The organism is Alteromonas sp. W12 (genome assembly GCF_001924945.1).
In the GTDB taxonomy this organism is placed as follows: domain Bacteria; phylum Pseudomonadota; class Gammaproteobacteria; order Enterobacterales; family Alteromonadaceae; genus Alteromonas; species Alteromonas macleodii.
In genome coordinates this window covers 1-115,343 of sequence record NZ_LQXH01000009.1, presented here as the reverse complement: position 1 = coordinate 115,343, position 115,343 = coordinate 1, and the positions used below count along the sequence as shown (strand labels likewise).

Annotated in this window: 116 protein-coding genes and 1 pseudogene (1 of these 117 running past the window's edge); 43 read left to right on the top strand and 74 right to left on the bottom strand. The window is 43.4% G+C overall.

Annotated features, from left to right (window positions below; genetic code table 11):
* Positions 1-1,310: the 3' portion of a zinc-dependent metalloprotease gene (locus tag AWH61_RS14105; protein WP_075177411.1), read on the top strand. 1,138 nt of this gene lie to the left of the window's left edge; 1,310 of the gene's 2,448 nt are visible here — the last part of the coding sequence; its start codon lies beyond the left edge, outside the window; its stop codon occupies positions 1,308-1,310.
* Between the two features lie 27 nt (positions 1,311-1,337).
* Positions 1,338-1,973, top strand: coding sequence for a hypothetical protein (locus AWH61_RS14100; protein ID WP_083605960.1), 636 nt, complete (start codon positions 1,338-1,340; stop codon positions 1,971-1,973).
* Here the strand turns inward: AWH61_RS14100 and AWH61_RS14095 are convergent.
* Positions 1,970-2,398 carry an Lrp/AsnC family transcriptional regulator gene (locus tag AWH61_RS14095; RefSeq protein ID WP_075177553.1) on the bottom strand — a complete coding sequence of 143 codons (429 nt, stop codon included), beginning with the start codon at positions 2,396-2,398 and terminating at the stop codon, positions 1,970-1,972. The genes AWH61_RS14100 and AWH61_RS14095 overlap by 4 nt on opposite strands.
* 138 nt (positions 2,399-2,536) lie before the next feature.
* Here AWH61_RS14095 and AWH61_RS14090 point away from each other — a divergent pair, with 138 nt between their 5' ends.
* Positions 2,537-3,652, top strand: coding sequence for an aminotransferase class I/II-fold pyridoxal phosphate-dependent enzyme (locus AWH61_RS14090; RefSeq protein ID WP_061095260.1), 1,116 nt, complete (start codon positions 2,537-2,539; stop codon positions 3,650-3,652).
* 35 nt (positions 3,653-3,687) lie between these two features.
* Positions 3,688-4,590, top strand: coding sequence for a Rossmann-fold NAD(P)-binding domain-containing protein (locus AWH61_RS14085; protein WP_170870513.1), 903 nt, complete (start codon positions 3,688-3,690; stop codon positions 4,588-4,590).
* Between the two features lie 202 nt (positions 4,591-4,792).
* Here the strand turns inward: AWH61_RS14085 and AWH61_RS14080 are convergent, their stop codons facing one another.
* Both AWH61_RS14080 and AWH61_RS14075 read right to left on the bottom strand, forming a co-directional pair.
* Positions 4,793-5,911: a M14 family metallopeptidase gene (locus AWH61_RS14080; protein WP_061095258.1), complete on the bottom strand. Its 1,119-nt coding sequence runs from the start codon at positions 5,909-5,911 to the stop codon at positions 4,793-4,795.
* 91 nt (positions 5,912-6,002) lie between these two features.
* Positions 6,003-6,773, bottom strand: coding sequence for a HesA/MoeB/ThiF family protein (locus AWH61_RS14075; protein WP_075177408.1), 771 nt, complete (start codon positions 6,771-6,773; stop codon positions 6,003-6,005).
* A gap of 124 nt (positions 6,774-6,897) precedes the next feature.
* Between AWH61_RS14075 and moaB the strand changes: the two genes are divergently transcribed.
* The 7 genes from moaB to AWH61_RS14040 all read left to right on the top strand — a co-directional run bounded on the left by moaB (position 6,898) and on the right by AWH61_RS14040 (position 11,925).
* Complete coding sequence (gene moaB / locus AWH61_RS14070; RefSeq protein ID WP_014949775.1) at positions 6,898-7,404, top strand: molybdenum cofactor biosynthesis protein B; 507 nt, start codon at positions 6,898-6,900, stop codon at positions 7,402-7,404.
* Positions 7,401-7,880: a cyclic pyranopterin monophosphate synthase MoaC gene (moaC, locus tag AWH61_RS14065; RefSeq protein ID WP_075177407.1), complete on the top strand. Its 480-nt coding sequence runs from the start codon at positions 7,401-7,403 to the stop codon at positions 7,878-7,880. The genes moaB and moaC overlap by 4 nt, the downstream gene beginning before the upstream one ends.
* A 165-nt stretch (positions 7,881-8,045) precedes the next feature.
* The gene (locus tag AWH61_RS14060; protein ID WP_075177406.1) at positions 8,046-8,294 is read left to right on the top strand and encodes a MoaD/ThiS family protein; all 249 of its coding nucleotides are present in this window, start codon (positions 8,046-8,048) and stop codon (positions 8,292-8,294) included.
* A gap of 2 nt (positions 8,295-8,296) precedes the next feature.
* Positions 8,297-8,770, top strand: coding sequence for a molybdenum cofactor biosynthesis protein MoaE (locus AWH61_RS14055; RefSeq protein WP_014949772.1), 474 nt, complete (start codon positions 8,297-8,299; stop codon positions 8,768-8,770).
* Positions 8,752-9,984, top strand: a complete 1,233-nt coding sequence (gene modA / locus AWH61_RS14050; protein ID WP_075177405.1) for a molybdate ABC transporter substrate-binding protein — start codon at positions 8,752-8,754, stop codon at positions 9,982-9,984. Before AWH61_RS14055 ends, modA begins: the two co-directional genes overlap by 19 nt.
* Positions 9,985-9,986: 2 nt before the next feature.
* On the top strand, positions 9,987-10,682 hold the full coding sequence (gene modB, locus AWH61_RS14045; RefSeq protein ID WP_075177404.1) for a molybdate ABC transporter permease subunit: 696 nt from the start codon (positions 9,987-9,989) through the stop codon (positions 10,680-10,682).
* Between the two features lies 1 nt (position 10,683).
* Positions 10,684-11,925 (top strand): ATP-binding cassette domain-containing protein, encoded by a 1,242-nt coding sequence (locus AWH61_RS14040; RefSeq protein ID WP_075177403.1) that lies wholly within the window; start codon positions 10,684-10,686, stop codon positions 11,923-11,925.
* Between the two features lie 2 nt (positions 11,926-11,927).
* On the opposite strand, the gene hemN is transcribed toward AWH61_RS14040, so the two are convergent.
* On the bottom strand, positions 11,928-13,301 hold the full coding sequence (gene hemN / locus AWH61_RS14035) for an oxygen-independent coproporphyrinogen III oxidase (protein ID WP_075177402.1): 1,374 nt from the start codon (positions 13,299-13,301) through the stop codon (positions 11,928-11,930).
* An 83-nt stretch (positions 13,302-13,384) separates the two neighbouring features.
* Here hemN and AWH61_RS14030 point away from each other — a divergent pair, with 83 nt between their 5' ends.
* From AWH61_RS14030 to AWH61_RS14020, 3 genes are all read left to right on the top strand, one after another.
* Positions 13,385-14,200, top strand: a complete 816-nt coding sequence (locus AWH61_RS14030; protein WP_075177401.1) for an SGNH/GDSL hydrolase family protein — start codon at positions 13,385-13,387, stop codon at positions 14,198-14,200.
* Between the two features lie 84 nt (positions 14,201-14,284).
* A complete protein-coding gene (locus AWH61_RS14025) occupies positions 14,285-14,962 on the top strand; it encodes a DsbA family oxidoreductase (protein ID WP_039225459.1) in 678 nt (225 codons plus the stop codon).
* Between the two features lie 27 nt (positions 14,963-14,989).
* Positions 14,990-15,982: an XdhC family protein gene (locus tag AWH61_RS14020; protein WP_039225462.1), complete on the top strand. Its 993-nt coding sequence runs from the start codon at positions 14,990-14,992 to the stop codon at positions 15,980-15,982.
* Here AWH61_RS14020 and AWH61_RS14015 read toward each other — a convergent pair.
* On the bottom strand, positions 15,979-18,609 hold the full coding sequence (locus AWH61_RS14015) for a TonB-dependent receptor (RefSeq protein WP_075177400.1): 2,631 nt from the start codon (positions 18,607-18,609) through the stop codon (positions 15,979-15,981). The genes AWH61_RS14020 and AWH61_RS14015 overlap by 4 nt on opposite strands.
* A gap of 338 nt (positions 18,610-18,947) precedes the next feature.
* On the opposite strand from AWH61_RS14015, the gene AWH61_RS14010 reads away from it, so the two are divergent.
* From AWH61_RS14010 to AWH61_RS13995, 4 genes are all read left to right on the top strand, one after another.
* The gene (locus tag AWH61_RS14010) at positions 18,948-19,634 is read left to right on the top strand and encodes a histidine phosphatase family protein (RefSeq protein ID WP_014949763.1); all 687 of its coding nucleotides are present in this window, start codon (positions 18,948-18,950) and stop codon (positions 19,632-19,634) included.
* Between the two features lie 11 nt (positions 19,635-19,645).
* Positions 19,646-20,881: an acyl-CoA dehydrogenase family protein gene (locus AWH61_RS14005; protein ID WP_075177399.1), complete on the top strand. Its 1,236-nt coding sequence runs from the start codon at positions 19,646-19,648 to the stop codon at positions 20,879-20,881.
* 49 nt (positions 20,882-20,930) lie between these two features.
* Positions 20,931-21,989: a phosphotransferase family protein gene (locus AWH61_RS14000; RefSeq protein WP_075177398.1), complete on the top strand. Its 1,059-nt coding sequence runs from the start codon at positions 20,931-20,933 to the stop codon at positions 21,987-21,989.
* Between the two features lie 74 nt (positions 21,990-22,063).
* Entirely contained in the window at positions 22,064-23,038 is a 975-nt protein-coding gene (locus tag AWH61_RS13995) for an NADPH:quinone oxidoreductase family protein (RefSeq protein ID WP_061486004.1), read from the top strand.
* 78 nt (positions 23,039-23,116) lie between these two features.
* On the opposite strand, the gene AWH61_RS13990 is transcribed toward AWH61_RS13995, so the two are convergent.
* The 3 genes from AWH61_RS13990 to AWH61_RS13980 all read right to left on the bottom strand — a co-directional run bounded on the left by AWH61_RS13990 (position 23,117) and on the right by AWH61_RS13980 (position 26,013).
* Positions 23,117-24,532, bottom strand: a complete 1,416-nt coding sequence (locus tag AWH61_RS13990; RefSeq protein WP_083605958.1) for an alpha-amylase family protein — start codon at positions 24,530-24,532, stop codon at positions 23,117-23,119.
* 175 nt (positions 24,533-24,707) lie between these two features.
* Positions 24,708-25,349, bottom strand: a complete 642-nt coding sequence (locus AWH61_RS13985) for a YchJ family protein (RefSeq protein ID WP_075177397.1) — start codon at positions 25,347-25,349, stop codon at positions 24,708-24,710.
* A 253-nt stretch (positions 25,350-25,602) separates the two neighbouring features.
* Entirely contained in the window at positions 25,603-26,013 is a 411-nt protein-coding gene (locus AWH61_RS13980; protein ID WP_049587264.1) for a hypothetical protein, read from the bottom strand.
* A gap of 328 nt (positions 26,014-26,341) precedes the next feature.
* Here AWH61_RS13980 and AWH61_RS13975 point away from each other — a divergent pair, with 328 nt between their 5' ends.
* Positions 26,342-26,740 (top strand): YqaA family protein, encoded by a 399-nt coding sequence (locus tag AWH61_RS13975; RefSeq protein WP_014998633.1) that lies wholly within the window; start codon positions 26,342-26,344, stop codon positions 26,738-26,740.
* A 22-nt stretch (positions 26,741-26,762) separates the two neighbouring features.
* Here AWH61_RS13975 and msrQ read toward each other — a convergent pair whose 3' ends face one another.
* Together msrQ and msrP are read right to left on the bottom strand one after the other, a co-directional pair.
* Positions 26,763-27,422, bottom strand: coding sequence for a protein-methionine-sulfoxide reductase heme-binding subunit MsrQ (gene msrQ / locus AWH61_RS13970; protein WP_075177396.1), 660 nt, complete (start codon positions 27,420-27,422; stop codon positions 26,763-26,765).
* Between the two features lie 97 nt (positions 27,423-27,519).
* Positions 27,520-28,527 (bottom strand): protein-methionine-sulfoxide reductase catalytic subunit MsrP, encoded by a 1,008-nt coding sequence (gene msrP / locus AWH61_RS13965; RefSeq protein ID WP_075177395.1) that lies wholly within the window; start codon positions 28,525-28,527, stop codon positions 27,520-27,522.
* A gap of 302 nt (positions 28,528-28,829) precedes the next feature.
* On the opposite strand from msrP, the gene AWH61_RS13960 reads away from it, so the two are divergent.
* Positions 28,830-29,657 (top strand): hypothetical protein, encoded by an 828-nt coding sequence (locus AWH61_RS13960; RefSeq protein ID WP_075177394.1) that lies wholly within the window; start codon positions 28,830-28,832, stop codon positions 29,655-29,657.
* A gap of 60 nt (positions 29,658-29,717) precedes the next feature.
* On the opposite strand, the gene AWH61_RS13955 is transcribed toward AWH61_RS13960, so the two are convergent.
* The 3 genes from AWH61_RS13955 to AWH61_RS13945 all read right to left on the bottom strand — a co-directional run bounded on the left by AWH61_RS13955 (position 29,718) and on the right by AWH61_RS13945 (position 32,959).
* Entirely contained in the window at positions 29,718-31,061 is a 1,344-nt protein-coding gene (locus AWH61_RS13955) for an anti-phage deoxyguanosine triphosphatase (RefSeq protein ID WP_075177393.1), read from the bottom strand.
* A 76-nt stretch (positions 31,062-31,137) separates the two neighbouring features.
* A complete protein-coding gene (gene yfbR, locus AWH61_RS13950; RefSeq protein WP_012519109.1) occupies positions 31,138-31,737 on the bottom strand; it encodes a 5'-deoxynucleotidase in 600 nt (199 codons plus the stop codon).
* A 1-nt stretch (position 31,738) separates the two neighbouring features.
* Positions 31,739-32,959, bottom strand: a complete 1,221-nt coding sequence (locus tag AWH61_RS13945) for a pyridoxal phosphate-dependent aminotransferase (protein ID WP_014976750.1) — start codon at positions 32,957-32,959, stop codon at positions 31,739-31,741.
* Between the two features lie 272 nt (positions 32,960-33,231).
* On the opposite strand from AWH61_RS13945, the gene AWH61_RS13940 reads away from it, so the two are divergent.
* The gene (locus AWH61_RS13940) at positions 33,232-34,026 is read left to right on the top strand and encodes a DUF2189 domain-containing protein (RefSeq protein ID WP_014949751.1); all 795 of its coding nucleotides are present in this window, start codon (positions 33,232-33,234) and stop codon (positions 34,024-34,026) included.
* A 417-nt stretch (positions 34,027-34,443) separates the two neighbouring features.
* Positions 34,444-34,788 carry a DUF3718 domain-containing protein gene (locus AWH61_RS13935; protein ID WP_014949750.1) on the top strand — a complete coding sequence of 115 codons (345 nt, stop codon included), beginning with the start codon at positions 34,444-34,446 and terminating at the stop codon, positions 34,786-34,788.
* A gap of 126 nt (positions 34,789-34,914) precedes the next feature.
* Here the strand turns inward: AWH61_RS13935 and AWH61_RS13930 are convergent, their stop codons facing one another.
* The 5 genes from AWH61_RS13930 to AWH61_RS13910 form a co-directional block, all read right to left on the bottom strand.
* The gene (locus tag AWH61_RS13930) at positions 34,915-38,094 is read right to left on the bottom strand and encodes an efflux RND transporter permease subunit (protein ID WP_083605956.1); all 3,180 of its coding nucleotides are present in this window, start codon (positions 38,092-38,094) and stop codon (positions 34,915-34,917) included.
* Positions 38,091-41,474 (bottom strand): efflux RND transporter permease subunit, encoded by a 3,384-nt coding sequence (locus AWH61_RS13925; RefSeq protein ID WP_075177392.1) that lies wholly within the window; start codon positions 41,472-41,474, stop codon positions 38,091-38,093. Before AWH61_RS13925 ends, AWH61_RS13930 begins: the two co-directional genes overlap by 4 nt.
* A 25-nt stretch (positions 41,475-41,499) precedes the next feature.
* Positions 41,500-42,633 (bottom strand): efflux RND transporter periplasmic adaptor subunit, encoded by a 1,134-nt coding sequence (locus tag AWH61_RS13920; RefSeq protein ID WP_075177391.1) that lies wholly within the window; start codon positions 42,631-42,633, stop codon positions 41,500-41,502.
* A 213-nt stretch (positions 42,634-42,846) separates the two neighbouring features.
* Positions 42,847-43,239 (bottom strand): OsmC family protein, encoded by a 393-nt coding sequence (locus AWH61_RS13915; RefSeq protein WP_014949747.1) that lies wholly within the window; start codon positions 43,237-43,239, stop codon positions 42,847-42,849.
* 84 nt (positions 43,240-43,323) lie between these two features.
* Positions 43,324-44,208 carry a CvfB family protein gene (locus AWH61_RS13910; RefSeq protein WP_075177390.1) on the bottom strand — a complete coding sequence of 295 codons (885 nt, stop codon included), beginning with the start codon at positions 44,206-44,208 and terminating at the stop codon, positions 43,324-43,326.
* 65 nt (positions 44,209-44,273) lie between these two features.
* On the opposite strand from AWH61_RS13910, the gene AWH61_RS13905 reads away from it, so the two are divergent.
* From AWH61_RS13905 to AWH61_RS13890, 4 genes are all read left to right on the top strand, one after another.
* Positions 44,274-45,011, top strand: a complete 738-nt coding sequence (locus AWH61_RS13905; RefSeq protein ID WP_075177389.1) for a 5-oxoprolinase subunit PxpA — start codon at positions 44,274-44,276, stop codon at positions 45,009-45,011.
* Positions 45,012-45,144: 133 nt separating this feature from the next.
* Positions 45,145-45,885 (top strand): 5-oxoprolinase subunit PxpB, encoded by a 741-nt coding sequence (gene pxpB, locus AWH61_RS13900; protein ID WP_075177388.1) that lies wholly within the window; start codon positions 45,145-45,147, stop codon positions 45,883-45,885.
* Entirely contained in the window at positions 45,882-46,829 is a 948-nt protein-coding gene (locus AWH61_RS13895) for a 5-oxoprolinase subunit C family protein (protein ID WP_039225493.1), read from the top strand. The genes pxpB and AWH61_RS13895 overlap by 4 nt, the downstream gene beginning before the upstream one ends.
* Entirely contained in the window at positions 46,826-47,692 is an 867-nt protein-coding gene (locus AWH61_RS13890) for a D-amino acid aminotransferase (RefSeq protein WP_014949742.1), read from the top strand. The genes AWH61_RS13895 and AWH61_RS13890 overlap by 4 nt, the downstream gene beginning before the upstream one ends.
* A 50-nt stretch (positions 47,693-47,742) precedes the next feature.
* Here the strand turns inward: AWH61_RS13890 and fur are convergent, their stop codons facing one another.
* A complete protein-coding gene (gene fur / locus AWH61_RS13885; protein WP_014949741.1) occupies positions 47,743-48,171 on the bottom strand; it encodes a ferric iron uptake transcriptional regulator in 429 nt (142 codons plus the stop codon).
* Between the two features lie 315 nt (positions 48,172-48,486).
* Between fur and AWH61_RS13880 the strand changes: the two genes are divergently transcribed.
* Complete coding sequence (locus AWH61_RS13880) at positions 48,487-50,493, top strand: methyl-accepting chemotaxis protein (RefSeq protein ID WP_075177387.1); 2,007 nt, start codon at positions 48,487-48,489, stop codon at positions 50,491-50,493.
* 98 nt (positions 50,494-50,591) lie between these two features.
* On the opposite strand, the gene fldA is transcribed toward AWH61_RS13880, so the two are convergent.
* The 5 genes from fldA to AWH61_RS13855 form a co-directional block, all read right to left on the bottom strand.
* A complete protein-coding gene (fldA, locus tag AWH61_RS13875) occupies positions 50,592-51,116 on the bottom strand; it encodes a flavodoxin FldA (protein WP_014949739.1) in 525 nt (174 codons plus the stop codon).
* A 26-nt stretch (positions 51,117-51,142) separates the two neighbouring features.
* Entirely contained in the window at positions 51,143-51,361 is a 219-nt protein-coding gene (locus tag AWH61_RS13870) for a DUF2788 domain-containing protein (RefSeq protein WP_012519093.1), read from the bottom strand.
* 124 nt (positions 51,362-51,485) lie between these two features.
* Positions 51,486-52,265 (bottom strand): alpha/beta fold hydrolase, encoded by a 780-nt coding sequence (locus AWH61_RS13865; protein ID WP_075177386.1) that lies wholly within the window; start codon positions 52,263-52,265, stop codon positions 51,486-51,488.
* Between the two features lie 82 nt (positions 52,266-52,347).
* The gene (locus AWH61_RS13860; protein ID WP_014949737.1) at positions 52,348-52,746 is read right to left on the bottom strand and encodes an H-NS histone family protein; all 399 of its coding nucleotides are present in this window, start codon (positions 52,744-52,746) and stop codon (positions 52,348-52,350) included.
* Positions 52,747-52,868: 122 nt separating this feature from the next.
* A complete protein-coding gene (locus AWH61_RS13855; protein WP_075177385.1) occupies positions 52,869-54,518 on the bottom strand; it encodes an electron transfer flavoprotein-ubiquinone oxidoreductase in 1,650 nt (549 codons plus the stop codon).
* Positions 54,519-54,889: 371 nt separating this feature from the next.
* On the opposite strand from AWH61_RS13855, the gene AWH61_RS13850 reads away from it, so the two are divergent.
* Both AWH61_RS13850 and AWH61_RS13845 read left to right on the top strand, forming a co-directional pair.
* Entirely contained in the window at positions 54,890-55,642 is a 753-nt protein-coding gene (locus AWH61_RS13850; protein WP_014949735.1) for an electron transfer flavoprotein subunit beta/FixA family protein, read from the top strand.
* Positions 55,639-56,565 carry an electron transfer flavoprotein subunit alpha/FixB family protein gene (locus tag AWH61_RS13845; RefSeq protein ID WP_075177384.1) on the top strand — a complete coding sequence of 309 codons (927 nt, stop codon included), beginning with the start codon at positions 55,639-55,641 and terminating at the stop codon, positions 56,563-56,565. Before AWH61_RS13850 ends, AWH61_RS13845 begins: the two co-directional genes overlap by 4 nt.
* A gap of 122 nt (positions 56,566-56,687) precedes the next feature.
* On the opposite strand, the gene AWH61_RS13840 is transcribed toward AWH61_RS13845, so the two are convergent.
* Positions 56,688-56,996 (bottom strand): isoamylase early set domain-containing protein, encoded by a 309-nt coding sequence (locus tag AWH61_RS13840; protein ID WP_075177383.1) that lies wholly within the window; start codon positions 56,994-56,996, stop codon positions 56,688-56,690.
* 380 nt (positions 56,997-57,376) lie between these two features.
* Here AWH61_RS13840 and AWH61_RS13835 point away from each other — a divergent pair, with 380 nt between their 5' ends.
* The 4 genes from AWH61_RS13835 to AWH61_RS13820 all read left to right on the top strand — a co-directional run bounded on the left by AWH61_RS13835 (position 57,377) and on the right by AWH61_RS13820 (position 64,463).
* Positions 57,377-58,612: an efflux RND transporter periplasmic adaptor subunit gene (locus AWH61_RS13835; RefSeq protein ID WP_039236077.1), complete on the top strand. Its 1,236-nt coding sequence runs from the start codon at positions 57,377-57,379 to the stop codon at positions 58,610-58,612.
* The gene (locus AWH61_RS13830; RefSeq protein ID WP_075177382.1) at positions 58,609-61,743 is read left to right on the top strand and encodes an efflux RND transporter permease subunit; all 3,135 of its coding nucleotides are present in this window, start codon (positions 58,609-58,611) and stop codon (positions 61,741-61,743) included. The genes AWH61_RS13835 and AWH61_RS13830 overlap by 4 nt, the downstream gene beginning before the upstream one ends.
* A gap of 47 nt (positions 61,744-61,790) precedes the next feature.
* Positions 61,791-63,953 (top strand): prolyl oligopeptidase family serine peptidase, encoded by a 2,163-nt coding sequence (locus AWH61_RS13825; protein ID WP_083605955.1) that lies wholly within the window; start codon positions 61,791-61,793, stop codon positions 63,951-63,953.
* 153 nt (positions 63,954-64,106) lie between these two features.
* The gene (locus AWH61_RS13820) at positions 64,107-64,463 is read left to right on the top strand and encodes a hypothetical protein (protein ID WP_069944449.1); all 357 of its coding nucleotides are present in this window, start codon (positions 64,107-64,109) and stop codon (positions 64,461-64,463) included.
* Positions 64,464-64,556: 93 nt separating this feature from the next.
* On the opposite strand, the gene AWH61_RS13815 is transcribed toward AWH61_RS13820, so the two are convergent.
* Both AWH61_RS13815 and AWH61_RS13810 read right to left on the bottom strand, forming a co-directional pair.
* Positions 64,557-66,803: a TonB-dependent receptor gene (locus AWH61_RS13815; RefSeq protein ID WP_075177381.1), complete on the bottom strand. Its 2,247-nt coding sequence runs from the start codon at positions 66,801-66,803 to the stop codon at positions 64,557-64,559.
* A gap of 262 nt (positions 66,804-67,065) precedes the next feature.
* On the bottom strand, positions 67,066-68,055 hold the full coding sequence (locus AWH61_RS13810; RefSeq protein WP_075177380.1) for a GlxA family transcriptional regulator: 990 nt from the start codon (positions 68,053-68,055) through the stop codon (positions 67,066-67,068).
* Between the two features lie 142 nt (positions 68,056-68,197).
* Between AWH61_RS13810 and AWH61_RS13805 the strand changes: the two genes are divergently transcribed.
* The 4 genes from AWH61_RS13805 (at position 68,198) to AWH61_RS13790 (ending at position 72,166) form a co-directional block, all read left to right on the top strand.
* Positions 68,198-70,000 (top strand): acyl-CoA dehydrogenase, encoded by a 1,803-nt coding sequence (locus tag AWH61_RS13805; RefSeq protein WP_075177379.1) that lies wholly within the window; start codon positions 68,198-68,200, stop codon positions 69,998-70,000.
* Positions 70,001-70,076: 76 nt separating this feature from the next.
* On the top strand, positions 70,077-70,844 hold the full coding sequence (locus AWH61_RS13800) for an SDR family NAD(P)-dependent oxidoreductase (RefSeq protein WP_075177378.1): 768 nt from the start codon (positions 70,077-70,079) through the stop codon (positions 70,842-70,844).
* 76 nt (positions 70,845-70,920) lie between these two features.
* Complete coding sequence (locus AWH61_RS13795) at positions 70,921-71,682, top strand: SDR family oxidoreductase (RefSeq protein ID WP_014949725.1); 762 nt, start codon at positions 70,921-70,923, stop codon at positions 71,680-71,682.
* A gap of 25 nt (positions 71,683-71,707) precedes the next feature.
* Positions 71,708-72,166 carry a YaiI/YqxD family protein gene (locus AWH61_RS13790; RefSeq protein ID WP_014949724.1) on the top strand — a complete coding sequence of 153 codons (459 nt, stop codon included), beginning with the start codon at positions 71,708-71,710 and terminating at the stop codon, positions 72,164-72,166.
* A 104-nt stretch (positions 72,167-72,270) separates the two neighbouring features.
* Here AWH61_RS13790 and AWH61_RS13785 read toward each other — a convergent pair whose 3' ends face one another.
* From AWH61_RS13785 to AWH61_RS13770, 4 genes are all read right to left on the bottom strand, one after another.
* Positions 72,271-72,522, bottom strand: a complete 252-nt coding sequence (locus AWH61_RS13785) for a hypothetical protein (protein ID WP_014979487.1) — start codon at positions 72,520-72,522, stop codon at positions 72,271-72,273.
* Positions 72,523-72,626: 104 nt separating this feature from the next.
* Positions 72,627-74,792 (bottom strand): S46 family peptidase, encoded by a 2,166-nt coding sequence (locus tag AWH61_RS13780; RefSeq protein ID WP_075177377.1) that lies wholly within the window; start codon positions 74,790-74,792, stop codon positions 72,627-72,629.
* A 286-nt stretch (positions 74,793-75,078) separates the two neighbouring features.
* Positions 75,079-76,269, bottom strand: coding sequence for an amino acid aminotransferase (locus AWH61_RS13775; RefSeq protein WP_014949721.1), 1,191 nt, complete (start codon positions 76,267-76,269; stop codon positions 75,079-75,081).
* Between the two features lie 147 nt (positions 76,270-76,416).
* A complete protein-coding gene (locus AWH61_RS13770) occupies positions 76,417-77,199 on the bottom strand; it encodes an NRDE family protein (protein ID WP_075177376.1) in 783 nt (260 codons plus the stop codon).
* Positions 77,200-77,440: 241 nt separating this feature from the next.
* On the opposite strand from AWH61_RS13770, the gene AWH61_RS13765 reads away from it, so the two are divergent.
* Together AWH61_RS13765 and AWH61_RS13760 are read left to right on the top strand one after the other, a co-directional pair.
* A complete protein-coding gene (locus tag AWH61_RS13765) occupies positions 77,441-78,076 on the top strand; it encodes a 1-acyl-sn-glycerol-3-phosphate acyltransferase (protein WP_075177375.1) in 636 nt (211 codons plus the stop codon).
* 97 nt (positions 78,077-78,173) lie between these two features.
* A complete protein-coding gene (locus tag AWH61_RS13760; RefSeq protein WP_039225530.1) occupies positions 78,174-79,415 on the top strand; it encodes a cystathionine gamma-synthase family protein in 1,242 nt (413 codons plus the stop codon).
* Positions 79,416-79,525: 110 nt separating this feature from the next.
* Here AWH61_RS13760 and AWH61_RS13755 read toward each other — a convergent pair whose 3' ends face one another.
* Complete coding sequence (locus tag AWH61_RS13755) at positions 79,526-81,991, bottom strand: CHRD domain-containing protein (RefSeq protein WP_075177374.1); 2,466 nt, start codon at positions 81,989-81,991, stop codon at positions 79,526-79,528.
* Positions 81,992-82,230: 239 nt separating this feature from the next.
* Here AWH61_RS13755 and AWH61_RS13750 point away from each other — a divergent pair, with 239 nt between their 5' ends.
* Positions 82,231-82,833, top strand: coding sequence for an FMN-dependent NADH-azoreductase (locus AWH61_RS13750; protein ID WP_075177373.1), 603 nt, complete (start codon positions 82,231-82,233; stop codon positions 82,831-82,833).
* Between the two features lie 170 nt (positions 82,834-83,003).
* Here the strand turns inward: AWH61_RS13750 and AWH61_RS13745 are convergent, their stop codons facing one another.
* Positions 83,004-83,558 (bottom strand): glutathione peroxidase, encoded by a 555-nt coding sequence (locus AWH61_RS13745; RefSeq protein WP_014949715.1) that lies wholly within the window; start codon positions 83,556-83,558, stop codon positions 83,004-83,006.
* A 177-nt stretch (positions 83,559-83,735) separates the two neighbouring features.
* On the opposite strand from AWH61_RS13745, the gene AWH61_RS13740 reads away from it, so the two are divergent.
* Entirely contained in the window at positions 83,736-86,231 is a 2,496-nt protein-coding gene (locus tag AWH61_RS13740; RefSeq protein ID WP_075177372.1) for a S9 family peptidase, read from the top strand.
* A gap of 184 nt (positions 86,232-86,415) precedes the next feature.
* On the opposite strand, the gene rrtA is transcribed toward AWH61_RS13740, so the two are convergent.
* Positions 86,416-87,006, bottom strand: coding sequence for a rhombosortase (rrtA, locus tag AWH61_RS13735; RefSeq protein WP_014976720.1), 591 nt, complete (start codon positions 87,004-87,006; stop codon positions 86,416-86,418).
* A gap of 111 nt (positions 87,007-87,117) precedes the next feature.
* Between rrtA and AWH61_RS13730 the strand changes: the two genes are divergently transcribed.
* Positions 87,118-87,882 carry an enoyl-CoA hydratase gene (locus AWH61_RS13730; RefSeq protein ID WP_230598867.1) on the top strand — a complete coding sequence of 255 codons (765 nt, stop codon included), beginning with the start codon at positions 87,118-87,120 and terminating at the stop codon, positions 87,880-87,882.
* 14 nt (positions 87,883-87,896) lie between these two features.
* Positions 87,897-89,654 carry a gamma-glutamyltransferase gene (ggt, locus tag AWH61_RS13725; protein WP_075177371.1) on the top strand — a complete coding sequence of 586 codons (1,758 nt, stop codon included), beginning with the start codon at positions 87,897-87,899 and terminating at the stop codon, positions 89,652-89,654.
* A 138-nt stretch (positions 89,655-89,792) separates the two neighbouring features.
* Here the strand turns inward: ggt and AWH61_RS13720 are convergent, their stop codons facing one another.
* The 40 genes and pseudogenes from AWH61_RS13720 to AWH61_RS13485 form a co-directional block, all read right to left on the bottom strand.
* Positions 89,793-89,978: a DUF4177 domain-containing protein gene (locus tag AWH61_RS13720; RefSeq protein ID WP_075177370.1), complete on the bottom strand. Its 186-nt coding sequence runs from the start codon at positions 89,976-89,978 to the stop codon at positions 89,793-89,795.
* A 39-nt stretch (positions 89,979-90,017) separates the two neighbouring features.
* Entirely contained in the window at positions 90,018-90,809 is a 792-nt protein-coding gene (locus AWH61_RS13715; protein WP_075177369.1) for a PhzF family phenazine biosynthesis protein, read from the bottom strand.
* Positions 90,799-91,176 (bottom strand): DUF3703 domain-containing protein, encoded by a 378-nt coding sequence (locus AWH61_RS13710; protein ID WP_075177368.1) that lies wholly within the window; start codon positions 91,174-91,176, stop codon positions 90,799-90,801. Before AWH61_RS13710 ends, AWH61_RS13715 begins: the two co-directional genes overlap by 11 nt.
* Before the next feature lie 13 nt (positions 91,177-91,189).
* Positions 91,190-91,558, bottom strand: a complete 369-nt coding sequence (locus AWH61_RS13705) for an MmcQ/YjbR family DNA-binding protein (protein WP_014949708.1) — start codon at positions 91,556-91,558, stop codon at positions 91,190-91,192.
* Positions 91,559-91,584: 26 nt separating this feature from the next.
* Positions 91,585-92,439 carry an acyl-CoA thioester hydrolase/BAAT C-terminal domain-containing protein gene (locus AWH61_RS13700; protein WP_075177367.1) on the bottom strand — a complete coding sequence of 285 codons (855 nt, stop codon included), beginning with the start codon at positions 92,437-92,439 and terminating at the stop codon, positions 91,585-91,587.
* 666 nt (positions 92,440-93,105) lie between these two features.
* Positions 93,106-93,420 carry a hypothetical protein gene (locus AWH61_RS13690; protein WP_039236131.1) on the bottom strand — a complete coding sequence of 105 codons (315 nt, stop codon included), beginning with the start codon at positions 93,418-93,420 and terminating at the stop codon, positions 93,106-93,108.
* A 97-nt stretch (positions 93,421-93,517) separates the two neighbouring features.
* Positions 93,518-93,787: a hypothetical protein gene (locus tag AWH61_RS13685; RefSeq protein WP_075177366.1), complete on the bottom strand. Its 270-nt coding sequence runs from the start codon at positions 93,785-93,787 to the stop codon at positions 93,518-93,520.
* A 185-nt stretch (positions 93,788-93,972) separates the two neighbouring features.
* Positions 93,973-94,332 carry a hypothetical protein gene (locus AWH61_RS13680; protein ID WP_075177365.1) on the bottom strand — a complete coding sequence of 120 codons (360 nt, stop codon included), beginning with the start codon at positions 94,330-94,332 and terminating at the stop codon, positions 93,973-93,975.
* 141 nt (positions 94,333-94,473) lie between these two features.
* Entirely contained in the window at positions 94,474-94,785 is a 312-nt protein-coding gene (locus AWH61_RS13675; protein WP_075177364.1) for a hypothetical protein, read from the bottom strand.
* Positions 94,786-95,168: 383 nt separating this feature from the next.
* On the bottom strand, positions 95,169-95,789 hold the full coding sequence (locus AWH61_RS13665) for a hypothetical protein (RefSeq protein ID WP_083605953.1): 621 nt from the start codon (positions 95,787-95,789) through the stop codon (positions 95,169-95,171).
* Between the two features lie 126 nt (positions 95,790-95,915).
* Positions 95,916-96,275 (bottom strand): energy transducer TonB, encoded by a 360-nt coding sequence (locus AWH61_RS13660; RefSeq protein ID WP_075177362.1) that lies wholly within the window; start codon positions 96,273-96,275, stop codon positions 95,916-95,918.
* Between the two features lie 116 nt (positions 96,276-96,391).
* Positions 96,392-96,628: a hypothetical protein gene (locus tag AWH61_RS13655; protein WP_075177361.1), complete on the bottom strand. Its 237-nt coding sequence runs from the start codon at positions 96,626-96,628 to the stop codon at positions 96,392-96,394.
* A 172-nt stretch (positions 96,629-96,800) separates the two neighbouring features.
* Positions 96,801-97,415 (bottom strand): LysE family translocator, encoded by a 615-nt coding sequence (locus AWH61_RS13650; RefSeq protein WP_075177360.1) that lies wholly within the window; start codon positions 97,413-97,415, stop codon positions 96,801-96,803.
* Between the two features lie 121 nt (positions 97,416-97,536).
* Positions 97,537-97,947 (bottom strand): thiol-disulfide oxidoreductase DCC family protein, encoded by a 411-nt coding sequence (locus tag AWH61_RS13645; RefSeq protein ID WP_075177359.1) that lies wholly within the window; start codon positions 97,945-97,947, stop codon positions 97,537-97,539.
* A gap of 117 nt (positions 97,948-98,064) precedes the next feature.
* Positions 98,065-98,661, bottom strand: a complete 597-nt coding sequence (locus AWH61_RS13640) for a helix-turn-helix domain-containing protein (protein WP_075177358.1) — start codon at positions 98,659-98,661, stop codon at positions 98,065-98,067.
* Positions 98,662-100,004: 1,343 nt separating this feature from the next.
* Complete coding sequence (locus AWH61_RS13620; protein ID WP_039236248.1) at positions 100,005-100,343, bottom strand: hypothetical protein; 339 nt, start codon at positions 100,341-100,343, stop codon at positions 100,005-100,007.
* A 1,218-nt stretch (positions 100,344-101,561) separates the two neighbouring features.
* Positions 101,562-101,990 (bottom strand): hypothetical protein, encoded by a 429-nt coding sequence (locus AWH61_RS13605; RefSeq protein WP_075177353.1) that lies wholly within the window; start codon positions 101,988-101,990, stop codon positions 101,562-101,564.
* 126 nt (positions 101,991-102,116) lie between these two features.
* Positions 102,117-102,479, bottom strand: a complete 363-nt coding sequence (locus AWH61_RS13600) for a hypothetical protein (protein WP_075177352.1) — start codon at positions 102,477-102,479, stop codon at positions 102,117-102,119.
* An 11-nt stretch (positions 102,480-102,490) separates the two neighbouring features.
* The gene (locus AWH61_RS20295; protein WP_283932791.1) at positions 102,491-102,619 is read right to left on the bottom strand and encodes a hypothetical protein; all 129 of its coding nucleotides are present in this window, start codon (positions 102,617-102,619) and stop codon (positions 102,491-102,493) included.
* 130 nt (positions 102,620-102,749) lie between these two features.
* Positions 102,750-103,295, bottom strand: a complete 546-nt coding sequence (locus AWH61_RS13590) for a DUF695 domain-containing protein (protein WP_249922651.1) — start codon at positions 103,293-103,295, stop codon at positions 102,750-102,752.
* A 54-nt stretch (positions 103,296-103,349) separates the two neighbouring features.
* The gene (locus AWH61_RS13585) at positions 103,350-103,931 is read right to left on the bottom strand and encodes a hypothetical protein (protein WP_075177350.1); all 582 of its coding nucleotides are present in this window, start codon (positions 103,929-103,931) and stop codon (positions 103,350-103,352) included.
* A 94-nt stretch (positions 103,932-104,025) separates the two neighbouring features.
* The gene (locus AWH61_RS13580) at positions 104,026-104,382 is read right to left on the bottom strand and encodes a hypothetical protein (RefSeq protein ID WP_139308996.1); all 357 of its coding nucleotides are present in this window, start codon (positions 104,380-104,382) and stop codon (positions 104,026-104,028) included.
* A 58-nt stretch (positions 104,383-104,440) separates the two neighbouring features.
* Positions 104,441-104,941, bottom strand: coding sequence for a YcxB family protein (locus tag AWH61_RS13575; protein WP_039236180.1), 501 nt, complete (start codon positions 104,939-104,941; stop codon positions 104,441-104,443).
* A 120-nt stretch (positions 104,942-105,061) separates the two neighbouring features.
* On the bottom strand, positions 105,062-105,703 hold the full coding sequence (locus AWH61_RS13570) for a YIP1 family protein (protein ID WP_075177347.1): 642 nt from the start codon (positions 105,701-105,703) through the stop codon (positions 105,062-105,064).
* A gap of 122 nt (positions 105,704-105,825) precedes the next feature.
* On the bottom strand, positions 105,826-106,239 hold the full coding sequence (locus AWH61_RS13565; protein ID WP_075177346.1) for a hypothetical protein: 414 nt from the start codon (positions 106,237-106,239) through the stop codon (positions 105,826-105,828).
* A gap of 105 nt (positions 106,240-106,344) precedes the next feature.
* Positions 106,345-106,923: a DUF6624 domain-containing protein gene (locus AWH61_RS13560; protein WP_075177345.1), complete on the bottom strand. Its 579-nt coding sequence runs from the start codon at positions 106,921-106,923 to the stop codon at positions 106,345-106,347.
* 519 nt (positions 106,924-107,442) lie between these two features.
* Positions 107,443-107,733, bottom strand: coding sequence for a hypothetical protein (locus AWH61_RS13550; RefSeq protein WP_075177344.1), 291 nt, complete (start codon positions 107,731-107,733; stop codon positions 107,443-107,445).
* Positions 107,734-108,092: 359 nt separating this feature from the next.
* Positions 108,093-108,230, bottom strand: a pseudogene (locus AWH61_RS20365) (hypothetical protein); the annotation flags it as partial.
* Between the two features lie 271 nt (positions 108,231-108,501).
* Positions 108,502-108,951: a DUF4265 domain-containing protein gene (locus AWH61_RS13540; RefSeq protein WP_075177342.1), complete on the bottom strand. Its 450-nt coding sequence runs from the start codon at positions 108,949-108,951 to the stop codon at positions 108,502-108,504.
* 132 nt (positions 108,952-109,083) lie between these two features.
* A complete protein-coding gene (locus AWH61_RS13535; RefSeq protein WP_075177341.1) occupies positions 109,084-109,680 on the bottom strand; it encodes a DUF998 domain-containing protein in 597 nt (198 codons plus the stop codon).
* Positions 109,681-109,808: 128 nt separating this feature from the next.
* On the bottom strand, positions 109,809-110,105 hold the full coding sequence (locus AWH61_RS13530; protein WP_075177340.1) for a hypothetical protein: 297 nt from the start codon (positions 110,103-110,105) through the stop codon (positions 109,809-109,811).
* Between the two features lie 118 nt (positions 110,106-110,223).
* On the bottom strand, positions 110,224-110,589 hold the full coding sequence (locus AWH61_RS13525) for a hypothetical protein (protein WP_249922665.1): 366 nt from the start codon (positions 110,587-110,589) through the stop codon (positions 110,224-110,226).
* A 139-nt stretch (positions 110,590-110,728) separates the two neighbouring features.
* A complete protein-coding gene (locus tag AWH61_RS13520; protein ID WP_075177338.1) occupies positions 110,729-111,292 on the bottom strand; it encodes a helix-turn-helix transcriptional regulator in 564 nt (187 codons plus the stop codon).
* 201 nt (positions 111,293-111,493) lie between these two features.
* The gene (locus AWH61_RS13515) at positions 111,494-111,880 is read right to left on the bottom strand and encodes a hypothetical protein (RefSeq protein ID WP_075177337.1); all 387 of its coding nucleotides are present in this window, start codon (positions 111,878-111,880) and stop codon (positions 111,494-111,496) included.
* 127 nt (positions 111,881-112,007) lie between these two features.
* Positions 112,008-112,484: a hypothetical protein gene (locus AWH61_RS13510; protein ID WP_075177336.1), complete on the bottom strand. Its 477-nt coding sequence runs from the start codon at positions 112,482-112,484 to the stop codon at positions 112,008-112,010.
* Between the two features lie 184 nt (positions 112,485-112,668).
* Entirely contained in the window at positions 112,669-113,055 is a 387-nt protein-coding gene (locus AWH61_RS13505; protein ID WP_139308994.1) for a hypothetical protein, read from the bottom strand.
* Between the two features lie 63 nt (positions 113,056-113,118).
* Complete coding sequence (locus AWH61_RS13500) at positions 113,119-113,532, bottom strand: helix-turn-helix transcriptional regulator (protein ID WP_075177334.1); 414 nt, start codon at positions 113,530-113,532, stop codon at positions 113,119-113,121.
* A 235-nt stretch (positions 113,533-113,767) separates the two neighbouring features.
* Positions 113,768-113,992, bottom strand: coding sequence for a hypothetical protein (locus AWH61_RS13495; RefSeq protein WP_075177333.1), 225 nt, complete (start codon positions 113,990-113,992; stop codon positions 113,768-113,770).
* Between the two features lie 102 nt (positions 113,993-114,094).
* Entirely contained in the window at positions 114,095-114,538 is a 444-nt protein-coding gene (locus AWH61_RS13490; protein WP_139308993.1) for a hypothetical protein, read from the bottom strand.
* A 122-nt stretch (positions 114,539-114,660) separates the two neighbouring features.
* Entirely contained in the window at positions 114,661-115,194 is a 534-nt protein-coding gene (locus AWH61_RS13485; RefSeq protein ID WP_075177331.1) for a hypothetical protein, read from the bottom strand.
* Between the last annotated feature and the right edge of the window lie 149 nt (positions 115,195-115,343).

Genomic DNA, 115,343 nt, shown 5'->3' with positions numbered 1-115,343 from the left:
GTGAAATTATCAAAGGTCACGTTACGCTCGGCTCATTGCGTGTAAGACAAGATTATTTAATTGCCCTTGGCCTAACCAGTCCTTTTAAGGACGGGAGCACCGACACCACTGCACAGCAAGAAATGGCTTTAGACCGCATTAGGCAACTTTCAGCCCACGAAGTAGGGCACACATTGGGTATAGCCCACAACTTTGCGGCAAGTGAAAATAACCGTGCGTCGGTAATGGATTATCCTCACCCCAAAATTAGTATTAAAAACGGCAAAATTAGCTTGGAAGGCGCGTATGATAAAGGCATAGGCGCATGGGATATTCACGCCGTCGCGTATGGCTATCAAGATTTTGCCAGCGACGTAGAGGCAACGGAAGCCTTGGCAAAAATTATCGTAAAAGGCCGTAATGAGGGTTTAAGTTTTAAGTCAGACCCCGATACCCGTAGTAGTCGCCATGCATCGGCAAACGGCCATATGTGGGAAAACGGTAGCAATCCGCTAGATGCTTTCGATGAAATTTCACAAGTACGCGAACTGGCGTTAGCCAATTTAGGTTTAGACACCTTAAGCCCAAATAGCAGTTTATCCTCTCTTGAAAATGCTTTAGTGCCTATTTACTTACTCCACCGTTATCAGTTAGAAGCCGTTGCAAAGCAAGTCGGCGGCTTAGTGTATGAATACGAACGCAAAGGTGACTATACCAAAGCACAGGGCCAACAGTTTGTAGCGCCTGCAGTGCAGCAACGCGCTATGCAGCAGTTAATTACGGCCACTACCGCTGATTACCTGACGATACCTGAATCGGTACTCGCCCTTATTCCACCGACAGCGTATGGCGACGATATTACTCGCGAGCACTTTAAGGGCAAAATGGGGTTAATGTTAGACCCTGTTTCTGCGGCCGCTTCTGCATCTAACTTTGCGTTTGAATTACTATTGCACCCAGAGCGCTTAAACCGCTTGGAGTGGCAGACAAGAAGCACTAATGACAGACGCAAAAAAGTAGGCGTTTCTATGCTGGTGAAGCAAATACTTAACGTTCACTGGTATAAAAATAAGTCACAAAGCCCATTAGCTAAACGCTTACAGTTAGTGGCGTTAAATGCAGTGATGAAAGCAGTAACTAACGATAAGTTGGCGCCTGAAGTAAGAATGGAAGCCGAACTTGCTCTGCTTGAATTTAGCGAATGGTTAGACGACAAAGCAGACGACAATCAGTATGAAATACTGAAAGAACAGTTCGATACTTATTGGGCTAGTAAGGCATGGCCAAGTACCTTTGAAGTAGAGCCGCTACCGCCAGGTTCGCCGATTTAAAATGCGCTGTTACCAAGGACGCTGCTGATGCAAAACCATAGTAGTAAAAAAACGTCAATGCCGCACAGGGATGCTGCGGTACGGCGTATTCCTGTATTTGTTGGGCTACTGCTAATTCTCATACCTTTAGCTGAAAGCGTTAATGGGAGTGTTTTGTGGGGGATGAACTACCATTCCCCAAAGCTCATGTCACAGGTCGGGGATATGGTAGCCTGGGTGAAATTGATAGCGGTATGTGTAGGTGTTTACCTGATTTTTAAGCAGAAAGGTGCACTTAAGCTTTTGTTCAAAAATAAATGGGTTTCTAACATCCTTAACATTTTTATCGCTGTAGTGGCTTTTATTCAGGTTAACCTAGGTTTTTTTGACGTCGCAATGGATATGGTGTTAACCGATAATACAGACTACTTTCATAAAGAATTTGAAATAGGCAAAAACACTATTTACGTGCATACCCTAGACCAAGGTGCTTTGGGAAAGGCTTATCATAACTTTTACTTAAAATGCCCACTTCCTTTACACCGTTTTGAATTAAAACCAATTGAACAAATAGACTGGGTTTTAGATTTAGAGCTTAAAGCAACCGATGTTGGTTTTAGCGTGTTTAACGGACGTGGAGAGTTTAAACATGATATTGGTTTGAATGGGATAAATTGTACTTAAATTGTGAGCGGCTTCCTCGTCACGCTGGACAATATCATCATTGTATTGGACTCTGCCATTATTGATAGATCTTCCAAAAAGCCGTCTAGTGCTTTCATTGAATCTGTCGCTACTTTCATAATGAAGGCGCGTTCACCCGTCACATTGTATCCTTCAACGATCTCTAGCCGTTCTTTCATAAATGCTAGTATTTGCGGCTCCTTACCAATAAATACACGGGCTTGAACCATGGCTGTAATAGGTAATCCCATGTTGTGGCTATCGATTGTTGCAGTATAGCCAGTAATTACGCTTTCCTCTTCTAATCGCTTTACGCGTTCAGCAACCGCGGGGGCGGAAAGGTGGACACGTTTCGCTAATTCCGAGAAGGAAATACGCCCCTCAGACTGCAAAATATGTAGAATATTTCTGTTAATCTTGTCCATCTTATTTTTCCAAAGTAAACGCAGCCTTTTCCTTTGTTTTACAAAGTTAAATGCGCGAAATTCAATTATTGTGTTATTCATCGCTTAGTAGGTCAAGCATACACTAAGCAGTATCAATTGACCTACAGAAGACAAATCATGCAAATCGATGAATTTACACTTGAACGAATCCAATCACTCTATGAAAACTTAGTTGAACTGAACCTATCTGATAGCGGTGTTCACCCATATCGATTAAACGAACTGCTCAATCAGGAGCAGCAACAAGAGCTATTGAGTATTGAACTTGGATACGGTTGGACTAATGGTAGTGTGCAACTTCGAGAGCGCATTGCTGCCCTATACAGCAATCGAACTTCTGACAATGTAATCGTTACAAATGGCTCGGCTGAAGCAAATTTCCTAATGGTAATGAGCTTACTTGAAAAAGGCGATGAGCTAATAGTTATTGTTCCTAACTACATGCAAATAGCTGGGTGGGCTAAGTCGTTAGGGGTGAAGGTCGTCGAAATTCCATTATTGGAACAAGACGGTTGGCTACCAAACTTTGAACTGCTAGAAAAAAGTATATCGGCTAACACCAAGATGCTCACTATTTGTCATCCCAACAACCCAACGGGATCTACGCTGCCTCTTGAACAAATACAGGAATTGGTGAACTTTGCAAAACGGCACGACATTTATATCCATGCTGATGAGGTATACAAAGGTGCGGAGTTTGATGGAAATGAACTACCTAGTTTTGCAGATGAATATGAAAAGGCGATTATTACCTGCGGCTTGTCAAAAGCTATGGCGATGCCTGGTTTACGCCTAGGATGGCTAGTTGGGCTACCCGACGACATCTACAAAACGTGGCAGTGTAAGGATTATACCAGCATCACCACTAGTGCTGTAAGCGAATATGTAGCGAATATAGTGCTAGAACCAACCTTTCGGCATCAGGTATTAACCCGCAGTAAAGAATTCTTAATAGATAATCTAAATAGAATTAGTGAGTGGGTCGATGAAAATTCCTGGGCCTCGTTTGTACCGCCCAAGGCAGGAGGTATGGCATTTATTCGTTATGATTTACCAGTTAACTCGACTGAACTTGCCCACGAGTTTAGACAAGAATTGAGCGTGCTTATTTTACCTGGTGATGTGTATGGCTTAGACGGTTACTTCAGAGTAGGAATAGGCGCGCCTAGCGATCATTTAGAAAAAGGGTTGGAGAGAATTAGTCATTATGTGAAGCACAAATATGGGGTGTAAACATGAAGATTGTCACTAAATCTGAAATTCTGACCGTGTTGAGGCAATTCGACCCATTACTTGATGTTGAAAGTGGATTTGTTGACTATTCCAAAGGCTTAGCGTGCATCCCGCCTGTAAGTGAACTAGTGCTTGAGAAAGGTGAAGTACATATTAAGTGCGGTTACCTCAAGGCTGGAGTTCATTATGTGATTAAGGTTGCATCAGGCTTTTATGGCAATAGTGTATTAGGCTTGCCGTCCAGCAACGGCTTGATGATGCTGTTCTCCACCGAAACAGGTGAAGCCAAATGTTTACTGCAAGATGAAGGTATTTTAACCGACCATCGTACTGCAATTGCAGGCGCCATTGTTGCCAAGTATTTTGCTCCTGCCGTGGTCTCTGCCATTGGGGTAGTAGGCACTGGTATTCAGGCACGTCTTCAGGTGAAGCGAGTGAGTCAAGTGACGGGATGTAAGAAGATAATAGTGTGGGGACGTTCAACGGAAGCTGCTGAACGCTTTAGACGGTCCATGCAAGTCGAAGGTTATAGTGTAGAGCTTATCGAGCACTTGGAGTCGTTGGCGGAGAAGTCAAACCTTATCATTACCACAACCCCGTCTTCCCGACCGTTACTAAGCCAGAAGATGATCCAAGCAGGAACATTAATAATTGCAATTGGCTCCGATACACCCGAGAAGCAGGAGCTGGATACAGATATTTTGGTGAATGCCACCAGAATTATTGTGGACAGTAAAAAGCAAAGTTTAACACGTGGTGAGGTATCTAGAGCACTTCGTGCATCCGCTATTGGTGAACATCAAGTGTTCGAGTTGGGAGCAGAAATCGCAAAGGGGAGGCGACCAACGATGGCAACAGAGACAACGGTTGTAGATTTAACGGGTTTAGCAGTTCAGGATTTAAAAATTGCCGAATTTGTACTAAATAGGATTAACTAAGCTTTATCTTGCTAAATATTCAGTGAATCTAGCAAAACGGACTATTTACCCTTGCGTAGTTCGCCAATTTTTCTCGTGAAAAAGGTGCGCTTTGTAGCTGCTTTATGAATCAGCGAATAAGCGCTCCCTTGGGGCGGTTGCAACAAACTCTAGTCCAATTTGTTGCAACCAAGTTCGCATCGTATCTATTTGTAGATAAAACCTACAATTCCCGATAATTAGTAAACACCTTGTAAAGCTGCGTCCCACTCAATACCGAAGCCGACGGGAAGTGTAGAATAGGGATCAAATCGCAAGGCGCTTCTAAGGTCCTGCTGCCGTTGTCGGTATCCAGATCGTCAATATTTAAAATTTGCGCCAGTGGTTCGCCTTTCTTCACCGTTTGGCCTGGTTTCGCCATGTACTCCACCATGCCGCCCCAGTTAGTAAACAGGGTTTTATAGTCTTTTAAATACACGCCTAAACGCTTCATTTCTGTCGGTTTAATATCGCATTCGTGCAATACGCCTTTGGCGTTTAAGTAGCTAAGAATGCTGGTGGCGTCTATATTACCTTCGTTAAAGTCGATAACTTCTTGGCTACCCATTTCAAGCGTAAACGCTTCAACGTTAAAGCTTACCTCACGCGCTAAATTAGTTTTTATGCTTTCTTGCAGTGTCCACCATGGGCAGAACGTCGCTTCGTCCAACGCCCCCGCAAATACGTTTGGAATAAAAATACAATGGGGAATGTTAAACAGCTTAGCACTGTCTTTGGCGTACTCGGGAATATAAACGTGACGGGTAGACACCGGGCCGTTGTGGAGATCTAACACGAAATCGGCATTTACTGCCATTTGCTGTAGCTTTAGGTTCAACTGCTGCGCTAGTCCTAGGCCCCAGGGTTCAGCCAGTTTGTTGTCGATAGCGTTAGATAAGTGAGCACGAAAACGTTGTTTTATGCCTTCAATAGACTCTTCGCGGGTGACTGTTTTGGCGAAATGTTCAACTGCATCTTTATCGAAGAAGTAGCCGCGGTTCCAGTTTGTGCCGTTCACAGGATCGAACCGGCCTAATGTGTACTCACCGGCTTTAATGTTAGTACCAATGGGATTACAGTTGGGCACTAGGATAATTTCGCCGCAAATATCCATGTCTTTTAAGCGCTGAATGAGATGGTAAATTACCACGTTGCCTTGCACTTCAGCGCCGTGAATAGAGCTTTGAATATACACAGTAGGGCCAGGCCGCGCGCCCTTCATACGATAAATTGGCACGTTCATGTTACGTCCAGACGCGTTTTGCGCCACTACCATGTGTTTTTTCACTACTTGGGTTGTCATTTAAATCAACCTATTTTCTGTCTTATTCTTTGTTTAAATATGCTGCTTTTAAACACAGCTTTTATCATCCATGCTGCAAAAGCACGTATAGTTAGCAAGCACATAGCTCGCAGTCTACGCCTTTAGGTAGCTTCCAGTTTCGCCACTCGTGCGACAGAGCATCAAACGTCATTAACGTGTTTTTAGGAATATTATCGAAATCCATCAATACTTGCATGGCAAGCATAGCTTGGTAAGTACCAACAATATTTACTACTGGCGAGAATATACCTGCCTCAACACAGCTTAGGTCAGGCGATTCAAATAGCGTCCGCAAGCATGCATAGCAACGGCTCTCACCGGGTATAGCTACGAATAGCTGGCCTTCAAAGCGAATGGCTGCACCCGATACTAGCGGGGTATTTAGTTTAAAACACAGTAGGTTTATTAAATCTCGCGAGTTTGTATTGTCGGTGCAATCTAGCACAACGTCAGCACGCTCTATGGCTTGTTTTAATACTGGTGAAAGCTGAGTAGAGCTGGGCGCCGAAAACGGTTCTGCTATTACGGTAATGTCGCAGTCGCTGTTTATTTCACTAAGCCGCGCTATAGCCGCCTCTACTTTATTTGTGCCTACATCTTGTTCGCTAAACAAGGTTTGCCTTGGCAGGTTGGTGGCCTCAACTGTGTCGTGGTCGATAAGTGTAAGAGAGCCCACGCCACTGGCGCAAAGGTTAGTAGCAGCCGCGGTGCCAAGCCCGCCAATACCAATGATACAAATATTGGCGTTTAGCAGCGCTTCTTGACCTTCTAGGTCCACTTTTGGAAGCACGATATGGCGGTTATAACGCATAGCCTGCTGATGAGTTAGGCTTTTAGACATAGTTTATGCCAACTTAGTTGTTGAATTCATGGCGTGCACCCTTATAAAGTGATTACCAAATAGTATTTTGGCTGGTACTTTATCAAAAACCGCCAAAATGTCGCATATCAAATTAGGATTTCATATGTCAGTTGTCAGCCAACCCCTTAATATTGCCGTACTCACTATTTCAGATACGCGCACCCTCGAAAACGACAAGTCGGGAGACTACTTGAAAGAGGCGCTTACCTCGGTTGGCCATAACCTTTACGATCGCGATTTGGTTAAAGACGATATTTATCAGCAGCGCGCCGTGGTGTCGAAATGGATTGCCGATAAAAACATTCACGCTGTCTTAATTACCGGTGGTACAGGTTTTACCCACCGCGACTCAACGCCAGAAGCGATCAGTGTATTGTTTGATAAAGAAGTTGACGGCTTTGGCGAGCTATTTCGCCAAATTAGCTATGAAGAGATTGGTACATCAACCATTCAGTCTCGCGCAGTAGCGGGCTTTGCTAATAATACGGTTATTTTCTGCCTGCCAGGTTCAACAGGCGCGTGTCGTACGGCGTGGGAAAAAATTATTTCTAGCCAACTTGATGCCGACTTTAGACCGTGTAACTTTGTGAAGCATTTGGTGGAAGCATGAGTACCTTTAGCCATTTAAACGCTGGCGGTGAAGCCAATATGGTCGACGTTAGCGACAAAGACGTTTCCAAGCGAGAAGCCACAGCAGAAGGTTTTTTATACGTAAGCGAAGACGTTATTCGCCAAATCTCTGAATCAAAAATTGCAAAAGGTGATGTATTTGCAGTTGCCCGTGTAGCGGGTATTCAAGGGGCGAAACGCTGCGCCGATCTTATTCCTCTTTGTCACCCATTGGCACTGTCAAAGGTGGATATTAATTTTGACATTCAGGCCGATCAGAACCGAATTCAAGCCACCTGTTATTGTAAGCTAAGCGGTAAAACCGGCGTTGAAATGGAAGCGCTCACGGGTGTAAATGTGGCGCTGTTAACCTTGTTTGATATGTGCAAAGCCATCGACCCTGGCATGCATATGGAAGGGGTACGGGTACTGGAGAAAAAAGGCGGTAAGACAGGCCACTGGCGGTCCGACACCTAGTTTTCACAAAGGCCAGTGAAAGGCCAGTGAGCTAAAAAAGTAACGTGTATAAAGCGAACAAGCATTCAAGACGCAACGCACTTTAGGCTCAACGTATTTCCGAGGCTTGGAAAGATTAATTAGCGCGCACAAAGCAACCTTAACAACGTAGATAACAGGCAAAGCATGCAGGTAACGGTAAAAACATTCGCACAAACCAGAGAGATTACGGGAGAGGACAATATCGCGCTTCATATAAGCGAGAACAGCACTATTGAGACCGTGATATCGCAGCTTAAAACGCGTAGTGACAAGTGGGCATTAGCCCTAGAGGGCAGTGTGCTAACTGCCTGTAATCAAGAGCTCTGCGATCACCAAACCGAACTTAGCGACGGTGATGAGCTGGCGCTATTTCCACCTGTGACTGGGGGCTAGCTATGTTCGCGCTAGTTCAAGTTGAAGATTTCGATCAAGGCGAGCTGTACGCTAGGCTAAAACAGTCGGCAGATGAGAAGGCCTGCGGTAACACCGGCGCGATTGTTACTTTTACCGGGCTGGTGCGAGATTTTAATAACGCTGGCGACATAGACGGCATCGAATTAGAGCATTACCCGGGCATGACTGAAAAAGCATTAATGCTTCTGGTTGAACAAGCGAGCGAACGCTTTTCACTTAACAGTGCTGGCGCACTGCACAGAGTAGGGCGCATACACAACAACGAACAAATTGTATGGGTAGGTGCCGCCGCTCCCCACCGCCAGGCGGCGTTTGATGCTGCCTGCTACTTAATGGACATGCTTAAACAGTCGGTACCGCTTTGGAAAAAAGAATTTAAGGGCGATAAATCTGAATGGGTTGCGGCAAAAGCATCTGACGATAAAGCGGCACTTAAGTGGATGCGCAAAAAGTAATGGTTTTTTCTTTGGCAATGCGACTTTCAAGCTTTGTTAACTTGGCCATGCTTATTTTGGTAAGTGCAAGTGTAGCCCTAGGCGTTACGGCTCTTTCAAGTTCTGTGGCACAGGCGAGCAGTTTTGAAGCGGCGAATAATACTGTAAATGAAGGGAGTGTTAGTAGTGCCGAAAAACAAAACCAGTCAGTAAATTTCAAGCGCGACGAAAAAATTAACATAGCCGTTGCGGCAAACTTTGCAAAACCGCTAAAGAGTATTGCCGAGCAGTTTACTGAGCTAACCGGCATAGAAGTCGCGGTAACGGTATCTTCTAGCGGTACTTTGTATGCGCAAATTCAACATGGTGCTAGCTTCGATGTTTTTCTATCCGCAGATCGCGCTAGGCCGCAAGCGTTGGTTGATAACAACGTAGTTCACCACGGCAATCTGGTGGATTACGCTAAAGGCAAGCTTGCGTTTGTCTATGCTGGCGAATTATCAAATGAGGCGCTCAGTGAAATATCTAGTAAGACATCCAGTGAAAGGAATTGCGAGAAGATCGCGCGCTCATCTACTGGAGACACAACTGCACAAATAAACGTTCAGCTTACCGATTGCTTGTCGAAGCAGCTTGTTCAATTAATGGAAAATCCACAAAACAAGGTAGCTATCGCAAATCCTAAACTGGCTCCCTATGGTGATGCTGCGCAACAGACGTTGCAAAACTTATCCTTATGGCAACAGTTTTTACCTCACAGAGTGATGGGTAAAAACGTGCTACAAACCTTGCAGTTTTATACCACCGGCAGCGTGAAAGGGGCGTTCGTTGCGTACTCATCGGCGTTAGATTTGCCTGCAAACTTATCTTCTAACTTGCCTTCTAATTTTAACAGTGTTGTGAATACCAAAAGCGCCGATGCTTTTACGGTTATTGTCCCAGTGCCTGAAACCTTGTATAAACCCATCATTCAGTCGTTGGTGGTTAACAGTAAAACGGTAGCTACATTATCTCCGAATCTGTTCGAACCACTTCCAATCAAAAATGCGGCAGCGCCAGTTGATGAGCCTATTCACAACGACAACGTTGAGCCAACCAGAGCATTTCGTTTGAGTGACGCTAATGGAGTGTCATCACCCAGCCTGTTCGTACAGTATTTAATGTCGCAAGGGGTGCAGCACAGCTTAATTGAATGGGGCTATGAACCTACCATTGCATCGGGCGTAGGTAACTAAGTATGCTCACAGAATTCTTCGGGGCATCGACACTTGAAGCTATTTTACTTACCTTTAAGCTGGCCTTTATAACCAGTGGTTTGCTGTTGTTAATCGCATTGCCGTTAGCGTGGTTTTTAGCGAAATGGCAGAGCAAAGCTAAGCCTTTGGTGATGTCGATACTCGCGTTGCCTTTGGTGTTACCGCCAACTGTGCTGGGTTTTTATTTGCTTATTGCTTTTTCGCCGCAAAGTGCGTTGGGGCAGGGATGGCAAAGCCTAACCGGGAGCAATTTAGCATTTAGCTTTGAAGGTTTGGTGTTCGGGTCTGTCATCTACTCCCTACCATTTGCTCTGCAGCCTTTGTACAGCGGCTTTTCACAATTGGATACCCGTTATTTAGATGTAGCAAAAACGCTGGGGTTTTCGGCTTTTGAAGCTTTTATAAAAATAGTGCTGCCTTTAAGCAAAGCGCCCATCGTGGTGGCATTAGGCTTAAGCTTTGCACATACCATAGGCGAGTTTGGCGTAGTACTAATGATAGGAGGCAATATTCCTGGAGAAACTCAGGTGCTGTCTATCGCGCTATATGAACAGGTAGAAGCGTTGGAATATAACAGTGCACACAACCTTGCGCTGGCCCTTCTGGTTTTTTCATTCGTGATGCTCGCGGCGCTCTATCGTTTTAACGGTGTCGCACGAAGTGATGAGGCGCGTTAACATGCAAATATCCGCGCAACTTTCTAATCGCATTAACGCACAAATCTCATTGCAGCCGCAAAGCCGATTCATTGGGGTTACCGGTCCATCAGGTGCGGGAAAAAGCAGCTTGTTTCGCGCCCTAGCTGGCGTAGAAAAAAGCGCAAGTGTGCAAATGCCGTGGACCTCTCAAAAGGTCGGTATCGTTTTTCAGCAGCCCATGCTATTTCCCCATACCGATGTGCGCGGTAATTTAGCCTTGGCGCAGCGTCACGCAAGCCCTAATGCAATGTCTATCGACGCCTGCTTGCGCGGCTGTTATTGCGAACATTTAATCGATAAGCCTGTTCAGGCGCTTTCTGGTGGAGAAGCGCAGCGGGTCGCGATTGCGCGTGCGTTGGTCAATGGACCAGATGTGTTATTGCTAGATGAGTCGTTAAGCGCAATTGATATCTTCACCCGTCGCAAAATTTACCAGTTTTTGAACAATTTGTGTGTGTCGGGGAAGCTCACATGCCTTGTAATCTCTCACGATTTAGATGACCTTGCCTTGTTCAGCGATGAGTTGGTTTTTATTGACCAAGGCCGCACCGAGCTTTGTGGAAAAACGCGCGATGTATTGACTCAAGTATTCGAAAAAGAAGGATTTGCGACACCGTCTAGCGTACTTGAGGGATTTAAAGTTACTGCGCAAAGCGACGCACACGACAGCAACCAGTCACAAAACGCCGTTGTCAGCTACAAACACGGTAGCCAAACGCAACAAGATCAAAATGCTCTAACCTTACAAGGCAATGAGCAGTGCCAGTCGGAAAACGGAATTGAGCGCGTTGAGGTAGCGGGGCAAGAGATATTCGTCACTGCAGAATCAGTGTCCTATTTGCCTCAGCAAAGCGGTGAAAAAGTTTCTGTTCGTTTTGCAGTTAAAGCCTATGATGTAAGCATTGATACCAATACTGCTGACTTTGGCAATGCCAGCACAATCAGTATTTTAAATGCGCTGCCATGTGTTATATCTAGCATCGAACCCGTGGTGAATCCACTCAGTCCCCTGAACGAGCCTGAAAATAACGCCGATACAAAACTCGCAGATACAAAGCTAACTTCTAAAAAGCTAGCGACCGTAAACAGCGCGAAAGTGTTGTTAAAACTTGATGTACTAGGCAGTAACCAAACCCTTTATGCCAGCATTAGCTGTATCTCTCTATCGCGTCTTAAGCTTGATGTAGGGATGCAAGTGATTGCGCGGTTTAAATTGCCCTAGGTTTAAATGGCTTTGGAGTAGCTACTGAGTATTTCACTTGCGTTCAAATAAGCGTCGAAACGCGCACAAATAGCCCGAATGTAAATGCGAGCAGACTCTGGCACTCGAATATACCGAGATGTCGTTTCGATAAGCCCGTCTTCTTTAAGTTCTTCAAGGTTGTTTAAGGCTGAAGCAAAGTATTCATCAAAAATGATGTGGTGCTTGTCGGCAATTGCTTGCTTGTCTACCGCTAAATTGCACATTAAGCTAGAAATCACGTCTCTGCGAATAAGGTCGTCGACACTTAATGACAGCCCAACCTTTGCATTGGGCAGGTGGTTGTCTAACCGACTGTAATATTCTTTTAGCTCCTTAGCATTTTGCGCAAAGGCGTTACCTACCGTGCTAATGGCTGATACTCCGAACCCTATAAGGTCGGTGTCTCCACGTAAAGTATAGCCTTGAAAGTTACGGTGAAGCTCGCCTTTATTTTTCGCAATAGCCAGTGAGTCTTTGCTTAAGGCAAAATGATCAAGACCAATCATTTCATAACCTATGTTTGTAAAGCTGTTAACGGCAAGCTTGTAAAGCGCCGCTTTTTCTTCACTACTTGGCAGTGTTTCTTCAGCAAATTTACGCTGCGCTGCGAACCTTTCGGGAAGGTGTGCATAGCTAAAAAGCGAAATACGATCTGGCATCATGGCTTTTGTCGCGGCGATGGTTGATGAGAACGTTTCAATTGACTGATTTGGTAAACCATAAATTAGATCTAAGTTAACTGAGTCGAAACCCAGCGACCGAGCCTCGAATACTAAATCGGCAATGTGAGACGTGCTTTGTACACGATTTATGGTTTTCTGAACATTGTAATCAGTATCTTGTAAACCAAAGCTAATGCGTGTGTAGCCGAGACATTTTAAGTTTTGAAGATAGTGTTTATCGATATTTCTGGGATCTAACTCAATTGACAGTTCAGCACCTGCTTCAAAGGTAAAGTGTTTCTTAAGCAGGTACATTAAATAAGTATGCTGAGTCTCGCTCAAAAAACTGGGTGAACCGCCACCCAAGTGCAGAGAAACTGCACGCCTGCCGTCAGTTAAATAACGCTTAGACAGGATTTCTTTTTCTATGTAATCTAAATATTCGTCCGCTTTTTCATTGTGACGCGTCACCATTTTATTGCAGCCACAGTAGTAGCATAGCGTTTTGCAAAATGGAATGTGCACGTAGAGACTTACTGCCGGCGCTTTTGACACTGCAAGTGCTTGTGGAAGTATGTCATCTTGTAGCGGTTCAAATTTAAGTGCAGTAGGGTAAGAGGTATAGCGAGGAGCATTCAACGCATATTTGGTAATGGTTGATACGGGACGTTGTTGTACGGCAATTATAGTCATATTGGCTCTGCACTTATATGTAGATATCTAGGCGCGAATTCAATTCGATGGTTAAAGCTTAATGGATTGCTTAGGAGGCTGATTTGATCTACTTCAAGGTTTTGGTATTAAACCTGATAATTGTTTTACTTCTTCCAGTCATTTTGCTTCAAGCATTGTGGGTGAGGAAGAAGACCGCTGTACTGCCAGAGCCCGACGGCGAGCGGGTATTAACCTCAGCCGATAGTAAATTGCTATTAACTAATAACGTTTTGGTTATAGGCGATTCTGCTGCCGCTGGTGTTGGTGCAACGACGCAAATGGGGGCACTCACAGGTCTGCTGTACTCAAACCTTGTTAAGCATGGGCCAACGCGAGTGACGTTGAATGCTAAAACAGGTTTTAAAAGTGAAGATGTGCTCAAGCTTCTTCATGAAATGCCTGCCGAGCACTTTTCGTCGGTGCTCGTCTCTATTGGTGTTAACGACGTGACCAAATTTGTACCGTTGAAACGGTGGCGACAAAACATCGATGCTATTAGTACGCTACTGTCAGATAAATTTCGGTGCGAAGCAATATTGTTTACTGCGCTACCGCCAATTCATTGCTTTCCTGCGCTTCCGCAACCTTTGCGTGCACTATTAGGTTACCGCGCGTGGTTACTAAACCAAGCTTTGGCTGATAGCGTAACAGCCCGGGCTAACGCAGACATATTATATGTTAGTGCACTTAATGTGGGCGGAACTATGACGGATATTCAGCAAAGTGGTTTGATGGCAGAAGATGGCTTTCATCCCTCCACTAAAGGCTATGAAATATGGGCACACTCAGCCCTTGAAAAACTTTCCACGCTTTACAGCACCACAATGGGCACGACAAAAAAAGTCACAGCAAAAACTGATGTAACTGCGACGAAATAATCGCAGTGTGGGGTTGAAGTTTCTTTTTGTAACCTTATCTAAGCCCTTATATCTTCATGAATTCAAAAAAAAGCGAGGCCTATCATGGCAGCAAATGAGCAAGGTGTACAAGGTGCGAACGATATGCAGAGAGTAACAGTTAATATGGTTTCTGACGTAGTATGTCCATGGTGTATTGTTGGGTACCAGCGTTTGCAAGAAGCCATTAAAACCCTTGATAACATTGAAGTGGATATTAAGTTTCACCCGTTCGAGCTAAACCCCAATATGCCAGAAGACGGGCAAAACCTTCGCGAGCACATAATGGAAAAGTACGGCATTAGTGAGCAGCAAAGCGCGCAGAACAGAGCGCGGTTAGTAGAAGCGGGCGAGCAATTAGGCTTTTCGTTTAACTTTACTGACGACTCTCGCATGCAGAACACGTTTAAGGCTCACCAACTTATTCACTTTGCTGCAGAAAACGGCCTTGAAGAAGAAATGAAGCTGGCCTTATTTAATGCCTACTTCACAGACGGTAAAAACATTAATGATCTAGGTGTTCTAGTAGCGTTGGCACAGACGGTTGGCCTTGATAAGTCTGAAGCTGAACAAGCGCTTAAAAGTGAAAAATACGCGCAAGCAGTGCGTGAGGAAGAAACTATTTGGATGCAGCGTGGTATTCAGAGTGTACCTACTTTTGTTATTGGTAATCAGGGCGTAGCCGGGGCACAAGAGCCAGCAACATTGGCTGCATTTATTTCCCAAGCAGCATCACAGCAATAAGCAAGTTAAACGGGTTTAGAGGTAGTTATGAGTAATCACGTTAACCATTTGTTGGCCCAGTGGCTTCCACTTAAAAACAAGCATAAGTGGGTGTTAGGTTTTATTTTTAAAACCGAAGGCTCATGCTACCGCAAAGCAGGCGCCATGATGTTGTTTAGTGATGCAGGGCATCAGTTAGGTATATTAAGCGGTGGCTGCTTAGAAAGTGACATCGTTAAAAAAGCCCAGCGAGTAATGACAGACGGGGTAAGTCGTACCGCGGTTTACGATGACGAAGATGAAGAAGACATCGCGTTTAAGCTAGGTGTTGGATGCGGCGGTGTGGTGCACTTAGCACTCGTACCAGTTAACGAGAGTAACCAGTATTTATCGTTGGATGTGGTTAGCAAAAGCTTATCAAACGGAAAAGCGTGTGAGTGGCGCTGCGCTGTAGACGGCACTTTGGGTGATTGCACGGAATTGGAAGACCATTCTGCTAAACCTAGAAAAGCTGTGCTAGACACCGTTGATGGCAAGCGCATGTTGTCGGTTTTGATGCTGCCGCCTATCCACCTACTTGTTGTTGGAGGTGGGTACGACGCTACCTTTATGACTAAGCTTGCTAGTTTGCAGGGCTATTTAGTAAGTCTTTGGGATCCAAGGCCTGCACAAGCAAGACTTGAACACTTTCCCGAGGTAAATTACTTGATTGAAGACCCGTCTACGGAAGGCTTACGTCTTCACATGGGCGAACATAACGTTCAAGCAGCAGTGCTTATGTCCCATCATCGAGAAATTGATGCAAAGGCGCTGCAGGTGCTAAGCAAGCAATCGTTAACCTATACGGCAATGCTCGGGCCACTGCACCGTAAGCAGGAAATTATGGATTTAGCCGGGCTTGGCGATACCAACTTTACTCAGTATTTCGCAAGCCCCGCTGGTTTCGACATTGGTGGTGAGCTACCAGAACATATAGCACTGTCTGTTATTGCTCAGTGCCATGCGGTGTTTCATACCAAACCTACACATTTAAAGCGTTAGAAAGACTTTCTGAAGGTAACGCCAAAGCTTCTAGGCGCGCCTGGGTAGGCCATGATCTTTCCGGTTTGTACGGGTACATCAAAGCCACTTCGCGCAACGTACTCTTCGTCGAAAACGTTGCGCGACCACGCAATAATTTCGCTATCCCATTGTGGGATAGTGAAACTGACGCGAACGTTAAATAATGAAAAGTCGTCAGCGTATTTGTACGGGTCGTTCGCATCATCAAGAAATACGTCGCCCGTGTATTGGTAGTCAATACTGGCGGAGGCTGGATAATTCCCAACTTCGAAATAGTGATTCAGCATAAGAGATAGTGAGTTCTGAGGCTCGAAGCCTACGCGGTCTCCGTCTCTTGAACAGAACGGGTCGTTAGGCGCCACTCGGCCCGGATCGTCAATGCCCGTGTGCCACGTGTACGCAACCCAACACGTACCGCGTTTAAACTCATCAAAGTTCGCCAATGTGCGCGATGCAACAGCGTGTAATTCGGTATTTTCAGTCATTAGCCAAGTTGCTTCAAGTTCTACACCTTTGACTATGATATCGCCCGCATTTTGCAGGTTGAACCCCGTTCCGGTAAAGGTCGTCGCCTGAAAGTCGCTAATTTGTGTATAGTGCGCCGCAGCATTTACGCGCACGCCGTATTCTTCAAAATCGTGTTTTATACCTATTTCAGCACTTCGCGATTTTTCAGCATCAAAAAGCGGGCTAAGCGAAGGTAAGATTCTGTCGGTATTCGTACCGCCAGCTTTGTAACCAGTCGCAAAACTGGCGTAGGTTAGCGTGTTGTCATTAGGGTGATAAGCCAGTTTTACCGTGCCGGTTAACTGTGAATCATCAAGCTCTTCGTTTAAGTCAGGGCGCGGCATAACCGCTGCAGATCCCAAGAAAAAATATCCCCAGCCCGCTTGTTGAAATGGTGCTATTGCGTTAAGGGACTGTGCTGTAGGAGCTTGTCCCGCCGCTAACGCAGCAGCGATGTTTTGTAACCCCACTACAGCACGACCTACATTAGGCCATTGCGCTGGGTCTTGAGTTAGTCCATCAATACCAGGCCCTTGCTCATCGTAGGCTCCGATAATCGACTTTTCTTCGCGGGTATAGCGTAAGCCCGTTGTTAAGGTGAAATCACTGTTTAACAGCCAATCCAGCTGAGAGAATAAAGCAATACTATCTTGCTCTTGATAGGCGCTGTGCGCGAAAGCAGTACCGGACGGCGCGGGTGCTGCAGCAGGCGCAATAAAGCCTGATGTAACTGCAGATAGCTCGTTGATGGCGTTAGCCAAAGGCAGCAGATCGGGCGCGGCGGCATTAAAGAACGCACTAAAATCATCTTGCGTGGTAGTATCAAAGGTTAGATCTAAGTTTTGGCTGTAATAGTAAACACCTATTAAACCGCGCACATCTTCACTGGTGTAATGTAATCTAATTTCTTGAGAAAACGACTGCTGCTTAGCGTCGTTAGTGGCAGTAAGAAGGTCCGCATCAGAAAAGTCGGTATCTACCGTATCTAAGCTGTCAAACGCGCGGTACGCGCTTATGCTCACTAAATCCCATGCTTTGTTTAAAGCCACATCTACTTGAACTGATAGTCCTTTGTCTTTCATTTTTGAAAGGGGAGTTTGCGACAGCGAGGTTTTATAGTCATAAAAGTTATCGCGCCCGTAAATAGTTGCATTAAACGGCGGTTGTAGCAGCAGCGCATCAGTACCCAATTTACCCGCTATGTCATTAGCCTGAATATTGTTTTGAAAAGTTAGTGCGCCGCAGCACCGTTCGTCTAGCTCGCCGTAATCAGCGATAAGCCGTACGCTAATGTCAGCTGTTGGAGTGTAAAGCAGCTGTGCTTTTATCGCAGAACGGTTACGGTTATTTAGGGTTTGTCCGCTGCGCTCGTCGGTAATGAAACCGTCACTGTGAGAACTAAAGCCAGATACTCGCATGGCGAGTACATCGTCGATAAGCGAAAACGACGAGCCAGCGCTTAAACGAACCAAGTTATCATTGCCGATGATGGCTTCGGCAAAGCCGTCGCGCTCGTCGTGTGAAGGTGCGACCGTAGTTAACGTCATTGCGCCAGCGGCGGTATTCTTTCCGAATAGTGTGCCCTGTGGCCCACGCAACACTTCAATAGATTCAATATCGACTAAGTCGTTAATTAACGCGTTTTGTCGTGCACGGTACACACCATCTACGTATAAACCCACCGAAGACTCGAAGCCGAAGTTTTGTGAAGACGTGCCAATGCCGCGTATTGAAAACCCTGAATTTGTTACGCTTTGATTTTGAAACGCGCCAAAAGCAGGTACGTAGTTTTGCAGGTCAAACACATCTCGGCTAACTGTTTCAACTAGGTCTTGACCTGAAAGCGCAGTGACCGCAACGGGCACATCTTGCAAGTTTTGACTGGTCTTTTGCGCCTGTACAACAATGTGTTCCAGCGCCTTTTTGTTATGCGGAGTAGATAGATCATTCTCATCGGCGTGAGCGTGGGGAGCCAAAGCAAGTGTCGACGAGACAATAGAGGCAATAAACGGCGAACTACATAGGCAACGCGTAATGGCGTTTTGGGGTGTAGATATGCTTGAGCTATTACAAGACAAAGCGTGTGTAAGTGACTTCATTTTGGTTCTTTTTATTTTTCAAAAGCGGGGGGCTTTAAACAAAATTAATCACGACAAGGTCGCGTCCAAATGCGTACAGTCCTTTACATTTTAAATACGCCAACTTCCCTATGACGTCGTGTAGTGCTTTTTCACTATACAATCTAATGAACATATATTGCACGCATTTGAAGCTATCATGTCAAATTTTGTTCGCAACGTGCAAAAAGCGAACAGATATTTGGCAGTGAATAGTTTCACATGATGCATACTCATTCAAAATATCAATTAAACTTATATCGCTGTTTTCCTTAGTATGTTGGTTGAAAGTTAACATATTAATAACATCAGGCAGCGGTATGACAGACATCTATTTAGTGCGACATGGTCAAGCGTCTTTTGGCAAAGCGAACTATGACAAACTTAGTGAACTGGGTGGGCAACAGGCCATTTGGCTTGGTGACTATTTCAAGCATCGCAATGTTGAATTTGATGCAGTTTTCTCTGGCGACATGGTAAGGCATCACGAAACCAAAGACGGTATTGCCTCGGGTATTGCTACTGAAGACTATACGCTACCTGAAGTTACGGTGAATAGCGCCCTGAATGAATTCAATTTTCAGGCAGTGGCTACCGCCTATTTAACTCGCTACCCAGAAGCAAAAGTACCTGAAGGTGCTTCGCCTTCTGAATATTACCGATTGCTAAAAAAAGCAATGCTTGCCTGGTCGCAAGACGAATTGGCGCATGAACTCCTTGATGAAACATGGGGTCAGTTCGAAGACAGAGTTCACAGTATGCTCACGCACCTTCAAAGTATAGATGCGAAGCGTGTTCTCGTTGTGAGTTCTGGCGGTGCAATTGCCATGATGCTCAAACACATTCTTGGCTACGATGCGGCCACCGTTGTGAATATGAATTTGCAGATCCGAAACGCCAGTTTTTCTCAATGCTTTGCCAATGCGCGAGGCGTTCACCTTAATAACTTCAACAGCGTACCTCACCTGGATGTGATTGACAGGTTACACGCCATTACCTACAGCTAAATGGGGCAGTTATGAACTTTGAATATAATGAAAAGACCCAAGCACTTTTAGAAAAACTAAAAGCGTTTATGAAAGAAGAAGTGTATCCAATTGAAAAGGAATACATTCACGCCGTAGAAAATGGCTCTGCCAACAATGGCGAAGGCCGTTGGAAAACGCCTGAAATGATGCATACATTGAAAAAGCGTGCAAAAGAAGCGGGCCTTTGGAATCTATTTTTACCTGAAGAATATAAGCCATATGGCGCGGGCTTGACTAACGCAGAGTATGCACCACTTTGTGAAGAAATGGGCAGAGTTTTGTTTAGCTCTGAAATCTTCAACTGTAGTGCGCCAGATACCGGCAATATGGAAGTGCTTGCGAAATACGGTAACGAGAGTCAGAAAAAGCAGTGGTTAGAGCCTCTCTTAAACGGGGAAATACGCTCAGCCTTTGCTATGACAGAGCCAGCAGTGGCATCAAGTGACGCGACAAACATCGAAACTTCCATTAAGCGCGATGGTGATGAATACGTTATTAACGGTCGTAAGTGGTACACCAGCGGTGCTATGAATGAAAACTGTAAGATTATGGTTGTAATGGGCAAAACTGATTTCGATGCGCCTCGTCACCAGCAGCAGTCTCAAATCTTAGTTCCTATGGACACCAAGGGTGTAACTATTGTTCGCCCAATGGCAGCAATGGGCTATTACGACGAGCCTATTGGTCATGCTGAAGTCTTGTTTGAAAACGTACGTGTACCGGCAGAAAACTTACTGCTTGGTGAAGGGCGTGGTTTTGAAATCGCACAAGGGCGCTTAGGCCCGGGCCGTATTCACCATTGTATGCGCCTTATTGGCTGTGCACAGCGCGCGCTCGATATGGCCTGTGAACGAGTTGAAAGCCGAGTGGCGTTTGGCAAACCGTTGTCAAAACAGCAATCGGTTAGAGAAAGCATTGCGCAGATGCACTGTGATATTGAACAGGCGCGTCTGCTTACGTTGAAAGCGGCTGATAAGATGGATCGCTATGGCAACAAAATATCGCGCGACCTTATCGCTGCTATCAAGATAGTTGCACCTACTATGGCCTGTAACGTTATCGACCAAGCCATTCAGATGCACGGCGCTGCAGGTACAAGCCAAGATTTCGTATTGTCTGCCATGTATGCTTATGCGCGTACTATCAAGCTGGCAGATGGCCCTGATCAGGTTCACATGATGCAGTTAGGTCGTAATCTTATTGCTGAAAAAGCAGTCGCTGAATAAGTCAGTGTTGTAAATAAACAATACAAAAAATTACGGGTAAGGAGTGAATGTGTCTAAAGACAATGCGAAAGCCCCACATGTCATAGATTTAGCAGTGCTGAATTCGTATTTATCTTCTGCGTGCCCGAGTATTGGGCACGTCAAAAGTGCTGAGAAATTTGCGGGTGGGCAATCGAACCCGACGTTTAAACTTACTACGGATAACGGCGTTTATGTATTACGCCGTCAACCTCCGGGCAAATTACTGAAATCGGCCCATGCAGTTGACCGAGAATTTCGCGTTATCAACGCGTTGCAGGGCTCAGAAGTGCCTGTGCCCAAAGCGTACCATTTATGTGAAGATACCAGCATAATCGGTAGCATGTTTTACATTATGGCCTATGTTGAAGGTGACATTTTCTGGAATAGCGCACTGCCTGAAATAGCGTCTTCTGCTATTCGCGGTGCCATGTATGATGAAATGAACCGGGTGCTTGCAGCGCTTCACAGTGTAGATATTGAAAGCGCAGGCTTACGCGATTATGGAAAGCCTGGCAGCTACTTTGAACGTCAGCTAAGCAGGTGGACAAAGCAGTATAGAGCGTCAGAACTTGAGCATGTTGAAGAAATTGAAAGTCTTATTCAGTATCTTGAGGCCAACCTGCCAAAAGATGATGGTCAAGTCTCGTTGGTCCATGGCGATTTTCGTTTAGACAACATGATGTTTGATATGTCTGACCCTAAAAACCCAAGAGTAGTCGCGGTACTTGATTGGGAATTATCAACGTTGGGGCATCCGTATGCCGATTTGGCTTACCAATGTATGCAGTTGCGCCTTCCCTCTGACATTGCGCACGCAGCTGGGTTAGGTGGTTTAGACAGAGAGCAGTTAGGCATTCCAAGTGAACAAGAATATATCAATGCGTATTGCGAGCGAAGAGGTATTGATGCCATTAGCAATTGGACGTTTTACCTCGCATTTAGTTTTTTCCGTTTAGCCGCTATTTTACAAGGCGTGGTAAAACGCGCACACGATGGCAATGCGTCAAGCGAGAAGGCTATGCAATTAGGCGCAATGGTGCGACCTCTGGCGCAAATTGCGAACCAAACCATTCACCAAAGCGAATAAACGCCATATAACCTATTTAATGACAGGTCATGCTATCAATAGCGTGCTCGTCGAACAAAGCAACTGGAGACAGTATGAAAGCAATTGTATGCGAATCTTTTGGACCACTTGAAGAACTTCAATTTAAAGACGTTGCAGACCCGCAAGTAAAAAAAGGGCATGTAGTCGTAAATGTTGAAGCCGCAGGGGTGAACTTTCCAGACGGACTATTGGTGCAAGGTCTGTATCAAATGCAGCCAGACTTCCCGTTTATTCCTGGCAATGAAGTGGCAGGCACCATATCTGAAGTAGGTGAGGGCGTAAGCCATTTAAAAGAAGGGCAACGAGTTATTGCGTTGTCTAACTTAGGTGGTTACGCAGAAAAAGCGCTGATCCCTGCCACTCATGTTATGCCGTTACCTGATCCCATCCATGTTAATGAGGGGGCTGCTCTTGTAACTGCGCATGCGACAGCACATCACGCGTTAAAGCAGCGCGCAAAACTGCAGCCAGGCGAAACACTGGTTGTAACCGGCGCAGCGGGTGGTACTGGCTTAGCAGCAGTGCAAATAGGCAAGATTATGGGCGCTAAAGTTATTGCAGTTTGCTCAACAGAAGAAAAGCTGGCGCTTGCTAAAGAGTATGGCGCAGACGTTTTAATTAACTACAAAGAAAAAGATCTCAAAGAAACGCTGAAAGAAGTCACAGGCGGCAAAGGTGTCGATGTAGTTTATGAATGCGTTGGCGGTGACACATTCCACGCTTGCAGCCGCAGTATGGCATGGGAAGGTCGTTTACTTGTGGTTGGCTTTGCTGGCGGTGAGATCCCGAAATTCCCGGTTAATTTAGCGCTTGTAAAAGGCTATTCAGTCATGGGGGTATTTTGGGGCTCGTTTACTCAGCACGATCCAAAAGGCTTTGCTGAAAACATGCAAGAGCTTTTAACTTGGTATGTGCAAGGTAAGGTTAAGGTGGTCGTAGATGAAGCATTACCCTTAGAACAAGCAACGAAAGCCATGGCCAAGGTAATGAACCGGGAAGTGAAAGGCAAGATGGTGCTTGTGCCCTGATCCTACAAGCCTGACAAGAAGGTAACTTAACGAAAAGCCTGAACAATCGATGTTCAGGCTTTTCTTGTTAACAATGGGTTATTCCATAAGCCACATTCGGGCGCTTCTTCCTGGTACATAGAACTTGTGCCACTGAGTTGTAATATATTGCACATCATTACTTAACGTATCTCGGTAATTTCTATACCACCACAAATTGTCCGTAGATGTATCTACCCATATATCTTGGCCGTCTGCGCATTTATTAATACCCACAACGCCTTGATGGTCACGCTTGAAGAAAATAACGCAGTCATTATGACTTACCACTTGCATGCCACTGCCCTGAACTCCGTTATGGAATTTAACCATACCCTTGATGTCATCACGCTTGTACAAATCTACCCAACGATTATCGCCACTTTCATTGTTATCTGAGTACAGTAATGGAACACCACCGTCACGCCCTAGTACATAGGCATTTGCCAAATGTTCGTCGGTAGGGTCAAGTAACTGGTAGCGGAAGCCGTCGTTTAGCGGGATGTCGTGGGTAATACTAAATGTGATGGCCTTGTCGCCTGATAAAGCCTGACCGTACGCACCTGGGTCAACTAAGGCATTCATCGAACCACCGAAGCTAAATGCACTGCGTATTTGCGCGAAAAGCGGGAAGTCGTAGGCCGAGTGACCTGTTGCTGATAAATAAGGTGCAAGGAAGTTATCATACTCACTAGAGCCTGCACCGCCCGTGGTAATTATTTCTCCGAAAACATGCACGCCGTTTTTTATATTGCTGTCGAACACCGCGTTGATATGATAGTTGGTCATGTGCTTTGCAGCATCAACGCGGAAACCGGTTACACCCATGTCTTTTAACGCCTGAAGATACGCTTTTTGCTGGGCTACTACCCAATTATTGGGGTCTAGGTCGGGCAAGCCAGGATCTGGCGCGGCGCCGCATAATCTATTGTACTGAACATCGCCCACGTCGCTGTAGTTACTAATGCACTTAGGACCACCTTGATCATACGTACCGTGGAAGTCACCACCGCCAAAAAGGCCGCTACTTACATCACCAAATAATGTGATGCCATTGTAGTATCCCTGATTTGAAGAGTACTGCTGTAGTATTTCACTTCCGGGGTAGTTTAAGTCTGAACGTTTCCATGCTTCGTTCGCCATATGATTAAAGACAATATCCGCATAGGTCTCTACACCTTTGGCATTTAATGCATTAACCATCGCTTGAAAGTCAGCAGTGTCACCTAGTGGGTTATCAATAACTCGATAGTCCTGTGGTTGATATCGCGCCCACCACTGGTCACCTGTCGATTTATAAGCAGGCGAAACAAGTACTTTGGTGTAACCAAGATCCGCAATTTCCTGGGCTTTTGCGGCTACGTCGTCGTAGGTCCAGTTAAATGCGTGTAGTATAACGTCGGCATAGCTTTGATAACTTAATGTACTCAGTGCTGCGCCTATTAGAACGCCTGCCGCATGTTTCTTCATCTTCATAGTGTGTCCTATTTTATGTGGGAGCGAGATAAAAGATGAAAGCAATGCTTACATTTTGTTTACAAATAATAAACATCATGCATACGTATTCAATTCACCTTTAATTTTAAATTAAAGGAAAGGTGAACAATCAAGACGAGCAGGGAAGGGAGTACAGTTAGTTATTGCAATTGGGTTAGCCGCTCTTAGTTGCGCAGCACTGTTTGAATTTTTTGTTGCTACCGCAAACACAAGGTAGGTTTCTCCCGTATTTAATTTTGCCGCAGTCGTCGTGTAATACGCCGTCGTGGTAACGCCACTTACCGTCTTCAACACTAAAATTCGACGTTTCGTGAAGCTGATACATGCTTTTATTTTCAAAATAGTAAGCAGTGAATTCAACAATGGCATTATTGGGTTTGGTGATGGGTTTGGAGATGGACTTTAAATTAGTCTTAGAGATTGGCTCGGCGTTGGTTACTGCTTCGACTTTAGCGTCAGCATGTACAGTACTGTCTATCGAACTATCTTCAGTACTACTGACCGAGTTACCTACCAAGCTATCTACGGAGTTATCTACGGAGCTAGCCGCTAGAGTGGGGTGTACTTTAAGTGCGAACCATGTCGCACCTTGTGCGCTTTGCGCCAAATCCTCTACAGAGAGACCCTGCTGCTTTTCTTTGGTGTAGGTTTCAAGAATATATTGATAATGCGCTGTGGCGTAGGCTGAAAACCGGGAGCGCATAAGTTGCTCTGCAGAACTAGGGTGTTTATCACCCTTAATAAAAGGCTCGCAGCATTCGTCGAAGGATTTTGATGAGCAACAGTAACAGCGCATAAGACAACTCGCAGTTTAAGAGTAAAACAAAGCGCTACAGTATAAGTATAAGTTGCGTGAGCCCCAACTTTTTTAAACGTAAATGTTGCCGATATTCAAAGATTCCTTGGCGGTCCATGCCAAAGGGTACATGTCAGAGATTCCACGCCAAAGAGTTGTATGAAAATAAATATTTAGGTTTTGTTTACGCACCGCCATTCAGGCAAACGTAAGATGGGGCAAACGCAAGATGTAAGCATAAACAGGCTTTGTATTACCAAGGACCTAATGCTACGTTTTGTTCGTCATTAATGCTGTTAACACGTACATTCACTAGGCTGACAGAATAAAGCTCACACAGCTTTCTGATCATTTCACTATCGGTTGGTTGAAGGTCTAAATCAATGTTTTCCACATACAGTGTTTTACACTGGCCACCTGTAATCAGCTTACTGATCCATTCGGGCATTTTTTCTTTTTCAGGTTTCTGAATACGGATAGCGTGATCTACAGATTTAGAAAACGACACCGTATTTGAAAGCAGATAATTCCAACCTTTGTCGTTAGTTCCTTTTCCATTACCTTGTTTTTCGCCTGGAAACCCTTCTATCGGCAAAGGTAGTTGAACAACATTTGAAACCGAAGCGCGCAAAGCATTAAATCGTGAAACTGAAGATGTGTTCATAGTAAAACCCTTTATGCATTTGCCCTGAAGTTCATAGTTTGAACTTCGGGAATATTGTTATTAATTGATACTGGTTACTTATACAGTGTGTATGTGTATACAGTATTCTCAAAGGAGGGATTTGGCAAGTATTTAGTTGTACTTTTTTCACACAAATTGGTGTTTTCTAAGTAACTACATAAAAGATAATGGTTTTTTTGTGCTATCGAATTCTGAAGGAAGTATTCATACTCCGATTAAGGTAAGATGCGCGCGAATTTTACATAGAAAACTACTGTATAAAGCTGGAGGAGCGTTGAGCGTATTAATACATTTAGGCTACTTGGGGATGTTCTTATCGGCATTTTTGGCTGCCACTATATTGCCTTTTAGTTCTGAAATTGTGCTTAGTGCTTTATACAGTAGTGGGTTGAGCTGGGTGTTGTTGCTTGTTGTTGCTTCGTTAGGAAATGTACTCGGCTCGGTGGTTAATTATGCATTGGGCTTCAAGTTCGGAAAAGAAATTGCGACCGATAAGTTAAAAGTGAGCGAAGCAGCGTTTAACCGTGCAAGCTACACCTTTACAAAGTGGGGGAAGTGGAGTTTGTTTTTATGCTGGGTACCTATTATTGGCGACCCTATTACTTTAGTAGCAGGTGTACTTAGAAGCCCATTTTGGTTTTTTATTCTTGCGGTAACGCTTAGCAAAACAGCGCGTTATGCTGCGCTGCTTTACGTGCTCGTTTAAAAGGTTTTCGACTTTAGTTTTCTCACGCCACTGCGTTTTTGTCTCTCGACTTCTTTTGACTTTTCTTCTGATACGTCACATACCACAGCTTCATTCTTGGGCTCATTAATATCAGTCCAATCATCCAATACCAAACGGGCTCTTGCCAAAACGTCTTCTGCGACCAGCTGAAATGAAGTAGTGCAAGGGGCAGGATCAGGTAAATGCTGTTGTGAAGCTTCTGCCACTTTTTTCCCATGTTGCGCTGGATACGCTTGAACGACGTAGCGGTGAGAGCAAAAAGAAGAAGTAACGCTGCCATGCCAACAATGATGTATGGCCTGCTTACTATCTCGCTAGCCACTAGTGCCATATCAAGCTGGATTTCAAACACAATGTATGTGAGCAGGTGTGCAAAGGCGTACACAAAGGTGTATACGCCAATCATACGTCTGAATTGCATCGGTTCTGGGCTTGGTAGCCATTTAGCAATTGGGCTAAGAGTAAGCGTTAGTAAAAGAAAGTGAATTGCCCAGGTTCCAGTCTCATTGATGAGCGTGTTTACAGGGTCTGGACCAAGCTGATCGGTTACCCCTGCAAAAAACAACCAGGCGATATAGCCCAATGCGAAAAGGTGAATAAGACCTTTTAGGCTGCGGCGTTGCCAAACAGAGAGTCGAAATGGTTTTTTTCTTAACGGCATTAAATGAACAACTTAATAATAATGTTTAATAGCTTCGGTCATGAGATATTGGTTAGAAGGGCTAGCTATTTGCTCGTAGCCCTATAAAACGTACCAGCTAGTAATAACGGGATAAGTCCATATCTTTGTATAGCGGCGCGACTTCGCTGTAACCGTTGAACATTTGGGTGTCGATGCGATTTCTGGCGAGTAGCCCACCTGTGGTTATTCTACGCTCGCTGGCCTGGCTCCACCTTGGGTGCGACACGTTTGGATTCACGTTGGCGTAAAAGCCATACTCGTTGGCGGCCAGTCGATTCCATGTGGTAGGCGGTTTCTTATCGGTAAGGCGAATTCTCACAATAGACTTAATGCTCTTAAAACCATACTTCCACGGTACAACAAGCCTAATAGGCGCACCGTTTTGAGGTGGCAAGGTCTTCCCGTAAAGACCAACCGACATGAGCGTTAACGGGTGCATGGCTTCGTCGAGACGCAAACCCTCTACGTAAGGGTAATCAATACCACCACCGGTAAAGCGGCTTCGTTGACCGGGCATTTGCTCAGGGTCGTATAGGGTTTCAAACGCCACATACTTGGCTGACATTAATGGCTCGGCTTGTTTTAACAACGCCCCCAACTCAAACCCAATCCAAGGCACCACCATCGACCATGCTTCCACACAGCGCAAGCGGTAAATGCGTTCTTCAAGGGGAAAACGCTTTGTTAAGGCATCGTGATCAAGCTCAATGGGGTTTTTAACCATCCCGTCAACTTTTAACGTCCATGGATTAGTTTGAAATTCAGTCGCATTTTTGGCTGGTGCATCTTTAGATGTGCCAAACTCATAGAAGTTGTTGTAGCTGGTCACTTTATCTTCAGGCGTTCGGGTTTCCGTTACTTGAAACTTAGGGGGCTGACTATACTCCAGCGCCTTTCCCTTAAACGCTGCCTTCTCTTCTTCATCTTCCCAAAACCAACCGGCAGCGCCTGCCGACTTCGCCAATAGCGTAGACGCTCCCATAAAGCCCATAGATTTGAGCAATGAACGGCGACTCTTGTAAACGTCTTCATTGGTTATGTCGTTGTCTGTTAATTTTACTGAGGGTTTAAATGGTTTTGCCATTACTTTACCTTTATCTGCCCGTTAAAAAACGCCGTATCTAAATAAGCTGCTCCGCGTATACTTCATGCCATGAGGATGTTCTAGCGCGCATTAAGCTTTACTTGATGTCTTACCAATGCTGTTAATACGAGACCACAGCAATTAAGTTTTAGGTACGTATTAAATTAGACCTTAGAAATCGGTATTAAATTTCATGAAAGGGTGGTGCTGTTACCATTCTTCGATTTTGACATGCTGTAATAATGGCAGTAGTGTTTAAATCAAACAGGAAAGTTGATGTCAACAGCAAAGGAAAGCACCCTATGAGAGTATTTTCGGCAATCGTGTTTGTCTTGTGTGTGCATGTGGCAAATATCAGTTGGGCTAACGAATTATCTAACATCGATGCATTTCCTTTTATCGAGCGTAGTTCAGATAAAAGTGCAGCCCTATATCACTCCATTATTTCGGGCACCCCAAATCAAAGCGAAGCTTCTACGCTTAGTGTAATTGAAAACATATTAACTGACCCCAACGTGCAATTGCCCGATATGGTAGTCGCCTCACTCGGTCTTCAATTTTTATCAGCGAACATCGCTAACGGTACTTCTCCACTTTTGCTGGAAGATATATCCGACCTGTATGAAAAAGCCAAAGCAAATTTTGTGAAGGATAGGTCGCAACTTCGAAATTTTTTAAGCTGTACGCTTTATGGAAATAAGAAAGTTAAATATACCCTTAAAGCGTTGGACACTTTGGTTGATGCAAATGATGAATTCTTTAATCAAGTCCAAATGAGGCACTTTAGAGAAACAGACCACCTAACGCGAAGTTTAGCTGCTCAAATGTATGGGATGGTTACTAGAGAAACAATTTTTATGGCGAAAACGCATCGCGCAATCCTTAACTTTCACAAACGCTATCCCGAAAGCGTATTAGATGAGCGCATTGATGTTGCGTTGCTATTGCGAAATTTAGCGGTGGGCTATAATCAAATGCGCGCCCAATCCCTTGAGTTAAGTACAAAGCGCTTGATCAAACAACTTGAAAATGAAGGCGTAATACCTGCGGCATCGCTAAGAAACAGAGTGTACAGCTATATTGAAATTGAACACATTCCTTGGTTGGTAAGTACGTCTACTCGTTTATAAGTTAAGTTCGAGCCATTCTTAGAAAAAGTAACTGCACGATTTGTTATTTAGCCGATTGGTCTACATATGCAGACTATCTTGAATACCGCCTTGTTTAGGTGAAAAGATATTACTGTATAGGCGAGATGCGAATTCATCGGTCATACCCGATATATAGTCAGCGAGAACGCGCATACCATTGCCGCTCTCACAGGCCTTACGCCAGCGAACTTGGGTGTTTTCGGGAAGTAAGCGGTCAGGATCTGATGCAAAGGCTTCAAAAAGCTCCATAACCACCAGCTGTCCTTTGTATTCAAGAAGCTGCACATCGGGGCGGCGTATTACTTTGTTAAACACAAAGCGTTTGAAAAGCTCCAAGGCTTGTGCAAAATGTTCAGGCATTACGGCGTTGAACGCCAGTAACGGGTGAGCGAAACCCTCAACGCCTTTTATTTCAATAGCTGTAATAAAGCTATTCACCAGCGCGCCTATGGCATTTTTTCTTTCGTGATGTGCAGCGCTAAATAGCTTATTGGTTAGCACTTCTATATTGTCTGACAGCCACGGTACATCTAGCGCTTTTAGCGGCGTGGTTACATCCTCGACAAAGTGATGCTTGTCGACCATATCCATTACAATGGCATCTTCTAAGTCGTGAATGCCATAGGCGATATCGTCAGACAGCTCCATAATTGAGCAGTCGAACGATTTAAATTGCGTTTTACTGTGTGCATTCAGTTTTGCAGTAAACTGCATAAACCCATCTTTATCTTCATTGCTAAATGGTGCAAGTAGCCAGTCGAATAGGGGCTCATCGCAGCGAAACAGACCTTTTGGCGGATGCCAGTCGTGGGCCTTTACCTGACGAAGTGAAACAGGGCGCTCTGGCGTAGGTCCTTTACTATGAAGGGCATCGATAAAATTCGGATATTTAACCAAGCCTAACACGCTTCTTCTGCATAAATTCATGCCGTGTTCGGCGGTATAGGGCTCTAGCTGAGTGATGATCCTAAAAGTTTGTCCGTTTCCTTCAAACCCGCCGTATTGGTGCATCATGTAATTAAGCGCAATTTCACCACCATGGCCGAATGGGGGATGACCAATATCGTGAGCCAAGCAGAGGGTTTCGATTAACGTAGGATCAAGCGCTAACGTCGAGGCAATATCTGGAAATTTCACCCAAAGTTGGGCAGTAATACCGGTGCCAATTTGGGCGGCTTCTAGAGAGTGGGTTAGTCGAGTGCGATAGAAGTCGCTCAGCCCCACACCGAGCACCTGGGTTTTTGCCTGCAATCTACGAAAGGCAGCGCTGTGAAGAACGCGCGCTTTATCACGTTGATATGGATTGCGATGATCGCCGTCTCTTGTTTCGCTACGGGGTAAACGACGCTCGTGTAATGCTAATTCCCAATCGCTTGTTGCCAAAAAAACCTCGCTGCCTTGCTGTGTATGCTACTTCTTTTCGTCAGTATAGTGATTTAAGCGCTGTTAATCGCCTCGCTCACATATCGTCTTGCGTAATTTCATCAAGACTTAAAGAAAAGCTTGGTACGTAACGCGTTAAGAAGTAGTCCACCTCTTCAGAATGATATTCTTTAAGGGTTTTATCTAATCGTTTCTTAGCCAGCTTAAACTCTTGGTTACCAGCAGCTAATTCTTCAAGCGTTTTTAGGTAAGCGCAAAGTACGTCTGCTGCTTTCACAATAAAAGCTTCTTCTTCACTATGGTAGTGATGATCAATAAGCGCCGCATAGTCTTCTCGAAATGCCTCTGGTGCCATTTCAATTAGCTTGTTCTCTGCGATTTTTTCGATCTTTTTATATTCTTCTTTAATCGCAGGGTTAAAATATTTCACTGGGGTAGGGAGGTCTCCAGTGAGTACCTCCGACACGTCGTGAAATATTGCCATGGTAGCAATACGATCAGGGTTTAGTGTGCCGCCAAAAAACTTATTTTTTATTAAAGCAAGTGCGTGGGCAACCATGGCCACCTGCAAACTGTGCTCCTGCACATTTTCTGTGCGCACGTTGTGCATTAGCGGCCAGCGATTAATAAGCTTTAAGCGCGCCAGGTGCGCAAAAAAGTGACTTTTATCAGACACATTACGCCCCTTGCTTATACGTTCTAAAGAAGTTGCCAATACGATGCAGAGCAGGCACCAATACATCGCTGTGCGGTAAAAATACTAATCGGAAATACGTGCCTTCAGTAAGGTTAAACGCGCGACCATGTACCAACAGAATTTTTTCAGAGCTTAATAAGTCCAGCACCATTTGTTCGTCGTTTTGAATGTTGAATTTCTTCTCATCCACTTTAGCGAAACAATACATGGCACCTTTAGGTTTAACGCACGAAATACCGTCAATGCCGTTTAGCATATCTGTGGTGACGTCGCGCTGAATGCGAAGGCGCCCGTTTTCTTTCACCAAGTCGTCAATACTTTGATAGCCGCCTAACGCTGTTTGAATGGCACTTTGACAAGGTACATTCGCGCACATTCGCATGGAAGACAGAATATTAAGCCCTTCAATATAGTCAGACGCTAATCGCTTGTTGCCGCTTACTACAAGCCAACCTGAACGAAAGCCCGCCACACGGTAGTTTTTGCTTAAACCGCCAAAGGTAACAAAAAAAACATCGTCAGCCAGTGAAGCAATACTGGTGTGTTTTGCTTCATCGTAAAGAATTTTGTCGTAAATCTCGTCGCTAAATACAACAAGTCCGTGTTCGCGGGCGACTTCAACCACATCTTGTAAAAGGGCTTTGTCGTAAACTGCGCCGGTTGGGTTGTTAGGGTTGATCAGTACGATCGCGCGAGTTTTACTGGTGATTTTACTTTTTATGTCGTCAATATCTGGGAACCAGCCTGCTTGCTCGTCGCAGCGATAATGAACGGGTGAACCTGACGACAGGCTAACTGCTGCTGTCCAAAGCGGGTAGTCAGGGCTTGGAATAAGCACTTCATCGCCATGATTAAGTAGCGCCTGCATTGCCATCATAATTAACTCAGATACGCCGTTACCAATATAAACGTCGTCTACACGGATGTCTTTAATGTTTCGCTGCTGGTAGTACTGCATCACGGCCACACGGGCAGCATAAATTCCTGTCGAGTCTGAATATCCTTGAGACGTAGGCAGGTTATGAATAACGTCTTTTACGATATCGTCAGGGGCTTCAAATCCAAATGGGGCAGGGTTACCGATATTCAGCTTTAATATGCGGTGTCCTTCGTCTTCCATTTTGCGTGCTTGCGCAGCGATTGGGCCTCTAATGTCGTAACAAACGTTATCTAATTTATGTGAGCGAGATACAGTTTTCATGGTCTATCTGGTTGATTTACATACCCTGAGATTATCGCAATACAAAGCCATATGCGATGGCCTTTTTGCAGTATTTCTGCTTTAAGCACTACTTTTTTCACCAAGTGACTATTTATTGACCATATAACGAGATGAATGATCCGCTTGTCACTTAAGTATAAAATTTATGTTAATAGCTTGTGAACTTTTCATTCAGCGCCTATCGTAGTAGTAAGGCGTGTATAAAAAACGCGTTAGTAACAAACAGGCTAACAAGCAGAGGTGATAAGAATATGTCGCACCATTTCAAAGAAACACCAGAGAATGCAATCACGCAAAGTGGTATAGCACGCGTTATTCCCTGTAAAGAATTAGACGTTGGCGACCCTATAAAATGGTTGTCATTGGCATTACGAGACGCTATGCGCGCACCAGGTCTCACATTGTTTTATGGCGTTCTTTTCGCAGTTATTCCGTGGTTCATTATGTACTTGGTTGAAATGACAGGTTGGCACTTGGTCATTCTACCGGCCATTGTTTGCTTTATGTTGGTAGGTCCATTTTTGGCTGCTGGTCTTTATGATGTGAGCTGGGAAATGGAGAAAGGCCATAAGCCCACGTTACGCCATTCTTTGCGTGCAATGCGCAGAAATGCGTTTAACGAGTGGGGCTTTGCCATTTTACTTATGGTGATGATGATATTTTGGTTGCGTGTTGCATCGCTAATCCATGCACTTTATCCGCCTTACATAGAAAACGATTTAGAAAGCTTATTACCGTTTTTAGCGCTAGGCACAATTGTCGGTGCGGGTTTTACATTGGCTATGCTTTTTATTACGGCGTTTACCCAACCAATTTTGATGGAACGCAAAGTTGACCTTGCTACCGCCGTATTAACCAGCGTTAACGCAGTATGGCTTAATAAGGTGCCCATGCTTATTTGGGGGGCTATCATCTTTACCACCGTTGCGATTGGTTACGTAACCGGGTTTATTGGTTTTATCGTGTTAATGCCTATAATCGGCTACGCGTCATGGCATGCTTATATTGATGCCATTGAAACTAAGCGCGAACGCAAATATGAGTAATCGCTCACGCTTTCTGTAATTTAATTACGGAAATGGTGAGGTTTTCTGTACATTAGATGCGCTTTATCATTATATATTTTGTTAAAATTACAGTTTTAAGGCCCCAAAAGGGGCCTTTTTATACTTAAGTCTTATATTTCTTTCTTCCTACAAGTTCCATCGCTAGATATATTAGTAATATGTAATCTAAATTAATCTCGATAAAACAGTGATTTAGCCTAGTAACAATGGTGTAACAAACTGATTTACCACACATTTACCCCCATTACACAATCATTCAACAGAAAAGTTTTAATTCTTGATGCATAAATAAAGGGCGTTGAGCGAATTGTTGATTGTTCAGCTTTGTTCAACCAAAAACTAAGAGTTTGCCACAAACTTGATTAAAGCCTTTATCTACACATTGAGGAATTAAACATGAAACCAGTTAAATCGAAACTAGCCAACGCGGTAAAAGTGCTAGCTGTAACTGCAACCGCAGCATTTAGCGTTAACGCAACTGCCGCAGCACCGCAAAAAGACATACGCTTTGTAGGCGAAACCCAATTTGCAGGGTTTTGTAAAGCTGTGATAAATGATGATGTTAGAGTACTTCGCTCTAGTCTTTCACGTAACGTAGGTCGCATTGGTGCTAGTCAGCGTGAAGTGTTGCGTATGGTAACGTCTGAAGAAGGGTTGACGTGCAATGGCAGTAGCCTAATTGAGTTTTCAGTTGAGCGTCACGCTGATGCCGTACATGAATACTTAACGTCGCGTAGCTAAGGCGTTGATTGCGGTTACGATAAATCCAGAAAAAGCGGGCTAGCTTGCACTCATCGTCAATCACGTTGACGTAAATGGTGAAAACTAGACCCGCTTTTTGTCTTACTTTTTGCTTTAAAATGCGCCTTAATTAGCGATTTTAATATACGTGGCTACACGCGCTTTACTGGTTTTAAACAAACGTTGCGTTTTAAACCTAAGCTTTAGTAGCAACACGTAAGCAAGTGGTACTAAGAACAAGCTGGTTAGTGTTGAGAACACCAGCCCACCAATGATTGCAATGGCCATTGGCGAGTAGGGAGGGCCGTCGCCGCCAATTCGAGTACTCCCCATCGCAAGTGGAATAAGCCCTAGAACTGTAGTGGCTACTGTCATCAGAATAGGCCTGATACGTGTCATACATCCTTCAATCACTGCGTCATACAGCGACAAACCTTCATTGATGAGCTGATTAATTCTGTCTACCAATACGATGCCATTGTTAACCACAATACCCATCAGAATCAGCATGCCAATCATCCCCATGATAGACATAGATGTGCCTGTAACCATGAATGCCCAAAAAACACCTGTAAAGGAAAACAGTAGTGACGTAATTACAGATGTTGGAAGAATTAGCGATTCAAACAGCGCGGCCATCACAACGTATATCATGCAAAGCGCTAATAGCATATTCATTTGCATTACGGCATTGGCTTCATCCTGGCGAGAGAAGCTGCCGTCTAGCGTCCACTTATAGCCTGTCGGCAATTCGATATTAGCTAATGCTTTTTCTATGCGTTCACGAGCTTGTTCGGTGGTGGTTTCACCCTCTAGATTTGCACCAATAGCTAGCGCTGTTTGACGATAGTTGCGGTTAATTTGCGAAAGCTGTGGCACCACAGAGAAATCTGCAATCATGTTCAGCGTTACCGATTGACCCTGTGTAAACCCAATATTGATGTTCTTAAGTTCGCTTAGCGAGGCTTGAATATCGCTGCCAAACTTAAGCTGCACCGCCACTTCTCCGGCGTCACCATAGCGGAATGTACGTAAATTACTGCCGCGTAGTGCCGTAGAGATAAGTTTAGCCACATCGTTTACTTGTATGCCAAAGCGGTTTGCTTTCTCTCTGTCTATGCGTATTTGAACCTCATCGCGGGTAGATCCCGTGTCGGCTTTTACATCTTCCAACCCATCTATGGTGGAAAGAATAGGAATGATTTGCTCTGAAATAGTGAGCAAGGTTTCTGAAGATTCCCCCAACAGCGTTACTCTTACGCCACCACCGTTGCCGCTATCCCACTGGAAAGAGGGGCGAGCACGCACAAATGAAGGCATGTTTTCACGAATATCCTCCTTAATTTTACCCACACTTACGGGCAACTCGTCATTAAGCGTGATACCGCTTACTGCATGGCCGGCAGTAAAATACGTATACACCTGCTTAATATGAAAGCGTTCTTGGTTTTCATAAAGATATGCTTCCATTTTATTTACGGTTTTTTCCACTTCATCCAAGGTGAAGTTTTGTGTCACATGGTAATTAAGCCAAATGCGCTCTTGGTTGTCGTTACCCTCATCGTCAGACGTTACCACCTGCATAGGCACAAAGGTCGACGCGAGAATAAGCAGAGCAATAACACAAGTTACACCCTGGTGTTTCAACATCCAGTTAAGCGCACGACCATAGCCTTTTATGTAGGACGGCGTTTTAGGCGTTTTTACAACAGGGATCTTTACCTTAGTTGTCAGTAAGGGAATAAGTGTTTTAGCAATGAAAAGCGACGCGAACAGAGATATACAGATAGCCACAGCAACGTGCTCTAAAAAGATGGTCACGTCTATTTTTACCCCAATAATATTAGGTAAAAACACTATTGCCGTGGTTGCAGTTCCAGCAATGACCGCAAGACTGACTTTGTTTACACCAATCTGGGTGGCTCGCTTAATGTCTCCCTCTTGTTGGCGTTCTTGAAATACGCTTTCGGTGATCACAACGGCGTTGTCTACCAGCATACCTACTGCTAGCATGAGGCCCATGAGTGATAAAATATTAAGGGTATAGCCTAAAAGATACATTACGCCCAAGGCTATACAAATAGAAAACGGCACCGACAGCACTACAATTAAGGTGGTGGTTAACTGACGCAAGAATAAGTACAGCACAATAACTGAAAGTAACGCACCCAAAAGGCCTGCGTTTAACAAATCACTCAGCGACGAGGTTACGCTTTTAGCGGTGTCGTCCATTACAAATAAACTAATGCCTGTAAACTCAGGGTCTTCCTTGGCTTTTTCGATAACTTTCATTACCGCGTCGGAAACTTCTACAAGATTGCTGCCCGATTCGCGAAATACGTTAAAGCCTACCGCAAAGGTGCGATCTAAATGACGTCCTTCGTTGCGCTGAGGAAGTTCGTAAGTCACGCTGGCAATATCAGACAAGCGCACGCTGCGAGTAACCCACATGTTTTTAAAGTCGTTTACATCGGTGAATTCGCCAGTGGGGTTAACTAAAACTTTTTCACCGTTATTGTACATGTAGCCAGCGGTTAGCGAGAAGTTGGCGTTTTGAAGCTGCTGTTCTAAACGGGTACCGTCTATTTGGTAGGCCGCCATTTTTTTAGGATCTAAGCGAATAGTAATTTGACGCTTCATGGTGCCATATAGCTCAACTTTCGATACACCTGGAACACGCTCTAGCGGACGCTTAAGGTTACGCTCAAGCAAGTCGTAAGCATTCGATAAGTCGCGGTCACTCGATACGCGCAGCTGGAATATAGGCATGTCATTGGTGTTAAATTTATACACCATGATCCGCTCTATATCGTCAGGAAGTTCGTGGCGAATAGCGTCAATCTTCTCCCGCGCTTCAATACTTTTGGCTTTAAGGTTTTCATCCCAGTCGAACTCCACAATGACCTCAGCCATATTGTCGTATGAACGTGCCCTTAAACGCTTTATCCCCGACATGGTAGCAACGGCTTCTTCTACCGGACGGGTGATCATGGTTTCAATTTCAACTGGTGTCGCATCAGGATAGGGGATCTGCACCACCATTTCTGGAATATCAATTCCAGGGAATTTCTCTAAAGGTAATAAGCGGCCAGATACAATGCCGAACAGCAACATAGACAAAAACAGCATTCCGATGGTAACGGGCTTATTTAACGCAAAGCGTGCAAGCGAGGCGCCTATACCTGCAATTTTTGAAAGGTGCGGTTGTGAAGCTATGTCGGTCTCGCGTTGACTCGGGTCACGTGTTTGGCGCTTGTCAGTATGGGTTTCAGAACTGTTATTAGCGTTGTGAGAAGGTGTACTCATAGTACACCTCCTTTCGGCATTGCTGCTTCGTCACCAAAGCCCGCATTAGTATTAACAGACGTTTTCTGCGCAACGTTTTTCTTCACGTCGAACAGGCTGTAAAGCACTGGCAGTAAAATGAGGGTAAGCAAGCTTGCAAACAGAAGGCCGTAAATAACGGTGATGGCCATTGGCGTGCGAATTTCAGCACCTTCGCCAAGACCAAAAGCCATAGGCAATAAACCCAGTACCGTAGTAAGTGTGGTCATCACAATAGGGCGCAGGCGGGTCTTAGCAGCATCTAGAATAGCGGTGTCTTTATCTACTCCTTGACGGCGTAACTGATTTATACGGTCAACTAATACAATAGCGTTATTCACTACAATACCGCACAGCATAATTAAACCGATAAATACCACCACGTTTAGCGGCGTATTGGTAAGCCACAATCCATACACGGAACCCGCGCCAGCTAGCGGCACGGCGAACAAAATAAGCAGTGGGTGCAGCAACGACTCAAACTGAGACGCCATAACCAAATACACCATAAACACGGCAAGTGCTAGGGCAAACTGTAGCGAACGGAAGCTGCTTTGCATGTCTTCACTTTGTCCAGTTACTGTTGCACTTAAAGATAGAGGAAGTTGGGTTTCATCAATGACTTTATTAGCAACGGCAACTGCTTCATCAAGCTTACCTTTGGCTAAGTTTGCTGATACCAGCGCTACACGCTGCTGTCCAACGCGGGTGATTTCGCTAGGGCCTACGCTCATATACACGTCTGCAACGGCACTTAATGGAATAGGTTGTGCAGAGCCTGGATTAACAACAATGGCACGCACGCTGGCGATGTCATCTCGCTGGTTTTCTTGGGTTCTTACCAGCACATCCACCTTTCTGTCTTCAACACTGTACTGTGTAGCCACACGGCCACCTACTTTGGCCGCAATAAGCTGAGAAACGGTTGATGCATCAAGCTCAAGGCGAGCAAGTTTTGCGTGATGGAAGGCTATTTTAAGCTCTGGGTTCCCGTCACGAATGCTGGTCGTTACGTCTGCAAAATTACTGTAACTGGCAAGTTTTGTCGAAATGGCGTCGCCATACTGTTGTAACTGATTTAGGTCGTAACCCGCAATTTCAATTTGAATAGGCGAGGCAAAGCTAAATAGCTCTGGCTCTGAAAACGTTGCCTGAACCTGAGGTTTAAAGGCTAAATGATCGCGAAGGGCACGCTTTACCGCGTCCATATCGGAAGCTGTCGCCGTAGGCTGCATGACAATGTTTAAGCGGCCCCAATGATCGCCACCCTGATTAGGCGCGGCGCTTATCAGGCTACCCGTACCAGACATGGCATAGGTGCGAAGCACCTTGGTTTCGCCGCCATCATTGTTATTTACTGCAACCGCAGCAAGCTCGCTTATAATAGCGTCGGTACGCGCTAGTGGCGAACCCGCAGGAAGGGTCACTTCTACCGAGAATTCTCCTTGAGATAGGGTTGGGATAAGTTCCATGCCCAATCTCGGTATCAGCAACACCGCGCCCGCCGCAAGTACAAAGGCAATGGCTAGTACCAGCGCTTTTGCGCGAAGGCTTATACGTAGCAGTTTTTCATAGGCATAAGCAAGAAGGTCAAACCCTTTATTAAATACCCAAATAAGTGGTTTAAACGCAACGTTTAATAACTTGCTAACGATATGCCATGCGCCAATCACCAAAGTTACTAAGGCTGCAGGTAAAAAAACAAAGATAAGTCTGAATACCCAACGAACTGGCAGGGTAAGGTAGTACATAACTTTGCCAAACGTTGACGTAGGAGGGGTAGGCGCTGGTGTAGTGAACACATCTTCGTGATCGAGCTGTTGCTTTTTCTTCTTATGTGCCATTGCAGGGATAAGTGTGAGCGCAACAACAAGCGATGCAGCTAAAGCGAACGACACGGTCAACGCTTGGTCTTTAAACAGCTGACCTGCAATACCTTCTACAAATATCAGTGGCACAAACACGGCCATAGTGGTTAGTGTCGAAGCCACAATTGCGCCAGAGACTTCTTTTGTGCCTTCACTGGCGGCAGATGCCTCAGTGTCTGTGGCTTCTGCCGTCGTTTTTTCATTAGCTGTAGCGTTATCACTCCCAGCCACTTTTAATTTTTTATGGCGATCGATATTTTCAAGCACAACAATGCTGTTATCTACTAATAATCCAACAGCCAGCGCGATACCACCTAAGCTCATCATGTTTAAGCTTATATCGTTGGCATACATTAGATTAAAGGTAGCAATTACTGATACCGGAATAGAAACCGAGATAATAACGGTAGCCCAGAAGTCTTTAAGAAAAAGATACAGCACTAACATGGCTAAAATACCGCCTATCACTGCCGCTGATTTTACGTTATCTATAGCTTGCTTAATGAACACGCTTTGGTCATAAATTTCGCTAAGCGTGTAGTTAGAAGGCAAGTTGTTGTTGACCTCATTTAACCGGCTAGCCACTTTTTGCGCAACGTTAACGGCGTTAGCATCGCCTTCTTTATAAATGGCAATTTCAATACCTTCATTGCCGTTAAAGCGCGTTACCACATCACGATCTTTATAGGCACTTTCAACTGTAGCCACGTCTTTAAGTTGAATGTTTCTGCCTTCAAAACGCCCAATGAAGAGGTTTTCGATATCGCTAAGTGTTTCAAACTGATTTAAGGTTCTGACCAAAAACGCCTGGGCTGCGTTATCAATTCGACCGCCCGCCGCGTTGATGTTTTCAGCACTTACCCGGTCAACAATGCGGGTAATGGGAATAGACAGCTGACTGGCTTTCTGCTGGTCGATAAGAATGTGAATCTCGTTTTCTAAACCACCGCCAACACGCACGGCTGCCACACCCTCTACTGACTCTAGCGCTCGTTTTACTTGCTGTTCGGCATATAAACGTAATCGCTTCATTTGCGCTACGCTTAAACTTGACGTATCGCTTTGTGCCGTCAGCCCCAGTTTAATTACCGGGTCTAAACTTGGGTTAAAACGAAGGAGTCTTGGTTTTTCTATATCAAGGGGAAGCTGCAATACATCAAGTTTCTCGCGCACTTCTAAGCTCGCGAAATCCATGTCAGTACCCCATGCAAATGAAAGCACTACGTCAGACTGGCCTGCACGCGATGTGGACGTGACTTTACGTACGCCTTTTACTACGCCGATGGCTTCTTCAATGGGCTTTGAAACCAGTTGTTCGACTTCGCCTGGCGCTGCACCGTCGTAGTCAGTGCGAATGGTGAGAGTAGGGTAAGATAAGTCAGGCAGTAGGTTAACCGACAGTCTGCCTAACGACACCATACCAAATAGCAATACCGCAAAAGTGAACATACTAACGGCAACAGGGCGCTTTACAGCAATATCTACAATACGCATTGTGTGAGTTCCTTGTTAGGCCGAATTAGCTGTTAACTACTTCAACAGGGGCGCTGTCTTTCAAGTTTTGGTGGCCTGCAGTAACCACTTCTTCATTACCGTTTAAACCATTAATAACTTCAACGACTTCGTTGTTTTCAAAACCTGTAGAAATATCAACTTTTTTAACTTTGCCGTTGTCGACAACGAATACACTATGATTATTATCGATGGTAACCAACGCTCTACGAGGCAACAACGTGGCGTTAGCATGTGTTGCGTACTCAAGTGACACATCGGTAAACATGCCGGCTTTAAGTTTGTTATCTTCGTTAGGTACTTTTAACGTTACTTTGAACGTGCCGGTGGTCGCATCGATGACCGGGCTAATACGCTCAACACTCGCGGTGATACTTCTGTCGCCTAAAGCCGCCACGGTAAGCATTGCACCTTGTCCAATCACTACGTTAGGTAGCTCATTTTCAGGCAGATACACAATGCCTTGAAGGTTACGTTGCTGAACGATATGGAACATTCTCTCCCGTTGGAACGATTCAGTCAGGTTGCCTACTTTGGCATTCCTTTCTGCAATGTATCCATCAATTGGGGCTGTGATAGTGGCTTCTTTCAAATCAAGTTCAGCCAAGCGTACAGATGCTTTTGCTGATTCAAATTGCGAAGTGAGCTTGTCGTAAGTGTCATCGCTGATAAGCTTTTTGGAATAGACTTTGTTGACCTTTTCTAGTTCGCTTTCAATGCCAGCTAAATCAGCCAGAGCTTTTGATAAGTTCAGCTCGTAGCGGCGTTTATCAAGCTGTGCCAGTACCTGGCCTTTTTCAACATAATCGCCTTCTTCTACGAAGATTTCTTCGATAATTCCAGACGCTCGCGCAACCACAAATGCTTCTTCACGGGCTTCTAAAATAGCGGTTGTGTCGTAAGTGGACTTAATGTCGCCAGTAACAATGGTTTGGGTCTCAACGGGAATAGCAAAAACGGTTTCTTCAACTTCGGTGGCGTTGGCTTGGTCGTTAATGGCATCAGCATCAGAACATGCTGTCATCGAGAGAGTGAGGGCAATAATACCGCTTCCAACAAGTAATTTGAGTGATGTTGGCGAAAACGGTAATAAAGAATGTGATGGTGACAAAGAGGTGTTGCTGTGCGTTGTAGTTTCCATGGTCAATAACCCTAACGTAATTGTCGTTATATAATAATGACCATATACAGCAGCTAATATGCCAAAGATGTTAACTAATGTTAATTGTTAATTATTTCAATAATTTACGAGTGTAACAAACAGTTTCAACGAAAAAGCCAACCCAAACGGTTGGCCTTTTCTACTAATGCTTAGCGAGAATCGCTAAAAAGAGGTTGGTTCTACTATAGTTTATTAAACCAAAGTATAGCTTGTAGTGATCTCAACATTACCCGTTAGCATTAGCATGACGGAACAGTATTTTTCTGCAGAAAGCTGCACAGCGCGAGCAAGGGCCTTTTCACTAATGCCTTCACCTGACACCGTGTAATGCGCGTGAATTTTAGTAAATACACGAGGCGGCTCTTCAGCGCGTTCAGCTTCTAATTCACAGTTACAGGCTTCAATGTTAAAGCGCCCTTTTTTAAGAATATCTACAACGTCAATACTTGAACATGCACCAACTGCCAACAGCACTGACTCCATTGGAGATACGGCCTTACCGCTGCCGTCCATCACCGTTTTGTAACCGCTGTCTGTAGTTCCTGTAAAAGTTAAATCTTGATCCCAAGAAACACGTGCTTTCATTGTTTGTCCTAATGTCATAAAAATAAAAAAGGAAGCTGCAAGACAGGCCAGTTTAGCGCTTCAATACAGCTGTGACATGTGCGTTTATTTGTTAAGGCGAACTGCATCTGGGCTAAGCGTGATTTTCTTTTGCTTATATAACGCCCCTAACGCTTTTTTATACGCGGCTTTACTCACGTTAAAATGAGAGTAAATGGCTTCTGGCGCACTCTTATCTGTTAGCGTAGAAATCCCACCGTGGGCTTCTAAGTCATCCAAAATGGCTTGTTGAAGTGCATCACGGCCACCTTTGTCTACGCGCTGAAGAGCTACGTCCACTTTGCCGTCGTCACGAATTGTTTTAATTACCCCTTCAGTAGCTTGCCCGACTTTAAGTGGCTTAAAGGCATCGCTATGGAAAATAAGACCTAAGCTTTTTTCATTGATAACGACCTTAAAACCTAAATCAGTTTTGGCATAAACCAAGCATTGCACTGTGTCGCCCTCGTTGAGATAGGCACTACTTTCCTTTAGAAAATAGTGAAGCTTGGTAGCACCTAAAATACGCTGGGTTTTATCATCAAAAAAGGTGTGAACAACATAGTACATACCTGGATTAACAGGTTGGGCTTGGTAGTCGTTGGGCATTAAAAGGTCGTTGTCTAAACCCCAGTCGAAAAATGCACCAAAGTTAGTGGCAGATACCGCTTTAAGTACCTTAGTTTCACCAACTTGAATCAAAGATTTCTTCATGGTGGCATAGAGATCGCCGCGCTGATCTGTGGCTACAAATACGTCTATCTGTTGTCCTTCTGCGAGGGAAGTTTCTACTTCGTCAATCGCAAGCGTAACAGTTTGCAGCTCTTCAGCATCATCTATTTCTATTACGCTGTCGTTTTCGTCGTTGTTTTCGACAAGTGGCGCTAAAGCGTAGCCAAAAGGGTATTGGGCTACCACGCGTAATGTATTAATTTTTCCAATATTTATCATCAGCACTGACTTTTTAAAAAGAACAGGTAACATGATACTGGAATGAACGTAAGAGCTAAACCATTATGAAGTTAAATTGCGATTTAGGTGAGAGTTTTGGCGCATGGTCTATGCCGGTGGAATCGGCCATTATGGCAGAAATTGATCAGGCCAACATTGCGTGTGGTTTTCACGCTGGTGACCCATTAGTGATGAAGCAGGCTATTCGGTTAGCCAAACAACATGACGTGGTCATAGGTGCCCATCCAGCCTATCCAGACTTACAGGGATTTGGTCGCAGAAGTATGGCGATTGCCGCTGATGAACTCAGCGCTATGATTCAATATCAAGTAAGTGCATTGAGTGGAATGGCAAAGGTTTGTGGGGCCAACGTGAGCTATGTGAAACCTCATGGCGCCCTTTACAATGACATGATGAAAGATACAGCTGTCATGCGCACAGTAATGCAAAGCATAGCCGAAATAAATATGCAGTCGTTAAATTCGCCCCTCGCACTAATGGTACAGGCTACGTCGCAAAATGCAGCGATTAAAGAAGCTGCGCAAGAGTGGGAGCTGCCGTTGTATTTTGAAGCATTTTCAGACAGGCGTTATACCGATGAAGGTTTACTGCAATCTCGCTTGATCGAAGGTGCCGTGTTAAGCGAGAGCGACGCATTGCTCCAAGCTAAACAACTTATATCATCGGGAACAGTAACGACAGCCTCGGGCGCAACACTTGCAATAGAAGCGGATTCTCTGTGTGTACATGGCGATACCAAAGGGGCGGTGAGTATTGCAAAGAAAATCAGAACATTTCTATAAACCTGCCTCATAAAAAACACATTTTACAAGAACAATACAAGAGGCTGTTACCCATTGTTGTGCTGAGAGGTATATCTAAAACCAAGTACTCAGAACCAAGCACTGACAGCCATTCAAATAACAAGGACAGTAGATGCAAGCTTTCGGTCGCATTAAGCGAATAGTTACTGCAAGTGCAGACGCCATTATTTTGTATTTTGATGGCGCAAACCTGGACGACGCGAATAATGCCTGTCATTGCATGCTGGCAGCGATAGATAGCAAAAAGAAAAGCAATTCATGGGCTTGGCTGCGCGAATGTGTGCCTTCCTATGACAGCCTGTTGATTATTTTTGATATGGCATTAATTGATAGCCACGGTGTATACCGTGCCATCAGTAATTTAAGCGCTGAAGACATGAGCCTGCAATCAGTCTCTTTGCAAGCAAAAGAGAATGAAAGTAGCGCCGTGATTGAAATTCCTGTTTGGTACGGTGCGCCTAATGCAAGTGATTTAAGTGTAGTGAGTAAGAAAACGTCACTGTCTATTGAAGAGATTATCGAATTGCACACTAGCACGACTTATAAAGTATACGCAGTGGGGTTTTCTCCGGGCTTTGCCTACATGGGTGATATTCCAGAAGCGCTCAAATGTGCGCGACTAGGCACACCGCGCAAACGGGTACCCAAAGGTGCGGTTGCAATCGCTGACAGGCAAACTGCTGTTTACCCCAGTGAATCACCTGGAGGATGGAATTTATTGGGGCTTACGGCATTCGACATGCTCATTCATAAAAATGAGCAAAGTGAAGCGCGGTTAAAAGCAGGTGATGTGGTTAGGTTTGTTTCAGTTACTGAACAGGAATATAGAGCAGGATTGCAGGTTGAGCGATGAGAATTGAAGTACTCAGTAAAGGATTGTTTAGCCTTATCATAGATAACGGACGGGTAGGGCGGCAACGGGATGGATTTTGTGAATCAGGCCCTATGGATAGTAACGCCTATGATTGGGCCAATTTTCTAGCCTTCAATTTAGACGGTACGCCATGCTTCGAAGCGATTGGTGAAATGCGATTACGGGTTGATGAAGATTGTATTATTGCTGTGACTGGCAGGGAACCGTCACTCGACGTAGATGGTAACGTTAAAGCAACATACCAGAGCCAACATGTACCGGCAGGCGCAACTATTACGTTTGGCAGCGCTCTACTTGGTAGCAAAGCCTATTTGGCAATAGGTGGAAATTGGCATGTGCCAAAAGCGGTAGGGAGTGCATGTACGGTAGTACGCGAACAACTTGGTGGGTTGGATGGTAAGGGATGCGCGTTAAAAGATGGCGATTGCATCGACATTTCAGCTAACAGCAGAATTAAAAGCACCGCTAGAATGCGCACTCTCTCGCGGCAGCACATAGACAACTATGGTTTTTTAGAGTCTATTCGGGTTATTCCCGGGTATCAGTTTTCGAGTTTTAGCGCTGTTGCTTTACGCACGTTTGAAACAAGCAGCTATACGGTTTCATCGGCTATCGATCGCATGGGCTTTAGGTTGACCGGTGAATCAGTTACAGCCGATATAGAAAACATGCGCTCAGAGGCAATTCATTTAGGTGCAATTCAAGTTCCCGGCGACGGGCAGCCTATTGTAATGATGCGCGACAGACAAACATTAGGGGGTTATCCAAAACTTGGCTGTGTAAGCCCCTGTGATATAAGTCGCTTGGCCCAAGCCGTGCCAGGCGAAAAAGTGAATTTTGTTTTTCAACATGAAGAAGAAGCAAGGGCAGACTGGCTACTGATGACAAGTAGGCGTCGCCGACTACAAGGAGAAATATTGTGACGATTGCGTTTTTAAACGGTGAGTATATGCCTCTTTCTGAGGCTAAAATTTCTCCGATGGACAGAGGCTTCCTTTTTGGTGATGGTATTTATGAAGTCATTCCAACGTATTCTGGTAGCGCAGTAGGCTTCAAGGGGCACACATCGCGTATGGCGCAAGGCCTTAAAGCTATTGAAATCGCTAACCCTTATTCAGCAGAAGAATGGCAAGACATTTTGACCAGCTTGGTCGAAAAAAACAAAGCATTTATAGAAAGCGGAAACATTGGTGTTTATTTCCACGTAAGCCGTGGCACCGATACAAAACGTTTTCATGCATACCCTAAGAATATAGCACCTACGGTGTTCGGGTTTGCTTTTGAAATAGCGCCACCACAGCCTACAGCAAAATCTGAAGCAAGGCCTTTCAAAGTTGCGCTTCAACAGGATAAAAGGTGGCAACGCTGCCATATCAAATCCACATCCTTGTTAGGCAATGTAATGCACTATCAAGCAGGTGTTGACGCAGGCGTTAACGAAACTATTTTGTACAACAGCGAAGGTATGATAACCGAGGCAAGTTCATGCAACGTGTTTATGGTGAAAGACGGATGTATATCTACGCCCCCCTTAAACCATGAACTTCTTCCCGGTATTACTCGCGCCATTGCAATTGAAGCATTTAAACAGGCAGGCCTGGTTGTTACAGAAACTTGGTTTAGCAAAGATGAGTTGCTGGAGGCAGATGAAGTATGGTTAACCTCTTCAAGCAAAGAAGTTGCCCCGGTAGTTGAAGTAGACGGAAAACCTATTGGCACAGGGGAAGTGGGTGACGTGTGGGAGAAAGCAATTAAGGCTTACCACGCATATAAGTTTAAAGCGTAACGAAAAAAGGCCCGCTTAAAGCGGGCCTTTTGCTAGAATAAAACTGTTACTTATTCAGGTAAGTTGTCGCAGTTACCGTCTGTACACTCACCGTATAAGTATAGGCTGTGATGCGTTAGCTTCATCTTGTGTTGCTTTGCGATCATCTCTTGGCGTTCTTCGATAATGTCATCTTCAAACTCAATGACCTTGCCACACTTCAGACACACAAGGTGGTCGTGGTGATCTTTGTGACTGATTTCAAATACAGATTTTCCACCTTCGAAATGGTGGCGATTGAGAATGCCTGCATCATCAAATTGGTTTAACACGCGGTACACGGTAGCAAGACCAATTTCTTCACCCTGTTCGATAAGGATTTTGTAAACGTCTTCAGCGCTGATGTGTTGGTTTTCTGGCTCTTGCAGAATTTGTAAAATTTTAAGGCGAGGCAGAGTGACTTTTAGCCCTGCTTTTTTCAATTCTTTATTTTGATCCATTACAACCTACTAAGAACGAGTGAATAAGTATTTGGTGGTTATTATAGGTAAGTTGAAACAATTTAAAAGCAAAACCGTGGAAACTTTGTTTTCTCGCTGAAAATTTATCCATTGCACTGGTGCGATAAAAATTGTTACTTCGATACAGCCCGCATGATGTCTGGCCTGACCAGATTGTAAGTGCAAGATTTATCTAACAAATGTGCAAAATAAATAAAACTTTTGATGCATTGAATTAACATCCTGTTAAACTAAACTTAAAAAGGCGATACAACCCTTTTTATTTTTTGGCATGTTTTTTTGGTGGAAGTGCCCATGCAGTTAACAATTATAAATAAAATCACGTTAGGCTTTGGCTTATTCGGCTGCTTATTATTACTTACCAGTATTCTTTCCTATTTTGGTCTTAGCGGAATAAAAGATTCTGCACAAGACGTTGTAGAGCAAAAGATGCCAGTTCAGACCAGCATGGTAAAAGTAAAGACTGAGATCCTATCTTTATCAGTGATTACTGCCAACGGATATCATGTCGAAAATAGAGAAGAGCTGGTCGCAAACAAAGAGACGTTTGATACTTTATCTTCCGCATTCTCTGACGACTTGTCTCGTTTAAACTCACTTATGCCAAATAACGCGGTAGCCAGTAACGCTGTCGACGTTAGTCTAGCCTACGTTAATAGTAGTAACGACATGTATACCGCTATCAATGAGCGAATGAATATCGAGAAGGCGCTTGCTGCACAGCTTGAAAAAGTCTTAATGACGGCCGATGAGGCTAGTGCGTTAATGCTAGATCTTTCCTATTTAGAGGGAAATAACCCCAGTATTGAAACGCTAATTGGTGCGGGTACTGCAATAGACAACAAATTGCTCACAATGAATGATTCATTCATTGAACTGGCTGAAACCGATAACGCTACGCAAAGTGCGAGTATTATTGAAGATTTAGAATACCAATTGAGTAATTTGCAGGTAGATAAAGACTATGTAAATCGTTTGGCCACAGGGGTAGATGATGGCGGTACGATAGCTTCTTTTAACGAACAGTATGATTTACTGATGGAAGCGGTAAACGGCACAAATGGATTAATTGCTTTGCAGCGACAAAAACTTTCTGAAGTAGACAAAGCTGCGAAAGCTCAGAAGGAAGCAAAAGAAGCGTTAGAAACCGCACTTGCCGACATTAATACTTTGTTTGACGCTGTCCAGAAGCAATCTCTTGATGGGCAGAACGCCATTCTTGAATCTGTTCAGGCCAACCTTGTGCGCAATATCATTGTCGCGGCACTGGGCTTGGTTGCTGCAATATTTTTAGCGGTTATTGTAACCCGTAGTATTTCCAAGCCCCTTGGCCGTATCAATAAAGGCTTAAGTCAGCTAAGTAAAGGGGATTTAAGCACCAAATTGCCTCAAGAGGGCAATGATGAGTTTTCTGCCCTTTCCGCAAAAGTGAACAGCCTAACCGATAGTTTACGAGAGCTAGTGGGCAATATATTAGAGCAAGAAAAACGCCTTATAGACATTACAAAAGAAAGCGTAGAGCTGGGTAATAAGAGCTTATCTGAGGTAGACAAGCAACGTGAGCAAGTAACGGTAACGTCTACGAATACAAAACATGTACAGGAAAAAAGCCGCAGCAACCTCGCCCAAATTAATGAAGCAATGGACGCCCTACGCGATATAACAAAGCAAAGTACAGACATTGGTCAATTGGTACAAAAAAGCAGTCAGCAGGTGGGTAATCAAGCCAAACAGGCGGAGTCTTCGGCGCAGATCATTAATCGTTTGGACGACAACTCTCGCAATATTGGCAGTATCTTAGACGTGATTAAAACGATTGCAGAGCAAACCAACTTGTTAGCATTGAATGCAGCCATTGAAGCTGCAAGAGCTGGTGAACAAGGTAGAGGCTTTGCGGTTGTTGCGGATGAAGTGCGAACGCTAGCCAACCGCACCCATGACTCTACGGAAGAAATTGAGCAGATGATTGGGAACTTACAAAAAGATGCTGCGCAGGCAGTAAAAGCGATTAATGCAGGGCGCGAACAAGCGCAAGAAGGGGTGGAAATTACCCAGCAAGTATCTCAACAAGTAGAGAGTATTAGAGAAATCATTGAGCGGTTAAGCGATATTAACGAACACATTGTGGCCGATACCGAACAACAAGATGTTTTACTTGGTGATGTTGCGAAAAGTTTGAACCGCATAGTTGCACTAGCCGACTCCAGTGCGCAAAGCACGCGCCAGTCGAACGAGTCGACAATGTTGTTGGACGCGCAAACTGAGAGCTTGAGAAATGCAGTAGAGCGGTTTCACCTGTAATCGCTGAATTATCGTAACTGACAGCAGGCGCAGCTGATTAATTATCAAAAAAAACCGCTCATCAGAGCGGTTTTTTGTATTCTTTTTCGCGGCTGTGCTTAAGCAAGTTCTGCCAAGCAAAGTTCATCGTGAATTTGCTTGCACCACGCTTTAACGCGCGAGTCAGTTAGTTCTGGTTGACGGTCTTCGTCAATACCCAAGCCAACAAAGTGATTGTCGTCAGCCATGCCTTTAGACGCTTCAAAGTCGTAGCCTTCAGTTGACCATTGACCTACTAAAATCGCACCTTTGGCTTCAACGATGTCACGTACCATGCCCATCGCGTCTAGGAAGTACTCTGCATAGTCTTCCTGGTCTCCACAACCAAAAATAGCAACTAGCTTGTCGTTGAAGTCAATTTGCTCTAGTTCAGGAAAGAAATCATCCCAATCGCATTGCGCTTCACCGTAGTACCACGTAGGGATACCAAAGATAAGCAAATCAAATTCAGCGATGTCTTCTTTACTGCTCTTGGCAATGTCTTTAACATCAATTAGCTGTTTACCCAATTCCTTCTGGATCATTTTCGCAACATGTTCGGTATTACCCGTGTCACTTCCGAAAAATAGGCCAACGCTTGCCATATCTAACCTCTATTAATCGTTACTAATTAAACGCCTGTGCTTAGCCAAAACCATTCAATAATGCCCTTCGCAAGAAACCCTAATGCGCCTAAACCTAGCACACCGTACGTTACCACTCGTCCAATAAGTGGCACATCGTTCTTACGCAGTACATCGTGTACAGCAAAACCCATCAACCCAAAAAGGATAGATAAGCCGCCATACAGCATGATGGACTCAATGAGTTCGTAATTTTCTGCAAGCATAGTGTTGTTACTTAAAAAAATCTGGCGCAACTATATCACAGTATATACGCCTGTAAGAGCCTAAAACGTTCAAAAATAGGTAATAATAGTCATTCTCATCTTAAATGATGATGAAAACCCTTCTTTAAGACGATTTATTGAGCGTTCTTTCTACAACGGCGTTAAAGACCGCTGGCTTTTCTGCATGTAACCAGTGGCCAGTACCTTCTATTACATGTGCTTTAGCCTTAGGAAAATAACGCGTTATTTCATCGCGATAGGCTGGCGTAATATAATCAGACTCACTGCCCTTGATGAATAATGTTACGCCATCAAATGTTTGATTTGTTTGTTCCCAATCAATAATGTGTGAATAACTGGCAATTAATCCATCGACATTAAAACGCCATTTCCAATCGCCATTTTCATCTTGATATAGGCTCTTCAATAAGAATTGTCGAACGCCTGGCTCTTTCACATGTTTAGCCATTTCTTTTTCAGCATCTTTTCTACTTTGAATTGCATCTAAGGGAACGGCCTTGAGTCCATCAAATACGGTTTGGTGGCTATGGTCGTAAGATACTGGTGCAATATCGGCGACAATGAGGTGAGAAACAACGTCGCCGTGGTTTAAGGCTAATCTCATGGCTACTTTGCCGCCTAATGAGTGGCCTAAAACCGCGCATTCTCTAATATTAAGCGATTGCATAATATCGAACACCCCATTTGCAGCATCGTCGACAGAAAATGAAGATGTCCACGGGGACTCACCGTGGTCAGGCAGATCAATGCTGATCACATTGTAATTAGACTCAAAGTGACGCTTAATGCCGGCTAAATTATCGGCATTTCCAAATAGTCCATGAATGAGAATCAGCCAAGGAGAGGTAGAAGCGCATTCCGAAAGTTTGTAGTTCAACTTCACAATATACTTATCCGTTTCTGAACATGCTGTTCAAACAAAATAAGGCCTGTAAAAACAGGCCTTGTTTAATTCACAATTTCAATTAATTAATGGCGTAATCGTCGAGTGACTTACCGCTATCTAGCGCTTCTTTATAAACGCGAGGCATGCGTCCTATACCTGTCCAAAGGTGTTCTTCACCCTTGCTATCAACAAGCTTGTATTTAACCGGACGTTTTTTGCCAACCTTTTTGTTTGTTTCTACATTTAATGCCTGTAGATCTTCAACATTTAAACCCGCTTCTTCCATTTGCTTTTTAATAGCAGCGAGCTTCTCTAATTTTTCTTTCTCAAGCTTTTCTTGTTCTACTAATTTTTCTTTTCTTTTCTCAATTATACCGCTAAGTTTTTCTTGAACTTGTTCAAGTTCTTCAATGCTTAATTCCTTAACAGCACCTTGTAAACGTCTTCCATGGGTTAAAATATCTAAAAAATCGCTCATTAATTAACCTTAATACGTTGTACTTAATTTCTATTGGATAATAAATAAAAGTAGCACAAAAAAAAAGCGAGCCAAGCTCGCTTTTTAAAAATATCCGTTAAATAGCAAATTAATACTTTAAATTACATGTTCGGGTAATTTGGTCCGCCGGCACCTTCCGGAACTACCCATTTAATATTTTGACTTGGGTCTTTTATGTCGCAGGTTTTACAATGAACACAGTTTTGTGCATTAATTTGGAACCGTTTTTCACCTTCCTCTTCAATTACTTCATATACACCAGCAGGGCAGTAGCGCTGTGCTGGCTCTGCAAATTTAGGTAAATTAACCTGCAAAGGAATAGACGGGTCTTTTAATTTTAAGTGGCAAGGCTGGTCTTCTTCGTGATTTGTATTAGATAAAAATACAGAAGACAGTTTATCAAAGCTTAACACGCCATCTGGCTTAGGATATGAAATCTCTTTTGCATCTTTCGCTTCTTTAAGCTGTGCGTAGTCTTTATGTTCGTCTTTCATGGTGAAAAACAAATTACCATTAAAGATATTTTGCTCTAGCGTGTTAAATGCGCCACCCCAGAAATTTCCGAGTTTGTGGATAGCGGGGCCAAAGTTACGAGAGCGGAACAATTCGTCGTATAGCCACGATGATTTAAATTTCTCTGTAAAGCTTGTTAACTCTTTTACTGGTGCCTCAGCATTTTCTGAAATGGCTTCAAAAATACTCTCTGCTGCAAGCATGCCCGACTTCATGGCCGTGTGATTACCTTTAATTTTGGCAAAGTTTAGCGTTCCGGCTTCACAGCCGACGAGTAAACCACCTGGGAAGGTCATTTTAGGCAACGAGTTAAACCCACCTTTAGCGATAGCTCTTGCGCCATAAGAGACACGTTTACCGCCTTCAAGGTACTGTTTAAATACGGGGTGGTGCTTTAGGCGTTGAAATTCATCAAACGGGCTTAGGTATGGATTGTCGTAGTTTAGGTCTACGATTAGGCCAACGAACACTTGGTTATCTTCAGCGTGGTATAAATAGCTACCGCCTGTTGCATCGTCAAGTGGCCAGCCGGCACTGTGAACCACAAGTCCTGGCTGGTGCTTAGATGGGTCTATATCCCAAATCTCTTTAAAGCCAATGGCATAATGTTGCGGTGAACTGTCTTCGTCCAGCTTAAAGTGCGAAATGAGGTCTTTTCCTAAGTGACCGCGACAGCCTTCTGCAAACACTGTGTATTTAGCGCGTAGTTCCATACCTGGCATGTAACCGTCTTTAGGTTCGCCGTTTTCACCCACGCCCATGTCGCCGGTAAGTACACCGCCAACACTGCCATCTTCATTGTAAATGACTTCAGAGGCCGCAAAGCCAGGGAATACTTCAACACCTAGTTGTTCAGCTTGATCTGCCAACCAGCGACACACATTACCCATAGACACAATATAGTTGCCATCGTTGTGCATGGTTTTCGGAGTAATAGCGTTAGGTAACTTTTTCGCTGAAGTCCCATCATTAAGTAGATAAATGTGGTCTTCAGTTACGGGTGTATTGAGAGGTGCACCTTTTTCTTTCCAATCAGGGAAAAGTTCGTTTAGTGAGCGCGGCTCAAACACGGCACCAGAAAGAATGTGTGCACCTACCTCGGAGCCTTTTTCGACCACACAAACCATTAGCTCTTGGTCTTTTTCATTTGCAAGCTGCATAAGCTTACAAGCCGTTGATAATCCAGCTGGGCCGGCACCGACGATGACTACGTCAAACTCCATCGATTCTCGTTCCACGGGAGGCTCCTTATGTTTGTATTTTTATAATGCACTATTGATGAAACAAATAATGCTTTGTGTCAAAAACATGTAAATTAATTGTCGTTTTGCAAGGTAATGCAGGTTGACGTTTACGTCAACAGTAAGTACATTGCAAAGCAGTTTACGTTAACGTTAACTGGCAGTGTATTATAACTGCTCGTAAACGTGGTGTTAACGGCGTTTTAAGGCTAGCCTTTAAAAAACGTACGTTCCACGGATTCTTTTTTAACGTAGAGCACATTGTTAAAGTTTCAAAAAGCGTGGTGAAGTAATACGTTTTTAATTATTAATAGTTAATTATTAATGAAACGTAATAGACACCGACGAACTCAACAATTGAGGTAAATATGAAAATACTCGTACCGGTCAAACGCGCGATCGACTACAACGTTAAGGTAAGAGTGAAGGCCGATGAGTCTGGCGTAGATCTTACCAACGCAAAAATGGCCATTAACCCTTTTTGCGAAATTGCTGTTGAAGAAGCCGTTCGATTAAAAGAAAAAGGTGTGGCCACTGAAATCGTTGTTGTTTCAATTGGTGATAAGAGCTGCCAAGAACAAATACGTACAGCATTAGCCCTAGGTGCTGACCGTGGTATTCAAATCGATACCGACCAAAATCTTGATTCACTTCAAGTGGCAAAGCTGTTATCTAAAGTAGTTGAAGAAGAGCAACCACAGCTTGTTATTCTTGGTAAGCAGAGTATCGACTCTGACAATAACCAAACAGGACAGATGCTTGCAGCACTTACTGGTATGCCGCAGGGGACTTTTGCGTCAGAAGTCGTTGTTGACGGCGAAAAAGTAAATGTAACCCGTGAAATTGACGGCGGTCTTCAAACTGTTGCACTTTCGCTTCCAGCTGTAGTAACCACAGATCTTCGCTTGAACGAGCCGCGTTATGCATCGCTTCCTAATATCATGAAAGCAAAACGCAAACCGTTAGACGTTAAAGCGGCTGCGGATTTTGGTGTTTCACTTGACTCAAACGTTAAGGTGCTAAAAGTGACGCCTCCGCCTCAGCGCGAGGGTGGCATTAAAGTGGCAGATGTTGCTGAGTTGGTAGACAAGTTAAAAAATGAAGCAAAGGTGATCTCATGAGCGTACTCGTATATGCAGAACACGATAATGCAAGCTTAAAGACTGAAACGCATAAGCTTGTGAATGCCGCGCAGAAAATGGGTGGCGATATTCACGTGCTAGTCGCAGGTGAAGGTTGCCAAGCAGTAGCTGAAGCTGCGGCGCAAATTGATGGTGTTGCAAAAGTACTTGTTGCTGACAATGCTGCTTACAAGCATCAGCTTGCTGAGAATACGGCTGATCTAGTAGTAGAACTTGCTGCTGACTACAGCCACATTGTTGCTGCTGCAACCACTACAGGTAAGAACTTCATGCCTCGCGTAGCGGCTTTATTAGACGTAGCGCAAATCTCTGACATCATTGGTGTAGAGAGTGAAGACACGTTTGTACGCCCAATTTACGCAGGTAACGCTATTGCTACCGTACAATCATCTGACGCGAAAAAGGTGATTACTGTACGAGCCGCATCGTTCGATGCAGCTTCAACAGGCGGTAGCGCAGAAGTTGCAGCAGTGGACGTTGTAAAAGGCAGTGATAAGTCTGATTTCGTATCGGCAGAGCTGACTGAGTCTGAGCGACCTGAATTAACTGCAGCAGAAGTGGTAATTTCAGGTGGTCGCGGTATGCAAAACGGTGACAACTTCAAGCTTCTTGAGGGCATTGCTGACAAGCTAGGTGCTGCCATCGGTGCATCACGCGCCGCAGTAGATGCTGGGTTCGTTCCGAATGATATGCAGGTAGGTCAAACAGGTAAAATTGTTGCGCCTCAGCTATATATTGCTGTAGGTATCTCGGGCGCTATTCAGCACCTTGCAGGTATGAAAGATTCTAAAGTCATTGTTGCTATCAACAAAGATGAAGAAGCGCCAATCTTCCAGGTTGCTGACTACGGGTTAGTAGGTGACTTGTTTGATGTACTTCCAGAGCTGGAAAATTCGTTGTAAATCGAATTTTAAGGTTAAGCAAAATAAAGACAAAAGGCTGCGTATACGCAGCCTTTTTTGGTAGGGAATCGTTATAAAATAACTAGAGTAGTTACGGGTATGTTTTTTAATGGAACAATAATTTAAACGCGCACCACTGAGTTGTCTTCTATGCTCACAGGTGAGGGAATATAAGCATCTGCTTCCCAATCGTTTTCCCATTTTTCACCATCGATGAGATAGCGAAACTGGTACTCGTGATCCTTCTCTAAATCCACCGTTAACGTGAAGTCTCCACTTTTCAGTTTCTTCATCGTTAGTGGCTGTGATTTCCAGTCAGTAAAGTCACCACACAACGCTGCTTCTCTGGCGTCTTGCGCCGCTTCCGCATTTAGTCGAAATGTCACTTTGCACAGAGGTTTTGATTTAAGGTATTGTTTCTTAAGACTCATAATGTGTTTTCCCTTCAACGTAGCGAAATCATTCCCGAGGCTACTTCGCATTAAAGACTAAGCTCAAATAACAACCGCCGGTTAACTCATAACCAATGAGTGATTAAATAATCAACGAAAATCTGATAATTATCAATCTTACTTTGTATTCTTTTGATAATTTTTTATATTAGGGCGGCTGATTTTTATGTGTATTTTAAAAACAATTAACTGACACAAAATTTAACAATCTTAAGTGGGCACAATAACCACAAATCAGTACACTAGTGTTGAAACAATAATAATAGATTTTCGTGGGTTATCAGGTGGTATGTGAAAGTGCAATAAATCGTTGCGTCCGTTTCACTCGCGTGGATTTCCTTCGTTCCTAGGGATAGTAAATGAAAAACTCCATCTTGATGAAAAGTGGCATTCCACTAATCATAGTTTTGGTCGCGTTTATCGCCGCGACAGTCATGATCAAATCACGTAAGCCACCAGAGCAAGTACCCGTGGAAATTCCTGCTTTCTTGGTTGAAGCGAAAGAAGCAACAGCAGAGGCCGTGAGCTTTATCGTAAAATCTCAGGGTAACGTTGTTCCACGAAATAAAACTGCGTTAAGTGCGCAGGTCAGTGGCCAAGTAGTAAGTTTGTCTGATGTATTTATAGCTGGCGGTACGTTCAAAAAAGGGGATGTACTGGCAACACTTGAACAAGATGATTATCGCACGGATCTTAAGCTCGCAGAGGCTGAATTAGCTCAAGCGCAAGCAGCGCTTCAAGAAGAAATAGCTCGCGGCAAAGTAGCCGAGCAAGAATGGCGTTCGGTAAGTAGCGTTGCACCGCCTGAGTTGGGTTTACGTAAGCCGCAACTGGCAAAAGAACAAGCAAACGTTAAAGCTGCAGAAGCCAAACTAGAGCGCGCAAAACGCAACTTGGCAAGAACACAAATTACAGCCCCTTATAATGGCATTGTGGTTGAACGTAATATTGACCTGGGTCAGTTTGTATCAATGGGCGCAGTACTTGGTACCGTTTACTCCACCGATACTGCAGAAGTCAGGCTGCCTATTACTGACAGCGATTTAATGTTTATCAATATTGCCGGACAATCCAATGACGGCGCTCCGGTTTCGTTAACGGCCTCTGTGGGCGGTGTGAAACGTACTTGGGAAGGTAAACTGGTGCGTTCAGAAGGTATTTTAGATACGGGCAGCCGAGTAGTATATGCCATTGTGGAAGTACAAGATCCTTACAATCTGAAATCTTCACACAATGCCCCCCTTCGTTTTGGTCAGTTTGTAGAAGCAGAAATCACATCTCGTCAGAATGAAGAATTGGTGGTGTTGCCTCGTAGCATTTTACGTTTAGACAATACCGTACTGACTGTTAACGACAATCGTGAGATTGAAATAAAGCCTGTTGAGGTTGCGCGCACAACCGCTAAAGAAGTGTTTATTCGTTCTGGCATTGAGCATGGAAGCCTGGTAGTGAGAAGTGCCGTACCAAACCCATATAATGGCATGAAAGTTCGTCTTCCTGGCGATGAACCTGTGCTTTCTGATGCCGCCGAATCAGATGCTAGCGAAGATAACGATAAAGTAGAGAGCACGTCCACGGAAGGTGAAAGCGAATGAGCCGTATTGATACCAATAAAGGGCTTATTGCCTGGTTCGCGCGTAACAGCGTAGCTGCAAATCTTCTGATGTGGTTGCTTGTAGTTGGCGGATTATTTGGTGCCTTCAGTATTCAGAAGCAAGTATTTCCCAATTTCGAGATAGACATTATTAATGTTCGCGTACCGTATTTGGGGGCCGCACCTCAGGAAGTAGAAGAGGGCGTACTGCTTAAAATTGAAGAGTCAATTAAAGACTTAGAGGGTATTAAGCAGCTTAATTCCACAGCCGTTGAAGGTATGGGTACGGTAAGTATTCAGGTGGAAGAAGACTATGATGTTCAATCTTTACTTGATGAAGTAAAAGTACAAGTTGACGCTATTCCGAGCTTCCCCGCAGACACTGAAAAGCCCGTTATTTACCGTCAAAAAATACAACAAGACGTAATTTGGCTCTCGGTTTACGGTGACGCGTCTGAACGGGAGTTAAAAGAGTTTGCCAAAGATTTGCGCGACGACATTGCTAACCTACCTGGTATTTCAAGTGTTCAAGTTGTTGGGGCAAGGGATTATGAGATTTCCGTTGAGCTTTCGGAAGTCGATTTGCAAAAATACAACCTTACATTCGCCGATGTCGTTGCGCGTTTAAGTCAAACCAGCGTCGACTTACCTGGCGGCTCAATTCGCACTGAAAATGGCGATATTCTGCTTAGAACGAAAGGGCAAGCCTATACGGGCTGGGATTTCTCGCAGATTGTTTTAGTAACAAACAGTAACGGCACGCGCGTGACATTAGGTGATGTGGCGTATATCAACGATGGTTTTATTGAAAATAACCAATATGCGCTATTCGACGATAAACCCGCTGTTAGTTTGCGAGTGCGTGCGGTAGGTGATCAAAACGCATTAGAAATCTCTGAGCAAGTTAATACCTATATTGAGAGTCAGAAATCGGAATTTCCGGCGCATATAACAGCTGATACGTGGGGCGACAGTTCGTTCTACTTAGCTGACCGACTTAACATGATGCTGGAAAACATGTTCTTCGGCGCGCTTCTGGTTTTCTTGGTACTTTCTTTGTTTTTAAAAATTAAGCTCGCGTTTTGGGTCATTGTGGGCTTGCCGGTTTGTTTTCTTGGCACCTTGTTAGTTATGCCGCTAGATATGGTTGGTGTGTCTATCAACATGCTTAGCCTGTTCGCGTTTATTCTTGTGCTGGGTATTGTGGTTGACGACGCCATTATCATGGGGGAATCGGCGTATTCTGAAATAGACAAAAAAGGCCATAGCGCTGAAAACGTGATAGCGGGCGTCAAAAAGGTCGCTATGCCAGCAACATTTGGCGTGTTGACAACCATTGCCGCATTCTCGCCCATGCTGATGGTATCTGGGCCGTTTGGAATTATTTGGAAAACCATCGGTATGGTGGTTATCGTATGCCTTATTTTCTCGCTCATTGAGTCCAAACTAATATTGCCGGCTCACTTGGTACACATGAAGCTTAAGCCTTACGATCCTGAAAAGGCGAATAGATTTCAAAAGTTCCGAGATTTCTTCAGCGAAGGTATTAAGACGTTTATAAACAATAAATACGCGCCATTTTTGGCTACAGCTGTACGAAATCGCTACACCACGGTTGCTGTGTTTATGGCTATGCTGATCCTCACAGTAGGCCTGTTCGGTGGTGGTATTGTACGTTTTGTATTTTTCCCGAATATTCCTAGCGATTTTATGATTGCAAGTTTCGAGCTTGAGCCAGGCTCATCGCTTGAACAGCGTGATAATGTACTGACTACGCTTCGCGAGGCCATGCACCGCATGGACGACAAAGTAGCTGAAGAGTCGGGTGAAAACGTTATAAAGCACGCCATTGCCTTTGATAATGGCAACCTTGGGGGAGAGATTTTCGCAGAGCTTACCAAAGGTGAAACGCGTACGCTGACAGACTTTGAAATTCAAGACATGTGGCGTCAAGAGTTACCAGAAATCCCAGGTGTTAAGTCGTTTAATATTAGCTCTCCGGGTGGCCCTGGTGGCGGTTCAGACCTGAGCTTTGAATTTAGCTCAAGCGATATTAAGGCCCTTCGTTCGATAAGTGATGAACTTAAAGAAGCGTTGGATAAATACGAAGGTGTTACCGACATTAACGACACCTTCTCAGGCGGAAGCGAAGAAATTCAGCTAGCACTGAAACCTCAGGCTGATGCGCTAGGTATTTCTTTGCGTGATTTAGGTCAGCAGGTTCGCTTTGGTTTCTATGGTGCGGAAGTACAGCGTATCCAGCGTGACGATGAAGAAATCAAAGTGATGGTGCGTTATCCGAAAACGGAACGTAGCTCTATTGAACACCTTGAAAACATGCGTATCCGCGCGCCAAATGGGCAAGAAATTCCGTTTGAGCAGGTGGCGACATTTACAGTTGGTCAGGGCTTTGATTCAATTATTCGTGTCGATGGTAAACGCTCGGTAACCGTAACTGGTGCAGTGGATAAAGCGTTGCTTGACCCGTCAGAAGTAACCAATGATGTGATTGAAAATCTGATGCCGGATCTACTAGCGCGGTATCCCAAGGTGGACTTCCAGCTTCAAGGTAACTCGAAAGAGCAGGCTGACGCTATGATCAGCCTAATGCAGGGGCTTCTATTTGCACTCTTTGCCATTTATACCTTGCTTGCTATTCCGCTTAAATCGTACAGCCAGCCGTTCATCATTATGTCGGTTATACCTTTTGGTATCGTAGGCGCCATTGTGGGGCATTTGGTATTAGGTATGGCGGTAAGCGTACTTTCTATCTGCGGCATAATTGCGTTGTCTGGGGTGGTAGTTAACGACAGCTTGATCATGGTGGATTTCGTTAACCGTGCGCGCAAAGAAGGCATGTCGCTAATGGATGCTGCTATTAGCGCAGGTACTCAGCGTTTCAGAGCAATTATCCTCACCTCACTAACAACGTTTATGGGGCTTATGCCGATTGTTTTTGAGCGCAGTTTACAGGCTCAAGTTGTGATCCCAATGGCTATTTCATTGGCCTTCGGTATTTTGTTCGCCACGGTTATCACCTTGCTGCTTGTCCCAGCGCTGTACCTTATTTTAAATGACCTTAAAAGCGTGTTTAAAGGTCGAAAACATACGCAAGTTACGACAGAAAGCTAAATAGAAAATGCCGGTTGAAACCGGCATTTTTCGTTTAAGGAATAAAAATGAAGAAAAATCTAATATACGCTGCAATAGTAGCGGCATCAGCAGGTTTAACCTTGGCGTGTACAAGCTCGTATACCGAATCTACTAGTTCAGTGCAAGGTGAATCACAAAGTGGCGGCATGCCAAAAGTGTCCGACTATCCAGAAACCAAAACTGTGACTCAGCAAGACAACTATCATGGCACTGTAGTGAGCGACCCATACCGCTGGCTAGAAGAAGAAAAGAGCGAAGAGGTAAGTGCTTGGGTTGAGTCTCAAAACACCCTTGCTCGTCCTTACCTGGCTGAATTGCCCTCTAGAGAAAGATACAAAGAACGTCTAACAGCGCTGTGGGACTACGAAAAATACTCAACGCCATATATGGTAAACGGCAAGCTGTTTTATTCTTATAACGACGGCTTGCAAAACCAATATGTGCTTTATATGGCTGACGGCGTTAACGGTGAGCCTGAAGTACTGATTGACCCAAATACATTGAGTGAAGATGGCACAGTGTCTATGGCGTCAACTGAACTAAGCCCTAAAGCCTCGTTCTTGGCCTACATGCTTTCTGACGGTGGTACAGACTGGAAAACCATTCACGTTCGTGACACCAGTAAGAAGTCGGATTTAACTGACACTATTAAAGGCATTAAGTTTTCAAATATCGCGTGGTTGCCCGATGAAAGCGGCTTTTTCTATTCACGTTACCCCCAAAATGAAGCTGGTAAGTATGATGATAGCCAAACCGTATCTATCTATTTTCACGCAATAGGTACAGCGCAAAATGAAGACAAAAAGGTATTTGCGTTTGACAATAAACCTACATGGAACCCTTATCCCTCGGTTGTTCAAGATGGCAAAACACTGCTCATTTCTGTGTTCGAGGGATATCAGGCGAATGGTGTTTATGCTAAATCGCTGGTAAATGATAACAGTGAGCTCGTTCCGGTTTTCGACAAATGGGATGGCCGTTACGACCTAATTGGCGAGCATGACGACGAGTTATTTTTCACATCTACAGCAAATGCCCCTACAGGTAAGGTTATTAAGGTTGATTTCGATGGTGGCGTTAAAGCAACGGAAACCGTAATTGAAAGTACATCTGATACCTTGTCGAGCGTTTCACTATTGGGTGAAAAACTTTTTGCTCAGTATCTAAAAGATGTAAAAGGGCAGGTAAGTGTATTTGATTTAAACGGCGAGAAAATAGATGAAATTGCGTTTACTGATATTGGAAGTGTAAGCGGGTTTTACGGAAGCAAAAATGCCGATACAACGTTCTATAAACTTACGGGATTCACAAATCCTGGCCAAGTATTTGCGTACGACGTAAAAAGCGGCGAGTCATCATTATTTAAATCCATCGATACCGGTGTTAATTATGATGATTACGAAACAAAGCAAATTTTTTACACCAGTAAAGATGGAACAAAAGTTCCCATGTTTATCGTGCATAAAAAAGGCTTGAAGCTAGATGGAAATAATAAAACGTTACTGTACGGGTATGGTGGTTTTAATATTTCACTGCTGCCCCGCTATTCAGTATCACGCATGGTATGGGTAGAGCAGGGCAATGTACTGGCCATAGCTAACTTACGTGGTGGTGGTGAGTATGGGCAACAGTGGCACAAGGCTGGGACTAAGTTAGATAAGCAAAACGTATTTGATGACTTTATCGCAGCGGGTGAGTATTTGGTTGAAAGTGGCTACACCACGCCTGAGAAAATGGGTATTCAAGGTGGCTCGAATGGCGGTTTGCTTGTTGGTGCGACCTTAACACAGCGCCCGGATCTCTTTTCTGCTGCCTTACCTGCAGTTGGCGTGTTAGATATGCTTCGCTATCACACACCTAGTGCAAATGCGCGGGCATGGTCCTCTGATTATGGGTTAAGTGAAAACAAAGACGAATTTGAAGCGCTTTATGCTTATTCGCCACTTCACAACACCAAGCCCGGCACGTGCTACCCGGCTACATTAGTCACTACAGGTGATCACGATGACCGTGTTGTGCCGTGGCATAGCTATAAATTTGCAGCTCAACTACAGGCTGACCAAAGCTGCGATAACCCAATTCTACTTCGTGTTGAAACTCGAGCTGGTCACGGTGCGGGTACCCCAACGTGGATGCAAATAGAAGGGTATGCCGACCAGTGGGCCTTTTTGGAGTCCGCTCTCAACTAGCGCATATATACTGCTATTAAATAGAAGCCGCTTTAAAAAGCGGCTTTTTTGTTTGCATTTTAAACAAATGGACATATACTGTATAAATATCAGTATGGTTTATTTTGAGTCTTATCTTGGTTCGCTAAAAAGCGCAACGTTTAGGAGATAGTTATGCAAACAGGCATTAAAGCGGTTGATCAGCTTATTTCAAAACACGGCATTATGGCAGAATTCGGATCAGACACGTTTCAACGCCGTAGCCGCTTGACTGGGGGCGACGAGCGCGCAAATGGCTTGCCTTTCTGTATGTATCAAAAGGTGGTACATGCCCCTTTGTCTCATCAATTTACCGTGCATCATTTTTATATGCCGGGTAATAAGGGGAAATTAGCGAGCTTTTTGTTTAATGAAAAAGGGCAGTTGATTGAGCAGGTCTACTACCAGAAAGTTGCCCGCTGGGTGGAAGTGTGCAGAAAATTACAGCAGCTAGTACAAATGCCTACGTCTGATATTCATATGGCGGCGTAACAGAAAAAAAAGCGGTAACGTTTCTCAACGTCACCGCTTTTCTACTAAATAGATAGGTAGCTACAATGGAAGAGAGTAGCTACTTAACTTTTCTTAGTAATATGTGTACTTAAACTCAACACCCCAAATACGAGGTTCGTTTACAATACCCGTTAAGTTTGCAAAGTCGATTGCACCTTTAACGTTGTCTTCGTCTGTTATGTTACGACCGAATAGCGCTACCGTGTAGTTGTGCGCAAAGTTCTCATAACCAATGCGTAGACCGCCTTCGAAATTGTCGTCTGTAGTAAACTCAACCGCTTCATATAGGAAGATGTTGGTTTCACCTTGGAACGCCCAATCAGTAAACACGAAGAACTCACCGTCATCACCCATAGGGATAGTGTAACGTGCAGTGAAGTTAAAGATTGATTCAGGTGCTTGCGGGAAAGGGTTTCCGTCAATGATTGCATTGAATCCATCTGGGCGCTCATCAGTTACTGTACAGTAGCCAGTGAAGCCATCAGATGCGTTTGTACCACAAGGTGCAACCGTTAGAGAATCATCTTTGATTTCAGTGTGGTTGTAGCTGTAGCCAGCAGTAAAGGTAAGTTCGTCAGTCGCTAGCCATTGAGCGTCTACTTCAAAACCATAAGCTTCACCTTCGTCAGCATTCACTAGCGCAGTAAAGTTGTTACCACCACCAATGGCCGAGAACTGCATGTCATCAACGGTATAGTAGAACGCAGCAGCGTTTAGACGTAGCGTGTCGTCGAATAGGTCTGACTTAATACCCACTTCAAAAGAGTTGATCGTTTCTGCGTCTGCAACTGAAGGTGCACCTTCAAATGCAACGTCACGACCTTGGATAGTTTGCGCTCTGAAACCATTAGCATAGCGAGCAAAAACAGACATGTCGTCAGTTACACGGTAGTTTGCACTTAGTTCAAAGCTTGTTTGACCGTCATCTACGTTGATGTCTTCGTAATCCTGAACGGCAGCAATGCCTAGAACAACGGCAAAGCCGTCAACGTTCTGTTCGCCAACCACAAGAGACTTCTTGTCGTGAGTGTAACGGATACCACCAGTAACGTTTAGCTTGTCGTTAACTTGGTAAGATGACTGACCGAATACCGCCCATGTTTGGTTTTCATGGAATACCGTAGTCGCGCCAAAGAAACCGTCGATGCTGGTTACGTTGAACGATGCGTCGTAATAGAAAGCACCTACTTGCCAGTTCATTGGGTCGCTGGTGTTGCTTGCTAAACGAAATTCTTGCGTGTACTGCTCTAGATCGTCAAGGTTATCTTGAGTCACAAAGTTTTGTGAAGCAATCGCGTCGCCGTCGATGTCGCCAAGGCTTGAACCTTCAGCGGTTTCAATTGCAGAGATTGAAGTAAAGGTTACATCGTCCATGTCGTATTCTAGTTTAAGTGATGCACCTAAACCTTCATAAGACTGTGGGTTGTTATCTGTACCGTTACCTTCTAGATCGCCATCGTAGCTTACTGTTTCGCGGTCGTAGCTATCGTTAAGGTCATTGCTGCCTTTATTAAAAACGTTTCCACGGAAAATTGAAGCAGTACCGTCTAAGTCGCGGCCGTGTACGTTGAGAAGTGCAGAGAAGTCCGCTGATGGCTCCCAAAGAAGCTGTAAGCGCCATGCTTTTTCGTCGAAGCCGCCTAATGCGTCGTTTTGACCTGTTGCTGCGTTGTCGATGTAATCATCACGCTCTTGTGACAATACAGAAAGACGGGCAGAAAGTTCGTCAGTAAGGCCGCCGCTAATAGCGCCTTCGAAGTTCATTGTACCGTATGAACCGAAGCCTGCTTTCGCGTAACCTTCAACGTCTTGGGTTGGTTTTACTGTATCAAATTTAATGATACCAGCAGTGGTGTTACGACCAAATAGTGTACCTTGTGGGCCACGAAGTACTTCAACTTGCTGAACGTCGAAAAGCGGGAAGCTTTTAAGTACCACGTTTTCCATTACCACTTCGTCCATGATAATAGAAACAGGTTGTGATGCAGCAAGGTCGAAGTCGGTGTTACCTAGACCACGAATATAAAAACGCGGTGCAACACGACCATTTGATGACTCAGCATAAAGACCTGGTACGCGAACCGCTAGAGCAAGAATATCTTCACCGCCAGAGAATAGGCTTTCGAATTTCTCACCGCTTAGTGTCGCAACAGAAATAGGTACTTCCTGAATTGACTGAGTACGCTTTTGCGCAGTAACGGTAATCTGTTCAAGTGAGGCTTCTTTTTTTTCTGTCGTCGCGGCCTCTTGTGCAAGAACTGAAGAGCTGAACGCAGCACTAACGGCTAACGCTAGTGTGGCGATTTTGTGTGTTCTCATGTTTCCACCAAGATGATTTTAAATTTATACTTTTGTAGTGTTTTTAGCACAAAAATTAACAATCTATGCTTGGCGCTGCATTTTACACAAACTTTTACATAAAAACTTCAAATTTGTGCAAACCAAGGCGTTTTTCATCGAAAATGCACAATATTAGTTAGATTGAATATAACTAAAAAGCCTGTGTGCACAGGCATGGAACATCAAACTTAATAGAGAGGTATTTTTTGGTGCAAGTAGTTTACTAACCATCTAAATCAAATTAGCCTCGCTTGAATTTCGCTCGGTATTGAGAAGGTGATAAACCAGTCGTTTTTTTAAATAGTCGAGTGAACGAGCTAAGGTCTTCATAGCCTACAGCGCTAATCACGCTCTCTAACGGCATACTAGAGGTTTCTAAGAGCTTTCTCGCGTGCTCAATGCGCAGCGACTGTAAATACTGACCTGGTGTAATATCACACGCGTTTTTAAATCGGCGTATAAGTGTGCGTTCGGTCATATTATGCCGTAGCGCTAGTTCGCTTAGCGTACATTTATTTTGTACGTTCTTTTCCAGAAAAGACTGTACCGCTTTAATGTCCTTGTCTGAGTGAAATCGTCGCTGACGACTGCTGGCATAAATAGTTTGGCTTGTTCTGGACACATCCAAAACGTGGGATTTTGCCGTATCGCTCGCAATCTGATGACCACAGTAGCGTTCTATCAACAAGATAGATAAATCAATCCACGCCATGCCGCCGCCTGCACAAAACACCGTATCGTCTTCAGTAACCATTTTCTCGGGTTGTAAGTTTACGGTAGGGTACATGGCTTTAAATTTATCTGCATATCCCCAATGTGTAGTGGCAATTTTATTGTCCAATAATTCAGATTGGGCCAAAAGGAAAGTGCCGGTGCAATTGGCGGCAATGTCGGCCCCCATTTTCTGCAGACGCCTTATGTGTACAAGCAGAGGCTCTGTGCTTTCTAGCACTTCATCAATATCGCCACCAATGGTGGGAATTAACAAGACATCAGTGTGTGAGACTTCTTCGATGGCGATATTGGGCTGTAGAACAACTTGATTAGAGCAAAGAATAGGCTGCCCATGGTGACTGGCCAACTGAACTTTAAACTGAGGGTTGGTTGGTAAGTTGTGTATTCGCTGCCAACTAATACCTGCGAAAGCAAATACATCGAGGGCTCCTGTAATGGCAGATGCCAAGGCTTGGTTAAAGCCGAGTACGGTAACGGTGAACTTAGTGTCATTCATAAAAATAATTCGAGTTATAAAATAAGATAAAACTCAGTGATTGTTGGCGTGATTGGCCATTATTGTGTCATTAATGACAATAATGGCACGATAACGAATATGACACAATGTGTTAACAAGTTTTCGTAGAGGACAGGACACCATGGCCGACCAACTTATTCCCCGCCGTGAAATGCAATTTCAGCTGTACGAAGTATTAAACACCGCAGCCTTATGTGAAAAAGCTCGCTTCGAAGAGCACAATGTAGAAACCTTCAACGCTGTTATTGATATGGCCGAAAAAATGGCAGAAGAGTTATTTCTTCCACATAATGCCGTTGCTGATAAAAACGAGCCTACATTCGATGGCACCAAAGTCTCTATGATTGATGACGTAAAAGTGGCTTTTGACACATACAGAGAGTCTGGGTTTATCGCGGGTCATTTTGATTTTGAAGATGGCGGTATGCAGCTTCCTGTTACCGTGATGAATGCCTGCGCGGGCTATTTTTTAGCGGCAAACCCATCGTCAACCGCTTACCCTTTCTTAACTGCGGCGGCTGCTAATGTCATTAAGCATTTTGCCTCTGAGGATATCAAAAGTGCGTTTCTATCAAAAATGCTAGCGGGTGACTTCACTGGAACCATGGCACTTACCGAGCCCCATGCCGGTTCGTCACTTGCTGATATTCGTACATCAGCAAGGCCGCAAGATGATGGAACGTATCGAATCAAAGGCAGCAAGATTTATATATCAGGTGGTGAACATGAGCTTTCCGACAACATCGTACATTTGGTGTTGGCGAAAATTCCAGGTGGCCCAGCTGGTGTAAAAGGCATCTCCTTATTTGCTGTGCCTAAATACCGCCTCGACGCTGACGGCAATCCAGATGTACGCAACGATGTTACCCTTGCTGGCCTTATCCATAAAATGGGCTACCGAGGTACAACTTCAACCGCACTGACCTTTGGCGAAAATGGTGACTGCCACGGCTACCTTATTGGCGAGCCGCACCAGGGTTTGCGCTACATGTTCATGATGATGAATGAAGCACGCATTGGCGTGGGCTATGGTGCTGCCATGATAGGGTATCGCGGGTACCGTTACTCACTAGAATACGCAAAAGATCGTACTCAAGGTCGCGCTGCGCCTAATCTTGCGCCAGAAGACGAGCCTACACCTATTATCAATCACGGTGACGTGCGACGTATGTTGCTAGCGCAAAAGGCCTACTGTGAAGGCGGTATGTCCCTCTGCTTGTACGGCAGCATGCTCATCGATGAGATGGAGACAGAAACTGACAGCGAAAAGCGCACCGAGCTTTCTCAGCTTTTAGATCTTTTAACACCCGTGTTCAAAGCATGGCCTTCAGAGTTTGGCCCTAAAGCCAACGATTTGGCAATTCAAATTCTAGGTGGTGCGGGCTACACCCGTGAATATCCTGTTGAGCAGTGCTGGCGAGATAACCGCTTAAACCCAATTCACGAGGGCACGAATGGTATTCAGGCGTTAGATCTGCTGGGAAGAAAGTTATGGCAGCACGACGGCAAAGGTCTTCAGGTGCTGCTTTCTCGTGTAACAAGCGATATGAAGCGCGCAGAAACGCCAAGAGCGCAGGCACTAGCTGCAAAATTAAAACCTTATCTAGACCAGCTTGGTGGTTTAATTCAACAGGCAGCAGCCGATTTGCGCTCAGATAAGCAACCAGTCTTGCTAACCAATGCGAGTTGCTTCTTAAACATATTTTCAAGTTGTGTGGTGAGCTGGATTTGGCTACGCCAGGCAAATGTTGCCGAACAAACACTTGTTAACGGTGCTGGCGAGCAAGACGTTGATTTTTACGAAGGTAAGTTAGCAGCAGCTGAATACTTCTTGAATTGGGAGTTACCGCTTGTCAGTCGCGATATTGAGGTGCTTTCTTCACGCGAGGCGACGTGTAACAACGTAAAAGCGAGTTATTTTTAATCGTTCAAATCAAGAAGCATGCGCAGTGACCAATATTAATGGCGTTGCGCTTGTTCACTAAATTGGAGTACAGCTAATGAATGTAGCTGCAAATGTTGAAGGTAAACATATTCTTATTACTGGTGGCGGCTCGGGGATCGGCGCTGCATCGGCCCGCGTATTGAGTGCGCGTGGTGCAACAGTTGGTATTGCCGATCTAAACGAAGAAAACGCCAAAACATTGGCTGAAGAAATTGTTGGTGCAGGTGGCAAAGCTTATGCGGTGGCAGTGGATGTTACCGAACCGGCTCAGGTCAAAGCGATGTTCGACACGGCGCTTTCTCATAATGACAAAATTGACGTAATTATTAATAACGCGGGTATCGACCATTTTCCAGCTCCGCTAACTGAAGTCGATGACGCCATGTTCATGAAGAATATTCAGGTCAACCTAGCTGGCGTGTGGTATTGCATGAAAAACGCCCTTAAGCATATGACGACGACAGGCGGTGGCCACATCATCAATATTGCCTCTGTAGCTGGATTGCGATCTGCGCCTATGATTAGTGCTTACAGCGCTTCCAAACATGGGGTAGTGGGGCTTACTAAATCGGCGGCGGTGGAATACGCAAGGGCGAACATTCGCATTAACGCTGTTTGTCCAAGCTTTGTAGATACTCCTATGGTGCAAGGCGTTTTATCAAAATTGGATGAAAGAGGCCAAAAAGGGCTTATTGGCGCAAATCCAATGAAGCGTTTGGGTAAACCGGAAGAGATTGCTAATGCCATTGCTTGGTTGTGTAGTGATGAGTCGTCATTCATGACGGGTCAGTCCGTAGTACTCGACGGTGGTATGTTGGCCTAGAGCAGGCACCGCAACAAGCGTTAATAATAGAAATTAAGCACAAAGCACTTTATCAGCAAGAATTAAGGATATGACAATGAAGAACCTTTTTGATTTAACAGGAAAAGTGGCACTGGTTACAGGTGCAAGTCGCGGTATCGGTGAGTCTATTGCCCGTTTGCTTGCCCAGTATGGCGCGCATGTAATTGTATCAAGCCGCAAAATTGACGGCTGTGAAGCCGTGGCTTCTTCAATTCGTGACGCAGGTGGTAAGGCGACAGCGTTAGCGTGTCATGTGGGTGAAATGGAGCAAATTACAGAAGCATTTAACGTCATTAAACGCGATTTTGGAAAACTGGATATTCTAGTAAACAACGCGGCAGCCAATCCTTACTTTGGGCATATCTTAGATACTGATCTTGGCGCCTACAATAAAACTGTAGACGTCAATATTCGTGGCTACTTCTTCATGTCGATTGAAGCTGGAAAAATGATGAAAGAGCAGGGTGGTGGCGTCATTCTCAACACGGCATCGGTAAATGGCGTAACACCAGGCGACATGCAAGGTATTTACTCTATTACGAAAGCTGCGGTCATCAGCATGACTAAGTCATTTGCAAAAGAGTGCGGTAGCTTGAACATTCGCGTAAACGCATTATTGCCAGGTTTAACCGATACTAAATTTGCGTCAGCGTTAACAACTAACGAGCAAATCTTGAAGCACGCGCTTAAAGTTATTCCACTAGGTCGTGTCGCTGACCCAGATGAAATGGCGGGCACGGTATTGTACTTAGTATCAGACGCTTCAACCTACACGACCGGCACGACAGTGGTGGTAGATGGTGGTATGCTAGCGTAATTAGATACAGTTACGAGATACGACCATGCATATATGGGTTGACGCCGACGCGTGCCCTGCAGTGATCAAAGACATTCTTTTTAAGGCAGCCAGACGTACCAAGCTGCCTTTGTCTTTGGTGGCTAACCATTCTATGTCTGTTCCTCCAGACAAGCACATAACCTTAACGCAAGTACCGTCAGGCTTCGATGCTGCTGACGATTATATAGTAGAGAAGTGTGAAGCGGGTGACTTGGTGATTACCAATGACATTCCATTGGCAGCTGATGTACTGGCAAAAAATGCACTAGCGTTGAATAATCGTGGTGAAGAATACGACAAGTCGTCTATCAAGCAGATACTGGGCATGCGGGATTTCATGGAAACCATGCGCTCAAGCGGCGAACACACAGGCGGCCCAAAAGCCTTCTCCCAACGTGACAAACAAAACTTCGCCAACGCACTAGACCGACTCCTCACCCAAGGCCTCCGCAACCTCAAATAAAATAATGGGGTCAGAGTACATTTCTACAGCGTGATCTGATCAGCGAAAATAATGGGGTCAGAGTACTTTAAATACTGAAAAAAGTACTCTGACCCCATTGAGTTTTAGCAATCTCCACCACCGCCATCACTGCTACAAGATGAGCTTGAGCTACTGCTTGGTGTGTATATCGCTGAGGCGCCATCGCTTTGAGAGCCTGGCGTACCGCCGCGAGTCTTGGAAATAAACGTAATTAGGAACATCAACGCACATAGTGAAATAATAGCGATAGATGCTTTCCACTCACCGGTTACAGCTCCGCTATAACACGAGTACGCAGCCACGGCTAAACTAACAAGCCTTATTAGTAACCTCATAACGATCTCCTTTTTACCGGAAGGCATTAGGGGGAAATGTACTCTGCCCCATTTTTGCCATTTTTTTTGGGGCAGAAAAGTACTCTGACCCCATTATTTGGTGGTTATTTAACGATGGTCATCTCTTCGATGAGGTTTGTTGCACCGTCAACGTATTCCATTACCCATAACATGTAGCGGCTATCTACATGGATGGTACGGGTTGTTTTCGGGTCAAAATCCCAATCAGAATTTACACTCTCGAATGTACCGTCAAACAACAGGCCGATAAGCTCTGCTTTTGCGTTAAGCGTTGCTGAGCCTGAGTTACCGCCGGTTGAATCTAAATCCGTCAGGAAGTTCACCGGCACGCTGTTAATAGCTTCTAACTTGTAAGGTCCGTATTTCTTGTCCTCAATAAGCGTAAGCTGCTTTTTAGGAGAGTCAAAAGGTGTCTCGCCCGTGTCTTTCTCAGTAATACCTTCAAGACGAGTAAACGGCTCGTAAATTAGGCCGTCTTTTGGCGAGCCGCCCATTACATTACCGTAAGTAACGCGCAGCGTACTGTTTGCATCTGGATAAGCAAGGCTGCCCAAAGATTTTTGCCACTCAATAATGGCACTCATGTATTTAGGGCGAAGCGCTGCAGCTTTACCGCTTAGCGTTTTGCTCTTATCTTCAATAGCCATCTCGGTATCGAACAGGGCAACCGCAAGTTTAATGAACGGGTCGTTGCTATTTTCGAAATCAGCGCGGCTTGCAGTTAACCATTTCAAACGTTCTTCAGTGTTAGTCAATGAAGTCTTGTCGTAAAACGCCTTTAACTTCTTCTGAAGTGTTTTTCCGTCGGTATCACCATCAATGCCTACTGCTTTATCGAACGCGGCTACTCGGTTTTCTTCTGGCTGTTCAAGGTACATACTAATCATTTTTTGCCAAACGGCCTGATCAACGGCCGGATCAAAGCGACGCTCAATACGCTCTACGCCTTCTTTCAGACGAATTTGATCGCGCTCCTGAAATCCAGATTCACGTTCTGCGTCCGGCTTTTCTTTTTCGATGGCATTGCGATAAAGGGTTTGGGCTGACGACAAGAGTTGTGCACGACTTAGGTTGTTGTACCAGAAGTTTTGCTTGTTCATTTGCATTTGTTCAGCACTAACCGCATCAAGATCGGCAAGTGCTTGCTTCATTTCACTCTTACCGTTTTTATCAAGCCATGCAGCTAGTTGCTCTTCACGCTCAGCGCGACGTGGAACAAGTCCAACGCGTTTAGCGCCAGAAAGCTGGCCCAACGTATTCTTGTGGAAGTTGTTAAGTCCCGCTAACAATGCTTCGTATTTGATACGCGCATCGCTGCCTTCTTCAGATGCACTTTCAATAGTTTTAATCCACGCGTCTACCAGTTCAAGGTAAGTGGGATATAACCAATCAAACGTGTACGACACTTGTGATAAACGCGCATAGCGATTAGTAGAGCCAGGGTAGCCCGCTGCCATAACAAAGTCGCCGTCTTCAAGTCCAGCTGCCGAAACTTTCAAGAAATGGTCAGGTTTAAACGGCACGTTCTCTTCACTGTAATCAGCGGGTTTACCGTCTTTACCCACATAAGCACGATAGAAAGAGAAGTCGCCCGTATGACGAGGCCACATCCAGTTATCTACATCACCACCGTATTTACCAATTGAATCAGCAGGCGCGTAGGCAATGCGCACGTCACGAATTTCCATTTGCTTAATTAGCTTATACTCAAGGCCTTGGAAAAATGAAGGCACAGAGCAGCGGAAGCCTGCTTCAGACTCACATTCTGCAATTAATGCTTTGCGGTTCGCTTCAATGAGGTCGTAGCGCTCGCGTCCTTGAACGTCATCGCTGATACCGCCAATGACGTTGTCGGTTACATCAGAAAAATCGACCGTAACGAACATGCGTGTACCCGGCGCGGCCGGCAGTTCTTCACCAATTTCTTTTGCTAGGAAACCATCTTTTAAATAGTTGTTTTCTGGGGTGCTGTTATATTGAACAGAGCCGCGCGCACAGTGGTGATTAGTAACGGCCAAGCCTTTGTCAGAGACAAACGATGCTGAACAGCCACCTAATGAAACAATCGCGCCCATAGGAAACGCGGTTAGGTCGTTAATACTACTAGCAGGGATTGCTAAGCCTGTTTCTTTTAAATCGCCGGCAATTGAAGGGAGTTGTTCTGGCGTGAACATGCCTTCCTTAGCATTTACTTGCATTGCACTGCCAAGTAGCGCGGCAGAAAGACAAAATACACTTACTTTAGACATGGGTGATCCTTGTTCTAGTCGTTAATCTCATTGTTAAAAGTCAATCGTAATAAATACCAAGTTAACGTGTACGTCAACATTGTTATAGTGTAACGATTATATCCTGCTTGCCCTACTAAAAAGCGTATAGCGCACCGCGTGAATTTGTTAAAAAGTGTAACTAGCCGCCACTGACAGCGTAGTTGGGGCGTTCATCGCAGAAATAGGAAGACGGGTAATTTGAAGGCAATAAAAAAGGCAGGGTGTGAACCCTGCCTTTCGAATCTTAAGAATCAATAGTTCGTACTTAAAGCACTGATACCAATGCTTTAGCAAGTGTTTCTACGTTTTCTTGGTTGATGCCCGCAATGTTCACGCGGCTAGAATCAACAAAATACACACTATGCTTTTCACGCACTTCGCGCACTTGCTCTGGAGTAATACACAAGAACGAGAACATACCTTTTTGGTCGTTTACGAAGCTAAAGTCTTTAGGCGAGCCATTATCGTGAAGGTTTTGAACTAGCATTGCACGGAGTGATTTCATGCGATCGCGCATTTCGTTCACTTCAGATACCCACTCGTTGTTAAGGGCTTCGTCAGCTAGGATAATGTCTACCAACGCGCCGCCGTAGCTCGGTGGCATAGAGTAGATGCCACGTGCGATTGACTGAATTTGACCCTGAGCAATTTTACGGGTTGCTGAATCTTCAGTAATGATGGCAGCCAAACCAACACGTTCGCGATAAAGGCCAAAGTTCTTAGAGCAAGAAGCTGCAACAATAACCTCTGGTAGGTTTTCTACCAACAAACGCATGCCGTACGCGTCTTCTTCTAAACCTTCACCAAAACCTAGGTAAGCCACATCGATGAAAGGCAGGAATTCGCGCTCTTTCGCTACTTCTAGTACTTCATCCCATTGTGCATTAGTAAGATCAGCACCTGTAGGGTTGTGACAGCAACCGTGTAGAAGAACGATATCGCCTTTTTCAGTTTTGCGAAGGGTTTCCATCATAGCGTCAAAGCGAATGCTTGCTGACGCTTTATCGAAGTACGGGTAGGTTTCGATTTTAAGACCCGCAGAGCCGATAAGTGGAATGTGGTTCGCCCATGTTGGGTCGCTTACCCATACTTTAGCGTTGTCGTTACAACGGGCAAGTAGTTCTGAAAGAATACGCAATGCACCGCAACCACCTGGAGCTTGAACCGCTGCAACGCGGTCTGCTAATAGAACGGGGCTAGTCTTACCTAATAGCAAAGACAACATACCGTCGATAAAACCTTGGTTGCCCTGAGGCGTGATGTAGGTTTTGCTAGTTTCGGTATCTAAAAGCACTTTTTGCGCTTTTGCGACACTTGAAAGAATAGGGGTATTACCTTGCTCATCTTTATATACGCCAACACCTAAATCGATTTTGTTTGGGTTGGTGTCTTCACGAAAAGCAGCTGACAGGCCAAGAATTGGATCTGGGGCGAGATGGGGTAATACTTCAAACACGATATGTCCTCACGTTACGTTGGTATGCAAAAGATAGCAGGCTGGCATTATGCCACCGATGGTAGAAAAAACGACCCCTAAAGGTTGAAAATATTTCAATTAGTCGAGGAAAGAAAACGTAAACGAAAGTTTCATTTCAAAAACACCCTAAATTGAAAAAGAAAAAGCGCGGGTTTCTTGTGCTTCGCCTTTGTCTGAAAAGCGTCGTTCTTTCCAGGTCAGCGTATTGTTTTTATCTACTAATAGCAGTGTAGAGGTGCGTGTTCCGTATTTTTCGGATTGAATAAAAATGGAAGACAACGCCTTTTCCCACTCATAGCCTACGCCCGTGTCGGGTAACAGGGCATCGTCGGCTTTATTGTCGTAACGTAAAATATCAAATAAGTCTTCATCATTAATGATGTTTTGTTTGGTGACATAATTGTTCAATGCGGTAACGCCCTGCGTGACTTTTGGCCAAGGTGTGGCAATATCCGCGTTAGACAAACCGTAGACACCAGTGTCGATAATGTGGGTCGAATTGTTTACGTTGTTGTAAACCTTAAGCGAATTTATATCTCCGAATAACAGGTTGTAGCCGTTGTATCGGTGGCGCGTTTTTTCTAGCGTTGCCAAGTATTGTGATTGTGCAACAGGCTTCATTTCGACTGAGTCGTGCTTCAGCCAGTTGGCGACTAATTCACCTCGCGATACCGCATTTTTATTGATGTTGTGTGGGTCCCTTACATTAGTAAGCGCCGCCACATATCCGTTACGCGTAACACCCATCCAGGTTCCATTAGCTTCTAAGTCTTGTCCGGCGAGCAAATGCGGGTGGCTTTTCCAGAATGAAGACGGCGCGGTTGGTCGTGCGTAAAACTCATCCCGATTCGCAGCAATGATAAGCCGGTAATCATCCCGCATATTGTTTGCGATAAATAAAATACACATAGCTATATTAAGCCCATATTCTCTAAGAATTCAAAACGCTGCATTGTTAACAATTGCGTTACAAACCCATTTTGATTAATCTTCGCCAAATTGCGCACACTCCAACGTTTTACTCTGCTAATTAATATGCGGGTACAATATGGAAAGTAAAGCGCTTTTCGTTACGGCATTCCACTTCGAAGCCTCAGAAAATAAATTAGCAAATAGATAACCTAAGTGTAGTAAGCAGAGCATAATAATAATGACGAAAACCTCACCCCCTCAAACCCACTCTCAACGGGCCAATAGTGTTAAAGTTGGAGAGCATGTCCCTCGCAAGTGGCCCAACTGGTTGTCGTCGTTTGCAGCATGGGTGCTGACAAAAAGGGGCTGGCGTGTAGAAGGTGAACTAATCAATCAGAAAAAAGCCATTTTAGCGGTAGCACCGCACACATCGAACTGGGATTTCTTTATTGGCTTGTTTGTGGTCTTCTCATTCAAGCTGAATATCAATTTCTTTGGCAAACATACTATTTTTACACCACCTTTGGGCGCTATTGTTAAAAGGCTAGGCGGCATTCCTATAGAGAGAAGTAAAGCGCATGGGGTGGTCACGTCTATAGCAAATAAGATAAAGGAAGCCGATCAATTAATACTCGCGTTAGCGCCAGAAGGTACACGAAGCCCCATTTATCCATGGAAAACAGGCTTTATGCACATTGCACGAGAAGCTGAAATTCCTATACAAGTCATTGGGTTGGACTACGCCAGAAAAATGATTGTGTTGGGGCCAATTATTCAGAAAGTGACTAACATAGATGAACAAATGCAAACTATTTATACGTTTTATGATAATGTTTGCGCAAAATATCCTAAAAACTGCATTACAAAGCCATAATCATTTCTATTGAAGTGGTAAGTACGCAACCGTATTAACTCAGAGTACTGGTGCGCGCTCGGCTCGGTCGCAAACATCTATTTTCGGAGCTTCACCCGTGACAAAATTGGGATTCACAACCCGTCAGGTTCATTCTGATCGCATGCTAAATACGCCTGAACATGGTGGTGTTCACAGCAGCACGTCTAATTCAGTTCTTTTCGAGTTTAAAGATGCGCAGGGCATCATCGATGCGTTTCAAGGTAAACGAGCTGCTCATGTTTATTCTCGTTCATCGTCACCTTCTGTGGCGGCACTGCAAAATATGCTTAATGATCTGGAAGGCGGTGTGGGTACCTTATGTTACTCAACCGGAATGGCGGCGATAAGCAGCTCGTTATTTGCTTTACTCAAAGCCGGCGACCATTTAATTGTAAGCCAATACCTATTTGGTAATACGCGAAGCTTTTTTGAAACCATTAAAGATTTTGGTGTGCAGGTTACCTACACAGATGTGACCGACATTCAGCAAGTCAAAGAAGCTTACCAGCCAAACACAAAAGGCGTTTACACCGAAACCGTAGCTAACCCTGTGACACAGGTGGCCGACCTTCACGCCATTGGTCAATTCTGTGAAGAGAAGCACATGCTGTTTATGGTTGATAACACCATGACGCCACCCCCTGTTTTTTATGCTAAAGATGTTAAAGCGTCGTTAGTGTTTTGCTCGCTGACAAAATACATTGCAGGTCACGGTAACGTTTTAGGTGGTGCTGTCATTGATACGGGTAACTATGATTGGAGTAAGTTTAGTAACCTAAAACCGGCTTATCAGGTTGCAGATACTGCACAGTGGGGCATTACGCAAATTAAAAAGAAAGGTTTACGCGATTTAGGCGCTACATTGGCACCGCAATCAGCGACGGCCATTGCCCTAGGCATGGAAACCTTAGATTTACGTTTATCACGAAGTCAGCATAATGCTATGCAGTTGGCGACGTTCCTAGATAATCACCCCAAGGTATCTAAAGTCTTTTATCCAGGTCTTGCCGACCACCCTCAGCATTTCATGGCAAGGGAATACCTAAACGACGGCTACGGCGCAATTTTGAGTTTTGACCTTATCGACGGTGCTGATCCAGTGGCGTTTTTAAACGAAATGAAGTTAGTTATTTGCGCCACGCACTTAGGGGATAATCGCACCTTAGCGCTACCAGTTGCGCCTACTATTTACTTTGAGAACACGGCAGAAGAGCGTGAGTTAATGGGTATTTCCGATACCATGCTGCGTATTTCGGTAGGTATTGAAGACACTCAGGATCTGATTGCAGATTTCGACACGGCGCTAAATACCATATAGATAAAATCTTCTTGTCTAGAAATACAAAAAAGGGGCGTTTGCCCCTTTTTTTATTTTAGGTTCATTGGGTCTCAATATAATTGAAACACAATGGGTTTAGCATTTTTTTACTAGTCAAAACCTAGCGTAATTTGTCCACGAATTTCACCGCTTGGGAATGCATCTGAGTGGAAGTTAGTGTAAAGACCTCCGTCTGCCATAACATTCATTTGCTCAGCGGTTAACGTAGTATTAGCTGGCACAGACCACATACCGCTGGTTCCGGCAGTAAGTCCAATTAAAACATCACCATTTACGCCCATTTCACCCTCGTGAATGTGAGCCATGTTTGCTGTCATACCTGTAATGGTAACGCTGCCTGACAGTGCACCTGTAGATGTATTCAAAGTAAATGCACCAGCGCCGCTTGCTGTTGTAGTTACTGCAGGCACTTCTTGTAGGCCGTTTGCGATGATGCCGTACACTTCAATATTATCAGGCGTGATTTGGCCGCGAATTTCACCACCAGTATTAGCTGCTGTATGCACATTCACATAATGACCACCTGCCAGTAGTTGCGTAGCTGTGGCTTCATCTAGTGCTATGCTTCCGTCTGTCATCCAAACGCCAGCGGTGCTTTCACTTTCCACAAGTCCTACAAGTACGTCACCATTTTCACCAGCAAACCCAGTATGAATGTGCGCCATAGTCGCATTTTCAATAGTGGTTACCGCCACAAGAGAAACGTTGTTGTTTGTGGTGTCGAAGAGCGCATAGCCAGACCCCATTGCCATGGTGTCAACTGCTGGTACCTCTTGGCTGCCGCTTAGTGAGAATGTTACTACCGCAGTTGTGTCGGGAACAATCTGACCACGCACTTCACCGTTAGGGTTAGCGGTAGTGTGAACATTTAAATACCACTCACCGCTAGTCAGCGCGTCTAAGTTGCTAGGTGAAATATTAGTTTCAGCGAGAACATAAGTACCATTACCAGCATCAGTCAGTGGGAAAGCAACCGGACCATTCATACCAATGCCGCCATCGTGTACGTGTACACCAGTAACATCCGTTAAGCCTGATACGTCAACACTTACGCTAAACGCAGGTAAGTCTTCGTCAATTTCGACCACTGCAGTTGCCATAGACATAGTAGTAACGGCAGGCACTTCTTGTGACCCACTTAAGTTTACATTGTAAGTCATGTCAGCATTAAAAGCTGGTGGAGGTGGTGCTAGGCCATCAAGCAACGCTAACTGAGGTAAATCACCTTCCATCGCGCCATCTAGTGCGATAGCTGTGTAAATCTCACCATTCTCAAGCGTTAAAACGCCTGTTTCGATTGCCGCTGTTTTGGTGCCTGTTGGTGTAACCGTAACTACGTAGTCACCTTCTGCAAGACTTACGTAACCTGTTTCAACAAGCTCGCCAGTCTCATAGGCAATATCGGCAAATGCTGGGTCAACCGCATCAATTTCACCATCTGCGGTTACGTAAATATCGACGTTACCCGCTGAAGGTGAAGCATGTACAATACGCACTTTCGATTCAGTCGCTACGGAGCGGGGCATATCAACAAGCACATCAAGTTCTGGTGCAGCCAAAACGTTGTTTGCGATAGCGGTATAAGACATACCTACTTCTAACGTCAACTCAGCATCGTCAATTGCCACAACACTGTTGTCGCTATCGGCTACAACGTCAATGAGATAGTCACCGGCTGCAACAGACAAATAGTCTGTGGTGCGCGGGAACTGTATTCCGTCCACCAATACTATTTCGTTATTTGCTACAACATCAACCGCTGGTGCGTCGCTGATACCGTGCACAACGCGGATAGCAGCACCTGCTTCTGCATCCCAAATCTTGAAGCTTCCATCACCGTCTGCGGCCAGTAATGTTACTGGTGAATCGCCGGTACCTACGTTATTAGTAGCAGCGATAAGCAAATCGGCACCGTCTGCAAGGTTTACCGTACCAGAGTCGTATACAACTGTTGTCTCACCGGCCGGTGTAATACGAATTTGATAATCGCCCGCAGGTACTTGAATTAAATCGGTTGCGTCAGTAAATTCAGCAGTAACAAGCGGCTGCTCGGCAGTGATATCTGTATCTGGTGCCGTAACATAAATATCTACCATAGGTGCCATTGATGCTGCATGTACAATCTGTACTTGAGCATTACCCGCGTCAACTGCGGTTTCCATACTGGTCACTGTTAAAAGCGATAACGACTCATCGCCAACATTACCTACGGCAAAAATATCGTAGTTCATGTCAGCTTCTAAAGTAACGTCAGCTTGCAACACTTCAGCGTTTTCACCTGGAAGAATGCCTGTAACACCAATATCGTACATGCCTGTCTCGACCTCGAAGCGAGATGAAGCGACTTGGTAATCAACGCTTTCGAGATCGTTGAGTATGGCGTCGTTAGCAGTGATGTTTACCATTGGTGCGTCTGATGCTGCGTGAACAACTCGAACGTTTGCGTATTCCGGGGCGGGTGTGGGCTCTTGTACGACATCGTCGTCGTCATCCGAGCAGCCAATTAAAAACAGTGGTAATATTGAACATGCAAGGAGCGCTTTGGTCCTTCTCATATTTTGTATCCTCTTAATTGTGTTGTGGCAAACTCGGTTACGCTGAGCAAATAAGAGAAGATCAACCTCCTTGCAACATTAACGTAATGTAATGCTTTCAATAATTTCACATTTACTCTGTTCCTTGGCAGTTTGTTCTACAAAATAGAACGAAGCCTTCATGTTTTTGATATTTTCATCCCACCCGATTGCCGTAATATAGCCATATATTATCGAAACAACGAATATTGGAGTTCGGCATGAAAAAAGTACTGGCTATATTTTCCAGCCTAAATGGCAACCAAGGTAATTCTTCAAAGCTTGCAAACGAGTACCTTTCAAAAATCGAGAATGACGGTTCTGTGCACATTAACCGCGTGGATGTTGCCTCTCTGGCATTGCCTCATTTAACAGGTGAAGAAATGCAGGCGTGGATGACTGAGGCGTCTGAGCGAAATGAATCACAACAGGCATTGGCAAAAGTCTCTGATGACATTGTTGAAGCAGTAAAAGGGGCTGACAAAATAGTGCTAGCCGTGCCAATGTACAACTTTGGCATCCCATCGAGCTTAAAAGCTTACTTCGACCGTATTGCAAGAGCTGGTATAACATTTAAGTATACCGAGACAGGTCCTGTCGGATTGCTAGAAAATAAATCAGCGACTGTTTTTGCCGCGCGTGGTGGTGTGTATGCAGGTTCAGACTTTGATACGCAAACGCCGTATTTAAAACACTTTTTAAATTTTGTTGGTATCAGTGACGTTAAATTCGTTTACGCTGAAGGACTTAACATGGGCGAAGAGCAAGCAAACAAGGCTTTTTCTGAAGCAAGCGAAAAAATTATTGAACTAACCAACAACTAAACACACTAAATTAATGCAGTTAGCTAAAACGTAGGAAGTATGTTTTCAGCTAAAAGTGTGTTCCAAGTTGAGTGTGCTTGATTGCCCCGCGTGTTACGCGGGGCTTTTTTATGCGCGGCTTTTAGATTCTCGTTTGGTGTGACCTATAGGCAGCGTTGATATTCGCGGTTTTATTCGCTTTTGAGGAGTGCCTCTATGTCAGCGATAAAAGCCGGATCAGTGGGCTTTGTTGAACTAGGGTAGTGGGTTATTTGCTTACCAGAGCTGTCAATAAGGTACTTATTAAAGTTCCATGATGGCGCTTTGCCGGTGGCGGTTTTTAGCATTCTATACATAGGATCGGCGTCTTCACCTTTTACCGATATCGGTTCAAACATCGGAAACTTTACGCCATAAGTCAATTCACACAGTTCTGCCGTTTTGCCTTCATCATTATCTTCTTGGTTAAAATCGTGCGAGGGGAAGCCAAGTACAACAAAATCTTTGTCTTTGTAGTCACTATAAAGGGCTTCTAAACCTTCAAATTGTGGCGTGTAGCCGCAATAGCTGGCTGTGTTCACCACTAAAAGGGTCTTTCCGGCATATTCGTTACACAAATTCACCGTTTCTTGTGAGTTGAGCTTACGCTTCATGAACTTTAGTACGCTGGGGCACTCGCTCGCAAAGCTAGGAGTCGTGAAAAAGCTGAGCGCAAGCAACGCAGGTACAAAACCTTTCGCTTTCATAGTGTTTTACCTCATCAGTGAATTTTTGTTATTTTGTTCAGGCCGACAGACCAGTTTCACAACCATAAACGCAGATGGTTTACGTTTGGTTCACTATCTCAATCGATGAACGTTAGCGTATTAGTAACTGCTCTGCGTATAATGTTAACGTTTTTTACATAACAACGACTTAAAATAATGAAAAAATACTCTTCTTTACTCATCGCGGCTAGCGTTACTTTTGCGTTGGGCGGATGTGCAAGCACGACTAACGAACTATCTAGCCAAGCAGCGTCTACATCGCTTCCTGCTGCTACTGTCCAGCAAACCGTTACACCCGATGTCGCGCCTCAGAACAGCGTGAAAAATGGTGAAATTACTTTAAAGCAAATAATGTCAGACCCTCAATGGATGGGCGCGCTACCCGAAGGTATGGGGTGGTCGGTCAATGGCGATAAAATTGTTTTTGAAAAAGAAAGACAGAATAGCGCGTTAACAGATGTTTATGTTGCTGAACTCTCAAACCCTGCAAATGCCGTAAAAGCGCCATTATCAGATTTACACAAGTATCGTTTTGACGAACGTGTAGTAAGAAATGATGGTGTAATTGCTTATTCATTTGAAGACAGTGTTTATGTGCAATTTACCAACGGTGAAACCGTGCGTATCGCGCGTGGCGGGAATGCGCTGTCAACGCTTTCATTTATGACTGATGGCCGCTTAATGGCGTTAAGCGGTAACAAATTTATTGCTATAGACCTATCTAACGGCACCCGCGAAGAATTATTGAGCTGGGAGTTTAGCGACGAACCCAAAGCGGTTGAGCCGCCTAAAGATTATATTGCCGAGCAGCAGCAGTCGCTGGTGGAATACATCAAACTACAGCGCAAAAACAGGCAAGAAAAAGACGACGCGCATAAAGCGTTGGCCAAAGAAAACAGCAGTGTAGCACCTACGCCTTTTTACTTTGATAAGTCGCATCGACTAGCGGGTATTAGCGTATCACCTGCGGGTAACTTCGCGGTAGTCGCCACCACGGAAAGTAAGCCGACTCGTGATGACAGCGACATCATGCCGCATTATATCCAAGAAGACAGCCGTATTGCCGCAAAACCCGTACGCCAACGTGTTGCAGATGCAGAATCGGTAAATCATGAACTGTGGCTGCTTAATTTGAAAACAGGCGAGAAGAGTGAACTTAAGTACTTTAATTTGCCTGGATACAATGACGACGTACTTGCAGATGTAAAAGAAGAAAACGCGAAAGCAAAAGGCGAGACCTATGAAGTTAATCGTTTGCCACGCGACATTACCTTACTGCAAAGCTGGTATTGGACTAAGCCTTCGATTCGCTGGCACAAAAACGGTAACGCTGTTGCCGTTATGCTAGAAGCGTGGGACAACAAAGACCGATGGATTGCAACGGTCGACTTAGCGAATAAAACGCTAGAAAACCAACATAGGCTTCATGACGATGCGTGGGTAAACTACCGTTTCAACGCATTTGATTGGCTAAATGACAGCGAAACACTTTACTATCAGTCTGAGCATACTGGTTACTCTCACTTATACGTTCAAAAGCCTGGCGAGAAACCTGTCGCGCTAACCAGCGGCCGTTTTATTGTTGACGACTTAACGCTTTCTAGCGATGACAATTATATCTACTTTAAAGCTAATATGGAGCACCCGGGGCTTTACGAAGTTTATCGTGCAGATTTAAGTGATAATACCATCGATACCATGACTGATTTGAATGGTATGACAGACTACTCACTTAGCCCTAATGGTAAAAATTTGCTGCTAAGCCATAGCAAGGTGAATCAACCACAAGAGCTTTACATTAAGCCAGCAAACGAAACAACAGCGGCAAAGCAAATCACGCAAAGCACCAGTGCAGATTTTAATGCACTTCCATGGGCGGTGCCTAACATCGTTGCTATTGAATCGTCGCATACCGATGCACCTATTTACGCACGAGTATATTTACCGGAAAATTACGACAAGTCGGCACCAAATAAAGCGGTAGTGTTTAATCACGGTGCAGGCTATTTGCAAAACGCCCATATGGGGTGGTCTGGTTACTTCCGAGAATACATGTTCCATAGCATGCTCGTGCAGCAAGGCTATGTCGTACTAGATATGGACTATCGCGCTAGTGCTGGCTACGGGCGTGATTGGCGAACCGCTATTTATCGTCAAATGGGTACGCCTGAAGTGCAAGATTTGCGTGATGGTGTTAACTGGCTTGTTGAAAATGCAAATGTAGATCGTGAGCGTATTGGCACATACGGCGGTTCATACGGCGGCTTCTTAACCTTTATGTCTATGTTTACCGCGCCAGATCTGTTTGCGGCAGGTGCAGCACTTCGTCCGGTAACCGATTGGGCTCATTACAACACGCCATATACGGCTAATATTCTGAATACGCCTGATATCGACCCCATTGCGTTTGAGCGTAGCTCGCCGATTTATTTTGCCGATGGACTAGAAAAGCCTTTGCTTATCAATGCGCCAATGGTTGATGACAACGTGTTTTTCCACGACACCGTGCGATTGGTACAGCGTCTTATCGAGCTTGAGAAAGAAGATTTTGAAACGGCCATTTATCCGGTAGAGCCTCATGGCTTTGTGCAGCCAAGCTCTTGGCTTGATGAATACCGCCGTATCTATAAGTTATTTGAAGAAAACTTATAAGCAAAGCCTTTACTTGAATCGCCTAACGTCTAAGAAGCGCTGGGTTGCTCATAAAGTAATAGGTATACAGCAAAAGGCCCAAATTCAATGAATTCGGGCCCTTTTTTAGATCTTCTTTTTTGCTTCAGCACGTTAATCTGTTTTAACAAATCAAAATGCGCAAAAAGAGTGACGCTATATCGCTCTAGTTTCTATTTTTTTTCGCCGTAATGAACATAAGTAAAAAGATTGCGATACCCGTAAGCGCACCGAATAAATGCGCGTCTACGGCAACTTTTGCGTCAATAAGGTTTGCAACTTGTTCACTACTACCGTCTATTTGCTCGTATCCCACTTTAATCGCTAACCCAATAAGTAGTAACCAGCCCGACTTCATCTTCTCTTTTATATCAACACAGGCGCCCCATGCGAAAATACCGTGTAATGCGCCAGACAAACCCGCGTACCATATTAGATCTGGAGAGAAGAAATAAAGCCCGACACTGGTTCCCAAACAGCACCACACAAAAACTTTTAAATACAAACCAAGGCGATAATGTTCACCATGGAGTGCCCACAATAAAGCCAGACCTGCTAAATTTAAAAGTAGGTGGTAGCCATTGGTATGCACGATATTGCCGCTGACTATTCGCCAAGTTTCTAGACCTTGAATGGCGTACCTGTCGTAAGCCAAATAATTGCCAGACATAGGCTCAAAGAAAAACGCGACAACGGAGCATAGCGCAATAAATAAAGGACCAGCGCTATACTTAAGCGAAAACGGCAGTGACATCATCAGTGTTAGTTATTTTTGAAATTAGAATTTGCTGGCTATGATACAGAAATTGCCTACAGGGTGAAAACTGAAGTACGCCCAAAACAAAAAGACGACAGTAAAGGAGTAATTATGTCTTACATTATTACCGAAACAAATCAGCAATGCTTAACCATTACACTTAACCGAACCGATAAGAAAAATGCGTTAACACGCGACATGTATCAAGAAATGGCGAATGCCATATTAGGTGTTAAGAACGATGGCTCAACCAAAGTGGTGGTTATTAAAGGCGCGGGCGATTGTTTTACTGCAGGAAATGACATTGGAGACTTCGCACAGCAACAAGATCACGCTCAGGTGCCAGAAACAGCTGCCTTTATGCGAGCTTTGGCTGCATGTAATTTACCGGTTATTGCACAAGTTCACGGATTAGCAGTGGGCATAGGCACAACGCTTTTACTTCATTGCGATTTTGTTTACGCCACTCCAGATACCCGATTTGTTCTACCATTCATCAACTTAGGGCTTGTTCCTGAATATGCATCAAGTTATCTTTTGCCTAAGGTTGCAGGTCATATAAAGGCGGCAGAGTGGCTAATGCTGGGCGAACCCTTTACCTCTGCTGATGCCTATCAATTTGGTATTCTGACAAAAATTGTCGACGCTCACGAAATAGATCAAACGGTTCAAACAACGGTAGAGAAACTCGTCGCCAAGCCTTCATTTTCGCTTAAACAAACAAAAGCGCTATTAAAAGGTGACGGAGAGCGAACAAACCAACAAATGAACGAAGAGTTTGATATATTTTTAGAAGCGTTGGGCACAACCGCAGCTCAAGAAGCGTTTGATGCGTTTCTTAAAAAACGCCCAATAAACCCCGAAAAATTTAAATAAGAGGAAGTAATATTTTGAGACGCAGTGCTTTTTTCAGAGCTTCATTGGTAACTCTTGCATTATCTAGCTGTTTTATTTTTGGTGCGAACGCGAAGCAAACACGTGAAGTCGGAGAACCAGAAGCAGCAACAGGCTACATAGAGAAAAAGGCATTTGAAGCCGAAGATTATATGGTTGTAGCGGCAAATCCCTATGCGTCTTGGGCGGGAAAGAATATTTTAGAAAAGGGCGGAAGCGCGATTGACGCAGCGGTGGCTGTACAATCGATGCTTTCGCTGGTTGAACCACAATCGTCAGGTATTGGTGGTGGTGCGTTTATCCTTTATTGGGATAATAAGAACAAAGTACTTCACACCTTTGACGGCCGTGAAACAGCACCGAAAGCTGTCAATTCTCATTGGTTTATTGAAGGTAATAAACCAATGCGCTGGTTAGATGCCGTAGTAGGCGGTAAGTCAGTTGGCGTGCCTGGAGCAGTAAAAGCGCTAGAAATGGCTCAGGGCGAGTTCGGCAAGCTGCCTTGGAATACGCTGTTCGACGATACAATCAAAACAGCTGAAGACGGCTTTAAAGTATCGCCGCGTTTAGCCAAACTTGTTGCATTAGACTATCACCCTGGCCTGAAAACTTTTCCTGCAAGCTCTACTTACTTCTTCCCGGCAGGCCTGCCGTTAAAAGAAGGCACGGTAAAGAAAAATAAGAAGCTGGCTAAAACCTTAAGAGGTATTGCTGAAAAAGGCAGCGATTATTTACTGAAAGGCGAAGTTGCCGAAAAAATAGTGGAAGCGGTTAATAATGCGGAGATTAACCCTGGCCAAATGTCGTTGGAAGACTTAGCAAGCTACGAACCAGTAAAACGTGAACCCGTATGTGGCCTGTACCACGAAAAACGCATTTGCGGTATGGCACCACCTAGCTCAGGTGGCGTAAACGTTTATCAAATTCTAAAAATGTTAGAAGGTTTTAACCTTAGTCAATACGCACCGGAGTCAGTAGAGTTTGCCAACCTATATACGCAAGCAAGTGCGCTTTCATATGCCGACCGCGAGAAGTTCATAGCGGATAGCGATTTTACTAACTTGCCGTTTGCGGCCATGATTAATACCGCTTATCTTCAGCGCCGTGCCGAGAGTATTGCTGTTGATAAAGAGTGGCGCCGCAAACGCGCGGGTAATCCTTACGCCGATGCGAGTGTAGCACTTGGTACGTCAATGGAGCTGCCCAATACCTCACACGTTTCTATAGTAGACAAAGAGGGTAATGCAGTATCAATGACTACCAGCATTGAATTCATGTTTGGTTCTGGGATTATGGTAGAAGGCTTCCTGCTTAATAATCAGCTTACCGACTTTTCATTTTCGCCAACCAAAAACCGTTTTCCAGTACCAAATCGCGTAGAGCCTGGTAAGCGTCCTAGAAGTGCTATGAGCCCTACAATGGTGTTCGACAAAGAAGGGAATTTAGAGGTGGTTGTAGGCTCGCCGGGCGGCTCTAGAATTGTAAGCTACGTCGCTCAAACCCTAATTGGAGTTTTAGACTTTGGCTTGGATATTCAGCAAGCCATCAATCTTCCTAAAATTACTAATCGAAACGACTATACGGCGTTAGAGAAGGGCACACCAATAGCTGAGCTTGAAGAGCCGTTAAAGGCACTCGGCCATAACGTTAAAGTAGTGGATTTAAACAGCGGTCTTCATGGCATTCAGTTTAAATCAGGTAAATTAATTGGCGGCGCAGATCCTCGTAGAGAAGGCATTGCAGTAGGGCGCTAATTTGGCGTTTGCCTAGTTAAAACTAGATGCAGCAATGCGCTGTTGAGTGAGTGAAAGCGGAAGGTTAGATATCTTCCGCTTTTTTGTTTGCGCTGCGGGAGTGTAAATAAAATGGTCTGCTCTTTCTAGCTTCTACTCTTAACTATTCGATTTTTCAAGAAGGAGTAATACCGAACGAACATGTGCAGAAAAAGACGACACTGGTGTTATTTGAATGACACGCCAGCCCTGATTGTTGTATTTGGTAACTTCTTCGTTAAGGGTGTCTAAATTAAGTTGGCTAGACCAAAAGTTTCGAGTTTTAAATTCAACGACTTTTTGCATTTATTTATAGTTCCTTCTACAGCTTTATTCTTTAAATTGTTAGATAGTAATATAACCTTCAAGGTAAGACACCGCTTGGCCAGAAATAAGCACGCGGTCACCTTCCACCTCACATTTTAATGTGCCGCCTCGTTTAGATGCCTGATAAGCCATAAGTTTTGATCGTCCAAATACTTTTCCCCAATAAGGCGCTAGCCCAGTGTGGATTGAACCGGTAACCGGGTCTTCATCACCGCCGTTCGCAGGCCAAAAATAACGCGAAACAAAATCAAATTGCGTACCAGGCGCTGTCACTACCACATCATAAGGCGCTAGTGTTTTTAGTTGTTCGCTGTCTTGAATTACGCTTAAAACGTCGTCTTCGTCAGAATAAACAGCAAAGTAAGCTTGGTTATTTTTTAAAATGCTTTTGGGCTTGATAGAAAGCCCTTGTAGTAACGCTTCAGGAACATCGTTGACTGGGTGGGGCATTCTATTAGGGAAGTCCATTTGAATGAATCCGTCGTCTTTCTTGACGACTTTCATCATCCCAACCGACTTGGCGAATAGAGAAATGTGCGGTAGTTGGTAATTTTCGCTAAAAATGACAAACGCAGAAGCTAAAGTAGCATGACCACAAAAATCGATTTCCGTCACAGGGGAAAACCAGCGGATAGCGAATATACCGTTATCATCTTCAACTAAAAAAGCAGTTTCAGAAAGGTTATTCTCAGCAGCGATTTCCTGCATTTTTTCATCGCTAAGCCATTTTCCGGTGATAACCACCGCGGCAGGGTTACCTTTAAACCTTACGCTGGTGAACGCATCAACAACGTTAATTCTAATTTTCATAAGAACGCGCTTTTTTTAATATTCTGTCTAGTTCGGGTTTAATTGGCATTACCTTAAATGGGCTCACATTAGTACCGCCCGTATTTCCCGTAGGCACTAAACCAAAAGCGGTTTTTGTGGCAGCGCCCGCAATTCTGAAAAGTTGACCAAAAAACTCACCAATATTGCCTTGTTTCACTGCCCATAAAAGCATTTGAACGTGTACTTTAACGTGTAGCCTTGTAGAGGCTTGACCAAGAACGTGGGCATTTTCTAAGTGTGAAAAAGCACACTGTTGGCTGTTTTGGTTTTGCTTTCTATGAGCTAGCGCTAGTTCAGCTTCTACATAAGGGCGAATATTGCGCGTAAAGCCTTTTGCTTTAAACATGGTGTAAGCACCTTTATTGAGGTTGATTTAAACCAAGCTCTTTTTGCATTTTCTTGGTTAACCCTAACGATACTAGTTTATAAGATGCGCTTAAATAGTATTTTAACGCTTCATCTTCATCACTCTCGCAATTGTACTGTTGTATCCATTTCATTCCACGACTAGCGAGATAGGGCGCAGGCCTATAGCCAGGCTTTTCTTCCAGAAAATAATAGTTTTGCTCAGATGTTTTAAAGGTAAAAGCAGGGTGTCCGTCCTTGCTAATGCTCCCTATAGCAAAGACTTTACCACCTACTTTCCATACTTCTGAATTCCCCCACTGAACGACGTGAGTAGTGTGGGGGAGTGCTTTGCAATAGTGATTGAATTCATCAATGGTCATATGATTCTATTTATTGAAGAAGCTGACTAGTGGTTATTGTGATTAGTAAGCATCTTAATAAAGATTTGGTTCATATCGCTACCCTCTTTTAAGAACGCGTAGTTAAGCAAGTGGTCTGCCCCTTGGTAGTTTATGTGCTTACACTTCTGTTTAGTGCGCGCATTCATTTTTTCACAAACTGTTTCAGCCATAGTAGGCGAGGGCCAAATTTCATCGTTTTCGCCAGTCATTAACACAACATCGGCGCTGATTTTCTGTACAGGAATATTAGCTTTACCGTTGTCTGCTCGATTTTCTAAAGATTGCGTATAGAGATCTAGCAAACCATTAACTTCACCCGACGGGTTGAAAGGAACAAACGCTAAGTCTTGCCCGTCGTAAGTCCAGCTGGAACCAGGCACTTTACTCCAATCTTTCAAAATACCTGCCCAAACAACAGAGCTAGGCGCAATAGCAACCACATTTGAAATACTTGGTTCTTTTGACGCTAGAAGAAGTGACAGTTCAGCGCCTTTCGACCAGCCAACTACAATAATGTTGTCCGGCGTGGTTTCGGGTTGTGATTTTAACCACGACATAGCCTGAATTACATATTCAAGAGGTATTCTCTCTAACTCTGGTGGTAAGCCTTCTTCCTTAAAATAAGCTAAAGCTAGGGTAGGGAATCCCGCTTCAACGATTGGACTAGCGAGTTTTTCTGGCACGCCTCCCTCGGATCCTCCAAGCACTAAAACGCCCATTTTTCTCTCATTAGAACCCGATGGGTAGTAGGTGGCCGCTAAGCCATCTTCTTCAAATTTTAGTGTCCGCGTTGAGGCTTCGCATTGCATTGATACAAGTAAGAAAAAGAGAAAACAAAAAAGCACGGTTTGTGTGTTCATTTAATACCCGTTTGATTAACTTAAGATAAAAGGTCTAGTAGGAAACACCGCCTAAAAGCTCGATTACTTAATTTTGTTGTGAGACGGTAGATCGTTGCATATATCGCAGTGAATCCGCCTTTTAAAGTTGTAAGCACGGCGGACTGCAAAGATAAAGATGGAAATGAAAGCCCAAGTGGCTCCGAATTCCAGCGAATAAATGATAGATTGCCCTTTAAGATATTGAACGCTAGCAAAAATAGCGCATAACAGGGGGAGTGCTACTAAGTATTGTAAGGTCCATTTCTTAAGAGGCATTGTCATTCCTTTGATGTCTTTTAAAAGTTAGGTTTTCACCATGCTATATAGTCTCTGTACTGCTCACCATCTTAACTAACTCCTACACGAACATCTGATTTCACCATTTACATACCTTTCACTGTAATCCGACGCTGGGCATTGCATTTTTATTTGATTGCACTTAGAACGGTTACCACTAGACACTTTATTTCCAGTAATTGTTGATGAAATCACGTCGCTTAGAACATCGTCAGCAGTCCAGGGCTTGATATCAAGCGCAGTGCAACCAGACAGCAACCCTAATAGTAAAATAGCAGACAAAACGGTTTGTAGTTTTCTCATAATTTGACTCAAATAAAATTAAGACCTAGACTTGTGTTCTTTGACCTACGACTTAGTGTATTTATATTCAAAAGACACAACTGCTGCACACAATCCGCCGACGATAAAACAAAACAGGGCGGTAGACACTGTACCTGCACTAAAAAGCCACGCTAAACCTCTCGCGCCATCCCAAGACACTGAAAGAACTGGGCTATTTGGATCGCCGTACATAGTTCTTTGACCAAGGAATATACTAGAAATCCAAAGTAAAATAGTCACTAGTGAAAAGATATAGCCAAGAGCACTCGTGGCTCTTGCTGCGAAAAGTAGGGTAGGAAGGTTATCCGTCTTAATCTTCGAGTGTGGGTAAAACTTCATGAAAATCCTTTTAAAAACAGTGAAAAGACTAGATATATAGTTCGTTTAAAATTGTTTAAACAAACTGAGTATTAGCTTACGTACATATTGGATGGCATCAGGTGTAACCTAATAGCTTTGCTGCCAGTAGCGCTAACGATATTACAGAGATAAATATTTGCAAAGCCATTAATTTGGGTTTTGGCTTCTTCTCCGATGTCAAAAATCGATTGATGTTCACCTGAGTAATTAAAAACAGTACTGAGATAAGAAGCATAGAGATAGCAATAAATGGCTTGTCTGATTGAAAATAGCCAACTGCCAAATAAATTGGCAATATAGTAAAGAAAGTTAGGATAATCCTAGCTGGTATTTCATTTTTTATCATAATTCTTCCTTGTGTATTGTAGTGAAAACTGAGTTTTTTCGTAAGGTTTTAGCTAAGCCAGGCTTTGGACTTTGTTACAACTGGCAGACCTAACAGCAGTTCTGTTAAAAAAAACAATTCCCGTCGACATTTATGCTCGCTATTTACAAGCAGTTCTCAACGATGTGTTATACGACGATATAAAACTATAAGTAACCTGTATCTTCATATTTCTCATAGCCTGCTTGAGTTAGCGCCTTGAGTTGTTGAAAAAGTTTGGTATCTTCAGTTTTAAAATTGAAGCATGACTTACCCTGCATTCGCTTTTTAAGCTCTGGGGTAATAGTTTCAAGTAAGTCCGGAAACACGTAAACAGGCATGAGGTGGAAGCTAATATAATTCTTACTTATTTTTACTGAGCCAAAATACATGGGCTTCTTGTTTTTCATTACGTGGTGCGTGTTCAAATAATAATTATCGGGTGTATCTGTAACTACATCCATTTCGCTAGCATATGGGGTCAGTATCTTTTTTAGCTGTTGGAATATCTCGTCCGGATTACCCATTAAATTAACCACCTTTAAGACTCTATCGATTAAATATTTTCAACTTCGCCTAGTTTCAAGCGTAAGCTTAGCACAAAGTGTCAGCTTTCTTGCTGTTGTCAGTTGTATTGAATCTTGCTGTATATAATGACATCTCACAGCTTATGTATCGCGGTCATTTGGGTGGGAAAGTGAAGCCTCCCAGGAAACAAATGCAGCAAATAGAGCAGATACGACCAACACAACTATAGCGAGGAAAAGAGCAATTACTCCCAATTGATATGGATGTGATTCATAAGTTTCTCCTTGGCCTCCAACCGGTGCACTTGGAAATAGATAAGCATAAAGTTCAGAAAAGAAAGCTAAAAGCGCTATGCCTATCAAGAAGTAGCCGGCATAGGCTAACAAACGCGCAAACAATAGTAGTATGCCTAGGTTTTTGGGCTTTAAGTTAGAGTAGGGTATTAATTTCATCGTGGTTCTCTTACATTAACTCACTGTGCGCTATCGCTTTCAGTAAACGACTGAGACAATGAGGCACCATCATAAAATTCAGTGAAACGGTTATTCATGTGTCGGCCTTTGAAAATAGTGGAGGCTAAACCAACGAACCGAGTTGTACATCCAGTTAACGCAGATTCCAAAGATAATAAATACGGGCACTGAAAATGTTGACAGTGACAATATATTGGCTTGGGCTGCATCTAGCCCCGCTAACTTTAAAAGCAAGCCAGAAAGCAAAACCGAGATTATAAAAATCACTACTTTGAAGAAATTATTATTAGCAACATCCACTATTACTCTCCTTGAGTGTTGAACCGCTTTGTAACTACTATGCCGCTTCTAGGAATTTTTTATTAAAAGGAATAGAAAAAAACAGAAAGCACCAACAGAATTAAGCCGATTAAAATGTAAAAGACCGGTGTCGTACTATTGGTTTTTACAGAGTGAGATTGAAAATACTGATTGATACTTGGAACTAGCGTATTCAACAGGTGTTTACTTTTCGACTGTTTTAATTTTTGTTGTCCTGTGCCAACCCAGCTTTGAACTGACACCAGAAGATCGGCATTACTATTTGTGAGTTTAATCAATGAAACTTGCTCTTCAAACTGTATATGGTTTTGGTCCAGTGCGTAATGTAGAGCATTTCTAAATGAGTCGTCAGAAATCCCTATTGCCATATAGCCTTTCATTTGAATCCAAAAAAATGCTAAAAGAACAACATACATAATAGGGGACATCAAAGATAACAAACTAAAAACACCGGTAGAAAATTGAGTTTCAACTGACATAATTAGCTGAGGGGAAAACGCGATAACCATAAACACAAAGAACACTTTAGAAGGTAATAACAAAGGTTTCTTAGATGTTATGACTTTTAGGCCGATATAAAGAAAAAATACCGCCATTAAAGTAAAAACCAGCGGAAAATATATGTTCAAAATAAAACTTCCTGTTGATAGTACTCCAGACACTTTGAATTCCTTTTCTTATAAAACGCTAGTAATAAGTCGTGTGCTAAGTTGAAACAGATCTTTTATCGTGATTTCTAGAATAAACACAGCCCAATTAAGGGCATCTGCATTAGCCCAACATATTGATTAAATATTCCAGTCAAGTCTCACTTTGGTATATTGTTTAACCGGCTCTCCGTTTAATCGGGCTGGCTTATACTGCCATTTTTTGATGGCGTTCTCACCATTCTTATCAAAAACACCTGAAGGCACTGATTCAATAATATTGATTGCTTCTACCGTTCCATTCTCTGCTATTACTAAATCAGCAACAATGAAGCCACTGATGTTATTACGAGCAGCAGATGGCGGATAATCGGGTTTAACTCTGTTAAAAGGTATGGCTGGCGTCGTCACTTCGTGATCGTAATAAACATTTAATGGGACAGATGCGCAACCCGTCATCACACCCATAATAAAAAACACTGATATTTTAGATAATCTCATCAAGTTATTACTCTACTCCAGATCTTTTAACCGCGGAGGCGGCAACAAGGCTGAAACGACATCCCCTGAGCGAATGCGTTTCGGCAAATATAGGAAATAGTTATGTGAAGCGACTATCAATTCATAGAAAGAAGGCTTCGAGGCCTAAGTTCCAAACTACTTTCTAGCTTTTCTATTTTTTGAAGAAGTTCTTGATTTGATTCGCGGGCTTGGTCGACTTGATTTTGAAGCTTGTCTACTTTTTGCTGAACTGTCTGATTAGCTTGACTTTGTTGATATAAAATAAATGATTGCAAGCTTACGATAACTGCAAAGGCGATAGTTGATAGTGTTAGCTTTGTGTAACTTTTCATAGAACTTCCTTATTTCAATTGAATCTTAAGACTAACAGTGAATTTTTTGTTTTTCACTAGTTCATTCGTTTTAAATGGCTGCATATATACCTCGGCCAAAATCAGAATGAAGATAAGTAGCCAACACACTTACGCCAAAATAAGCAATTAGTGATAAGTTAGCATATTTTCATCACCGCTCGGTAAATGCCAGTTTGAGTCCAAGGCCTGCAAAACTGGCCGAAAATAATCTTTGCATGGCCATGGTCACTCTTTTCGAATTCACAATGAACAGACTAAAACTGCCCGATAAAAAACCATATATAACAAAAACAGCAAATGTCAGGGCCATGAATATGCTACCTAAAATGAGCATATGAGAAAGTGCGCCATCTTGATTTGCGGGTACGAATTGCGGAATAAATGCCAAGAAGAAAATAGATAGCTTCGGGTTTAAAATATTGAGTAGAAAGCCCTTTATTGCAATGTTTAGATAAGTAGACTGACTGCCTTTGCTGTTCACATTGAGTGGCGATGACGTTTTCCACATTTGCCAAGCTAAATAAAGAAGATAGATAACGCCAAGGTATTTAATAATCTGAAACGCAACTGCACTTGTGTGGAACAATGCGGCTAGACCCAATGAACTCGCAAGCAAAGCCGGAATAATTCCCAAAGTGCAGCCTAGCGCTGCAACAAAACTTGCTCGTTTCCCAATAAAAAGCCCCGTGGCAACGGTGTACAAAACTCCCGTACCGGGAATAAGTACGACAATAAGAGATGTAACAAGAAAATCTACAGAAATCATCCCACAGTTCCTATACTTTAAAAGTTAAAGCGCAGTTAGTAGTATAAGCACGAAGTAACAACATATGCGAGGGATGAATACTCAAGCGTAGCATTCTGTAAAGGAGCCATTGCTGTGTATGTTACTTCGCGAACCCTCTGAACCTCTCTAGAACTTTCTTATCGGGTATTTGACATTGTTGAGTGCCACCGAACAGTTTAATGCGATTACGGGCAAACGTTTTGTAGAAAAAGTCTCTTAAGGTACGCGGTAAAATTCTAAACACGCCAAATACAAACCAAAGCCCAGACAAATCTTTAGCGATTTCTAACGCTGCGTCTGACCGGAGAAACAATTGTCCGTTTTTTACTAACATAAATGTATCAATACCTACTGTATCGACCTCATACTGCTCAATAACTTCTTGAGCATATTCTGACTGCATCGGTGAGAAGGTAAAACGTTCCGCTTTGTCCCACTTCAAAATAAATGCAACAGCCCCATTACAGAAGTTACATACACCATCGTAAATAACTAAGTCTTTATTTTCCAATGAACACTCCTGTGCTATGTCTTTTGAAACCATTGCCAATTACGCGCAGCGAGTAGTAAAACAGGCGCCGCGCGTGATTTCGTGTTTTTGAATATGGATAGCGAGTTTACTGTATTGTTAGCTGCCGGGTTTTACTTGTTGTTTATCTCTATCCTTTTGCGTCCAAATGACTAGGTAAAAAACACTGCTGAATAAAAGTAAAGAAATGAGCATTGCGGGAACAACAGTTGCTCCAAAACCACCAGCAACTGAGAAAACTGAAAATAATCCAACGTAAATAAAAGAGGCTCTAGCTAGAGACCTGCGCGAATCATTCTCAACGAAACTTGGAGCAAAGTACCAGTTTAATGCGATATAAACGATACCAAATATAGATATTAAATTAGCTAGGAAAAACAGTGGGTTTGTGCTTTTTGTAAGAAAGCCAATAATTGATAGAAACATTGTAAATAACACCGAATAAAAGAAAGCTTTAGTGTTCTTAATTTTTTTGGAATTCGATGAAGCACTAGGGCTATCCAATTTATCCAAATTAGTCTCAAGGGTTGCAGCCAAACATACTTTAGTTTCCAAAGATGCTTTTCCTTCTGCCTCAACGCGCTGAATTGTGCGTAAACTTAATCCAGAAGCCCTCGCAAGCTGCTCTTGTGACCAACCTTTGTTTTTCCTTAATAGCCTAACTGCATCAGAGTTAATCATGAGATCTTTTTCCATTTTATGTTCCTCTTGTTTTAAAGAAGAACCAATTTCCTAATTTTACCTTAAGGAGTCTACGTCACGTTCCCGCCACACCCCGTCATAAAGCCGCAAGAAGTTTAGAGAGTGTATTGCTCCTTTGAAAGAGGCTTAATCGATTGCTATGAACCTCTACTTTTACGACGCTATCAATACGAATCGCGGTTCTGTGTACAAACGAAAACCGAAGTTTCGAGGTTCGATTTATCAATACCTGATCGCCGTTGACATCGAAAAGCTCTCTATTGCGAGACTTATAATGAAAAATAAATGAAATTAGCGCAAATACAGCTAATAAGATTAAGAACAGGTTTTTAAATATAAAAGAAGGTAATTCTTCCATGCTTTTCTCTAGTAGTTAACTTTCTAATAAAAAAGCTTGCACGAGAGTTACAATGACCATGCTGCTCTGACCGGCTAATCCGCACTTTTACTTTGTTTTATTTCTTGCGAACTTTCAGTGAAACCTGTGTTAAAGCCTTCAACAAAGGGCTCAGCGGACAAGGATAGAAAGAGACAAAATGAACCAAGCAACATCATGTTTCGCTTGTTTTTTCTATATCCGAAACTACTGAAATAAACGAATGAGATAAATAAAATAGCCTCAAAGTAAAACATCGTAATTCCTTTTAGTTTTCAATTTTTATGAGTGTAGTAGATAGTCTGTCATGTGCTCTTATGATTAGTGTTCGGTAGGGAGGCTTCCCATGAAACAAGTGCAGCACAGAGGTTCGATATTATGAGCATAAGGAAAGCTAAACCAATGTTTAAAAACCCTGCTATAAATCCGTGGAATAAACTTGGTTGGTAGCTTAAAGCAAGACTTCCTTTAACATGAACAGGATCACTTAAGGAGAAATAGTCAAATATGACAGCTAAAAACAAAACCAAAGAGAGACTAAAGAAAAAGTACCCTAGATAGGCTAGAAGACGAGCGACAAATAAAAGAACTTCTAGGTTCTTCGGTTTTAAATTAGAGTAGGGCATTAGCTTCATAATAATTCCATTTATACGTGTTTATGATGAGGCACGTGTCTATTGCCACACAAGACTCAGTTAAGGTTAGCACCACGAGTCTTCGTGTTCCAGCTAACTAAGTAATTGCGTTAGTCTACTTGTTCGCTTGAAAAAAGAGTCTGAGCGCCCGCGGTATGGGCAATCAAACAAAAAATAAAAACGAGTATCTTCATAAAAAACATCCTTATTGTTAAACAGCGCAGTTCGCCTCTTACTATTGGGCGATAATAAATGGTTAATATAAGAACCGAAGTGAAGCATCCCATGCGGTAGAGGTTTGGCGAGGGCATCTTCAATGTTCGCACTCATTTTTGGCCTGTGATATGCCAAGTGATTGCCGCCACTACAAGCATAAAAGCGAGTTGATAAAATGGCATAACAGCATAAATAAGGGCGGACTGTCCATCACTGCCCGTATATGTATAGGATGAGTAATAAGGCACTAAAGCTAGAATGCCCGAGAATAAACCAGCAGATGACACGATTAGATTAAGTTTTGAATTTTTGGTCTTAACCAGAACCAATAAAATAGACAATAACAGTGGTGCAGCAATATAAATTTGGAACCAATTTAACCCGAACCCTGACGTGCCAATTGTTGCCAGCATAATTGCAAGTGAGAACAGTATTATCATTTTTCTCATAAGAGTGACTTCCTTCATGTTCCTAATTTCCTTATGTAGGGCGTAAACAGGCTGGCGATGATAGAGAAACCACCTAGCGTGTAGCCGTGCTGTTCGTTGAGGCCCCTCTTGATTTAGTATTAAAAGCATAAAGATAAATAGCAGCGTGGTAAATATCAAAGAATAAACAAATAGTTGGACCTGATGTCGAGCGAAGTACGGGACGTAGTCCAACGATTTTACAGGCGAGTTGATGCGATCATTAACTATGCCTTAAAACTTCAAACCCAAGTACACATGATACGGTTAAAAGACCGAACCACCCTAAAATATGCCCAAAGTCCTCGCCGAAATAATCTAATGAAGAAAAGCCCTCTATAATTTCACTGGCAGGTTTGGAGAATACGACAAGGCTAATACTTAAACCCGGTTCCCATAGCAAGTACCAATAAGTTGATAATCTCCAACTTGTACCTTCAGTGGTAGCTATGAAAAACGTCAACACAGCGAAGAATACAGTGCCTATTATTTTGGAATTTTTCCACCTTTTAAAACTGTCCGCCAATGAATGCCGATATTCGTATTTAGCGTACAGAAAGACAAAAACAATTGGAGATAAATAGAGTAGAAAAATAGTGAATGAAAATAGCATGCTCTTTAAAATAGCTAACGGGAAGTGATGAAACGGCATAGTAGTATAGCCGCTCAGCGTGTTTGCGCTCCAACAACTAAAGGGAACGACTTTAATTCTTGGTTATGTACCAGGCACGCAGCCGCTTGAGTAATAAGAGGTTTAGGCCTACATCGTACGCAAGTATTATTCGAAGTAAATTTTGTGAGTTGGCAGTTTACGCCTTTCTATAGTTCGCTTTTTTGTTTTCTGATTCAGCTTTATAAGAGTTATACCAAAATAAACCTTCAAAAACGAAAGCCAATAAAATTAATCCAAATGTTCCATTTATCATGCCAAGACTAAATGTGACAATGGCAGCGATCAAAAATGTAAGAATAAATAAAACACGATAATGGTTCTTCATAACCTTTCCCTAGTAAAAGTCCGCTTATTTAATATAGTGCAGTTTTAGAGTTGTTCTAAATAACTTTGTAAAAATGTGTTTCACTTAGCTGGGCTGATAACTTCAAGCTTAGGCTAAGGAATACAAATGAATGGCCAAATAGACTAAGCCGCCCAGCCATTGTGCGTCCCTGCGAATGCAAGTGAGCGCCAATAGTTGTTTGTTAGCTGCCAACGCAATCAGATGGTCGCATAGTAAAACTATGTAACTTTTCCCCGTTATGGGCTAAGTAGTTTGAAGTCACTGCAACACCCACTTTCGAAAAATAACTATTTTCATTTGAATTGCAGTATTCATTTAACTGCATATCTTCAAGCTGTCCAAAAGTTAAGATATCCTCGGATTCATCGAGGTCAAGAATATACTCGTAAACAATTGTTCTCCCTTCAAGCTGGACACTATTTAACTGAGTTATATCGTCTAGAAATATTGGTACCATTTCATTGATCTCATTCACAACATTTTGTAATTGAGCGTCACTTATTTTCAACGATTCTTTCTTTATGAAAGGCTTCCATACCGAATTCGAAATCAATGAAAGACTTCCGATAATAAGCAGAAAAATTACTACCGTTTTTGTTGTTTTGTCCATGCTTACCTTCTGGCAGCTACCATTTCAATAACGGCTGAAGACACGTGGGAAATAATGGCGAGGCCACCCCGCATATGTGCGCCTCAGCGAACGAAGTTAGTGCGTTTATTGGGTTGTTAGGTGCGCTCACGACAAGACCCCATTTAGCAGCATACTTGGCATAAAAAAGTAAAAAGCCAATAAGCCCGAACTTGTAAATAGAAGTGCGGCTGCACAAAAAGAAGCTTGTACGAAGAAAACGGAAGGTTTGGCAGATGCACTATGCCTAAAAGCTACTACTGAGGTTTTTAAACACTCTTTAATTGCTTGGTATTTAGTCGAAAGCCAAGAAAGGAGGGGAGCTAGGCTAGCAAAAACGAGAGCAAATGCGACTTCCATACCGCCTAGTTGAACTAAGAAGGCTATCTCTGGCAAAAATGCGGCTGCAACAACCATTGCGATGCCGATAACTACCCGTTGTGAATTAGTTAATTCATTCCATGATTTCATAATTTTCCCTTTTAGCACCTAACAGCCCACTCAATAAGATCGCCTGATAGTGGTGTTTGTGCATCTAAGTTAGTGCCGCAGCTTATAGCTTTTACACCTTCATATTCAGAGAATACTTCTTCGGCTGTTGGACTACGCAATCTATTTTCTGAATAAACGAATAAAAGGTTCCTGTTTCCTTAAGTACAAAACGCTCAACTTAACAGGCTAATATTAGCAACGTAGGAGAGCAAGCCTGCTGCTTTGCGTCCTTGTTCCAGTGTTTGTCAGCTATATGCCGAAATCAGTCTGAAGTTTTTTAAGGTTACTCCATTCTTTATCTTTATAGAAATTAATATCAATGGGATAAGCATCGTGACCAGATAAGGCTTCATTAAAACGCTTCATGAAAACTTCCCTATCAGCGATATAAAACACAAACTCTTTAAGGCCATTTCCTGTCGCTGAGTATACGTCGAAATAAAGTTCTTCTCGGCCTCTGATTGTTTCAAGGCCATCTTCAAGTTTGATCATGAGTTCATTCACATGTTTTGGCGGCATCCCATTATTAGTTGAGCCATCATATGTCCATGAAACTACAGTCAACCACTCCATTTTTGAACGAGTGCTGCCATCTGGAAAATCATTCATGAACTTATAAACGACAGGTTTTCCTTGAATTGTGGCTTCACCAACGGACCATGTTTCCTCTGACCACGCCATGAATGAAACTCCAAGAATTAGAATTGATAAAATATACTTGAACATATAGCTAACTTTAAAATAAGGGGCGCAGACATGTGGGCTGAGATTCGAGCGAATTGAGTCAGCCGCCATGTGTGTGTCCGAACGATTCCGCGAGCGACTTAATTTTATTGATAGAAGACAAAGCTATATGTACAAATCGTGCTTCTGTAACACCTTACGTATTTCAGCTTGGTCTTCTAATACTGTGTTATATACCCATTTATAAAAGTATTTCCCATTAGTGGCGATAACTGTTTCTGCTTGTTTCTTTCCTAGCACTTCGGTAAGTGCATCGAGTTCCATTAAGCAAACGGCGAGGTGTAAGTAGGTTGAAAACTCACTTCTTGCTCCATCTGGATAGCCTACGGGGACAGACGGATACATTTTGCGTAGCTCTGATATTGTATTTTCTACTTCTTTTTTCTTTGAGTCTTCAAACCAGTGTATCTGCTCATGTAACAGTTGAGACAAACCTGCTGGGTCATTGTTTGGCATTGAAGCTTTTAGTGTTAAAACAGGGTGACTAAACGGGCTTCTAGCAGACTCATCTATGATTATTTTATTCGTAAACCACCACTTGCTAAGGTCATGTTGTTCAATGAGCCTTAAAACTTGTGTTCGTTTCATTTCCTCTTTATCACTGTCATTCGATAGAGAAATTTCAACATTTGCAGAAGCCAATTGAGATAGTAAAGTTAAAGGTATAGCTAAGTTTAAGATTTTCATAAAACTTCCTTGTCTTGTAACAGCCCACTAAGTGGCAGTTACACATGGGCTAGAGTCAGAAGAGAATCGACATAGCCCATGTGTTTGCGCCCCATTATTTCTCTGAAGCTTGGACTTTATTGCCCACTGAAACATTAAATATAGACAACACTAACGTTAGTAAAAGAAAAAAACACCCAGCAATTATCATCCCGATAACACCGAAGTTGCTGTGGTTGTTAAACTTGGTGGCAATATCACGAAGTGTTTCACCACTTAGTACCAACTGATTAGGGTCAATATTCTTTGATGCAAGTGACTCAATTTGAATATCGTGTAATGAGAAAAGAAATTCTGTTGTAGCATTCGTTGATTGAAAAATGTACCAAGCTACAATCCAGAATGTCACGCCAACTACCGTGAAAAATGATTGAAAAGGTTTCGAATCAATACTTACTGATATGGTTTTCATAGAGCTTTCCTTGTCAGATAACGTCCCAGCGAACGAAGTGAGTAACATTAGCGTTTTGTTAGGCATCTTTCCAAAACTTCCTTGAAGCCAAGTAGAAATTACTAAACTCTTCCTCGCTATCAAAACTTGAGTTTGGTATTACATGAAATAATCCAGGGGCTATTTGAATTAGCATGTATTGCCTAAGCTTTCGAATGTCTGTAATACCTTTCCACATTGTTTTAGCTTCATTCGCTGCAGTTTTTTCATACAAACCACCTTCAGAAATCTCGTATTCATGTAAGCCCAAAACACCATTTTCAACTGAAGATGATAGTAAAATTTGAAGTAGGTTTGTTGCTAGCCCCAATATGGCCGCAGCAAGTCCTGACGTTAAAGCAATCAGGAAAGTGACCACCCATTCTTCAGTCGTTTGGGGAACGCCATGTTTAAATATTGCATAGGCCCACAAGGCAGCGAAAACGATAGCTATTAACGAATAAGTACCTTTGCTTTTTAACGCGAGCCAAATATTGAGCTTCACAATATCAGACTTTTTAATATCGACAGAAATTTTCATGTTCATCCTTGAAGCCTAACTTTTAAATATGAGGCGTAGGCGCGGGGTAATAATGGCGAAGCCGCGCACGTGTTTGCGTCCCAACTCACGAAGTGAGTGACTTAATTTTCTTGTTAGGTGCTATTTTATATACAAAGAAACAAAAACGTAAAAAGACAAGATAAGTATATTTACTATTATTGGAGCAGCGATAAACCACCATATAGCTAACCATCTTTTAACTTTAAAATTTGTAGCTACAGCTTTATAGCTGACGATTAGAGACCAAACAACAAAAACCATAGCTACAATTGAAAATATATAATCTTCACTATAGAAGCTTAAATAATCTTTATAGCAAATAGTTACAATAAGCATTCCTATTGCAACTGGTAAGGCGTATACCATGTTAGAAATAACGTAAATAGTGCGACCTAGTTCTCGATTGAATTGACCAGCACCACACCACTTTATTCGTAAGTTATAAAACCAACCGCCGATCCACCATATTAACCATGCAAAGAGAAAGCCGATAACCAAAGATACAGACCAAAATACAAACCAGCTAGTAACTATTGTGTTTAATAAAGCCTCTTTAGATTCTGGTACATTGACCATATCGTAGCGAATTACTTTTTGTTCTATCCTTTCAAAGACGACAATGACACTATAAAAAGCCGTAGCTAAAACGATAAGCCAACGCTTTTGAAGTAAGTTTGTATCTAAAAAGAATTGTGAGGGTCTAAAATATAGACGGTAAAATTTATTAAAAATCGATGTCATTTAAATTCCGTTTTTGAAAAAAACACCATAGATTGAACATGTGTTTGAGCTCCAAACTAATCGCCGCGTAGTTTTAATGTTCCAGCAAGCTTGCGAGCGACTTAAGTATTTTGTTATGTGCGTTAGTTTACAATTACCTCGGTCTCAATATAAATAGAGTGCTCATCTAACTCCCCTGATGGGCAAATTGTAACCGATTTTATTTGAACTAACGCTTTAGGTTTTTCGGCTTCATTTAACCAAAAATCTTCTCGTATAACGCTAAACTCAGGTTGCCCAGTTGAGTGAGCGCCATCTCCATTGAAATCTTCGTCTAACGGTTGAGTGGAAACAATATCAACAAGCTCGCCTTCTTCAACGATATTGCCTAGATGAGTAATTTTACCATTAATGACATCCTCATTTATGGCATCCCACCATGCATCACTACCAAGCAAAGGGGTTGTCTCAAAATAGCTAGAAAAAGACGACTTTATTTCATCATTGATCTCATTTGCCCACTCAGGGGCTTTCTTCAATTCAAAAATAACTTCCATTGTTAATTATCCTCAGCACATAGCGCTAAGCCTTGGGGCGCTAGCACGTGGGCTAAAATCCGAACGAAGTGAGTACGTTTATTGGTTTGTTATGTGCGTGACTATTCATTTCACAGGCATGCCGTAAGCTTCTGCAACTATTTTTTCGTATTCTTCCATTGAAGGAAGCCCGACTTCTGCTCTTCTTTTATTTACATTCTCTTTGTCTAAAATCGGGTCGAAAACTAGCTCACCATTTAGGATGTTTAACTGGGTTCCATACAATTGTGGTTTATTCTGATGAACTAAGATTCTATCTGTCAGTAGAGCAAATTCTTGACCAGTAACACCTTCGCCGTTCAAGAAGGATTGCTTTAAAAGTGGAAGCATTTCTTCTTGAAATTTGTAGTCTGGTGAATGTTGCAAAATTAAGAATGCGGCTGAAACACCTTTTTTACCAACTGAGTCTTCAGTAACCCACGAGTGCTGTTCAACGATTTCTTTCAGCCTATCTGTATTTCTTGTATCGATAAGCCTCATTTTTTCGAGCAAATCAGTAGGCGCGTTTTTCCATCCGATAGTAGCTATTTTATTTCTGACTTCTTGATCAGCTTTTTCCATGGACACAAGTTCTTTTTGTAACTCTGTATTTGAAGCGGCTAAGCATTGAAATGAGAAGATGATAATTAATAGAGAGATACGCATTTTTAAAGTCCTTTTAGCACATAACTTTTCAATAACGGGCGCACGCACATAGGGCATAATGGCGAAGCCGCCCTGCGTGTATGCGTCCCAACGAACGAAGTGAGTGACTTATTTTTTTTGTTATGTGACTTTGCCAATACAGAGTACCTAAGTTTTATGGAATTTAGAAACTGGGTATATGGCAACCAGAGCGAACATAAAAAACACTTCGAAGGCCAGAAGCCCACTAATCGCAATTAAGATAATGTTAAGCGCTAACTGTTTATTGGACATATCAAAGTACCTGCGCAACCAGTCTATTTCACTGAGCAGATAGAAAAAAATGACGAATGCAAAAGTACAACTAGCTAAAACATTGAGCTTGAAAACACAAGGAAGTATGAAGAAGCAACTAGATAAAAAAAGGACCAATAACTGTATCTTAGGAAGTTGCAGTCTGTCTTCATTAGTCATTAGATGATTCTATTCCTTTAGTCCCAGCGAGTGGCATAATTTGTTTGTTATACGCAATAGCCAAAATCAACCGCCATATTGCATTACTAAGTAAAAGCCACAAACTAAACATACCGAAACAAAGCAAGGAATACCAAATAACTGCAGTTTTTGTTTTAGCGCCAGAGACTTTGAGCTAGCTGAAAGAGCAATACAAGGGAGCAATTGTGATATGAAAATAGGAATGATGAAAACGTTTATTGGATAACCAACATAATTTGCAATGAAATCGCCTGCATTACCTACATACCAAATTTGAAGTAAAAAGTTGAGTAAGCAAACTAATACAACAAGACCAATAAATTCCTTTTTACTCACAGGTTTCCTTTTGCGTACAACGCCCCGATAACGGGCGAATACTTGCTGCGTAAATGGCGAAGCCGCAGCAAGTAGGCGTCCCAGCGAGCGTAGCGAGTGTGTTGATCGGTTTGTTATAACTACTCATCCTTATCACCCAATAAAAGCTGTCTTAGCATTGGGCGAACTACTGCGAGAATAAGAACAATGATAACTAATCCACCCACAACAAGTTTAACTAATTGGAGAAAAGCTGGATGCTCCCAGACTTTGCCATTTACTTCTTTTTCTTTTTGTTGCTTTATGAATTCATCATATGCTTCGTTTAAATCGCTATGCTTAGTTATATTTGGATATTCAATAACAAAGCCTCTTTTCGCGAGAGCTACTCGCGCTAAATCAGATTTTCCTCTGTCTACATATAGCATGTGATTTTTGACATCCGAGTAATACTTGATGTCTTCTTGATCTAGAACGTCCACTATTTCAACGGAGTCTACAAGCCGCATATCTTGAATTAGAGGTCTATATATTGGGCTATCTGTTCGCGCCCAAATCAGTACAAAAATAGCAACGGTTACCGAAAAAACTAAAGCAAATATAAGTTGAATTTGTTTACCTAAGGAATTTGAAATTTCATCTCTCCTTGAATAAAAATAACCACTATCGCTAAACGTAGTTATAACACCCCACTAAGGGGCGATAACATATGGGCTAAAATTAGGAACGAAGTGACGCAGCCCATGTGTTAGCGTCCCAGCGAGCGAAGCAAGAGCCTTGAGTGGTTTGTTATGTTTCGGTGCTATGAGCACACTTTGCCTCTTCAAACTCCCACACTCCCGCAGATTCACCTGATTCTAAAATTGAATAAGCGGCAAATATATTGGTTGAAGGTGGTACGTCAATACTTAATAGCTTTGACTGGGAGCCTTCAAAAGTACAACCAATGTTTTCAAGTTTCTGCCAATAATGACCAAATCTATCGCTTTCTAGAACTCCAGCTTCTAATAGTACTCGATAAGTTGAGTGACCTGAGCTTTCGACAATTTCTACAACCTCGGGAGTTTCGTTACCTATAGCTTTTACAACATCAAGATAGCTAAAACCATAAGCTGCGAACGGCGAGTTCTGAAGTCTGTAGAGATCGTTACCCAGAGGCTCTGCCCACATAGTTTCTGTACTGGCATTTTGAATGCTATTCGATGTTAGCGTAACGCTGACTTTTACTAAATTTTCCAAAATATCTTCCGAGAAACATAACACCCGCATAACGGGCAATTATACGTAGGCTAAGATACCGAGCAACGCGAGGGGAGCCTACGTATATTTGTCGCTAGCGAGCGAAGCGAGTGTTAATACGTTTGTTAGTTTTTATGCTACCACGAAGATTGAATAAATGAACAACCACAGTATTTGAAAGCCATAACTAAGCCGCTGGTGAAGACCGGGGACACTTTTAAGTTCGAGTGCTTTTGCTAATTTAAATGAAAAATAAAAACAGCCCAAAATACAAAAGAAGGAAAGATACCGAAGTGGCACAGGATAAAAACTAGAAAAAGTAACTATCAGAGGTGCAACGATGAATGAAAGGAGCATAATTAATCCTGACCACGTGTGTATCTTGCAACTTCGGGAGGGCGACTTTGTATATGCGTCGGCATCCATTGGGAAGTAGCCGCAAATCCAAGTACATATTCCATGAATGATAACCAAAACGCCAATTACTATAGTTGGTACATGAGACTGATATGAAATAACTAAGTAGTACCCAAAAAGAACGAACAGCGCACCTAAAGGGTAATTGTTTATTGCAGGAGACAATTTTTGAGTAGGGCTACCAAAAGCGCCGAGTTCACTACAGAACTGTTTTGAATGGCTGTAGTTTGGATAGAAGAGAGAAGCAATATAAATACCTAACACAATCCAAATCGAAGCAACGATCCCCGTGTAGGCAAAAATGTTATTCAAACCTAATTCCTCCTTGAAAAACTAACTTTTAAATATGGGGCACAAACAGGCAGGCTATAATGGGGAAGCCGTCTGCCTGTTTGTGTCCCAGCCCGCCTGCGGGCGACATAATTTTTTTGTTAGGCAACTTAGCGTCCATATCCCTCGGTACTTTTTATTACTAACGTCTTTGCGTTAGCCTTTTTACAATAGTCTAAAACAGAGGCTATTATGGTTTGATTAGTGGAATTGTCGTAAAGAACTAAAATATTCTGAGATGATTGTTTTTCTATATGTGCGAGCAGCTCATCAGCAGATAAAAACTCTACATCTTTGAAGATATACTTACCGGCAGTTATGTTTATAAAATTGCCACCACTTTTAGCCCATTCTTCGTCCTCTAATGAGTGATACTTTATTGCTAAATCTATTGAGTTCAAATCCATTTGTTACCTAACGCCCACATAAGGGGCTGACAATGCTCGGCTACACTTGTGAAGCGAAGCGGAACCGAGCCAAGCGTTAGCAGTCCCAATCACTTCATGCGCTTGTTATACGTCATCTTCAAAGGCAATCAATTCCTAAGGCACATACCGTGTATATTCCAATTAAAGGGAAAAACGCCGTATATAGAGCTGAGAAAACACCTGCAAACCAATGAATAAAAATTGATGAGGGTTTCTTAAACAAGCTGGTTGCAACAAGTATTAATATAATCGGACTCCCAAACATAATAATGTTGCTCAAGGCATACTTAATTGGGGGCCGCACTATTCCATACGCAGAACTTTCGAAGAAATACCCATATGCACCAAGCAGAATTACTACAACTAATACTATAAAAGAAACAGGCGCTGCTCCCATTCTCATTCGCAGTCTAAAAATCAATTCAGCAGCCACGAAAATAAGTAAGAAAATAACGATTAACATCGTGGCCAAGACACTCTCCTTGACGTATAACTTTTAAATAAGGGGCGCAGGCGCGCAGGGCATAATGGCGAAGCCGCCCTGCGTGTATGCGTCCCAGCGAACGTAGTGAGTATGTTGATTGGGTTGTTATCTGCGATCACTATTCTGTCGCGTTGCTTGCTTGCATTTCTGCTGCTCTAACCTCTAACCCGGTTTCTACTCTCGTAATTCGAGCGTCCGAAATTAAAAATGACGATCCATCCGTAGTGATTTTGAGTTGATAGCCCTTGCTCGAGTGATTTTCAATCGTTGAAATCTCTAATGGAACTGTAGAGGGAATAACCATAATCACATTGCCTAAGAACGTGGTATCTCTTTTATCCTGAGAGACAATCATTTTTTTCGCTTGAACTTCTATACCTGGTGAAGCAGTGGTTGTTGATGTAAGAAAAACACACGTGGCTAAACTAAAAAGTAGAGCAAAAGAGGTTATTGTTTTCTTAAGCACCTTGTTTGGTTGTGGGGATCTGAAAATTAGACTGTTAAAGTCAGTTTCAAACGCTGATGCTAGAGATTTCAGCGTTTCTATAGATGTGTTTCCTTCGTTCTCTACTCTCTGAATAGTGCGTAGACTTACACCTGAAACAAGGGAAAGATGCTGCTGACTCCACCCCTTCTCTTTTCTGAGTTTAACGATTAATTTTGAGTTTATTTTCATTTCCATATTACTATTCCTTTGTTTAACAAAGCTCTATCGTAAGGGAATAGTCCTCATTTTTATTACGACAAACAAACGCCAGTGCGACGTCAGTAGTACGCCAAGCAGCTAAAACGCTAAGCTTTGGGGCGCTCACATGTGGCTATAATCGCGAAGCGGTCCCGTGTTAGCGTCCCAGCGAACGGACTGAGCGACAATAGCGCCTTGTTAGGTGCTCTTAGCACGTTTAATCCTATATCTTATAACGTAATTGAAACAGTAGACACCAGCTCCTAACACAAAGCCAACAAAGAGATAAAAGAAAAGTGGGTCGGTTTCTCTTTCGTAAACACTGCCTTTGTACTGAACAGCACCATTTATTAATGCATAAATACCATAGACAAATATAGCAGTGGCACCAATACATACAAAAATCTGCTTTCCGAGTCCAAATTCATCACCTTGATTCACTTTATGCGTGTCAGGTTCGAACTCATTTCTTTTCTGCAATTCGTACAGAATAACCCCGAGTCGTTTGGGGTATCTTTCTTTATCGATAGAACTTAAAGCTTCTTCTAATTCTGCCTTAGAGTAATTTGAATAGTCTGGCCCCATTCAACATCTCCTTGAGCACCTAACTTCTAAATATGGGGCACAAACAGGCAGGCGATAATGGCGAAGCCGCCTGCCTGTTTGTGTCCCAGCGAACGCAGTGAGCGCCAACAGTTGTTTGTTATATCTGTTACTGAATAACAAAGTCATTAGTTTGTTTAAACTCATTTCTGTCTGAATTAACTAGTTTTTTGAGTGTATTTATTATTTCAGATTCTTGCCCATCATGGATTATGACGATGCGCCCTCTAAAACTATCGAACATAGTGAATGATACTTTTGAACGCGTGTACTTGAGCCAAAATACACTGGCAACCAATAACCATACTAAAGTAACTAACAATCCTGCGAACAATTTTTCTATACTATCGGCAACCAATGAGGCTTTACCAATTGCAAAAATAGCCAATAAGATGAAGGGAAAAGAAGCGAACTTAAGTATTGGGTTTTTTGATGTTGCGTATATAGCGTTGGATAGATCTATTTCTGTGTACTTGACTTCAAAAACCACAGATTCCTCAGAATCCCTGTGTTTATAAGAGAGTGAATGCTCTTCAAAAGAGAACTTGGTTTTATGTCCACGAAACTTTTGAACGAGAGAGTTCACTTACTTCCTCCAAAGATATAACGCTAAGCTTTGGGGCGCTAGCACGTGGACTAAAATCCGAGCGAAGCGAGCCAGCCCACGTGCTAGCGTCCCAGCGAAGCGCCTTAATGTGTTTGTTAGGTACGTGTCTAAAAGAGCCATACTTGTTTTGGCTAAATCGGAGACTGAGAGTCCTTCGATAAAACTACATGAGAGTTTTAATGAAACTAAGCACTGCAATTAAAAAAACACAAAGACCACAAATAGCTATAACCGCCCAATTAAAATACATTACTGCCCGCCAACCGACAGATTTAAACCTAAAGTGCTCTCTATTCTGCTTTTCTAGCAATATCAATGAAGTAGGAATTACGGTAATGGAGTACACCGCAAAAACTATAACAAGCATACCGAAAAATCCCATGGTTACCGCAGCACCAGCATAAAGAGGCGTATCGGCAGATATATCTCTAAAAAAGTACTTACCAAGCGCGACTACAAAGATAGGAAATAGTAAGCCGATAAATTGAAAGCCTCTGACAATCATTGAAGTACCTAACTTTCCAATAACGGGCGCAGACATGTGGGGCATAATGGCGAAGCCGCCCCGCGTGCTTGCGTCCCAGCGAACGAAGTGAGTGTGTTGATTGGCTTGTTAGGTCACATACCCACGTTGTTTTAAAAAACCAATTGCGCCACATGTAATGCCAGTAAAAGCACCGATTATTCCATACCAAAGCCCAGCTTCCCCAAGTGGCAATGTGTTATGCATTACCGAATAGGTTATTGCCGAATATGAACAGACTAAACCTACACCAGCACCAATATAACCATAAATTACGGTATTCTGATTCTGAGGTGTTTTTGATGAAATCGACATAAGCTTTTCTGCTGGGATATTTAATGCGGCAGAAAGCGCTAATTTGGTTTCTAGTGAAGAAGTACCTGAGTTTTCGGCACGCTGGACTGTTCTTAAGCTGAGTCCAGAAGCTGTAGCGAGCTTTTCCTGTGACCACGACTTTTCGAGTCGGAGTGCTTTTACTAAATCTGAGTTAATCATTTCTTCCATTTTTGTGCTCCTTTAAAAAGAGCTTTCAGTTTTCCATTTTAGTTGAAGCAACGGCTACGTCATGTATATGACAAACAACCGCCAAAGGTCAAATTTGGGCGTAACGCCCCACTAAGGGGCAGTAATACGTAGGCTAAAATTTGGAGCGAAGCGACAGAGCCTACGTGTTACTGTCCCAGCGAGCGAAGCGAGAGCCTTAAGTGGTTTGTTATATGCAATTTCACTACCTTAACGCTCAACTATTTAAGTAAGTGACAACAACTTCAGTAGTTTGTTTGTTACCACATACTTTGCAATTACCTTCTAGGTATTGCTTTTCATCTAAAATGTAAATATTAGGCTCTGTGATACCTAGATCTGCTTCGTCACAGTAATCACACCATGAGTCATTAATAAAAAACTCTTTATCACATTGCTCCAAATCATCGAAATTTAGATATTGTTTCTTCATAGTTTCCATTGCATATAACGCCCCACTTAGGGGCACAAATACGCAGGCTATAATACAGAGCGAAGCGAAGGGAGCCTGCGTGTTTTTGTCCCAACGAGCGCCAGCGAGTGATTACAGTGGTTTGTTATGTGCGTACTCGCGAACCTTGCTCAGTTGCAATTGTGAATAGTCTAATTGCGGCAGATAGTGAAATGAACCATCGCAATGTGATACATAGTTTTCAACATGACTATCAATAGGAATGAAGACTAAGTACTTCTGTGATGGATAGAGCTTCAAGCCACAATTACTATAAGTTCTTAATACGTTGATACCCTCTTCGTCTGCTTTGAAAGATTCGATTGTAGTGAAGCTCGCTTCGAGAAATTTGACTCTTTTGGATTCTTCACCCTCTATCTTTGCTTTGACTGCTTTGAGCGAATCAACTTCGACCAGCAAAACTGCTTTAGAGTTTAAAAAGGACTCTTCGATGGACATCAATTTGCCGCAGGAGCAAGCGCTGCTTAGAGGTGTATAAAAAAAGATAATTAAAGCCAAAAAAAGTATTTTCATCACATTGTCCCCCTAGCACATAACACCCCACTTAGGGGCACAAACACGGAGGCAATAATCGGAACGAAGTGACACAGCCTCCGTGTTTGTGTCCCAGCGAGCCTGCGAGCGACTACAGTGGATTGTTATGCTTGATCATATTTTTCCAAGTAGTCATCCGATATATTTCGCCAAATTTTCAGAAGGTTAGGAAAGCTAAAATTATCATTTTGCTTAAAGACAGTAATCTCCCCTAGATTATTTTTATCATATGCTGAATTGTAGATATTTTTAGTATGGTGGGTGAGATTGTTTTCTTTTTTGGGTACAGGATATCTACCATTCCATATTACATACTCTGTTAAAACGGAAAATACTTTATTAACTTTTTTATCAAACCTAAGTCCAGCTTTGGAAGCTATCTCTGTTAGATTGTGGGTGTCTTTAAACTCTAGTGGATCTATTTGATTTTCTGACTCAATCGCGACACAGTGTGCTTTTAAAAGTACTTCGAATGACATTCCCATTAGCATTAAGTATGTCGAGTAAGTAAATGAAGCGCCTTCTTCACTTTTTTCAATTGCATCCCAAATTATTTTGGCAGATTTTAATAAGTCTGAAGCCTTATTGTGCCAATAAATTGGAATCGTTGAGCCTCTTTCATAGGCTGAAGGTAACATTTTCGAAACTTCCTTTAATACTAGCGAGAAACATAACTTTTCAATAACGGGCGCAGGCACGTAGGGCATAATGGCGAAGCCGCCCTGCGTGTATGCGTCCCAGCGAACGTAGTGAGTGTGTTTATTGGCTTGTTAGCCACCATTTACAA

What these genes read in the sequence shown, in the direction of transcription:
- AWH61_RS14100 (WP_083605960.1), top strand. Translation starts at nt 1,338, where the DNA reads ATGCAAAACCATAGTAGTAAAAAAACGTCAATGCCGCACAGGGATGCT.
- AWH61_RS14095 (WP_075177553.1), bottom strand. Translation starts at nt 2,398, where the DNA reads ATGGACAAGATTAACAGAAATATTCTACATATTTTGCAGTCTGAGGGG.
- AWH61_RS14090 (WP_061095260.1), top strand. Translation starts at nt 2,537, where the DNA reads ATGCAAATCGATGAATTTACACTTGAACGAATCCAATCACTCTATGAA.
- AWH61_RS14080 (WP_061095258.1), bottom strand. Translation starts at nt 5,911, where the DNA reads ATGACAACCCAAGTAGTGAAAAAACACATGGTAGTGGCGCAAAACGCG.
- AWH61_RS14075 (WP_075177408.1), bottom strand. Translation starts at nt 6,773, where the DNA reads ATGTCTAAAAGCCTAACTCATCAGCAGGCTATGCGTTATAACCGCCAT.
- moaB (WP_014949775.1), top strand. Translation starts at nt 6,898, where the DNA reads ATGTCAGTTGTCAGCCAACCCCTTAATATTGCCGTACTCACTATTTCA.
- moaC (WP_075177407.1), top strand. Translation starts at nt 7,401, where the DNA reads ATGAGTACCTTTAGCCATTTAAACGCTGGCGGTGAAGCCAATATGGTC.
- AWH61_RS14060 (WP_075177406.1), top strand. Translation starts at nt 8,046, where the DNA reads ATGCAGGTAACGGTAAAAACATTCGCACAAACCAGAGAGATTACGGGA.
- AWH61_RS14055 (WP_014949772.1), top strand. Translation starts at nt 8,297, where the DNA reads ATGTTCGCGCTAGTTCAAGTTGAAGATTTCGATCAAGGCGAGCTGTAC.
- modB (WP_075177404.1), top strand. Translation starts at nt 9,987, where the DNA reads ATGCTCACAGAATTCTTCGGGGCATCGACACTTGAAGCTATTTTACTT.
- AWH61_RS14040 (WP_075177403.1), top strand. Translation starts at nt 10,684, where the DNA reads ATGCAAATATCCGCGCAACTTTCTAATCGCATTAACGCACAAATCTCA.
- hemN (WP_075177402.1), bottom strand. Translation starts at nt 13,301, where the DNA reads ATGACTATAATTGCCGTACAACAACGTCCCGTATCAACCATTACCAAA.
- AWH61_RS14025 (WP_039225459.1), top strand. Translation starts at nt 14,285, where the DNA reads ATGGCAGCAAATGAGCAAGGTGTACAAGGTGCGAACGATATGCAGAGA.
- AWH61_RS14020 (WP_039225462.1), top strand. Translation starts at nt 14,990, where the DNA reads ATGAGTAATCACGTTAACCATTTGTTGGCCCAGTGGCTTCCACTTAAA.
- AWH61_RS14015 (WP_075177400.1), bottom strand. Translation starts at nt 18,609, where the DNA reads ATGAAGTCACTTACACACGCTTTGTCTTGTAATAGCTCAAGCATATCT.
- AWH61_RS14010 (WP_014949763.1), top strand. Translation starts at nt 18,948, where the DNA reads ATGACAGACATCTATTTAGTGCGACATGGTCAAGCGTCTTTTGGCAAA.
- AWH61_RS14005 (WP_075177399.1), top strand. Translation starts at nt 19,646, where the DNA reads ATGAACTTTGAATATAATGAAAAGACCCAAGCACTTTTAGAAAAACTA.
- AWH61_RS13995 (WP_061486004.1), top strand. Translation starts at nt 22,064, where the DNA reads ATGAAAGCAATTGTATGCGAATCTTTTGGACCACTTGAAGAACTTCAA.
- AWH61_RS13990 (WP_083605958.1), bottom strand. Translation starts at nt 24,532, where the DNA reads ATGAAGATGAAGAAACATGCGGCAGGCGTTCTAATAGGCGCAGCACTG.
- AWH61_RS13985 (WP_075177397.1), bottom strand. Translation starts at nt 25,349, where the DNA reads ATGCGCTGTTACTGTTGCTCATCAAAATCCTTCGACGAATGCTGCGAG.
- AWH61_RS13980 (WP_049587264.1), bottom strand. Translation starts at nt 26,013, where the DNA reads ATGAACACATCTTCAGTTTCACGATTTAATGCTTTGCGCGCTTCGGTT.
- AWH61_RS13975 (WP_014998633.1), top strand. Translation starts at nt 26,342, where the DNA reads ATGTTCTTATCGGCATTTTTGGCTGCCACTATATTGCCTTTTAGTTCT.
- msrQ (WP_075177396.1), bottom strand. Translation starts at nt 27,422, where the DNA reads ATGCCGTTAAGAAAAAAACCATTTCGACTCTCTGTTTGGCAACGCCGC.
- msrP (WP_075177395.1), bottom strand. Translation starts at nt 28,527, where the DNA reads ATGGCAAAACCATTTAAACCCTCAGTAAAATTAACAGACAACGACATA.
- AWH61_RS13960 (WP_075177394.1), top strand. Translation starts at nt 28,830, where the DNA reads ATGAGAGTATTTTCGGCAATCGTGTTTGTCTTGTGTGTGCATGTGGCA.
- AWH61_RS13945 (WP_014976750.1), bottom strand. Translation starts at nt 32,959, where the DNA reads ATGAAAACTGTATCTCGCTCACATAAATTAGATAACGTTTGTTACGAC.
- AWH61_RS13940 (WP_014949751.1), top strand. Translation starts at nt 33,232, where the DNA reads ATGTCGCACCATTTCAAAGAAACACCAGAGAATGCAATCACGCAAAGT.
- AWH61_RS13935 (WP_014949750.1), top strand. Translation starts at nt 34,444, where the DNA reads ATGAAACCAGTTAAATCGAAACTAGCCAACGCGGTAAAAGTGCTAGCT.
- AWH61_RS13930 (WP_083605956.1), bottom strand. Translation starts at nt 38,094, where the DNA reads ATGAGTACACCTTCTCACAACGCTAATAACAGTTCTGAAACCCATACT.
- AWH61_RS13925 (WP_075177392.1), bottom strand. Translation starts at nt 41,474, where the DNA reads ATGCGTATTGTAGATATTGCTGTAAAGCGCCCTGTTGCCGTTAGTATG.
- AWH61_RS13920 (WP_075177391.1), bottom strand. Translation starts at nt 42,633, where the DNA reads ATGGAAACTACAACGCACAGCAACACCTCTTTGTCACCATCACATTCT.
- AWH61_RS13915 (WP_014949747.1), bottom strand. Translation starts at nt 43,239, where the DNA reads ATGAAAGCACGTGTTTCTTGGGATCAAGATTTAACTTTTACAGGAACT.
- AWH61_RS13910 (WP_075177390.1), bottom strand. Translation starts at nt 44,208, where the DNA reads ATGATAAATATTGGAAAAATTAATACATTACGCGTGGTAGCCCAATAC.
- AWH61_RS13905 (WP_075177389.1), top strand. Translation starts at nt 44,274, where the DNA reads ATGAAGTTAAATTGCGATTTAGGTGAGAGTTTTGGCGCATGGTCTATG.
- pxpB (WP_075177388.1), top strand. Translation starts at nt 45,145, where the DNA reads ATGCAAGCTTTCGGTCGCATTAAGCGAATAGTTACTGCAAGTGCAGAC.
- AWH61_RS13895 (WP_039225493.1), top strand. Translation starts at nt 45,882, where the DNA reads ATGAGAATTGAAGTACTCAGTAAAGGATTGTTTAGCCTTATCATAGAT.
- fur (WP_014949741.1), bottom strand. Translation starts at nt 48,171, where the DNA reads ATGGATCAAAATAAAGAATTGAAAAAAGCAGGGCTAAAAGTCACTCTG.
- AWH61_RS13880 (WP_075177387.1), top strand. Translation starts at nt 48,487, where the DNA reads ATGCAGTTAACAATTATAAATAAAATCACGTTAGGCTTTGGCTTATTC.
- fldA (WP_014949739.1), bottom strand. Translation starts at nt 51,116, where the DNA reads ATGGCAAGCGTTGGCCTATTTTTCGGAAGTGACACGGGTAATACCGAA.
- AWH61_RS13870 (WP_012519093.1), bottom strand. Translation starts at nt 51,361, where the DNA reads ATGCTTGCAGAAAATTACGAACTCATTGAGTCCATCATGCTGTATGGC.
- AWH61_RS13860 (WP_014949737.1), bottom strand. Translation starts at nt 52,746, where the DNA reads ATGAGCGATTTTTTAGATATTTTAACCCATGGAAGACGTTTACAAGGT.
- AWH61_RS13850 (WP_014949735.1), top strand. Translation starts at nt 54,890, where the DNA reads ATGAAAATACTCGTACCGGTCAAACGCGCGATCGACTACAACGTTAAG.
- AWH61_RS13845 (WP_075177384.1), top strand. Translation starts at nt 55,639, where the DNA reads ATGAGCGTACTCGTATATGCAGAACACGATAATGCAAGCTTAAAGACT.
- AWH61_RS13840 (WP_075177383.1), bottom strand. Translation starts at nt 56,996, where the DNA reads ATGAGTCTTAAGAAACAATACCTTAAATCAAAACCTCTGTGCAAAGTG.
- AWH61_RS13835 (WP_039236077.1), top strand. Translation starts at nt 57,377, where the DNA reads ATGAAAAACTCCATCTTGATGAAAAGTGGCATTCCACTAATCATAGTT.
- AWH61_RS13830 (WP_075177382.1), top strand. Translation starts at nt 58,609, where the DNA reads ATGAGCCGTATTGATACCAATAAAGGGCTTATTGCCTGGTTCGCGCGT.
- AWH61_RS13825 (WP_083605955.1), top strand. Translation starts at nt 61,791, where the DNA reads ATGAAGAAAAATCTAATATACGCTGCAATAGTAGCGGCATCAGCAGGT.
- AWH61_RS13820 (WP_069944449.1), top strand. Translation starts at nt 64,107, where the DNA reads ATGCAAACAGGCATTAAAGCGGTTGATCAGCTTATTTCAAAACACGGC.
- AWH61_RS13815 (WP_075177381.1), bottom strand. Translation starts at nt 66,803, where the DNA reads ATGAGAACACACAAAATCGCCACACTAGCGTTAGCCGTTAGTGCTGCG.
- AWH61_RS13810 (WP_075177380.1), bottom strand. Translation starts at nt 68,055, where the DNA reads ATGAATGACACTAAGTTCACCGTTACCGTACTCGGCTTTAACCAAGCC.
- AWH61_RS13805 (WP_075177379.1), top strand. Translation starts at nt 68,198, where the DNA reads ATGGCCGACCAACTTATTCCCCGCCGTGAAATGCAATTTCAGCTGTAC.
- AWH61_RS13800 (WP_075177378.1), top strand. Translation starts at nt 70,077, where the DNA reads ATGAATGTAGCTGCAAATGTTGAAGGTAAACATATTCTTATTACTGGT.
- AWH61_RS13795 (WP_014949725.1), top strand. Translation starts at nt 70,921, where the DNA reads ATGAAGAACCTTTTTGATTTAACAGGAAAAGTGGCACTGGTTACAGGT.
- AWH61_RS13790 (WP_014949724.1), top strand. Translation starts at nt 71,708, where the DNA reads ATGCATATATGGGTTGACGCCGACGCGTGCCCTGCAGTGATCAAAGAC.
- AWH61_RS13785 (WP_014979487.1), bottom strand. Translation starts at nt 72,522, where the DNA reads ATGAGGTTACTAATAAGGCTTGTTAGTTTAGCCGTGGCTGCGTACTCG.
- AWH61_RS13780 (WP_075177377.1), bottom strand. Translation starts at nt 74,792, where the DNA reads ATGTCTAAAGTAAGTGTATTTTGTCTTTCTGCCGCGCTACTTGGCAGT.
- AWH61_RS13770 (WP_075177376.1), bottom strand. Translation starts at nt 77,199, where the DNA reads ATGTGTATTTTATTTATCGCAAACAATATGCGGGATGATTACCGGCTT.
- AWH61_RS13765 (WP_075177375.1), top strand. Translation starts at nt 77,441, where the DNA reads ATGACGAAAACCTCACCCCCTCAAACCCACTCTCAACGGGCCAATAGT.
- AWH61_RS13755 (WP_075177374.1), bottom strand. Translation starts at nt 81,991, where the DNA reads ATGAGAAGGACCAAAGCGCTCCTTGCATGTTCAATATTACCACTGTTT.
- AWH61_RS13750 (WP_075177373.1), top strand. Translation starts at nt 82,231, where the DNA reads ATGAAAAAAGTACTGGCTATATTTTCCAGCCTAAATGGCAACCAAGGT.
- AWH61_RS13745 (WP_014949715.1), bottom strand. Translation starts at nt 83,558, where the DNA reads ATGAAAGCGAAAGGTTTTGTACCTGCGTTGCTTGCGCTCAGCTTTTTC.
- AWH61_RS13740 (WP_075177372.1), top strand. Translation starts at nt 83,736, where the DNA reads ATGAAAAAATACTCTTCTTTACTCATCGCGGCTAGCGTTACTTTTGCG.
- rrtA (WP_014976720.1), bottom strand. Translation starts at nt 87,006, where the DNA reads ATGATGTCACTGCCGTTTTCGCTTAAGTATAGCGCTGGTCCTTTATTT.
- AWH61_RS13730 (WP_230598867.1), top strand. Translation starts at nt 87,118, where the DNA reads ATGTCTTACATTATTACCGAAACAAATCAGCAATGCTTAACCATTACA.
- AWH61_RS13720 (WP_075177370.1), bottom strand. Translation starts at nt 89,978, where the DNA reads ATGCAAAAAGTCGTTGAATTTAAAACTCGAAACTTTTGGTCTAGCCAA.
- AWH61_RS13715 (WP_075177369.1), bottom strand. Translation starts at nt 90,809, where the DNA reads ATGAAAATTAGAATTAACGTTGTTGATGCGTTCACCAGCGTAAGGTTT.
- AWH61_RS13710 (WP_075177368.1), bottom strand. Translation starts at nt 91,176, where the DNA reads ATGTTTAAAGCAAAAGGCTTTACGCGCAATATTCGCCCTTATGTAGAA.
- AWH61_RS13705 (WP_014949708.1), bottom strand. Translation starts at nt 91,558, where the DNA reads ATGACCATTGATGAATTCAATCACTATTGCAAAGCACTCCCCCACACT.
- AWH61_RS13700 (WP_075177367.1), bottom strand. Translation starts at nt 92,439, where the DNA reads ATGAACACACAAACCGTGCTTTTTTGTTTTCTCTTTTTCTTACTTGTA.
- AWH61_RS13690 (WP_039236131.1), bottom strand. Translation starts at nt 93,420, where the DNA reads ATGAAGTTTTACCCACACTCGAAGATTAAGACGGATAACCTTCCTACC.
- AWH61_RS13685 (WP_075177366.1), bottom strand. Translation starts at nt 93,787, where the DNA reads ATGATAAAAAATGAAATACCAGCTAGGATTATCCTAACTTTCTTTACT.
- AWH61_RS13680 (WP_075177365.1), bottom strand. Translation starts at nt 94,332, where the DNA reads ATGGGTAATCCGGACGAGATATTCCAACAGCTAAAAAAGATACTGACC.
- AWH61_RS13675 (WP_075177364.1), bottom strand. Translation starts at nt 94,785, where the DNA reads ATGAAATTAATACCCTACTCTAACTTAAAGCCCAAAAACCTAGGCATA.
- AWH61_RS13660 (WP_075177362.1), bottom strand. Translation starts at nt 96,275, where the DNA reads ATGAGATTATCTAAAATATCAGTGTTTTTTATTATGGGTGTGATGACG.
- AWH61_RS13655 (WP_075177361.1), bottom strand. Translation starts at nt 96,628, where the DNA reads ATGAAAAGTTACACAAAGCTAACACTATCAACTATCGCCTTTGCAGTT.
- AWH61_RS13650 (WP_075177360.1), bottom strand. Translation starts at nt 97,415, where the DNA reads ATGATTTCTGTAGATTTTCTTGTTACATCTCTTATTGTCGTACTTATT.
- AWH61_RS13640 (WP_075177358.1), bottom strand. Translation starts at nt 98,661, where the DNA reads ATGGAAAAAGATCTCATGATTAACTCTGATGCAGTTAGGCTATTAAGG.
- AWH61_RS13620 (WP_039236248.1), bottom strand. Translation starts at nt 100,343, where the DNA reads ATGAGAAAAATGATAATACTGTTCTCACTTGCAATTATGCTGGCAACA.
- AWH61_RS13605 (WP_075177353.1), bottom strand. Translation starts at nt 101,990, where the DNA reads ATGGACAAAACAACAAAAACGGTAGTAATTTTTCTGCTTATTATCGGA.
- AWH61_RS13600 (WP_075177352.1), bottom strand. Translation starts at nt 102,479, where the DNA reads ATGAAATCATGGAATGAATTAACTAATTCACAACGGGTAGTTATCGGC.
- AWH61_RS13590 (WP_249922651.1), bottom strand. Translation starts at nt 103,295, where the DNA reads ATGGCGGCTGACTCAATTCGCTCGAATCTCAGCCCACATGTCTGCGCC.
- AWH61_RS13585 (WP_075177350.1), bottom strand. Translation starts at nt 103,931, where the DNA reads ATGAAAATCTTAAACTTAGCTATACCTTTAACTTTACTATCTCAATTG.
- AWH61_RS13580 (WP_139308996.1), bottom strand. Translation starts at nt 104,382, where the DNA reads ATGAAAACCATATCAGTAAGTATTGATTCGAAACCTTTTCAATCATTT.
- AWH61_RS13575 (WP_039236180.1), bottom strand. Translation starts at nt 104,941, where the DNA reads ATGAAAATTTCTGTCGATATTAAAAAGTCTGATATTGTGAAGCTCAAT.
- AWH61_RS13570 (WP_075177347.1), bottom strand. Translation starts at nt 105,703, where the DNA reads ATGACATCGATTTTTAATAAATTTTACCGTCTATATTTTAGACCCTCA.
- AWH61_RS13565 (WP_075177346.1), bottom strand. Translation starts at nt 106,239, where the DNA reads ATGGAAGTTATTTTTGAATTGAAGAAAGCCCCTGAGTGGGCAAATGAG.
- AWH61_RS13560 (WP_075177345.1), bottom strand. Translation starts at nt 106,923, where the DNA reads ATGCGTATCTCTCTATTAATTATCATCTTCTCATTTCAATGCTTAGCC.
- AWH61_RS13530 (WP_075177340.1), bottom strand. Translation starts at nt 110,105, where the DNA reads ATGGATTTGAACTCAATAGATTTAGCAATAAAGTATCACTCATTAGAG.
- AWH61_RS13525 (WP_249922665.1), bottom strand. Translation starts at nt 110,589, where the DNA reads ATGTTAATCGTTATTTTCTTACTTATTTTCGTGGCTGCTGAATTGATT.
- AWH61_RS13520 (WP_075177338.1), bottom strand. Translation starts at nt 111,292, where the DNA reads ATGGAAATGAAAATAAACTCAAAATTAATCGTTAAACTCAGAAAAGAG.
- AWH61_RS13515 (WP_075177337.1), bottom strand. Translation starts at nt 111,880, where the DNA reads ATGGGGCCAGACTATTCAAATTACTCTAAGGCAGAATTAGAAGAAGCT.
- AWH61_RS13505 (WP_139308994.1), bottom strand. Translation starts at nt 113,055, where the DNA reads ATGCCCCACATGTCTGCGCCCGTTATTGGAAAGTTAGGTACTTCAATG.
- AWH61_RS13500 (WP_075177334.1), bottom strand. Translation starts at nt 113,532, where the DNA reads ATGGAAGAAATGATTAACTCAGATTTAGTAAAAGCACTCCGACTCGAA.
- AWH61_RS13495 (WP_075177333.1), bottom strand. Translation starts at nt 113,992, where the DNA reads ATGGAAACTATGAAGAAACAATATCTAAATTTCGATGATTTGGAGCAA.
- AWH61_RS13485 (WP_075177331.1), bottom strand. Translation starts at nt 115,194, where the DNA reads ATGTTACCTTCAGCCTATGAAAGAGGCTCAACGATTCCAATTTATTGG.